Here is a 115,343-nt window from a genome sequence, read left to right as displayed (position 1 = left end):
GGGCAGCAGGAACAACTCTCTTAAACTTTACAGTAGGATTATTTTTAGCATTGCTTATGAATGATAAAAATTTAAAATTTAAAGGTATTTATAGAACACTACTTATAGTCCCTTGGGCTATCCCTGCATTTATATCTCTACTTATATGGGTAGGATTACTTAATACAGAAGTAGGAGTAGTGAATAGAATCTTGTTTTCCTTTTTTGGAGTTAAGATACCATGGTTCTTAGAAACTACATGGGCAAGAGTAGCATTGTTTGTGGTAAATTTATGGCTTGGATATCCATATGCTATGACAGTTTGCTTAGGTGCTTTACAAAGTATCCCAGAGGAGCTCTATGAAGCAGCAAAAGTTGATGGAGCAAGCTATTTTCAACAATTAAGAAGTATAACATTACCTCTTCTCCTAACAGCTATTGGTCCTCTTTTAGTTGGAACTTTTGCTTTTAATTTTAACAATTTTAACGTAATATATTTACTTACATCGGGTAAACCTCCTATGTCTGATATCTCCACAGTAGCTGGTACTACTGACATCCTAATTTCTTATACATATAAACTTGCCTTTGAAGGTGGTAGAGGTCAAGACTATGGCTTAGCAGCCACTATATCAATTATCGTATTTATCATAATAGCTTTAATAAGTATATTTAACTTTTGGATTTCTGGTATGTTTAAACGTGAGGTGAGATACGAATGAGAAAAAACAAAATCATACTCCAAATTCCCAAGCATATAATCATTTGGATATTTTTAGTATTCACTTTCTTTCCAGTAGCTTGGACTATCTCTGCATCCATTAGGGCTGGAGGTGGCTTGGTAGGGCAAAAACTTATCCCCGATAATATTACTATAGAACATTATTCAAACCTAAAAGATATTGGCTTTTTTAATTGGATAAAAAATTCCCTTATAGTATCTATAACTACAGCTATACTTACAGTATTTTTTGTTTCCCTTGCTGCCTATGCTTTTTCAAAATTTGAGTTTTGGGGTAAAAAATATTCTCTTCTCACCTTATTGATACTTCAAATGTTTCCTGCTATTATGGGAATGGTTGCTGTCTACTTGCTACTTTATCATTTAGGGAAATATCTACCATTTTTAGGTCTTAATACTCTCTCTGGATTGATAATGATATATTTAGGTGGAGGAATACCATATAATATATGGCTTATGAAAGGATTTTTTGATAGTATTCCAGATTCTCTTGAAGAATCTGCATTAATAGATGGTGCCACAAGATTTCAAGCCTATTACAAGATAATTTTACCTCTTTCTACACCTATTTTGTCAGTTGTAGCTATAACCTCCTTTATTGGAACATATTCTGATTTCCTTTTAGCAAGTATTGTATTAAAGGATCCATCCAAATATACTTTTGCTGTTGGCTTAAGAAATTTTATATCAGGAATGTATGATGTAAGATGGGGGGATTTTGCTGCAGCATCGATAGTTGGAGCATTACCTATTGTCATTATGTTTTTAGCTCTTCAAAACTTGATTGTATCTGGTTTAACTCGTGGGGCTGTTAAGGAGTAAGGTGGGTTTACCTACCTTACTCTCCCCAATAATGATATAATAAACAGAAAACAAATTTCTTGGGGGTGTATATGAAAAAAGCTATAATAATTTTAGTCTTATTTATTATCCCTCTTTTCTCAATAATAATAGCTGAAGATATATCCTTAACCATACAAGGAAAAGAAATAAAAGGAGAAAATATAGATGGATTAATCTTTTATATATCCAAAATTGACAAATTAGAAGCTTTACCTTTTGATTCTTCTAATATAAAGCCAGAGAAAAACCATGTCTTTTATATCTTTGAAATATATGTGCTAAACAAAACAAATAAAGAATTATTAATAAAACACGATAATTTTCGTCTTATAAATGATGATGGAATTGAAATTCCTATTAGTACATTAGGAGCTATTTATTATGGTTTAAGGGGGCAAGAAGTATTTTTCATGAGGTATATAAAACCTAACGAGATGAAATCTGGTCTCCTCATATTTGAATTAAATAAAAACAATACACCTTATAAGTTAAAAATCTTAGACATTCCTAATAAGGGAAAAAACTATACTATCTCCTTGAAGATTTAGCTCTATATAAGTCAGGTACGTACTTTTAGTATCTATTAAAATCTTTCCCATATCTCTAAAGGGAAGAAGATCTTGGAGGCTACCTTCAGGCAATATAAAATCAAAGCCATCCAATATATCTTTATGCTTAAAAATATCTAAAATCATATTTATAATCCTTTTATCTTCTACCTTTATAACTCCATATTTATACTTTAAGGCAAACTGCAAATCTTTCATTTCTTTTCCACAGTATATGCATTTAAACTTATAGTTATCTAAAATTACTTGATATGAAGCCTTTCCACAGAAAAAACATATAACTCTATCCTCTTCGTCTATCATATTTATAAAAGATGGTTTCTCTTTAATTTTCTTTTCACTAAATGACCTTCTCAAAAACCAGAAATCTTGTTTTTTATACTGCAAAAACCTATCTCTTACATAAATATCAGACAAATTTCCTTTTATAACTTCTTCTTCAAGTTTATATACTTCTGAGATCTTCTTCAAAAATTTTTCTCTATATGCTTTGGCAATTAAGGAAGCTACTCTCACTTCTATAAACTTATTTTCTGAATCAGAAATAGTAATAACTTCAGCCCCCTTTTCTTTAACATGCTGTAAATATTTATTAAGAATATTACCTATACCATAATCATCAATTACAATCCTTAAGTCTTCAAAAGGTACATTATAAATAAGATTTTTCAATAGTTTCTCATATCCCAAATCCATCAACATATTTATATTAAATCTATCTATTTCCCTTGGCATTATAAGATCAATCTTATATTTTAGATCTTCTATTGAATTCAGAGAAAAAAGCAATTTTTCCCAATATTCATAATTATGTTTTTTCTTGGTATCAGAAGTACTAAATTCTAAAGAAATATTTTTCAGAATCTCCTTAGGTACCATTACTCCTGCAAGTACAAGTGGCCCAAAAGGCTCCCCTTTTCCCGTCTCATCAAATCCCAACAAATAATTCTTTAAATTATCACTTTCACTCTTTATTATGGAATCTATTAATTCCCAAATTCTCCATATCTCATTAGAAGGAGTGCTGTAAAGCTTATTAGATGAATAGTATATAAATATACTATTTCCTAATCTTATCCTCCAAATCTCATAAATACTTTTAGGATTTTCCTCTATTCCCCCTCTTTTTATGAGCTCTTCCTTTATTTTTTCTGCCTTTTCTCTGGTTACAACCCATGTACTTCCATACACCTTTAATCTTCCTCTATTACAGGAATTCTCTTTATATTAGGATCTGTAAATATATCATATTCATCAGAATTTCTTGTAGAAAATTCTGAAACAATAGCTCCTTCATCTCCTGCCTGAAACCAATGAGGGGTATTAGGATATAAAGTATATTGTTCCCCAGGATTTAACTCAATCTCATGCCAAACTGTAAAATATCTTTTCTTATCTTCTGGAATAATAGCCTTTGGATTTCTTGTTGGTTCTCCAGGAACATAAAGATAAACTTTTCCCCATCTACATCTAAAAGTCTCTTCTTTACCTAAATCTCCATTAAATGGGGGATGTCTATGTTCGGGACATGTTTGGCGAGGAAACAAAATAAGTTCTTTTGCACAAACCCTCTCAGTACTCACATATGTAAGTATTTGAAGTCCAAAAACAGACAACATTCCTAAACCAAAATCAGCCACTTCAATCTTCCTCTTTTCTTCCTCCGTAATTACTATATGGGCTTTTTCCAAAAAAGAAATGGCTTTCTCTCTTGCCTTATCATATTCACTTCTTTTCATAATCAACCTCCTGAATCTATTTATTTAAACTCTTATAAAGTTTCTTAAACTCCTTAATAAGATCAGATGTTATTCTGCCAAACCCATATCTTACTTCAATATAAATATTTCTCATTCTTTTCAATGAATTATCATTAAAAAGATCAGAGGTCTTCTTATAAACATCGTAAGTAGTATCAGAATATCTAATATCAGCCCCCATTTCTCTACTATCTAAAAGGTATTTCCTGTAGTATTCTCTAATAGGATTAAGATTATCTCTACCAAAAAGATTTTGAAGCATCTTTATTGGATTTAAAGAGGGGAATATAAATTCTTTTTCTTCTATATAGTTTTCTTCTTTTTTATACGTTCTATAAAATCTCTTCATTACCCAATATATAATTAAAATTACTGTTATCGTTACAAAGATATAAAAAGACACAATAATAATCTTATCTAATAAATCGGAAGTTATATGTCTTCTCTCCCAAAGGAATTTGAGAAATTTATTTATCTCGAGATTCATATTCATAATTTCTCTTGAAGATCTTCCAATTATTCCTCTGTTAGCCATAAAGGAGATAATAAAGTAAATTATTTTACCTATCACATATCCGATAATAATAAAGATAACTGAAATTAAAGTTATAAAAATGAAATAAATAAAAGAGAAAACATAACTTGCTACCCAAAACAATTTATCTCTCACAAAAGGTATACTCAAAAGCATAGAGAAAACAAGAATAGCCAAGGCATATCTAATATTTAAGGATATAAGATTTTTATCTTCCGGTTTATGCTCTAAATATCTTAAAGTTCTTAGCAGAATTATGCTTGATATAAAATACATCAACAAGGATGATGATACTACACTTTCTAAAATAATAAACTTACTAGTACTTATATATCTCATAACAAAAGTCGTAAGAAATAATAATAAAGCTAAGGGATAGGTTTTATTAAAATGCTCTAAAACTGAGCCATACGTAACATCCCTTTGGGTATAAAGAAGAAATAAAGTTAATCCTCCTAAAATTAATAAAAATAGTCTCTCATATATGGAAATTGGGACAAACAAAAGCAGTAGGAAAGGAAGAAAGATAAGTTTTTTATATTTCCTCTCAATAAAAACTCCACAAAGTAAAACAAAAACTAAGTAAAGATATGAAATATAATATATCTTAAGGTTGTAAAGCAGAATAATAGCTGTACCTATCAAAGAAAAAAGAAAAGAAACTCTTGCTAATAAATCAAGAAATATAAGCCACATTTTTATCCTTTTTAACCTCATATTTCAATATTCTTTCTGAAAGATAAGGAAAATTATCACCATTTATGGATATGACAATCACTTTTGTGAATTCTGTATCTAAGGAATTTATAATAGGAATATACTCTCTCAACACATAAGGAGTAATTATAACAAATGTAGAAATAAGTAGATTTCCCGTTCTAAAAAACTTCTTTATGGTCTCTTCAAAAGGTAAATTAACATTATAAGAAATTCTTCCTAAATACTCTAACAGCAAATATAGATGAGCCTCTCCTATCCCAGGATATATAGTGTTTTCATCCCTTGAAAGTCCATAAATCAAGGAATTAGTAGAAAAGCCAAAAGGAATCTTCTTCTCGTTAAAAGCTTCAGCTACTCCTCTTGCTATAGATATACATTTCTCAATACCTTCTTCATCCATATTAAACCAATAGGGCTTTGAGCATTCTACATTAAGAAGAATCATAACATTGTTTTCAAAGGTAAAATCAAAATTTTTAACCAATAATTCTCCATGTTTTAAAGACAAAGGCCAATGAATTGTTTTAGAAGGTTCTCTACCAGTATATTCCTTTACTCCTATTATCATGGTTGGATCTTCAATAATCCATCTCTTAACCGATATATCTCCATGATAATCTCCATAAGGTATCAACCCCTCTTCTAAATCCATCTTCTTAGGTAACACAACAATATCTTGCATATAATGTAAAGATTTAGTCTTAACCTTAAGCCCAAAAAAATCTCCCCCTAAAAGCTCCACATTACCAAAAATATATCTTCCTCTTTTATAACATGTAGCCAAATACTTTCTTCTTATCCTTTGAAAAGGTAATATAAAAAAAGTCATAGTATGATATAGAAAATTCTTCGTTCTTATCTTATCAACTTTAAACTTATAATCTAATGCTCCTGGAAGTTCCTCTACTACTTGCAAGAAAGTAACCGGTATAATTTTTTTGTTTTCTATTACAATTTCAATGAAAAACTCTTCTCCTGGTTCTATTAATTTTTTTGAAAAATATCTATGAAAGCTGAGACCTTCTAAAACATAATATTTAGAAAGCTCATTTATTATTAACCCTATAAGAATGACAAAAAATAAAATATAAATCAAGGTTAAATCTCCTCTACAGGTACTTTTATAGTTTCTAATAAGTTATTTATTACCTCATATATGTCTTTACTCTTCGAAGCCCCAATAGTGATTATACGGTGATTGAGAATAAAAGGAGCCAAATATTTTATATCCTCAGGAATAATATAATCCCTTCCATTAAATAATGCAAAAACCTGACTTGCTTTAAACAAAGCTACGCTTCCTCTTGGACTTACTCCAAGAAGTATAGATTCTGATTTTCTTGTTGAATCTATAATATCTAAGAGATAATCTATAACCTCCTTTGAAACCCTAACATTAATAAAATTCTCTCTTAAATAATTTATCTCATCAGTATCTACCACAGTATCTATATCCTCAAGCATATCCTTTTTCTTGTTTCTATTTATTATCTCTATTTCTTCTTCTCTATTGGGATATCCTATCTTTATTCTCATGAAAAATCTATCTAATTCAGCTTCTGGTAGAGGGAAAGTACCATAAGTTTCAACTGGATTTTGGGTTGCAAGAACCATAAAAGGATCAGGAAGTCTTCTTGTGACACCATCAACCGTTACTTGTTTTTCCTCCATAGCTTCTAATAAACTTGATTGAGTCCTTGGAGTTGCCCTATTAATCTCATCAGCTAAGATTATATTGGCAAATAATGGACCCGGTCTAAATTCAAATTCTCCCTTTTTTTGATTATAAAAATTTATACCTGTAAGATCTGATGGTAAAAGATCAGGAGTAAATTGTATTCTTTTAAAGCTTCCTCCTATTGTCTTCGCAAAAGCTTTAACCATTAGAGTTTTACCAAGTCCAGGAACATCTTCTATCAACACATGTCCCCCACAAATAAATGCAACCGCTATTAGCTCTATTATTTTCTCTTTGCCAACAATAACCCTTGAAACGTTTTTCAACACTTTTTCTTTAAAATCTATGTATTTTTCTATATCCATTGAAATTATCCTCCCATTATTTAGGTTCTTTTACTTTTTATTTTATCACTCTTTTAATATTAGGAGAATAAATTTTTTGAAGAATTAATCTTTTTCTAATAACACAATGTTTTCTACATGAAATGTATGAGGAAACATATCTACAGGTTGAACTTCTTTAACCCTATATCCAGAATTTACAAGAATATTTATATCGCGAGCCAAGGTTGAGGGATAACAGGATATGTAAATGATTTGCTTAACATTACTATTTATAACCGCATCCAAAAGAATCTTATCACATCCTTTTCTTGGTGGATCTAAAACCACTGCATCAGGAATTTTACCTTCAGAAATTAACCTGGGAATAACCTCTTCTGATCTACCCCAAATAAATTCTACATTTTTAACCTTGTTTATTCTGGTGTTTTTCCACGCATCTTCTATGGCTGATCTTTCTATCTCAATCCCATACACTTTTTTGGCCTTTTTAGATAAAAATAGAGATATAGTACCAATTCCACAATAAGCATCAAAAACTAAATTGCTATCTTCTGATAAATATTCTACAGCTTTACTATATAGTTTTTCTGTTTGTATCGAATTTACCTGAAAGAAAGAAACGGGAGAAATTTCAAAAATAAAATCCCCTATTTTGTCCTTTATGACCTCTTCTCCCCATATGAGTCTTGATTCCTCTCCAAATATCTCATTTGTACGCTTTGGATTAATATTAATATAAAATGATCTTAAATTTGGATGTTTGAATTTAAAATATCTTGCAATTTTCTTAGCATTATTAAGCATCTTCTTTGAAACTAAAATAACCATTAATTCATCAAAGGCAAAGGACCTGCGAGCTACCATAAATCTAATTTCTCCTTTGTGTTCTAATTCATTGTATATTTCTATCCTAAATTTCTTTATTGCCTCTTTAACTGTTTCAATAAGTCCGTCAGTATCCTCATGTTGAACTATGCACTTTTTAATATCCACAATATGATGAGTATTAGTTTTATAAAAACCAACTACTATTTTGCCATTTCTTCGCCCAACAGGAATCTTTGCCTTATTTCTATATCTATAAGGGTAATCCATACCAATAACAGGTTTAATATATACATTAACTTTACCAATTCTCTTAAATGTATCCTCAACTATCCTTCTTTTTAAATCCAATTGATATTCATAACTAACATGCATTAAATGGCAACCACCACATCTATAAAAAACATCGCATAGAGGAACAACCCTATGGGTATCTTTTTCAACGAAATCTACAATTTTACCTATAGCATAATCTTTTTTAGCTGTATGAATTCTGATCTTTACTATTTCACTAGGAAGGCCGTAATCAACAAATACCACAAATCCCTCAATATGGGCTATTCCTTGTCCTTGAGAATTAATCCCATCAATTTTTACTATGTATTCTTCCCCTACTTTTACCACTTTACTTAATCTCTAAATCCTCCTTTATCTTTCTATAAGCTAATTTGGCAAGTCCTCCCGCAACATGAGTCTTAAGCTCCTTTTTCTTAAACTCATCCTCAAGAATATCCAATACTATATCTGGATCTGCCTTTAATATATTTCTAACAGTCTGCTTAGTCAGTCCTAAAAATTCTGCAATCTCAGTCTCCGTTTTCATATATCTGTCCCTTAGTACTACTGCATAACATGCTTCAATTAAACTTGGTACCCAAGTAAGATTTCTAAAAAGAATCAATTTCCTTGGTCCCCCCAAAATCTCCAATGTTTTCAAAAAAGTTTTCATAGCAATATTATCAAGCTCATCCTCTTGTAAAGGAATATCTTCACCACTAAGAATTGGCATCTAATTTCACCCCCTTAGAAAGTTCTTTTAAAGATGGTCCTATTCTTACTAAACCATTCCTATCAATTTCAAGAAGAAAAGTATCTGTACTATGTCCACACATTCTACAACCATCTATCCTAAAAAGTCTAACCAGTTCTCCTAAAGGACGCTTATATATTCTTTCCATATATTGGCTACTTATAAGCACCTTTGAAAGTACCATGGTACCATCTACTATATGGGAAATAGCAAAGCCTCCAGCTGCTTCAGCTGAGAACTCTTCTTGGCTTGATCTCTTTTGAGATATAAATATGGCTGTTTGGTACCACTTTTTCATAAAGTTGAAAAGTTGTCTCACTATTACTCTTGCCATCATCTCTTTTGCTTCATATAAACCAGTTATTGAATCAATAACAGTAAATTTTATTTTATATTTTTTAATAGCATGTGCAAGAGTTGCAAGAAGTGTAGGAACATCCTCTCTTAATTTAGAATAAGAAGCTGCATCAATAAAAACTATATTATCGTCTATAACATTTTCCTCTACTCCCATAGCTACAGCTCTTGATTTCATAGATGTAGCCACAAAATGTGCCGGAGACTCTACTGTAATAAAGGCAACTGAATAGCCAAGAGAAGCCTGCTTTATTGCAAATTGTTCCCCCATTAAACTCTTTCCAGTATCTGATATACCAGTCAAATTAAAAACACTATATTGAGGAATACCTCCTAAAGATACAACTTTTGTTTTTCCCTTTTCTATTTTAGTGGTAAAAAATAAATTATCTAATCCCTCAATTCCTGTAGGTACTCCTCTTATCTCTACTGCTCTATCACCTATATCTCTTAAAGATAATATTGCATCTTCTACAACTTCATATTGAGACTGATACACCTTCTCTTCTTTCTCCATAATAATTCCCCCTTAAAAAAATTATTTTTAATTCAAGTCTCAAAAGTAGTATATCATAGAAAAATCCCCTGGGAGGGGAGACCCAGGGGATATGGTGTTAAAGAGATTAAAAGGGTTTAAAGTTGAATTAATAGATCAACTAAAAATTGGTTCTTTATCAAAATCTAAGGAATCTATCATTTGTTTAATTATTTTTGCAGAATTCAATAATTCCTCTACTTCCTTTTCAGAAAGTTTTATATTTAATACCTTTTCAACCCCATTTCTATTTATTATAGAAGGCAAACTTAATGGAATATCGTTTATACCTAATATATCTTTATGTACTGAAGATACAGGCAAAATTCTATTTTCATCCCTCAAAATAGCTTCAACAATATTTACTAAAGCTAAGCCTATAGCATAATATGTTGCTCCTTTAAGTTCAATCACCTTATAAGCAGATTCTCTTACTTCTTTCAAAATATTCTCCATAACTTCTTGAGTAAAGCAATTTTTACCACATACAGGACAAAAATCAGATATGTGAATTCCACCAATATGGGTTAAACTCCAAGCTGCAACAGCAGAATCGCCATGTTCACCTATTATATAGGCATTAACCGATCTTGGGTCTACATTACAATGTTGAGAAAGAAGATATGCAAATCTTGAACTATCAAGTACAGTTCCAGAACCTATTACTCTTTGTCTTGGGAAACCAGAAAGCTTATAAGTAACATAAGTAAGTACATCTACTGGATTTGTCACCACCAAGAAAATCCCATTAAATCCAGATTCTAATATTTTTGGAATTAAATCTTTAAATATTTGTAGATTTCTATCAATAAGTTGTAATCTTGTTTCACCAGGTCTTTGCTTTGCTCCTGCAGTAATAACTACTAAATCTGAATCTTTTGCTTCTCTTAATTCTCCAGCCTTTATTATTGTAGGTTTAGTAAAAGATACCCCATGAGAAAGATCCATGGCTTCTCCTAAAGCCCTATTCTTATCTATATCAAACAAAACAATTTCCCTAGCTATACCTCTCTGCATTAAGCTATAAGCAAAAGAAGATCCTACAAAACCCGCCCCTACTATAAATACCTTGTTTCTCATATAATCACCTACCTTTTTAGTCCAAATTCCATATAATAATAACTTAAAAACAATGCAAAGTCAACAATTTTTGTGTTAAAATTATCTAAAAAACAATTAGAAAGGATGGGAGCACAAAATGGACTTATTTGATAAATTTAGAAATATAGGACCTGATCATTTCTTAAATGAAGCAAGAGTAGCTATAGATCAAGGCATTTATCCATTCTTTCTTCCGTTAGAAGAGACAGAAGGTACAGAAGTAGTTATTAATGGTAGAAGATTAATAATGCTTGGTTCTAACAACTATCTTGGTCTAACTACCCATCCCAAAGTAAAAGAAGCAGCCATAAAAGCCATTAAAGAATATGGTACAAGTTGTACTGGATCACGTTTTATGAATGGAACTTTAAAACTTCATAAAGAATTAGAAGAGAAACTTGCAGAATTTCTCCATAAAGAGGCAGCTTTAGTATTTTCTACAGGTTATCAAACCAATTTAGGAACAATATCTGCTTTAATAGGTAAAGGAGATATTGCAATTACAGATAAGGAAGATCATGCTTCTATTATTGATGGATGTAGACTATCTCAGGGAGAAATGAAAAGGTTTAAACATAATGATATGGAGGATTTAGAAAAAGTGCTTGCTTCTTGCCCTGACAATGCAGGAAAATTGATAATAGTAGACGGTATATTTTCAATGGCAGGAGATATTGCACCACTCCCAGAAATTATCAAACTCTGTGAAAAATATAATGCCAGGTTGATGGTAGATGATGCCCATTCTATAGGAGTATTGGGTGATCACGGTAGAGGTACTGCTAATTATTTTGGAGTAGAAGATAAAGTAGATATTATAATGGGTACTTTTAGTAAATCTTTTGCCAGTCTTGGAGGTTTTATAGCAGGAGATGAAGACACCATTTTTTATGTACAACATACAGCACGGTCCTTTATATTCTCTGCTAGCATGTCTCCTGCCAATACTGCAGCTGCTTTAGCAGCATTAGAAGTTATGCAAGAAGAACCTGAAAGAATAGAGCATCTATGGAAAATTAGCAATAGAATGAGAGAGGGATTAAAATCTTTAGGTTTTGATATTGGAAATAGCTGTACCCCTATTATACCCATATATATAAGGGATCGATGGAAAACCATATATATGTGGAAAGAGCTTTTTGACTTAGGAGTTTATTGTAACCCTGTACTTCCGCCTGGTGTTCCACCTAATCAATCTCTTCTAAGAACAAGTTATATGGCAACTCATACTGAAGATCAAATTGATAGGGCCTTAGAAATTTTTGAAAAGGCAGGGAAAAAACTTGGAATCATCTAAAAACATAAAATTTATAAACTATGCAATAAAAGAATTTATAGATCTACTTGCCTCAAAGGAACCTGCACCTGGAGGAGGAGCTGCAGCAGCCTTAGTTGGAAGTATTGGGGTTGCATTATCATCTATGGTTGCAAATTTAACCATAGGAAAAGAAAAATTTAAAGATAAAGAGGAATTAATGGAAGAAATTGTAGAAAAAAATGAAAAACTACAGAAAGAATTATTAGATCTTATAGAAAAAGATGCTGAAGCCTTTAATAAAGTAGCAGAAGCCTTAAAACTTCCTAAAAATAATCCTGAAGAAAAGGAAAAAAGGAAAGAAATATTAGAAAATACATTAAAAGAAGCATCATTAGTACCCCTTGAAGTCATGAAAAAGAGTTTAGAAGCCCTAAAAATTCTTGAAAATACCTTAGGAAACTCCAACCCTAATGCGGTAAGTGATATTGGTGTAAGCGCCTTATGTCTTAAATCTGCTATTCAGTCCGCTTGGCTTAATGTTAAGATAAATCTTGTTAGTATAAGGGATAAAAATTTTGTTAATGAAATTCAAAGGCAAGCTGAATCTTTATTAGAAGAGGGGATTCAGCTTGCCGACAGAATATACGAAGAGGTAGAAAGTGTTCTTCAAATATCTTAAAATACAAAAGCTGACTTTACTAATCCATACTTTCCCCTAAAAAAGTTCATCTGTATTGCTTTTTTATACTCATCCAACTTAAAGGTAAGGGTAAGTAGAGGTGATAGATCTAAACCTTCCTTCATTAAAGTAAGAGCTATTTCATAACCTCTTTTTCTCTCTCCTCTAAATATCTCACCACTACTACTATTTGTCCCTGCAACCTTTAATTCTTTAAACCAGACAAAGGTCCAATCCACTTTTTTGGTAATTCCCACCAAACCTACAAATACTGTTTTTCCTCCTTGTTTAGTAAGTCTCAATGCATCATCAATAGAATCATCGCTTCCCACACATTCGAATACTATATCTGCACCTCCAACCACAACAGGCTTTCCTAAAACGGGTTTTAATACTTCACCTCCAGTCATCTCTACAATCTTTTTATATAATTTAGACTTTTCTAACCCTTTAGTATATATAACCTCATCTGCCCCATAATGTTTTGCAAAATCTCCTTGAAATTTATATCTCGCAAGAACTATGATTCTCGCCTTACTTCCTAAAGCTCGCAATGAACTTACAACATTTATTCCTATACTTCCTGCCCCGACCACTAAAACTGTATCTGTATCCTTGGGAAAATTTCTCATAACAGGATGTAATGCAGAACAAAATGCATCTACTAAAATGGCATTCTCATTTGTAATTTTATCTGGCACTTTAAATAATTGAAACTCATGGGCCACATAATATTCTCCCCAGCTTCCTCCTGTATCCCTACATGCTCCAATCATTAGTGCAGGTGATACACTTCCCTTATTAAAATTAAAACATTGAGAAAACTCCCAATTTTGACACTTCTCACAAGGTGGATCTATATCCCTTGCCCTACAAGAGAGAGTTGGATCAGCAATCACTCTATCTCCTACCTCAAAACCCTCCACTTCTTCACCTTTCTCTACAATTACTCCTAAATTTTCATGCCCTATAACAAAAGGAAAAGACGCAAAGGGAGAAGTTGCAGGACTATCATGAAGTTTTATAAGACCAATATCACTCCCACAAATTCCCCCCATAAGAGTTTTTATCTTTACCCACTTAGGTCCTGGAAGTTTTGGCTCTGGAAAATCTCCATATCTTATACATGAAAGTACATTATAATAAAAAGAATAGTGAATATTTCCTAAGGTTTTACTTAGCAAATATCGAGGGATACTCTCTTCAAACCATATTGCTTTCATAACAATCCCTCCTAAGTATTTTTTATTGCCTATTATACTACTTATAATGTGGCCTCATATAATTCATCAAAATAATTTTGAAGATCTTGTCCCTCTAATAACTTCCTTCCAAAAGCACTTCCCACTATCACACCATCTACTAAACCATATAAATTTTCAATTTGATTTCTATTCCTTATACCAAACCCCCAAATCAAAGGTTTATCTGTTTCCAATCTTACTTCTCTTGCAAAATTAATTCCCTCTTGAGGAAGTTCATCTCGTTCACCTGTAACACCCTTAACCGATATAAAATAAAGAAAGCTTGGAGCTATTTTTATAATCTTTTCTCTTCTTTCCTTCCTTGTGGTAGGTGATATAAAAAGCACTAAATCTAAACCATATTTATTGAAAATGGGTAAAAGATCTTCACTCTCCTCAAGAGGAAGATCTGGTATGACAAGACCTTTTATTCCAATATCCTTAATTTTTTGAAGTCTTTCTTCTAATCTATCATACAGAAGATTAAAGTATAAAAGAAAAACTACATCTACCATTTTTGGTATCTCTGTATCTTTCAACCAACTTAATGTATTTTCCAAACTTACTCCACTTAGAATAGCTCTATAATTAATTTCTTGAAGTACAGGGCCATCTGCTACAGGATCAGAGAAGGGAATACCAAGTTCCAATATATCAATCTTATCTTTATTTTTAATAATAAAATTCTCTAAAAACTTAAAATCAGGAAAGCCAGCTACAAAAAAAGGTACAAAAACTAATTTCTTTTTTCTGTTTATTATTTTATATTGAAGGTTACTCATTTTTCCCCTCCCATAGAGCATAAATTATTCCAAGATCTTTATCTCCTCTCCCTGATAAATTAACAATTATAAGAGGTTCTTTTTCAGGAAAATCATCTCTATGCTCTATCAGATATCCTATAGCATGAGCACTCTCTAAAGCTGGAACTATACCTTCTAATTCTGAAAGGGCATAAAATCCTTTTATTGCTATATCATCAGTAGCAATATCATACTTCACCCTTCCTATTTTAGCTAAGTAACTATGTTCGGGACCAACCCCTGGATAATCAAGACCAGCAGAAACAGAGTGAGTAGGAGAAACATTACCATTTTCATCTTGGATAAGATACATTTTAGCACCATGAAGTATTCCAACTTTGCCAAAGTTTATACTTGCTGAATGTAGACCTGATTCTATACCCTTTCCTCCTCCCTCTACTCCTATAATCTTTACATTATCCTCTAAAAAGGGATAGAAAAGCCCTATAGAGTTACTACCACCGCCTACTGATGCAATAAGATAATCAGGTAATCTACCTTCAATTTCTAAAATCTGCTTTCTTGCCTCATCTCCTATTACCCTTTGGAAATCTCTTACAATCATAGGATAAGGATGAGGACCAACCACAGATCCTAAAAGATAATAACTATCTTCTGGATGAGCGACCCAATCTCTTAAAGCCTCATTTATTGCCTCTTTTAATGTCCTTGATCCTACCTTTACAGGAACAACTTCAGCTCCTAACAACTTCATTCTCAACACATTCATCTCTTGTCTTTTACAATCTTCTTCTCCCATATATACAGTACACTTAAAACCAAATAGTGCAGCTACAGTAGCAGTAGCAACACCATGCTGACCAGCTCCTGTTTCTGCTATTAATCTTTTTTTATTCATGTATTTAGCAAGTAATGCTTGTCCTACTGCATTATTGATTTTATGAGCTCCTGTATGACAAAGATCTTCTCTTTTCAAATATATCCTTGCTTTTAGCTTCTCAGAAAGTTTTGAGGCATAATATAGAGGAGTAGGTCTACCCACAAAATTTCTTAAATAATATTCATATTCCTTTTTAAAATTTTCATCTTGTTTTAGCTTATAGTATGCTAATTCCAGCTGTAATAAAGGTTCCATCAAAGTTTCAGGAACAAATCTTCCCCCAAACTCACCAAAATAGCCCCTTTCATCAGGAAGCTTTTCCGTCCTCATAACTGTAATCCCTCACCTTTCTCATAAATTTTGATATTTTTAAAAGGTCCTTCTTACCTATTTCAAATTCCACACCACTCGAAAGATCTATACCAAATGGTTTTAACCTAAGAACATCATAAACATTATCTTCTCTAATTCCACCTGCTATAATCGTTTTTGAGTTTATAATCCTTTTAGCCCTGCTTAGAAACTCCTCAAAAGATAAAGCAGAATTTTTACTCCTATCTAAAAGAACATAGGAAAACTGAGAAAAATAACTAACTCTTTCAGCCCAGTCTTCATACTTATCTATGTTTATTGCCTTTATAAGAAAATACTCTCTAAACTTTTTCATAAACTCTAAATTCTCATCTCCATGAAACTGAATACCATCTAAAGAAGCAATGTCGAGAATTCTTTTAATTTCTTCTTCGCTCTGATTCATAAAAACTCCAATCTTCATAATTTTTAATCTATTAAGATGATGACTAAGCTTTTCAAGCTTTTCAAAAGATGTAAATCTTGGTGACCATGGTACAAAAACCAAACCAATAGCTGAAACTCCTTCTATTTCACAATGTAATGCAGTAATAATATCAGTTATTCCACAGATTTTAATCCACATCCTTCATATAGCTCCTTTATCTTTTCCTTGGGATTTTCTGAAGTTACAATACTTTCCCCTACAAGCACAGCTCTAACTCCATACCCGTATAAAATTTTAATATCTTCTTTATCTTTGATACCACTTGCACTAATTACAAAAATATCCTTAGGAATGTATGATAAAAGTCTTATAGTATTTTTAATGTCAACTCTAAAACTACTAAGATCTCTATTATTTATCATTACTATTCGAGGATTTAGTTTTAAAACCTTCTTCAAATCCCTTTCATCATAGATTTCTATGATGGGTTCCATATCAAGATTCATAATAAGCCTATATAAAGACTCCAGATCTTCCACTGGTAGTATTCTTGCAATAAGCAAGATAGCATCAGCTCCTAATAATCTACCTTCATATATCTGCTCTGGAATAAGAATAAAATCTTTTTGAAGAAGGGGTTTTTTAGTAATATTCCTTGCTAGTTGAAGATTAGCAAGAGTAGCAGAGAAACTTTCTGCAGTAAGAATAGATATTGCAGAAATTTCATCTGCCATATCATAAATTCTTAAGATTTCAGAAATACTTTGAGACATGAGACTACCTTTTACAGGAGAAGATGGTTTTACTTCAGCTATTATATTAAATCTATTTTTTACGAGAGTATTGAAAAAAAAGTCCTTTTCTTTATATGGAAAAGATGTTGGTATTTTATATATTCTGTTATATATTATTTTTCTCTTCTCCTCTACAAGTTTATCTAATATGTTCATTCATTACCCCTCCTCAATTTCTCTAAATATTCATAGGTTTTACCAGAAAGAATATGGTTCTTTACATTATCAAACCCTTCTTTAACACTATTGACCTTCCCTAAAACCCAAAGAGCAAAAGAAGCATTTAAAGCAACAATATCAGTTTGAGCATCAGTTCCTTCCCCTTTAAAAATACTTTCCAAAATCTTAGCATTTTCTTCTGCAGTACCACCTAAGAAATCCTCAAATTTATACCTTTTTAAACCAATATCCTCAGGGGTAAAGTCAAAATAATCTATTTTATTACCTTTTACATAAGCCATAACTGTAGTACCACAAAGAGAAATCTCATCTATACCGTCATCCTTTCCATGATAGAATAAAATATTCTCTCTTCCCAAAATAGAAGCTGCCTCTGCCATTTTCTTCATCAAATTTTCAGAATATACCCCTATTATCTGGCCTTGCAATTTTGCTGGATTAAGCATAGGACCCGCCATATTAAAAATTGTTCCAATTCCTAACTCTCTCCTTACTTTTACTGCCTTTCCTACAACAGGATGGAAATAAGGAGCAAAAATTATACCTAGATTATTAGTGTCAATATTTTTAGCTATCTCCTCAGGATTATCACTACACTTAAAGCCTAAAACCTCAATAACATCGATACTTCCTGACTTACTGGACATGGCCCTATTACCATGCTTTGCCACTTTTATTCCCATACTTGCTAAAACAAATGCTACTGCAGTAGAGATATTAAAAGTATTAGACTTATCCCCTCCTGTACCACACACATCAATTGCAGGAGAAACATTTGGGATTTTTTTAGCTTTCTCAAACAGCCCAGAAACAAAACCTGCAATCTCTTCCGGATCTTCTCCTTTAACCCTTAATCCCAACAAAAATGCCCCCAATTGTGCTTCTGTAAGCTCTCCCATATCCAAAATCTCAACTACATTTTTTGCTTCCTCAAATTTTAAATTTTTACCCTCAGATATTTTTTTAATATATTCTTTCATAATCATTACAAAACACCCCCTATTTTGAGGAAATTTTTAATTATATCCTTTCCAGATGGTGTAAATATGGACTCTGGATGAAATTGAAGACCATAAACTGGATTATCTTTATATTGAATTCCCATAATTAATTTATCTAAAGTCCAAGAAATTACTTTTAAATCAGGATGTAAGGTCTCCATATCCACTACTAATGAGTGATACCTGGTAGCTTGGAAGGGATTTTCTATGCCATTAAAGATAGGATTTCTATCATGATAAATAAGAGAAACTTTGCCATGCATAGGAATAGGTGCTCTTATAACTTTTGTGCCAAAAGCTGATGCTATAGCCTGATGTCCCAAACATATACCAAGAATGGGTAATTTATCCTTAAACTCTTTAACCACAGGAATACTTATACCTGCATTTTCAGGTATAGATGGACCTGGTGATATAACTATTGCCTTAGGTTTTAATCTATTTATATCACCCAAAGATATATGATCATTTCTATAAACTAAAACATCTGTATACTCTGCTAAGTATTGATAAAGATTATAAGTAAAGGAATCATAATTATCTATTAACAAAATCATAATCCATCTCCCCCGCCGCCTTTATAGCTTCAAATAATGCTTTCGCCTTATTTATACATTCCTCATATTCTCGTTTCTTTATAGAGTCATAAACAATACCAGCACCAGTTTGTAAATAAAGGTTTTTCCCATCTAAAAAGAATGTCCTTATGGTAATACATGTATCTAAATTTCCATTTAACGATAAGTAACCAACACCTCCTGCGTAGGGTCCTCTTCTATATTTTTCAAGTTCTTCTATAATTTCCATTGCTCTAACCTTGGGTGCTCCAGAAACTGTCCCTGCAGGGAAGGAAGCTCTTAATACTTCAAGAGGATGAATTCCCTCTTTTATTCTACATGATACCGTACTAACAAGATGCATAACATGAGAGTATTTCTCTATTTTCATTACATTTTCTGCCCTCACTGTTCCTATTTCAGCTACTCTCCCAAGATCATTTCTTGCTAAATCAAGAAGCATAATATGTTCTGCTCTCTCTTTTTCATCCTTTAATAGCTCCTCTTCCAAGTTTCTATCCTCTTCTTCCGTTTCTCCCCTTCTACGAGTTCCAGCAATAGGTCTTATCTCAGCCCTGTCACCTTCTACTTTTACCAAAGCCTCTGGAGAAGAACCAATAAGATACCTATTTTTAAATTTCAGATAAAACATATAAGGAGAAGGATTTATCAATCTTAAGGCCCTATATAAGAGATAGGGATCTCCTTCATATTCGGTATAGAATCTCTGAGAATAAACAACTTGAAAAATTTCTCCAGCCTTAATATATTCAATTGCCTTCTCCACGTTACTTTCATATTCTTCTTGATAAGTTAGAGCTTCAATAGAAAACTCCTTTTTATAAGCTGGTACTCTTTGTGACTCTTTTTTAAATAGTTCCTTTATTTGAGCTAATCTTTCATTAATTCTCTCTTTTAATATTGGGTTTTCAATTTCTTCTTCTGGAACAACAAAAATTACACTTATTTTTCTTTTCAAATGATCAAAAACAACAAGAAAATCTACTAACTGGAACTCAGCCATAGGAAAGTTTAAATTATCTAAGGTTAATTCAGGAATTTTTTCCCACTGTCTCACAATATCGTAACTAAAATAACCCACAATACCCCCAATAAATCTTGGAAGTTCCTTCTTATTCCTTACATTTAAAACAGGATACTTTTGGGCAAGATAATTAATAATGTCATAATTTACATTCTTATCAAAACTCAAAATTTCTTTAGGTCCCCAGCTTATAAACGAATACCTACCAATCCTTTCTCCTCCTTCAGCACTCTCAAGAAGAAAAAGATATTCTTCTTCTCTTATCTTAGAGAGAAGACTGGTAGGAGTCTCATAATCTCCAGGAAAATCAAAAACCAAAGGAACATAGGTCTCTGTCATAATTTTCTCCATAAGCTTTCACCTCCTTTTTACGAAGCTCAAAAGCCTATAAATAAAAAACCCTCTCACCCTTTAAAGGGCGAGAGGGTTTACTCTCGCGGTGCCACCTTTCTTGAGCATCATTGCCCATCTCTTTTTCGGGTACAGGAGAACACCATCGACTCCGATACCCTTTACCCTGATAACGGTGGCAACTCCGGCATAGCTTACTCGGGAAGACTAATTTCTTCCCTTTCAGTATGCAGCTCCCAGGCCCATTCACTCCCCGCGCTGATAGCCGGCTTCCACCTTACCCGGCCTCTCTGGATCCCGCTTGGGAGCTACTCCTCCTGTTCACAGCCTTTATAGGGCAACTCTATTTAACTTTGGATGAAATTATACAACAAAAAGAAAAATTTTTCAAATTAACTGGAAAATTTAATTTTTCCTAATTTTTTTCTCTCTCTATTACTCCTCCACATAATACAAAATCATCTTTATAACAAACCAATATCTGCCCAGGAGTAACAGCCCATTGAGGTTCATCAAAAACTACAAAAACTTCCTTTTCTGATAAGATATGAAGAGTAGCTAGCGACGGTTTCATATTATATCTTATCATAGCATTTACTCTTAGCTCTTTCTCCTCAGGAATATATGACGGATAATTTACATTTACAGCATAAACCTCTCTTCTAAAAATTTTCTCTTTTTCTGCCACAAACACATTACCACTTTTTGTATCTATATCTTTTACATATACAGGCTTACCTAATGCTACCTTTAAACCTCTTCTTTGACCTATAGTAAAGGAAAAAATACCATCATGATATCCCACTATTTTCCCATCTTCCGTAACAATTTTCCCTGATTTCTCATTCACATATTGCTTTAAAAATTTTCTATAATCCTTGTCAGGTAAAAAACAAATTTCTTGACTCTCTCCTTTTTCTGCTACTATTAATCCATTATCACGAGCAATTCTACGTACTTCCTCTTTCGTTAAATTTCCCAAAGGAAAAAGAGCTTTGGATATCTGATCTTGGGTTAAAAAACTTAAAAAATAAGACTGATCTTTTTTCTGATCTTTTGCCCTTTTTAATAAAAAAACATTTTTTAATGGATCCCATACTTTCCTTACATAATGACCTGTCGCTAAATATTCAGCACCTAACTCTTGAGCCTTTCTTAGTAAAAGATCAAACTTTATCAACCTATTACAAAACACACATGGATTTGGAGTATACCCATTTATATAAGAATCAATAAAATATTTAATTATCCTCTCTTCAAACTCCTTTTTAAGATTTACCACAAAATGAGGTATACCAAGACTATGTGCAACCCTCATAGCATCATTAATAGAACTCCATGAACAACAAGCCTCATATCTTTCCTTAGGTGTCAACGCTATATTCATAGTTAAACCAATAACTTCAAAACCCTCTTTCTCCAATAAGAGAGCAGTAACCGAACTATCAACTCCTCCACTCATGCCCACTGCAACCTTGATTTTTTCACGCATAAACAACTCTTAACAAATGAATATTAAATATTCTCATCATTTTTTAAAATATTTATTTTTTTCTTGACAAATTTCACAATCCATTATATTTTATAAAAAATTTTTGATTTTTGAAGAGACAAAAAATGAAAATTGGAAGACCACAATTAATAGATGAGGTTAATAAAGGACAAATTTTAAAACTCTTAAGAGAAGAGGGTCCGATTTCTCGTGCAGAAATAGCTCGTAGACTTGGTCTCAGTAGACCTACTGTTTCTACTCACATAAGAGAGCTCATAAAAGAAGGATTAGTATATGAAATAGGTAAAGGAAAAAGTAGTAAAGGTAGAAAAGGTATTTTATTAAAATATAATGCTAAATATGGATATTTCTTAGCAGGAGACATTGAAGGATCTATAATGAGATTTGCAATATCAGATCTTTGTGGAGAAATTCTTTATGAAAAAGTATTATCCTTAAATGAACTTAGAGAAAAAAATATGATGCAACCCGAAAAACTTGTAGAGATAATGAAGACCTTTGTTTACGAAAATAAAATAAACTCTGAACACATAAAAGTCATTTCCATAGGAATAGCAGGTATAATTGAGGAAGGAAAACTCATTTTTGCCCCAAACCTTCCAGAATGGAATCATACACCTCTAAAATCTCTCATAGAAACAGGATTTCCTAATACCTTTATAATACTGGAAAACGATGTAAATATGGCTGTAATGGGAGAATTTTGGAAGGGAGCAGGAAAAGGCCACAAAAATATCGTATATATGAATTTAAGTACAGGAATTGGTGCAGGCATCATGATAGATGAAAAATTATATGAAGGAGCAAATAAATTTGCAGGAGAAATTGCATATATGGTTTTAGGCAACCGACATGATGAATATCCAGGATTAGAATATACACCTTTAGGAGCCTTAGAATGGGTAGTTTCAGGAATAAGAATAATAGAAAAGGCAAAATCTATAGATCCTAAATATAACCTAATAGAAAAAATATTTGAAGATTATAATAAGGTATATGAAATTACTGAGCTTATTAACAAGGTAAGCGAATACTTAGCAAAAGCGGTGGTAAACATTGTAAGTATATTAGATCCAGAAGTTATAATTGTAGGAGGAATTGTAGGAAAATTTTTAAACATATTAATTTCCAAAATGCAACCTGTAATAGAATATTACTTACCAATTCCAGTAAAAATTATACCTTCTGCCCTATATCCAAAAACAGTGATCTATGGAGCTATATATAAGGCTATAAATCATTACCACACAAAACCCGTTATTGTATAGTCAAATCTCAATTAGCTTTTTTGCTCTATCAAGTCGATCTTTTAAATTTCTTAAAGAGTCTAAGTATCCAAAAGTTGGCTTTTCAATCTTAATATTATGTATGGTTAAAGATTGTGGGTTATGCTCATGTCCACATATTACAAAATCAGCTTTATTTCTCAAAATAACTTCCCCCAATTTTTCACTTCCTAAATAAGCAGAAAAGAAATTTTTTATCATTAACAATTCCTTAAAAGGAATCATATGAGTTATAACTATCTTATTGAAATTTACAACCTTATAAAAATCTTTTTCCAACTCCCCAATAAATAACTTACAAATTTCTATATTACTCAGACAATTTCCATTGATATTAGTAAAATTTATTAATTTCCAAAATGTTTCCCTCCATTTTAAACCCCTAAACACTCCTTTATCATAATCTTCCTTTGGATAGTCACTATTGCCAAAAGTATAATCATACCAACCTAAGGTACCCAAAAATGCCCATTTACCAATAATAAAAGGATTTCTGGGAAGAAAATGAATCCCAAAATCCTCACAAATATTAGGCAGTATGTAATAATATTTATCAGTACTGCTTATTTCCCCTTCTTTCCATACATCATGATTTCCAGGAACAAAAATAATATTAATGTTAATATAAGAAAATTCCTCAAAAAATAGCTCCACTTCCCATACCTTAGAAGATATATCTCCTCCAATAACCAAAATATCTGGATTATCAATTAATAGATAATCCCTAATTTTTCTTAAAATTTCTCTCTCTTCCTGTAGATTTAAGCCATTTCTTAGTCTAATATAATCTAAATGAAGATCTGAGATAGCAAGGATTCTCATTTAACAATCTTGAGAAACTTAAAGAAATGGAATAAATTTAAGATAAATTTAACTACAGGATCAAGAAAAGAATAAACAAGAGAATCCTTCAGAATAAGAATTTTGTAATCATTTGGCAAAAAATTTATTAACAATGCATAAACAATAATTATAATTCCGCCGCCTAACACAACCCTTAAAAGGAAATTGGGTAACACTAAAAGAAAATAACTGAATACAAAGGTCAAAATAAAACTTACAATGTTAGCAGGAAGATGAATAGGGATTTTAATATATTTCATATAAAGAGGAGTAAGAAAAGAGGAAAAATAAAATGCTATAACCAAAGAAATTAAAAGCACTATTTTATTAGAAAATATATCTTTTAAACCCTTAATAGCCAAGCCCAAAATTGTAATAGCACATATTAAATCAAAGATCATGACCCCTACTCCTCATAAGTTATCATTACTCTTAAACTTTTACCACTCAATCCTACTTCTATTGCCTTATGAATTTCAGATAAAGGAAACTTATGAGAAACTACTTTTGAAACATTTATTTTTCCATCTTCTATTAAGCGTAATGCCCTACTATTTGTAAAAGGATTAACAAAAGATCCCATAATAGTTAACTCTCGATAATAAATGTCAAAAGGAGAAATATTTATCAAATCTTCCTTTGGAGAAACACCAAAAATGAGTACTTTTCCACCTCTTCTTACATTATTAATTGTCAACGATACAGTTTCTTTCTTTCCCACAGCTTCAATACCCACATCCACTCCTCTACCATTCGTTAACTCTTTAATAAAAGAAGAAACTTCATCAGATGGACTTAAAACATAAGACGCTCCAAGTTCCTTAGCTATTTTTCTTTTCCCTTCTTCTATCTCAACTACAATAACCGAACTTGCACCATAAAAATATGATAACTGAAGAAGTATCAAACCCAAAGCTCCTCCTCCAACTATAAGAACTGTATCTCCCAAATGAATACCTATTCTTTCAATTCCATGTAAAGCACATGCAACTGGTTCCATCATAGCTCCTTCTATAGGAGAAACCTTTTCTGAGAAAGAATATGCCTGTTTAAATGGAACTTTACAATACTCAGCAAACCCTCCATCCATATCAACTCCTATAGCCCTCAAATTTTCACATAAATGTACTTCTCCTCTTCTGCAGAAATAACAATGCCCACAAGCAATATTAGGATCAACAGCCACCAAATCTCCCTCTTTTATGCCTAACACATTTCTTCCTACTTTAACTACCCTTCCAGCAAATTCATGTCCTCTTATAATATTGTCCTTCGCATAGCCTTTACCAGCCAAAATATGTAAATCAGTACCACATATCCCTGATGCAAGCACCTTAATCAATATCTCATCATCATTAACTAAAGGTTCTGGTTTATCTATTAACTTGATTTTCCCCTTTTCCCAAACAGCAGCAAGCATATTAAAACCTCCGAAAATAGACATTTTAATTTTTATTTTACAATATAAAATCTATGTGGTAAAATTTCCAAAAAGTAAATTAATTTTATTTTTTCTTCCCCCTTAAAACTAAAAAAATTCTTAATTAAAGGAGGGTAAAAGATGAAGTACAGAAAGATGAATAAAATTGATGTAACTGTTTCCTCATTAGGTTTTGGCGCTATGAGGCTTCCCACCTTAGGCAGTGATTCTCAAATAGACGAAACAAAAGCTATAGAAATGATTAGATATGCCATAGATCATGGGGTAAATTATGTGGATACCGCATATGGTTATCATGGTGGACAGAGCGAGATATTAGTTGGAAAAGCCTTAAAAGACGGTTATAGAGATAAAACATATCTTGCCACAAAACTACCTGTTTGGTTTGTTAACAAAAAAGAAGATATGGATCGACTCCTTAATGAACAACTGAAAAAATTAGACACAGATCATATAGATTTTTACTTGCTACATGCACTAAATAAAGAAAGCTGGCAAAAAGTGTACAACCTTGGTGTTCTTGAATGGGGAGAAAGGATGAAAGAAAAAAATCTAATAAGATTTTTTGGCTTTTCTTTCCATGATGACTTAGGCACATTTAAAAAAATTATTGATGCTTACGATTGGGATTTTTGCCAAATCCAATATAACTATATGGATGTAGATTATCAAGCAGGAAGAGAAGGACTTTTATATGCCTATAATAAAGGGATAAATGTGGTCATAATGGAACCTCTAAGAGGAGGCAGATTAGCAAGACCTCCTAAGGACGTCATGGATTTAATCAATAGCTACAAAATTAAAAGAAGCCCTGTAGAATGGGCTCTCCTATGGCTATGGAATCATAAAGAAATATCTACTGTACTTTCTGGTATGAGCACCTTAGAGCAAGTTAAAGAGAATATTGAAATTGCAGATAAGGCTGAAGTTGGTATTCTATCCCAAGAAGAGTTAGAATTTGTAGAAAAACTAAGACTTGTATTTCTTGGGAGGAAAGCTATTGATTGTACTCAATGTGGTTACTGTATGCCATGTCCATATGGGGTAAATATTCCAAGAAACTTTTTCCTATATAATGAAGGTATCAGATATGATGATTGGGGTGCTCCCCGTTGGGAATATAATTATTCCATGAGAGAAGAAGAAAGAGCAAGCAATTGTCAAGAATGCGGTGTATGTGAAACAAAATGTCCTCAACAATTACCCATAAGAGAACTCCTTAAGAAAGTACATGAGGCGTTAGCCCAAAAATAATAAGGGGAAGGGATTAACCCTTCCCCTTATATTTCTTTAAATGCTGAAGGACATATATCTTTTAAGATACATTCTTCACATTTTGGAGTTTTAGCTTTACATATGTTTCTTCCATGATGTATTAAAAGATAAGAAAAATTAGCCCATTCATCTCTTGGTACAATCTTCATCAAGTCTTGTTCCATTTTATCTCTATTTTTCTCTTTACTAAGATCTAATCTTTTAGAAAGTCTTGCCACATGTGTATCTATCACAATTCCTTCATTTTTGCCATAACCTGCTGAAAGAACCACATTAGCAGTTTTTCTCGCCACACCAGGGAGCCTTAATAATTCCTCCATAGTATCTGGAACTTTTCCACCATATTCCTCTACTATAATTTGGGCACAACTTTTTATAAATTTAGCCTTGTTTCTATAGTAATTTATGGATTTTATATCTTGTTCCAACTCCTCTTGAGGTACTTTTAAATAATCTTCAGGAGACTTATATTTTTTAAATAAATTTTCGGTAACCATATTAACTCTCTCATCAGTTGTTTGGGCCGAAAGAATTGTTGCAACTAAAAGTTCCCATGGATTAGAAAATTTTAGAGCTATTTTAGGCTCATAAACTCCTTTAAGTCTATTAATCAATTCCTTTACTCTTTCTTTTTTGTCCATAGTATAAAACCACCTCCAAAAATAAATAGCTATTAAAGTTTATCATAAACTTGTATAATCAATTAGTGAACTATAAAAAGTGAAAGGAGGCTTAAGAGTGGATATAAAAACTATACTAAAGAACCTATCAAATCTGGATGGTCCTTCAGGTTATGAATATAAAGTAATAGAGTATATAAAAACCGAAGCAGAAAAAATCCCAAATACTACCAACTATGTTGATAATCAGGGAAATCTTATCGTAAAAAGGGAAGGAAAAGGCAAAAAAATAGCCCTTTTTGCTCACACCGATGAAATAGGTTTTGTAATTACTAAGAAAGAATTAGGTAATTATTTCAGATTTCACACCTTTGGTGGAGTAGATCCTAAGATTGTAATTTCTCAAAGGCTGAGAATACATACAAAAAAAGGTATAGCTTATGGTGTGGTAGGAATGTTAGAACCTCATTTACAAACGGAAGAGATGAGACAAAGAGTTTTAACTTTTGATGACTTATTCATGGATGTGGTAGAAAATTCAGAATATGTATCTATAGGAGATTTAGCTACTTTTTCATCAGAGGCTTTTGAATTAAATGAAAAGTATGTAACAGGAAAAGCCTTAGACAATAGAGCAAGTTGTACTACTTTACTTTATACTCTGTATCTTTTAAATCAATATGTAGTAGAAAATGAGGTATATTTTGTCTTTTCTGTAAGAGAAGAAGATGGAACTTCAGGAGCTTCTACTTCTGCATATCACATAAATCCTGATCTTGCTATAGTATTAGATGTAACTCATGGGGATATATATAGACCAGGTTATCCCAAAATTGAAACAGGTAAAGGTCCAGTATTAGATATTGGACCCATGGTTGATTATAAATATTTTGAAAAAATCAAAAATATCGCTGAAAAAATATCAGTAAACTACCAAATAGAACCAAATGGAGAACACAGTCATACTGATACAGACAGAATCCAAATAACAAGGGAAGGTATTCCAACTCTACTAATCTCTATACCCTTAAGATACATGCATACACCATATGAAGTAGTAAATATAAAAGATATAGAAGAAACAGCAAGACTTCTAAGCTATTTCATAGCTACTGGAGGTGAATAACTATGCTTTTAAAAGAACTCTCCAACCTTTGCGGGGTTTCTGGTTTTGAACAAGAGGTAAGAAATTTTATAAAGGAAAAAATAAAAAATAAAGTAGATTATATAAAAGAGGATAAATTAGGAAACTTAATAGCATTCAAAGAGGGGAAAAATAATAAAAAGCTAATGTTAACAGCTCATATGGATGAGGTAGGATTTATCGTAAGTAATATAGAGGAAGACGGAAAAATTAGTATTATTCCCCTTGGATCCATAGATCCGAGAGTGGTTCTTGGTAAAAAAGTGGTAATTGGAGAGAAAAAAGTACCTGGAATTATTGGCTCAAAACCGGTCCATCTAATGACAGGTTATGAAAGCATTTCCTCTTTTGAAAATATAAAAGTTGATATTGGAGTTTCCAAAAAACAAGAGGCAGAAAACAAAGTAAAAATTGGTGATTTCGTTAGTTTTGCCCCCAATGCTATGCTACATAAAGATTGGATATCTGGAAAAGCATTGGATGATAGAGGAGGATGTTCCATACTTATAGATCTCATAGAGGCCAATATAGAACCCTTTTATAATACATATTTCACCTTTGTTATTCAAGAAGAGACGGGATTAAGAGGATCAGGGGTAGCTGCAAATCAGATAGACCCAGATTATGCCATAGTTATCGAAACTACTACATCAGGTGATAATCCAGAATTTCCTGAAGCAAGAAGATCAAGCGAACTTGGCAAAGGACCTGTGATTACACCAGCACATAGAGGATATGTAAATGATGAAAAACTTTTTAATTTTGCCATTAAAGTAGCTCAAGAAAATAATATTCCTTATCAGATAAAAAGAAGAACTGTAGGAGGTACTGATGCAACAAGAATTGCCATAACCACTGGTACTCCCTCTTTAGTCATTTCCATTCCATCCCGTTATATTCATTCCCCAATGTGTGTAGTAAATCTTCAAGATTATCAAAATACTTTTAAACTCTTATCCATTATCATTACAAAGGAGGTAAAGTAATGAAAGAGCTAATTAAAAAACTTACTACCACCCCTTCTCCAAGTGGAAGAGAAGAAAAGATAAAACAGACCATATTAGTAGAATTACAAGGATATATAGATGGATATAAAATAGACAAATTAGGAAATCTTATTGTATGGAAAAAGGGTAAAAAAGAAGGAAAAATTCTTTTAGATGCTCATATGGATGAAATAGGGGTCTTAGCTACTTATATAGATGACAAAGGATTTATAAGAATTGAGCCTATAGGGGGTGTATCTCCTTATAACCTCTTGGGAAGCAGTATTCTATTTCCTGAGATTGAAGGATTTGTAGGAGTAGAAGGAGAAACTTCAGAGGAGATGGCTAAAAATATTAAAAACCTTGATTTTGATAAAATATTTGTAGATATTGGAGCAAATAGTAAAGAGGAGGCTGAAAGATTGGTTCCTCCTGGAACTTTTGGGGTTTATTCTTCATCTTTTAGAGACCTTGGAGATCGTGTAGTTTCAAAAGCTATGGATGATCGCGTTGGTTGTGCTATTATTATTGAAGTACTTAGGAGATCAACCCCCATTTATGATTTGTATGGAAGTTTTTCAGTACAAGAAGAAGTCGGCCTTGTAGGTGCAAGTGTCGTAGCTTTTGATATACAACCAGATGTAGCCATAGCTGTAGATGTAACAGCTCATTCTGATACCCCAAAAGGATTAAAAAGAATATCTTTAGAACTTGGCAAAGGCCCTGCTATAAAGATAAAAGATAGCGCATCCATAAGTGATAGAAGACTTGTAGAAAAATTAAGGTGTTTAGCAGAAAAAAATCAAATACCTTACCAAATTGAAATACTCCTAAGAGGGGGTACAAATGCCGCTGTCCTTCAAAGAACAAGAGCAGGAATTATAGCAGGAACACTATCTATTCCAACAAGATATGTCCACTCTCCTCATGAAATGATAGATATAAGAGATGCGGAAAATGCTGTAAGATTATTTAAAATCTTTGTAGAATCAGAGGATTCTATAAAATTATAAAATAATGGGGAGGAATTAGGGGTATATTTCCTCCCCTTTTTATTACTATTAACAAAATTAAAAATTATGCTTAAAATATTATCATGAATGTGGGGAAGAGGATTAGAGAATTAAGAAAAAAGAAAAATCTCAAATTAGAAGACTTGGCTCAAAAAACAGGTCTCTCTCTATCTTATATATCCTTAGTAGAACGAGGCTTAAAAAATCCATCATTAAAAGCTTTAGAAAAAATAGCAAAAGCTTTTAATGTGCCTACATCTTATCTATTTTCAGGTGAAACTGAAGAAACCTTAGAAACTTTTCTCAGAGCTAACACCTCATTGGATGAAGAAGAAAGAAAAATGATAATTCAGTTAATAAAGTCATTAGAGAGTAGGAAAAATGTACGAGGATCTGACTAAAGAGATTTTAAGTTATTTCTTTATAAAGAAACCACCTGTAAAACCTGACGTAATTGCTTATGGTTTAGGTTTTAATATAACATTCACCAAAGTTCCAACCCATAAAATATCTGGAATAATTTATAATAAAGAAATAGTAATAAATTCATTAGATCCAATAGTAAGACAAAGATTTTCCTTAGCTCATGAGTTAGGACATTATTTCCTACATGATCAATCATCCTCCATTTATAATAAATTTGATAAAGAGTATATAAGAAAAGAACAAGAAGCAGATTTATTTGCTGCATCTCTTTTAATGCCCATATTTATGTTAGAGAATTATTTATATCTTCCGTTAGAGGAAATAGCCAAGATATTTTTTGTGTCCAAAAAAGCAGTAGAATTAAGATTAAAAGTTATAACAATTTAATATAATCTTTATTTTCCAATGATTTAAAACTTCTTTAAAGATATCTTGACAAATTTAACATTATTTTAATATACTATTTTCGTTATTAACACGTGTAAAGTTTATTTTTTAAAGATAATTAACACGTGTTATAAGGAGGTGATTAAAAAATTACAATAAATAATATTCCAAACTTTTCCCTCAATGATTTTAAATATTAAAACAAGAAGGGGAATAGAACTATGAAAAGTTTTTTATTATTTGGATTACTTGTTGTGTTATTAATATATTCGTTTTCTTATGCCCAAGAAGTCACCTTTTATGGATATAGCGAAATAGGAGTCCATAGCGAATTTCTTAAAGACTCAAATGGAAATTATTCTAATACTTTAGGTCCTGTAAACCTTGATTATTGGAATACATACTTTAAAGTAAAAGCAGAACCATCAAGTTTTCTCGAAAGCTATTTTGAACTCAAAATGTATCCAAATTTCAGTAATTTATTTGATCCAGGAATAATTGAAGCACAAAAAGCCCATTTAACTGCAAAAAGTTCTTTGCTAAATCTTAGAGTTTATTATAAGGAAGACGCAACTCCCTTTGATGATCCCCTACTTTTAAATAAACCTGGAGATCTACCTGGATCTTCCTGGATATGGGGGAATGGATTTGAATTAATAGGAAAACTTTTTAATACAAATATCTTAGCTGGTATCAATTCTTCTGATCAAATTTCTTATTTAAGATTAAAAAGAAGCTTTGCTCCCCTTCTTATTGGTTTCACAGCAATGGGAACAAATTGGGGAGAAGCTAATAAAGGAAAGAGTCTGTTTGGTGTTGATGTTACTGGAAAAATCGGACCTATAGATCTTAAAGCTGAAGGAATATATGGAAAATGTGTATGGGGACCTAACCCTACTGATTCAGAAGGTGGTTTTGTCTTCTTTGCTGACTTTTCTTCTCAAATTAATTCTATGATAAGAGTATATGGAACAGCTAAAAAGGTGGATTTTGGATATATTAATCAATTTGATTGGTTCAAAACAGATCAAACCCAATTAATTCCAGGAACAAGCAAATCAGCAGGTACCTATCTAAAACTTGGAGCATTTTTTACACCCCTTTCTAATCTTTCCATTGAACCTATAGTTGAGCTAACAAGTAGAGAGGATATAACAGAAAAAACAACAAAATTAACGGGTATTGTTACTTATAATCCTACAAAACAAATTTCCTTAAAAGGTACTCTTGTAAATAGCACTGTTAACAATACAAATTCCACCAGCATAACAGGTGAAGTAACAGTCACTCCTTCTTCTATACTTACTGTTTATGGAAAAGTTTACTATCCTTTAAATAGTAAATTATCAATATATGGAAACACAACCTTTACTCCTCTTACAGACCTTACTTTCTATGGTGCACTATCATCTGATCTTAATTCCAATACTACCTGGATATATATTAAACCAAGTTATAAATTATCTAAAGATGTAACCTTAACAGGTATTTATCAATATAAAAAGATAGGAGATACAGAAACCCATACTACATATTATGTAAGCTTAAGTTTTAACAATGCCACATTATATTTTGGAAACGCTCCATCAGAAGAAGGAGCAACCAGTGATTTTGTAAAACAAATTGGAGCTAAAATTTCCTTTGATTTCTAAAAGAGAAAACAAAAAGGTGGGGAGTTAAACTCCCCACCTATAAAGGAGGTATAAAAATGAAAAGATATCTTATTTTAGTATTCTTAATTCTTCTTTCCTCTACTCTTTTTGCTGAATCTGTAAAATATCCATTAGTTTTTAATGACCCTGTAAATGATGATAAAGGACCTGGAACATACGTATACCCAACAGATGCTGTCTTTAAACCTGGAAGCTTTGATTTAACAAAAGTAGTAATTGATGCTGACAATGAAAATGTATACTTTAAAATTTCTTTTAGAGTTCCCATAGAAAACCCATGGGGAAGCCCTCTTGGCCTTTCCATTCAAACTATACATATTTATATTGATAAAGATGGAAAAGAAAATTCAGGTTTTAGAGATTTTATACCAGGAGTAAGGGCTCAAACCACTCTAAATAGTGCTTGGGATATGGCTATATTGGTAGAAGGTTGGCCTACCGAACTAAAGGCTTCTGTAAAGTCCGCAGTACCTGAAATGTATAAATACTGCATATTCCCTGCAAAGGGTGTAAGTGTGGAAGGAAATACCATTATAATTCCTGTACCTAAAAAGAGTTTAGGAGGAGATTTTGAGAAAGGCTGGGGCTTCCAAGTTTTTATCCTTGGACAAGAAGGTTTTCCAACACAAGATCCTGTATCATGCAGAATTAGAGAAGTACTATCTTCTCCACAACAATGGAGATTTGGTGGTGGCGATGATTTCTATGGAGATCCCAATATTATTGATTTATTAGATTATGAAGGAATAAATCAATATGAAGTATTAAGCAAATACAAAAGTGATGCTAAATACGAGAAGAATGTATATGCACAAATTCCCTTCATATACGTGAAATAATTAGGAGGGAGATTGTATATGAGAAAACTTTACTTAATCTTTTTGTGTTTGATACTTTTTATCAGTATAGGATTCTCGGAAAATATAACACAAATACCAGTAAACCCATATATCTCTAATGTAAAAAAAGTAGAAAAACCTTTATATTTAGCTATAATATGGCACAATCATCAACCTTTATATTATGATCCAATTGAGAATTTAAATATAATGCCATGGGTCAGAATGCATGCAATAAAAGATTACTATGATATGGCATATATACTAAAAAACTATCCTCAGATTAAAGCTAATTTTAATATGGTCTCCTCCCTCATATATCAATTAGATCTCTATGCCAATAAAGGATTAAAAGACAAATACTTAATTCTAACAGAGAAACCAGCTGATAAACTAACCCCAGAAGATAAAGACTTTATTTTGAAAAGATTTTTTGATGTAAACTGGGATAGAATAATAAAAAAATTCCCAAGATATTGGGAACTCCTAAATAAAAGAGGACAGTCGATAGATGATAATGTCATTTCAAAAGCAATCCAGAACTTTACAGTTCAAGATTTTAGAGATCTTCAAGTTTGGTTTAATTTGGCATGGTTTGATCCTGACTTTCAAACCTATGATAAAGATTTATCCCGATTAATACAAAAAGGAAAAGACTTTTCAGAAGAAGACAAAAAAATAGTAATTAATAAGCAGTACCAAATAATGTCAGAGATCATGAGATTATATTCAGAATTGCAAAAAAACAAACAGATAGAAGTTGCTACTACACCTTTCTTTCATCCTATAATGCCTCTACTATATAACATTAAATCTGCCAAAGAAGCAGTACAAGATATAAAGATACCAGACTTGAATATCAGCTATCCAGAAGATGTAGATGCTCAATTAAAAATGGCAGTAAATTACTATAAGAAATATTTTAAAGACAGCCCAAAAGGTTTATGGCCCTCTGAAGGCTCTGTAAGTCAAGAGATAATTTTTTCTGTAGTCAATAATGGCTTTCAATGGATGGCAAGTGATGAATATGTTTTAGCAAAATCCTTAGGTGTTCCTATTACAAGAGATTCTAAAGGTAATGTTACAAATCCAGATGTTCTTTATAAACCATATATTGTAGAAGAACAAGGTAAAAAACTATATATGGTATTCAGAGATAAAAATTTATCAGACAAAATTGGATTTGTCTATAGCGGAATGAAAGGAGCTAATGCAGCAAAAGACTTTGTAAATTATTTAGAGAATATTTATGAAAGGACAAAAGACACAAAAGACCCATACTTGGTAACAGTAATCTTGGATGGAGAAAATTGTTGGGAATATTACGAAAATGACGGAAAAGAGTTTTTAAATTCACTATATAAATTATTATCTGATAACCCTTATATTGAGACTGTAAGAATATCAGATTTTTTAGACAAATTCCCACCTAAAGCTAAAATCAACAGATTACATGCCGGATCTTGGATTGATGGTACTTTTCTAACTTGGATAGGAGAAAATGAAGAAAACAAAGCATGGGAACTATTAGACAAAACAAGAACAAACTTAATATATGAGACAGTCAAACAAAAAAAGAAAATATCACCAGTACTTAATCCAGATAATTTAAAATCAGATTTAGAAAAAGCATGGTTTGAATTATATGCAGCAGAAGGAAGTGATTGGTTCTGGTGGTATGGAGATGATCAGGATTCCACTAATGATATTGCTTTCGATGAGTTATTTAGAAAACATTTGATAAACATATACAAACTAATTAAAAAAGAAATCCCACCAGACTTACATTTACCTATAATAAAGATAGGAGAAGAAAAACCTATTCAAAGTCTACAAAGAAAATTTACCCCCAAAATTGATGGAAAAATATATCCTCAAGATGAATGGAAAGATTCCGCTATATACAATGTAAAAATTGGAACAGGTACATTCGCAAAACCAGGTAAATTCTTAGAAAGGTTATACTTAGGCTTAGATAACGATGCACTCTATTTCTTGATTGAAAGTAAAGAAACTCTAAAAAACCTGCTTAGAAAACCTTATTATTTAGCTATTTACTTTTCTAACCCATACCTAAAAGAAATAAATGTTTATCCAAGAAATTCAGATAAAAGCTTAGGATATGTTATAGGTTATGAAATATTAATAGATTTATCACAAATAAAAGATCTTGGAGAAATAGAAGTACCTCTAAATCAAGCCTTAGGCAATAATCAATGGAAAGAAATATCAAAAATAAAAGGAGGAATATCTGAGAAATATGTGGAAATAGGAATACCGTTCAAATCTATGAAATTACAAGGCAGAGATCAAATTGCAATCAATGTGATCTTTGGCTCAGACAAACCTGAAGATATAGTCCCTTACTATATACCCATTTATGTAACAGTACCAGAAGCAAAATTAGACATAGTTTATTTCTCCATTGATGACCCACAGGGAGATGACTACGGTTGGGGAAGCATAGTTTATCCTACTGCTCCAGTATTTAAATCTGGAGTCTTTGACATAATTCATGTTGAAATGGGAAAAAGTAAAGAAGATATAGTATTCAGGATAAAAATTAGAGGAGATCTTGAAAATCCATGGGGTTCACCTACAGGGATTTCTGTACAAACAATTGACATTTATATTAACGATGGAAAAGAAGGACCATACTATTATAAAGCATTACCTGGAAGGCAAGCTAATATACCTGAAGGATGGAATAAAGCAATATGGGCTGAAGGCTGGATACAGGAATTGATAATTCCTGTCTTAAACGAAAAAGGGAAGGTAGAATTAAAGGAAATTAAAGGAGTAGTACAAGTTACAGCAGATCCAACCGAAAGAACTATAATAATTTCAATACCAGAAAAATACTTTGGTACTTTAGATCCAAATTGGAAAATACTTATAATAATGTGCGGCCAGGAGGGATATCCAAGACCAGGAAATTGGAGAGTAAGAGAGGTTGAAGAAACAGCAAAACAATGGAGATTTGGTGGTGGTGACGACTTCTACGGAGATCCAAATATTATAGATATGATTGTTCCTCCTGGAATAAAACAAGAAGACATATTGTCTAAATGGAAAAGTAGTGATGAAGAAGAAAACGTATATGTAGATTTACCCTTGATCCCTCTTAGGGTTTTAATGCATCAATAATCAAGAAGGAGGGGAATAAGGCCCCTCCTTCTTGTTAATCTATCCTATTTTTACATCTTCACAAAAAAATCAATTAGATATAAAATTATTTTTTGTTATGGTAGGTAAGCCTCTTTTTAGGCATATTAAAAAAATATTATTAAAACATAAATGGAAGTATATCTCAGGAGCACTCTTCCTGCTTCTTACGGATATTTTCCAGCTACTCTCTCCTAAACTTTTAGGATGGGGTATAGATTATCTTAATAAGGGATCTTTATCTCTCAGAAATCTATTTTTAATATTTTTAGCTTTAATTACTTTTGCAATACTTACAGCCTTTTTTAGATATCTTTGGAGAATGCAAATTATTGCTACTTCTCGTCATATAGAAGCCCAAATAAGAGAAAAATATTTTACCCATCTTCAAATTTTATCATTAAATTACTTTAACTATCATAAAACTGGGGAACTTATGGCTCTTGCTACTAATGACCTTGGAGCTGTAAGAGAAATGTTTGCTTTTGGTATTGTTATGCTCCTTGATACAATCTTTCTAGGTATACTTTCTATTTTTTTCCTTATAAGCATAAGTCCCAAACTAACATTATACACAGCTATTCCTTTACCAATAATTACATCAACTATATCCATATTTGGAAAAATAACTCACAAAAGATTTAAATTGGTACAAGAAAGCTTTGCTAATCTAACGGATAAAACTGAAGAAACTATAGCAGGTATAAGGGTTGTAAGAGCTTACGTACAGGAAGAAAAAGAATTAGAGAATTTTTTAGTAAAAGCAAGAGATTTATTAAATAAAAATATAAATCTTGTTAAAGCATGGGGATTTATGTTTCCTACTATAGAACTATTAGCTAATCTATCTATGCTTCTTGTATTCCTCTTTGGAGGGTTGGAAGTTATAAAAGGAAATATCACTCTTGGTGACTTTATAGCCTTCAATTCATATTTAGGCCTTTTGATATGGCCTATGAATGCCTTAGGATGGGTAATAAACAATTTTCAAAGAGGAAAAGCATCCTTAGAAAGAATAAATGAAGTACTTGATGAAATACCTGAAATAAGAGAACCTAAAAATGCAATAAAAAAAGAAAGGTTAAATGGAGAAATTATATTTAAGAATGTATTCTTTAAATATCCGTCAAATAAAAACTGGCAACTTGAGGATATAAACATAGAAATAAAACCTGGAAAATTCCTTGGTATCACAGGTCCAGTAGGTTCAGGGAAAACCACCTTAGTAAGTCTCATATCAAGACTTTTTGATATACAAAAAGGAGAGATTCTAATAGATAATATTCCTATCAAAAATCTTTCTTTATATTTTCTCAGAAAAAACGTTGGATTTGTACCCCAAGATAGCTTCTTATTCTCAGATACTATTGCTAATAATATAAGATTTGGCAATCCTAATCTATCAGATAACGAGGTTAAAGAACTAATAAAAACCGTTGCATTAGAAGAAGATCTAAAAGATTTTCCAGACGGTATATATACAGTAGTAGGCGAAAGAGGTGTTACATTATCTGGAGGCCAAAAACAAAGAGTCGCAATTGCAAGAGCTTTAGCCATTAATCCCCCTATTTTAATCTTAGATGATGCTTTATCTGCTGTAGATGCTAATACAGAAAAACAGATTTTAAGTAATCTTTTGGAAATAAGGAAAGATAAAAGTCTTATAGTAATAGCCCAAAGGCTATCAGTTATTCAAGAGGCAGATGAAATAATAGTGTTAAAAGATGGAAGGATTACGGAAAGAGGAGATCACAATAAATTAATGAGACTTGGTGGATATTATGCTAAGCTTTATGAACAACAACAATTAGAATCTAAGTTGGAGAGGGAAATAGATGAATCAGTTTTATGAAGAAGAAATATTAGGAAAAGCATATGATTCAAGAATAATGAAAAGATTATTAAAATATGCTAAACCTTACTTTTCTTATCTACTCTTTGCTCTATTTCTTATTATAATCATAACCATTTTAAAGCTTATAAATCCATATATTATAAAAACTGCCATAGATAAAAACATAAACCCCTTTGAAGTTATAAAGGTAGAAAATAGAGAGATAAGAGTATATTATATTGAAGATAATTTAGCCAAAACACTACTTAAAAAATATCCTTCTCTTATCAAATCTTTAAATGGAAAATACTATATTTCTCTTGAAGACATACAAAAAATTAATATTAAAGATAGAATATCATTAAGGTGGAAAAACATCTCAAATTTACAAAAAGCAGCTCTATTGTATCTTCTTATTATATTCATGATTTTCTTTCTAACATATATACAAGTCTATATCTTGAACTTAACATCTCAAAAAATAATATATGACCTAAGGAAAGAACTATTCCAGCACATATTAAAACTTCCCATGAGAATTTTTGACAGAAATCCAGTAGGAAGATTAGTAACAAGAGTAACTAATGATACTGAAACCCTTCAACAAATGTACAACTCTGTAATAACAAGTCTTGTAGTAGATATATTCTTGCTTACTGGGCTTTCTATTGTAATGTTAAGCTTAAATTGGAAATTAGCTATTATATGTCTAATATCCCTTCCTATAGTAGGTTATATAAGTTTTCTATTTAAAAAATATGCGAGAGAAGCCTATAGAGCTTTTAGAATTAGACTTGCAAGATTAAACGCCTATTTAGCAGAACATATAAGCGGTATTAGAGTAACGCAACTTTTTGCAAGAGAAAAAGAGAATGAAAAAGAATTCAGAGAAATTAATAACTTACTTTTACAAGCAACTCTAAGAAACGTTTTCGTAAATGCCATATTTAGACCTATAGCTAGTGCTTTGGGAAGTTTTGTCTCTGCCTTTCTTATATTCTTTGGGGGCCTACAAATAATGGGAAATCAAATAAGTTTTGGAACTTTATTTTTATTTATATCTTATCTGGGAAGCTTTTTCCAACCTATCCAAGATTTAGCAGAAAAATATGATATAATGCAAGATGCTATGGCTTCTGCGGAGAGAATTTTTTTACTTCTTGATGAACCTGAACATGTAACAGAAACACCTAAGATTACAGTTCTAAAAGATATAAAAGGAAAAATAGAATTTAAAAATGTTTGGTTTGCTTATGATAGTGAATGGGTTCTAAAAGACTTATCCTTTACTATAGAACCTGGAGAAAAAGTAGCTTTTGTAGGACACACAGGAGCAGGAAAAACTTCAATCATAAATCTACTTACAAGGTTTTATGATATTCAAAAAGGAGAAATTCTTATAGATGATATTAATATAAAAGATATAGATCCAAAAGAATTAAGAAAACACATTGGTATAGTCCTTCAGGATGTACACCTTTTTGCTACTAATATTTTACAGAATATAAGATTAAATAAAGAGGATATTCCGGAAGAAAAAGTCATAGAAGCAGCAAAACTGGTTAATGCAGATAAGTTTATAAGGGAACTTCCGCAAAGATATTATACTCCTGTTCAAGAAAGAGGAGCTACATTATCTTCTGGACAAAGGCAATTAATAGCCTTTGCAAGAGCATTAGTATTTGATCCTAAAATATTAATTTTAGATGAAGCTACAGCTAACATAGATACAGAAACAGAAAAATTAATCCAAGATGCGATAGAAAATCTTATAAAAGGGAGAACCAGTATAATTATTGCCCATAGATTATCTACCATAAAAAATGTGGATACTATTTATGTAATGCATAAAGGTAAGATTGTAGAAAAAGGAAGTCATAATGAACTCATAAAGAAAAAGGGACTTTATTACCATCTTTACAAACTCCAAAGTTTAAATTATGCTAACATATAGTTTTAAATAAATAGAAAAATTTTTAAATCGTTTTAAAGGAGTCTTTATAATATATGAAAAAAGTAATCAGTTTAAGTATAATTTTTCTTAGTATATCTACTAGTTTTTCTCAATTTATTGATCCTTATTTACTAAAAGAAATACCTCTTGGAGAAAATAGTGTAAATTATTTTCTAATCTATGAGAATTTTTTAATCTATAACATAAAGGACCAATTAGCAATTTTAGATCTTAAAAACCTTAATGAGAACAAAATAAGAGTGAGATCAAAAAATGTAAAAGACTTTAACACAATTATCAAAGAATTTAAAATAATAGCTCCTAAAACGATAGCTGTCATTAACAATGAACCCTACGCTCTAATTTATAACATTGAAAAAAATACATATACAGAGCTTCCGTATAATCTGGAAAGTAACATAAAAATAAATAACAATTTTTGGTTTTCTATTTCGCAAAATATACAAAATATTTCCTTTTCAAATACCGGAAAATATATACTAGAGAAAAAACTCGTTGAAACTTACTTTCTTGGATTTATACCTACTGAGAATCATTATGAATATCGTATATTAAGCTATCCATCCCTAAAAGAATTAATCCTCTTTTCAACTCAAGATGATTTAGAAGAATCTCTGAATTTCTCTCCTAAGGATACTTTCTTAATGTTAGCAAACTCCTACAACCCTATGGACGATAAAAATGACGATATCTATGGACTTATCCTAATTGATCTTAAAAATATTAAAACGATACCTTTGTTTAAAGATGAGAAAATAATAAGTTACGATGTTTCAAAAAGTGATGATTTATTAGCAATTTCCTTTGAAAAAATAACTAAAGTTATAGACTTTAAAAATCTTTCAGAAATATTTTCTTATCCTATGGGTGGAAGTGTAAGGTTTACTGAAAAAAATGAACTTCTTATTATTGAAGGAACAAAGGTTTCTACCCTTATAGATATAAAAACAAAAGAAGTAATAAACACTTATTTAGGGAATAATCTATGTATATCACCAAATGAAGAGTTTTTAGCGTATACTACTACCAATAATCCCTTCTCTTTAATAAAAGAAATTCAATTAGTTCATAGAAAATCAGGTACTCAGAAAAAAATAAGACTTAACAACGAATACTTCTTAGAGCATATGAAATTTTCTAAAGAAGAAAAATTCTTCATCCTTTTATTATCTGGAAAGGATGGCTATAACATTAATATTTATAAAATACAACAATAACTATCTTAAAATTCTTGTAATAATCTTAACATCTCCCTATCTAACTTATGTCCATACCAATCCTCATATTCCACATCTTCTCTTTCAGAGTCAAGAATTCCAAAAGGTCCTTTAAAGTTCCAAAGAGCATAACCCATACCTCTTTCTTTAAATATTTCCAAAAGATCTCTCATCCAAGAAAGTACTACCTTATGAGGTGTATACTTAAAGGCTCCCATCTCTCCACAATGAACACCTATGCCTTTATCCATCAGACTTACCCATCTATCATAATGTTTTTCAAGCTTACCCCTATCCCAATATTCTCCGTAATGCCATGCTCCAGGCCACTTAGGCTCAGGCCAGCTTTCCCCTCCCACCCAACTTGCTTTATAATGGGTAAGTCCCATAGGCAAATACCCTCTACAACTTTGTACAACATTAAGATCAATTAACTCCGGTAAAGGCTCGTTTCCATAAGAGATGCCATCTATAATAATTAGCCTTTCATTATCAATCTTCCTTATAAAATCTACCGTTCTCCTTATTACTCTCTCATGATCAGTTCTTGTCATAATATCATCTGATACGTGGGGTGGTTCATTAATTAAGTTAAAACTCAAATCTTTTGATGATATACCTTTGTATCTTTTTGCAAAATATCCCCAATGGTAACAAAAAGCACTTAAAGCTTCCTCATCTTTCCATAAATTAAATTTCTCTTTTAATTCCTGATTAACACTGTAACCTGGACCACGATGAAAATTTAAACATATATGTACGTGATATTTTTGGCCCCATGAAATTACCTTATCTATTTTTTCGAAGAACTCTTCCCTTAGATAATAAATATCATCATCCTTTATCCAGAATCTATAATTTAGAGGAATTCTTACAAAATCAAACCCCCAGTCAGATATCCATTTAAAATCTTCTTCTTCAAAATCTTTATAATGATAATATGAAAACAAATTGGGTAAATTAAAACCCCTCCATCTTGGAATTACATTTTTAGCCATATTTACCTCCTAAAAATTTAATTCTGGTATTAAAGCTCTTAATAAAGGAAATCTCCATTCATCTTTTTCAGGATCATAAACTCCGAATCCAGAGAAAAATTCCCAATATGCCCAAGCTATTCCTCTCTTTTCTGCAGATCTTGCCACAAAATCCGTCCATCTAACCCTTGATTCCATATCTGCTTTTGAGTATGCTCCAAATTCTCCCATATAAAGAGGTATATTTCCATGTTCTTTAGCCCAATTAACCGCTATATCAAGTTCCTTTTCTATCATTTGCTTTTCTTCATCTGTACCTAACCATCTAACCCCGACAGGTAAATTTACTTTTATCCATCCTGCTCCCTGATGTGTAAAATTAAAAGGATTATAATAATGAAAAGTTACTATAATATTTTTGTCATTTTCAGGAACAATTAATTTATCAAGATTATAGAGGCTATTCCAATTATCAGGTCCTACTACAATTTTTCTATCAGGATTAGTCTTCCTAATAATTTCTATCGCTTCTCTTAAAAATTGATTCCATAAATCACTAAACAAATTATAAGTAGGTTCATTCAATAATTCAAAATATAAATACTGGGGATAATCCTTATAATGTTCTGAGATTTGCTTCCATATAGCTAAAAATCTATCCTTTTCTTTCAGTGGGTCTTGCATTATTTCATCATAATGATGGATATTAATAATTATATAAAGTCCATTATTAAAAGCCTGCTCTATAAGATGATCCACTCTATCAAAAATCTTTTTCTCTACATCATAGGGTGATTCCTTTTTTGAATATATACTCCATTTTATTGGAAGTCTCACATGGTCAAAACCAACTTCTTTTACTAACTTAAAATATTCATCTTTAATAATATGCCCACCCCATGCACCTTCAAAAGGCGCCTCTAATGCATCTCCAAAATTTATACCTCGTCTTATTGGAATATTCATTATAAATTTACCTCCTTAACAAACACATTTTATTTTTTAAAAACATCGATCATCTTATTTTTGTTTCTGGGATTAACGCTTTTAAAAGATGTATTCTCCACATTTTATTTAACCCATCATATACTCCAAAACCTGCCGATGCAAAATCCCAATATGCCCAAGCTATTCCTCTCTTTTCTGCAGATCTTGCTACAAAATCCGTCCATCTCACTCTTGATTCCATATCAGCTTTTGAGTATGCTCCAAACTCTCCCATCCACAATGGTACATTCCCATTTCTTTTTGCCCAGTCAACAGTAAAATCAAGTTCCCTCTCTATCATTTTCTTTTCTTGATCTGAACCAGTCCATCTAACACCTATTGGAAGCTGAGGCTGTACCCAATCTGCTCCTTGATGGGTAAAATTGAAAGGATTATAGTAATGAAAACTTACCACAAGATTTTTGTCTTCAGGAAGTTTTAAGAAGGAAATAGTGCTATAATTTGCCCAATTTGCTGTATCTACTACAATCTTCCTCGTTGGATTTGTCTTTCTAATTATCTTTATTGCTTCAGCCAAATATTCGTTCCAAATCTGAGGTGTAAGATTTGTATTTGGCTCGTTTAAAAGCTCAAACCATAAAGTATCTGGATAATTTTTATAATGCTCTGCTATCTGATCCCATAACGCAAGAAACCTATCTTTATGTTTTTCAGGATTTTGCATTATTTCGTCATAATTATGGATATTTATTATTACATACAATCCATTCTTAAAAGCAAGATCAATCACTTGATCTACTCTACTAAATATGTAATCCCTTATAGTATATGGGGGTTCATATAATGCATGCCCATTCCATCTAACTGGAATTCTCACATGGTCAAAACCCGCTTTTTTTACTAAATCAAAATACTCATCCTTTATATATACCCCCCATGAACCTTCAAAAGGGGCCTCAAGACCAGTAAGATTAACTCCTCTTCTAATGGGTATTTTGGCTTGAGAATGGACCTCCTTAAAAGAAAAAGAGAGAACGAATAGGAAGATTAAGGAAAAAAGTAATATCTTCTTCATCAATAATCACTCTCCTTCCCCTAATAATTCTATTTTTATTGCCAAATCTCTTTCAAACTCAATAATAGGAATTACATTTTTATCTAAATCTAATTCCTTAATCTTTTCACCTCTATATGTGTCATAGTAGATTACTTTAATTGGGGGTTTTATTAATAATTCAATACTGCCTAAGAATTTCGAACTATCCATATTAGGAATATCTTTTTTATATTGATAGGCCTCTTTAGCATTATAAAGCCATAAAAGTATATATTTCTTACCTTGAAGTCCTATAACCTTAATCTCTCTATTATAGACGTTAAATTTATAATTTGTTAACCTTTCAAATTTTTCCTCTAAAAAATTTATATCCTTAACAAAATCTGCTAAAGCCCTATAATGAAAATAAAGATTATTAGGATGAATGTGATTATCCCACCACCAAGACATTGCAGTACCAGAAGCACCAGACAAAACAGTAGTCCATATAGCATTATGTATAACACACCCATTAGGATCTACCCAAGGATCATTTCCACCAGCATCCAATCCAAATTCTCCCACAAGATGAGGTTTTCTATATTTTTCTTTATAAGCTATAAGAGATAATAGGGCATCAATATATCTATTGCTTTTATAAATATGAGTTTGTACAAAGTTTAATCCAGAGATACTGTCAATCTCAGGTTTTCCAGGAGAGAAAGCAAAACTTGTAGTTATTAGGTGTTTCCAGGGATCAATACTATTAAGATATTTAGCCATATCTTCATGCCACTTTTTAACCTCTCCTATAACAAAAGCAGTTGGAGAAATAATATCTACCTCATTCCAAAATTCCCAAGCAAAAACATTAGTGCTATAACCATATCTTGCTACAATATATCTTAATTTATTTTTGTAATATTTAATCATCTCATTATTAGTCCAAAAATCTTTGGGTTCTTTCAAGGGTCCTCCATTTTTTTCATAATGGGGTGTATGTTCCCAATATGGATATGCTCCTTCCTTCTGATATCTAAGTTCATTGTAACTGTCAAAACAAAACATTATGTACATATTTAATTTTTCCGCTAAATTTAATACATAATCAAGTTTCCACGCATTTTTAAGATCATATTCTTTAACAGATTCCCTTTCCAAAGCAAAAGTAGCCCATGAAGGTCCAAGCCAAACTCTAAAATAATTTCCACCATTTTCAGCATATTTAGGAAGCCATACATCGTAATCATAAGTACCCTTAGATGTTGCCCAACAAATGTTCGCCCCAATAGGTAAAAATTGTCTCCCATTATCAAACTTAAAATATTGCCAATCCTTTTCGCTAACCCTTATATACCCGGGTTTTTCAGATTCCTTTACATATATAGTATATTTATCTGATGAGACTTCTCTTCCTGTTTTATCTTTAACTTTTATAAAAAATTTATATGAGCCTATATTTATTGGAGAAAATCTTATTTTGAAATATGGATCCCCCACAGGAACCAAATATTCGTAATCATTTTTTAGTTCTCTTTTATATTCTTGATAGAAAAATCCTGGAACCTTATATTGACTACCATACTGATCTTCAAAAATTCCTTCTACATCTATTTCTTGGGGGTCAAAAGGATTCAAGTATGAACCCTGTAGAAAAATAGACACTTCAAATAAATTATACCTTCCTAATTCCATTTTAGGGATATCAATCCCTAATATATTCAAAGGTCTATTGTCTTTATATCTTGACTCATAAGATCCCATACTACTTCCTACACTACTTTCTTTCATACACCCAGAAATAATTAATATTATTGACAAAATCAAAAACAATATGAAATCTCTCACAATTGAACCCCTCTCACCCCTTAAACACCTATACTAAATGACATGCCACAAAATGTCCTGGAGAAACCTCCCTTAAGGCAGGTTCTTGTTTTCTACATGTTTCCATCACATACTCACATCTGCTTTGGAATCTACAACCTTGAGGCAAGTCTATAGGAGAAGGTACTTCTCCCTTTAATGCTGAAAATCTTCTTTGCCTTTCCCCATCTCTCGGCATCTTAGGTACAGAAGCAAGAAGAGCTCTTGTATATGGATGCAATGGATTTGTATATAATTCTTCTTTTGGAGCCATTTCTACTATAATACCAAGGTACATTACAGCAACTTTATCAGATAGGTATCTTACCACTGCCAAGTCGTGGGATATGAAAAGGTAAGATATCTTAAATCTTCTTTTTAGTTCATAAAGTAGGGAAACAATTTGAGCTTGTATAGATACATCCAATGAAGAAACAGGCTCGTCTGCAACAATAAATTTAGGATTTAAAGCAAGAGCTCTTGCTATTCCTACTCTTTGCTGTTGACCCCCAGAAAACTCATAAGGAAAAGCATCTATTACCTCTCTACCTAAACCTACTATATCAAGAAGTTCCTCTACTGCTCTTCTTCTTTCTTCTCTTGTCCCTATATTGTGAATTATTAATGGATCTTCTATGTTTTGCCCGACTGTCATCATAGGATTTAATGAAGCTAATGGGTCCTGAAAAATTATCTGCATAAATCTCCTTTTTTGCCTTAACTCCTCACCCTTAAGCTTCCTCAAATCAACCCCATCAAAAATTATCTCTCCAGCATCTGGTTCAATCAATCTAAGTATAGATCTACCTAAGGTAGATTTTCCAGAACCACTTTCTCCCACGAGACCTAACGTTTCTCCTTGTTCTAAAGAAAAAGATATATTATCTACTGCTCTCAAAAACTTCTTTTTAACAGGGAAATACTTTTTTAAATTTTTAACAACTAAAAGTTCAGGCATTGAATTTTCCTCCCTTCACTAAATGACATGCCACATAATGTCCATCTTCTACTTCCTTATATTCTGGCTCTACTTCTCTACATATATCTTGAGCATATGAACATCTTGGATGGAACCTACAGCCAGATGGTGGATTAACAAGGCTTGGTGGGTTTCCAGGAATAGGTCTTAATGAACCCTCTTTTGCATTTATATCAAGAGTAGATGAAATCAAACCTTGAGAATATGGATGTAATGTATTTCTAATAAACTTCTCAGTAGATGCATACTCTGATATCTTTCCTGCATACATGACCATTATTGTATCAGCAAAATTCATAGCCAGTGTAATATCGTGAGTAATAAATATTACACTGGTTTTAAACTCTTCCTTCATGTCGGAAAGAAGATTTAATATTTGAGCTCTTACTGTAACATCTAAAGCTGTTGTAGGCTCATCAGCTATAACAAGTTTAGGATTACAGGCAAGGGCCACTGCAATCATAACCCTTTGCCTCATTCCACCTGAAAATTGGAATGGATAATCCCAAACTCTTGTCTTGTATTCAGGAATTCCTACAAGTCTTAAAAGTTCGATAGCTCTATCCCTTGCTTCCTTATCAGACATTACTTTATGCCACAAAATAGGTTCCATTATCTGGATACCTACTCTCATTATGGGGTTCAAACTGGTCATTGGATCTTGGAAAACAATAGAAATATCTTTACCCCTTACTTGTCTCAGTTCTTCTTTATTTAGTTTCAATAAATCCTTACCATCAAAAATAGCTTCTCCATCTACTATTCTTCCATTTCTTTTAATAAGCCTTAAAAGAGAAAGAACCGAAACAGTTTTTCCTGATCCACTTTCACCCACAATCGCAAGAGTCTCCCCATAATTTACCTTATAACTTATACCATCAACCGCTTTTACAACACCATCATATCTATCAAAATAGGTCTTTAAATTATTAACTCTTAATAGTTCTGCCATGGCTTTATACCTCACTCCTTGGATTTAATGCATCTCTTAAACCATCACCTACATATGTAAAGGCAAGAAGAGTAAGAGCAAAAGTAAGTACTGGGAAGATCACCATATGAGGAAATCCCATTATATAACCAATTCCAGCTCCAATCATATTACCCCAAGAAGGCATTGGTGGTCTTACTCCCATTCCAATTAAAGCAAGACCTGCTTCAATCCATATTCCATTTGGTATACCAAAGGCTAAACTTACAATAATTGGTCCTAACATATTGGGAAGTATATATTTTCTAATAATATACGATTCTTTAGCTCCTAAAGCTCTTGCCGCTTCAACAAATTCTGCATGTTTTAGATACATAACCATACCTCTTATTAAACGAGCCATTCCTGCCCATCCTGTGAGTCCAACAGCAACAAGAATTGTAAAAAGACCTCTACCCATAACAGTAACTAAAATAACGTTAAAAAGGAAAGTAGGAAACGCATACATTATATCTGTTATTCTCATAAGGAGTGTATCTATCATTCCACCTCTATATCCTGCGATAGAGCCTATTATTACTCCAATAATAAGTACCACTATTTGGGAACCAAAACCCACTAACAGAGCATTTCTCATAGCATATAAATTTCTACTAAACATATCTCTTCCAAGGTCATCAGTACCCCACCAAAATTTGGCACTCGGCTTTTCAAAAGTATGAGCATAGTGAGGTTCATCATAAGGATAGGGAGCAATCCATGGGGTAAATATGGAGACAATTATTATTATGATAATATAGACTAATCCAGCAACTGCCATTTTATTTCTTTTAAATCTTCTCCAAGCAGAACTCCAATAGCTTGATCTTTTAACCTTTCTATTTATTGCAACTTCCATTTAGTAAAAACCTCCTTTTTCCTTTGAGCCTTTTATTCATATTTAATTCTTGGATCAAGAAATGCATATATAATATCGACCAACAAGTTCATTGACATTACAGAAAGAGAAAGGATAAAAGTAGATGTTACCAATAATGGATAATCTCTCATAGATGCAGCATTAACAAAGAGCTGACCAAGTCCAGGCACCCTAAATAGGTTTTCAATCCATACAGTACCTGTAAACAAAAAAGCAAGTTGAGGTCCAATAATAGTAACAATTGGAATCAAAGAGTTTCTTAAAGCATGTCTCATAATAACTGTTCTATCAGTTCCTCCTTTTGCATAAGCAGTTCTTATATAATCCTGATTAAGAACATCTAAAAGACTTGATCTCATAAATCTTGCAATTACTGCCATAGGACCTAAACCGACAGCTATAACGGGCATAATCATTTGTTTTGGAGATTCCCATCCCGATGAAGGAAGCCATCTCAGTCCTACACTAAAAATAAGTACCATTATTACACCAATTAAATAAGCTGGAATGATACTTCCAAGCATAGAGAAGAACATAGAAACATAATCTATCCATGTATTTCTTTTAAGAGCAGCAATAATTCCGAGAGGAATTCCAACAAGTACAGCAAGAGCCATAGATAAAATTGCAAGAGTAAAAGTAACTGGGAATCTCCTTGCAATCTGAATCTCAATAGGCTCATTAGGATTTGAAAAAGAAGGACCAAACTTAAATCTAAATGCATCTTTCAAATAATTCCAAATCTGTTTCCACAAAGGTACATTTAAACCATATTTTTCTTCAAACCCTTTTATTAAAACTTGCAACTGTTCAGGAGTTAATGTTGCAACTTTACCTGCGCTTGCCTGGAACTGAGCAATATTGAAAAAATCACCAGGTGCAAGCCACATAAGAATATATGTGATAATAATTACCACAACAATTGAGACAAAAATAGTAAAAAGCCTACGTATTATATACTTTATAAGCCCCATACTTTACCTCCTTTTAATAACAATTTAAAAAAGGGGAGGGCAATTATCCCTCCCCCTATTCTATCAAAAACTTAATCCATTTTTAATCCTTGAGATTTAGATATTTGAAATTGAAGAATCCAGGACCCCAAGAGAACTTATAGAGCATCAAACCTTCAAGTTTTGGATTCTTTACCCATTGAGCCTTTGCAAGATAAACTGGCACCATGTAGTATCTATCTTGCATACCCTGTAATGCATAATGGGCAATCTTAACTGCTTCACTAAATGGTCTATTTATAGCTCTAAATCTCCATCTATATGCTTGCTTACTTTCATTGGAAAGGTTAAGATACCAGTTTTGGAATATTTCTTGCCCTGTAATTTCTCTTCCAGCAAGTCTCCAATAATTTGTCTTCTCTTCCTTTGTCTTTGCTGCCTTCCATTTTTCATATAATTCATCAAAACGCTCAAACCAGGTTGGTTTTCTTGCAATATCTTCTTTCCAAAGTTTTTCAGGTTCACTATCTACGATCTTCTTCCAAGTTTCATATAATGTCTTCCTCTTCTCAAGAAGTGGTGCCCAATCTGCATCAGTTAATCCACCTTCTTTTCTCAACCAAGCATCGTTTTCTTGGTTAAGCTCATGATATCTCTTCCTTGCAGAAGTTGGGAAGTCATAGAACCATATTGTATGATCAGAGTTCTTAAAGAGAGCTCCAATTTCTAAGTTGTTCATTGGAGCACCTATTACAGTAAACCCTGCCTTAGAATCTGGTGAGAATGATGGCCATACATAAGAGTTCCAATAAAGTCCAGACTCTACGTTTTCTATTATAACATTTATACCAAGATTCTTTTTCCATTGATCTACTATAAATTCTACAACAGGATCTCCACCACCAGTTATATAGAATACAAGAGTCTTAAGGCCTTTTCCTCCTGGATATCCTGCCTCAGCAAGAAGTTGTTGGGCTTTCTTTACATCAAATGGTATTGCCTTCAGTTTGTCTCCTATTGGGTTACCATCTGGCCAATACTTGGCAAGAGGCAATGCTCTTCCACCAAGTACATCTTTACAAAGTTTTTCTCTATCTATAGCCATTGCAAGAGCTTGTCTTAACTTAAGATTGTCCATTACTGGATCAAATCCACGAGACCATTGATAACCATTCCAGAAGCAATCCATTACATCTTCATGAAATTCTTTGGAAAGCTTTGGATCTGCCATGACATATCTATACTCTGCCACGTTTCCTATCATTGCTGCATCAAGTTCTCCTGCCATGTATTGTTGAAGTCCAAGTCCTCCGAACTTAAGCACAATCTTATCTACATTACCAGTTTCACCTACATATTTTGGATTTTTGACTAATACCATATCTTTACCAGGTGTCCATGATACTGGTATATATGGTCCATTTACTACTATTTTCCCGGGTCTCCACCAATTCTGTGGATCTGCCTCTACTGTTTTTCTATGAATTGGCACTCCCTGTGCTACGCAGAGCCATTCTTTCATATCGTATCTTGGTACGTCAAGTCTAATTTCCAAAGTATAATCATCAAGAGCTTTTACTCCGAGTTTATCTGGATCAACAGCACCACTTTTTACCGCCCAGAAATTCTCAAAAAATTGAAGCGGTCCTGCCCATGCAGGTAGGTCTTGAATCTTTGGACTTGCATAATACTTAAATGACCACTCAAAATCTTTTGCTGTTACTGGATCTCCGTTAGACCATCTCTTATCTTTTCTCAATTTGAATGTCCATACTTTATAATCTTTAGATACTTTATAGCTTTGAGCAATAACAGGTACTACCTTCACTCCACCAAGTCCCTTGGGATCTGGTGCATATCCAAATAATCCCTCAAATATTGTACCTTGAGCTAATATATGTTGGGCTTGCCAATAGTAAGGAATTAATCCTGGTGTATCCCAATAAGGCAAGCTAACGACTTTTTCTTTTTGTCCACTTACCACTCCAGAAAGAAGAAGAACAGAAATCAAAACTAACAAGATAATTAAACCTTTTTTGTTACGCATCTAATCACTCCTCCCCCAAAAAGATTAAAGGTTCATTAAAGAAAAACGTTTTGAGAATTTGTTTTTGCTTAAATATCACCTCCTTAGCTCGCTGTGAATATTTTCAAAATAATTTTATCTTAAACTAATTTTTTTTGTCAATAGAATTTTAAGAAAAAATTAAGAAAATTACATTACTTTAAAGATTTCTATCTGAAAAAAACTTATTATTTTCAATTTGCTATAATTACTGTAAAGTTTGTATAATATCATACAAAAAAATAAAAAGGGGTGAAAAATAATTGAAAAAAGTAAAGATAAACATAAGAGACATAGCAAAACTTGCAAACGTATCAGTAGCAACTGTTTCAAGGGTTATTAATGGAAGTCCTAATGTTAGTGAAAAAACAAGAAAAAAAGTATTAAAAATTATTCAAGAATATGATTACCATCCCAGTGCTTTTGCTCAAAAATTATCAAAAGCGAGAACTCAAATTGTGTCTCTTATTATCCCATACGAAAGAGGATTTATTCTTTCAGACGCCTTCTTTCCTCCTTTGATTAAAGGAATAACAGAAATATTAGATAGAAATGAATATAATATTATGTTATCAATGCTTGAAACACCCTATATTCCAGAAAAATATATATCTTTATATAAACAGGGCGTAGTAGATGGCTATATATTAGCAAACGTGAAAAAAGACGATCCTTTTCCTGAAATGTTATATAATGACAATATACCTTTTGTAAGTGTTGGCAAAGTTTCATCAAAACTTAAAAAATATCCATATGTAGATACTGATAACGTAAAAGGAGCATATGATGCCACTATTTATTTCTTAGAAAAAGGTCATAAACGTATAGCCCTTCTTAAAGGAAATAACACTCATAGCTTTATACAAGAAAGATATGAAGGCTATATTTTAGCATTAAAAAGATATGGAGTTAAACCTGATCCAAAATTAATAGTTGAAGAAAGCTTAACTATTGACGGTGGCTACAAAGCTATGAAGAAACTTTTAAAACTTGAAAATCCACCCAGTGCTGTGTTAGCTTGTAGCGACTACATGGCAATAGGAGCTATAAATGCTGCTATAGAAGAAAATTGGGAAGTACCAGATGATATATCCATAATTGGTTTTGACGATCTATATATAGATGCAAGAATAGATCCACCTCTTGCTTCTGTAAGACAGGAAATTGAAGAGATGGGTCGAGAATCAGCAAGACTCTTCTTACATATTCTTGATAATCCTAACGATTACGAACCCAAAATTATACCAGCTACTTTTATATGGAGAAAATCCGCTGGATAATGTCAGATAATATCTTTTTCCTCCGAAATAATCTTTACATTACCTACACCAGCTTTAACCCTTAAATGTATTATTTCTTTACTGCTTTCTTTTCCTTGTTCTATATTCTTATCCACTGTTACCTTTCCGATTCCAGCTTCTGTTGTTAGATCTAAAACACTACCTTTTGGAATATATACACTTATATTACCTACTCCACCTTCTACTTCTACATAACAGGATCTCTTGGGTAAAAAAATTTTTATATTGCCTACTCCACCTTTCACTTCCAAATTATTTAACTTAAAATTTCTCATATCTAAGGTGTTATTTCCAACGCCTGAATTAAATACAAGATCTATATTAGTATTAGAATTGATTTCTATGTCTACTTCATCTAATTTACCTATTCTTCCAAAAAAAGGAATCTCTCTATCAAAATCTTCAAAATTAAGACATAAACTCAAACTACCATTTATTTCTTCATCTTTTACTTTATTAATCTTAAAACCTGTATTAGAATTTACATAAATCAGATCTTCTTTATTATCTTTCTCCAAACTTCTCAACCATACATTTCTGTTATCAACAGTAATACTTAAACTAATAGATTTTAAATTCTCTCTAAAAGGATATCTCCATTCTCTATAAAAATCATGACTTCTACCTCTAAAATATGGGCTACTATAAGGAGAGAAAAAGATTATAAGTATAGTTAAACCGATAATTATCAAAACTAAAATCCAACCAAACCATCTTCTTTCTCCTAATATTAAATCAAGTCCCCAAAAAATAAATATTAATGGCCAAAATCTAAGAAGATCTTTTAAATAGAACCTGATTATTCCTATCTCCGATAATAACAATAACACTCCTATCAATATCAAAAAAATTCCCAATACAGATACTCTTTTCATGATTTATACCCCCTCTTATTTTTTGAACATTAACGAAAATCCTAAGATTATAAAAATCAAAGCCAAAACAATATTAAAAGATATGGTAAAAAAGTTAAAAGTTTTTCCCAAAAAATAAACTCCTATAGCAAGAAGAATCCAACCTAAAAGTTCATTTTTATGAGCATATATATCCTTTCTTTCTAATTCTCCATCTTCCTGTGATCCTTCTTCATACCATGGAGCTTCTGGTATAACTATTGCACAAAGAAGGTATAAAAGAAAACTAAAAGGACCCAATATTAAGATGGAAAATATAAAAATTAGTCTAATAATAACTGGATCTATACCCAAATACTCACCTATACCACCACTTACACCAAGAAAAACCCTACTTTTTTTGCTTCTATAAAGTCTCTTCATTTTTAAAATCCCCCTTTCTTATAGATGTTGAATTGGCCCAGAAGGTGTTATATCATCATGTTCATTCTTCTCAGAAATATCAGGTTCTTCCGGTATTATAAGAGCAGAAAGAAAATATACTACAACAAGGGAAAAATTGAAGGCTATCAAAAGGAAAATAAAAATAAGCCTTATTATTGTTGGATCAATATTCAAATATTCTCCTATACCACCACATACACCAAGTAAAACACTATTTTTCCTACTTCTATATAATCTTTTTTCCATAAATTTATCAACTCCTCTACATATAATACGAAGAAATATTAAAAAAAGTTGCCTTTTAATTAAGTTTTAAGAAAATTTTAACAATAACTTAAATTTCTCTTTTTAAAATATGTAGCAAAAATAAGAAAGGTAGGGGATGGGTGTTGAATTACAAAAAGATACCAGTTCTGGGCTTAGGTTTAGCATTACTTATCTTGGGAAGTTATTTAAGTTTTTATCTACCCTTTACTACAGTCCCATTTACTCTACAAGTATTATTTTTGTTTTTAATAAGTCTTCTCTTTTCACCTATTGAAACTTTCTATATTGTTTTTTCTTACCTAATATTAGGAGGTTTAGGGGTTCCTGTATTCGCTGGAGGAAGAGGAGGCCTAAATATCCTTTTTGGAGCTACAGGAGGATATCTTTTTGGGTTCTTATTGGGAGGTATAACCATTTCTTTATTAAAAAGATATTCTGAGATCTTAGCCCTTATCTTTGGTATTTTTGTAATTTATTTATTAGGAAGCATGTGGCTTTCTATTGCTATAAAAATACCATATACAAAAGCAATCTTAACAGGAGCATTACCTTTTATACCCTATGACTTATTAAAAGGTATCATAGCACTAACAATATGGAACAAATTAAAAACTCACATAAAATCAAATAGTTAACTTCGCCAATATTTCTTCGGGTATAAGATCAGATACTTTTATTTCAGCAAGAGCCATAACTTCATCTGCACTACCATAATATATCAAAAGTTCATCGTCTAATTCTAAAATTTCATTGGAATCTTTGCTCTTTGATACAACACCACAGGTAAATACCACATTAGGGACCCAACCAGTAGTTTCATATAGTTCTTCAGGTTGAAGAATAGGCTCTGATGATCTATATAAAATTTTTTCTGGATCTTCAAGAGATGTTAGTACAACTCCCAAACCATAGGCTCTTCTTCCCATCCAATTACCAACCCCATGATAAATATGAATCCACCCAAAACGTGTCTTTAGAGGTGGGGCTCCTGCCCCAATCTTTATACTATCCCAAGTATTAGGAGAAGGCATCAAAAAGGTTTTACCAACTTTTATACTTTTAGCTTTAAGCTCATCTGTATAAAGTATCTGCATATCAGGAGGTATTCTATGAATAAGAGCTACTTTCTTATCCAAAAGTTCTGGGAAAATTGTTACAAAATCATCCTCTTCTCTTTTACCATTTGAAAATTCCCTATTTCTTTCATTTACAACATAAAGTACTGCATCTTTATCTTCTAAGTACTTAAATATCGGGCCATTTCTCACCCAAGCATTATTCCATTCTTCAAAACTTTTAAATTTCTTTACCCCATCCAAAAAAGTATTTAAAGGTATCTTTGCCATAGCAAGCTGTACCACATTCCCATAAGCTGTATAGGTCATATATAACCAATCATCAATGAGAGTAATTCTTGGATCTTCAGTACCTCCTACCTCTCTAATCATTCCAAATGTTCTCTTCTGCCATTTTCTACGCTGTTCTGGCTTCTTTGGCATTTCATATTCTTCCTTAGGACCAAATATAGGATAGTCAAGTCTTCCTTCTTCTTTATAACCATCCTTTGACCACCACAATCCAATGCGAGAAACCCCATCTTCTCCCAAAGCTCTATAAAGCACATAAATAGTTCCATTAATTCTAATAGCTCCAGCATTATAAACTAACCTTTCCCATTTTATCTTCTTTCTGTTTATGTTTAAGTAAACATTTGGTCTTGCTCTAAATAATGGATTATTATGAAATCTAATAGCCTTTTTAGATGCTCTATATTGGGGTGGTTCTAATAGTTCTCTAAAGATAAATAAAAATTGACTACCAACAAGTTCAGGAGAATGAGCATAGGCAAATGCTCTTGATGTACCGAGAATTATATCTCTTAGGTTTTTATTTTCAAATAATAGTTTTATTTTGTAAAAAAGATCATCTTTATTTTTAAACCTCAAAACACCTGTATAAAGCTCGGTTTTTGATATTCCCTTTATTTCTGTCCTTTCTTTACCATCAAATTTTATGGCTTCATTGTATAAAAAATTATTAAATATCTTATATTTTATAACGAGAGGTGTCCCCCAACCTATAAGTTTATAAACCTCAAAAGGTTCCACTTCATCTCCTCCATCCATAATAACCATTTCGGAAGCTCCCACGATTTGCAAATCATCATCCCATATTCCACCTAATATAACAGAATCCACATTAAGCTTATTTTTAGCAACAAATTTTTCAACCTTCAACTTCCTTTCATAAGTAGAAACTAAAACAACAATATAAAGATTTAATAAACTTTTTACATAAGAAAGATAAAATAGGACATTCTCAAAAGAATAATCGCCCATTACAAGAATTATCCTTTTATCTTGAGGAAATCCCAACTTTTCTCTTGAGATCTCCAAATTCTTTTTAAAAACAGGATAAGAAGGAAATTTTACCAAATATATATTTTTAGGCAAATATTCTTCCCAAAAAAAGGAAATAATTCCATCCCACTTATGTCTCCATATAGGATGATCAGAATTCTTAATTGTTTTAGGATAATTTAAAAAGAGAGTTTTTCCTTTAACATTTTTAATCTCTTCTAATAACATTCGCCATGGAATATGATCCTTAGGACTATCAACAATTAGATATATCTTAGAATTTATATCCCTAATTTTATAGTTATATTCAATTTCTACATTAAATCCTTCTTCTTTCCAATAATCAATTACTGGAGTTAAAAAATCATGAAACCCTAATAATGTTATTTTATCTCCCTTTCTTAATCCTGCCATCATAATACCTTCAACTCCTCCATCAAGTCTTTCTCTAATTCATTCCAAAGGATTATATTAATAGAATCTATAAAAAAATCAAGCCAAAAAAGTTACAAAAATATCATGTATAATATTAAGCATGTGGTTAGAAATTATTTACAAAAGATTAATAAAAATCCTTCTTTTTTTATTTGTCATTGTTTACTTTACCCTTTCTAATACATACGAAGAGGAATTTAAAAATCTATCCTTAGCTTTTGCAGGGGATCTTTTTCTCCAAAAACATTTATCAAATTCTTATTATGATCCATCAAGCAAGAAATATTATTTTCCTCCTGATATATTTGAAGAAATAGAGGAATATATTAGAAAAGATTTTTCTTCCATTGTGATTGATACTCCTATTGCCTCAAATATATTTCAAGTATCAGGTTACCCCCTATTTAACGCTCCAGTAGAAATTTTAGATCTTCTTAAAAAAAGTGGATTTAATATTATGATTCTGTCAACAAATCACATATTTGATAAGGGTGAAATAGGACTAACAGCTACAATAGAGAATATAAAAAAGAGAGGATTATATTATGTGGGTGCATATACCTCAGAAGAGGACAGTAAAAATTTCCTTGTTTTATCTAAAAACGGCATAAAAGCAGGAATTCTTGCATATACATTTAGCATCAACGGTTTTAGTTTACCTAAAAACAAAGAATATATGGTTAATCTCATAAATGAGGACAAAATCAAAGAAGATATAAGAAAGATAAAGAATTTAGTTGACTTTACAATCATTTATCTACATTGGGGATACATAGAATACTCTGAAAAACTTGAATCCTATCAAAAATCGCTTGCTAAAAAAATAATATCATGGGGTGGAGACTTGATAGTAGGAAGTCACCCCCATTCAGTAAGACCTTACGAGAAGATAAATGGAAAATGGTGTTTTTATTCATTGGGGAATTTTTTCACAGACCAATATGGACTAAATATACCTCAAGTAAAATTTGGATTAATATTAAATATAACATTGAATAAGTATAAAAATAAAACCTTTATCATTAGAAAAGAGATAATACCTATATTCATTTCAAAGACCACAAAGGATAAAAATAATCCTCATAGATATAAGGTTATAAAAGCAGAGAAAATAACTAATTTGACATATGTAGAATCTGATTCTAAAATATACTTAAAAAAAGTCCTTAATTATATATCGAAAGGGGAATAAATTTATGAGAGAAAAAGCTATGGCTATCCTTTTAATATTTATAGGTCTCCTTTTGCTCCTAAGTAATTTTGGGATTCTTTCAGGAAATCTCTTCCTTTTAATTATTAGTGTCATATTTTTGTTTTCATATTATAGATTTAACAGAAATATAGGATTTCTCATTCCAGGATGTATCTTATTAAGTATAGCTTTATTTAATATTTTACAATCCCTATACACTATCAACCCTGTATATATCATTTCATTTATAGGATTTGGATTTCTAATGATTTTCTTTATTCATTCATCTAAAAAAGAGTACTCCTATGCAGAAAAGTACTGGTCTATATATCCAGGAATCATCCTTATCTCTTTTGGTATCATACTAGGATTAATATCAAAATCCCCAGAATACATGAGATATTTATTTCCCATACTTCTTATAGTTATTGGAGTTTTACTACTTTTTCGCTCTTTAAGATAATCAGTTTATCCTAATATTACAAACTTCAAAAAGTAAACACCAAAGAAAATAAGAGAAAAAGATGCTAAATACAATATAATCTTGTAAAATTTATTCCAAAAAGGAAAAGATAAGCCTTGTCCTATAAAGCCAATAAAAATATACCACACAAAATCAGAAAGGATATGACCTAAATAAAAACTTAAAATTCCCAACATAAAAAAACTCCTTGCTTGTCCGAGAAAGGTTACTCCTACTGTAATCCACCATATCAGCCAATAAGGATTTGATAAAGAAACAAGAGCACCAGCCAAAGGAAGGGAAATTTTTATAGGATCAGAATTCTTTAAATCTAAACTACTTTTTTTAATAAGGGATATTAATAGAGATATACCCGTATAAATCAAAAATATACTTCCTAAAAAAGTAAAACTTTTTAAAAAAATTGGATCTTGAAGAAAAGATTGTAAACCTAAGAGCAGAAGTATAATAAGAACAGCTTCCAACATAGCATGCCCAAAAACTATTTTGATAGAGTCCTTCCAACCTTTAAGACTACACTGTGTAATTACCATTGTCATCATAGGACCAGGAGCTGACGCCCCTGAAAATCCTACTACAAAACTAGTGATGAATAAATTAAATACAACCATTCTTCACACTCCATTCTATATTTAATCTTCTAAAATACTTCTTCATATCATCTAAAAAATTCTCTTCCACTTTTATAAGATGAGAATCACATTTACAGTCTGATGACCCAAAGCGAGGAACTTTCTCTCCATCTATCAAAGATGCAATCTTACATTCCCATTCTTTACAAAGATGATCATTATATAAGGCTTCTCTTACTCTAACAAAAGGAGATTCCAATAGATAGTCAATATGCCAATATAATTTTTTATTTTTACTAAGATGCCTTTTTATTCTTTTCTCCATACTATTTTGTGCTGATCCTACATAGATATAAAGGCCCCTATTAAATTTTATAACTCCAAGTCGCCCTACCCTACACTCTATATCTTTTTCTACCTCAACAACCAAAAGATATATTCCTTTCATAATTAAATTCTAATAACCTTATAAGAATTTGGTTCCAATCTGATTTTCATTTCTTTATCCTTATTTACTAATGTTACCTCAGTTCTATAGGATAAAAAGGACTCTAAAATACAATAACCATTATCATACAAAAACATTCCTATTTTTTCATCTCCTTTGAAATAAATACCTAATTTATTCAAAAATATTTTTCTTATTTCATTAAGTACCTCTATGGGTAACAGATAAATATCTGAATAATTATCGGGAATATTTAAAACATAGATCCTTCCCTTTCCATAAAAATCTCTGAGAAGAATAGGAAAATTATTTTCTCCATTAATTCCTACAATTATTGGCCAAGAAGAATTAGTGTGATACTCAATAATCGGGAAAATAATTTCCTTACGAGAATATACATATTTACTAAAACCAGTCATAGCAGGATCTATAGCAAATAAACTTAATAATACTTTTTTATCTGTATATTTTATTGATGTAAAATCCTCCATATTTCTACCCAATCTTCTCAAAAAACCAGATGTAATGATCACATCTCCACCACTAAGAAGAAAACTTTTTAATTTATTTAAAATTTCCCTATCTTCAACAGAATTCTCAGGTAAAAATAAAATATTTGTATCAATAGGAAAATAAGGTGTAGGATCAAAGGGTATCCCAATCATTCCTAAATAAGAAGAGAGATGATTCTCACCATCAGAATGAAATGGATGATAAACCTTGACACCAATTGGGTTTCCTAACTCTGAAAGATATTCATCCAACCTATCAAGCTCTAAGGAAAGGGAAGGAATAAAAGTTGATCTCCTTAAAGAACTAAAATCAAAAAGAGTAATTTCTTTAGCTTTAGAGAAAAGAGTAAGATGCGCTTGTTCTATATACTGATTTAAGTTACATTCAAAAGAATCGAACCATCCTCCTTTATTTTTCTCTGGTTTTACATTTTCGAACCATCTCATTAAATAATAACTTAAGTAACGAGGAAGATGTTGTTGTGTATATTTAGGATCTCTTGTCTCTGTCCCGGTATATAACTCATCAAAAATATCTTTTTGAGATTCAGGATTATAACCATTTTGATAATATGAATCTATCCAATTAGGATACTTTATAATCATATTAACCTTTGGATTTACTTTCTTAGCTGGTCCTACCACATAATTTTGAGATATCTCCGTCATTAAGTTAAGTCTATATTCTTTCCATGATAATTTTCCTTTTCTTTCTATACATTCAGGACAAGAACAACTTGTAAAATAAAAATCATCAAGAATAACCTCATCAAAAATTGAAGCAGTATACTCTACAATTTCTCTTAATCTATTTTTCAATATTTCGTTGGAATAACAAAATGTATGAAAAATTCTCAAATCATGAACCAGATCACCAGGAAGATCTATCGTAGTTGTGATTCCCCCCGATGTTTTAATTCCCTTTTTATCAAAAAACTCTTTTATTTCAAGAATTTTCTCCATAGGAACATCATCCTTTCCTCTATGAGTTTCCAGATATACTTTATTTATTTTTAAGTATCTTTCAAAAAAAGCAAAATCTTCCTCCAATTCTCTTAAAGAAACTTTATTTAAAAATGGGGCAGTACAATATATGGCCAGAGAAAAATTCTTATACATACTTAACCTCCCACAAATTCATAAATAAAATTTAAAATTTATTATTTCGTTATTATATTATTGAAAATAATTACCCACAATATATAATAGTGAATAAAATTTGTACAGCTAATTACTTTTATTGAGGAGGGAAAAATGGATTTAAAAACAGTAAAAAATGAGGTAAAGAAACACCTTACAGAGAAAATTATACCTTTTTGGACAAAACTCATGGATAAAGAAAATGGAGGATACATAGGATATGTTTCTTTTGATTTAAAGAAAGACCCTTACGCTCACAAAAGCTTAGTCTTAACTACAAGAATATTATGGTTTTTTTCTGCTGTATATAATCTTACAAAAGAAGAAGATATTATTCCTTATATGAATCACGCTTACAACTTCTTAATACAAAAATTTTGGGACCATAAAAACAAAGGTTTTTATTGGATGGTAGACTACAAAGGAGATCCTGTTGATAAAAGAAAACATATATATGGGCAAGCTTTTAGTATCTACGCATTATCAGAATTTTATAAATCCACAAAAAAGGATGAAGCTCTCAATATTGCATTGGAAACTTATAACATCATAGAGGAAAAGTGTAAAGATGAATACGCTTATATAGAAGAGTTTGATGAATACTGGAATCCAAAAGAAAATAAAGCTATTAGTGAATATGGAATAATAGCTGAAAAAAGCATGAATTCTCTACTTCATATATTGGAGGCTTATACTAATCTTTATATAACATGGCCTAATGAGAACCTTAAGAAAAATATAGAAAATCTTGTAATAATTTTTAAGGATAAGATTTTTAACCCAGAGACAAAACATTTAGGTGTTTTCTTTGATAGAAAATTGAATCCTATAATTGATGCCATTTCATACGGACATGATATTGAAGCAACTTGGTTATTAGATGAAGCTTTAAAATATATTGATGATACTAATCTTAAAGAAGAGATTAGTAGAATAACCTTAGAGATTGCTGAAAAAGTATTAGAAGAAGCCTTTGAAAATGATAGTTTAATTAATGAGAAAGTAAGAAATATATTAGATAAAAGTAGAATTTGGTGGGTTGAAGCAGAAGCCTTAGTTGGTTTTTTAAATGCATATCAAAAGTCAAGAGAAGAAAAATTTTTAAATGCAGCAATAGCACTTTGGGAATTTATTAAAAATTATATGGCAGATCAAAGACCAGATAGTGAATGGTTCTGGAAACTTGATGAAAATTATATTCCAGCCCCTATGCCTATAGTAGAACCTTGGAAATGTCCTTATCATAATGGAAGAATGTGTATAGAAGTAATAAAAAGAATAAGTGAAGACTAAATATTTTTAGAGCATTAAAGAGCAGAAATTACAAGTTATATTTTACTGGTCAAGCTATATCTCTTATTGGCACATGGATCCAATCTACAGCCTTGAGTTGGTTAGTTTATAGATTAACAAATTCATCAGTTTTATTAGGCACTACTGCTTTTTTATCCCAAACACCTAATATCTTTTTATCACCGGTTATAGGTGTATTTTTAGACAGATTTAGTAAACATAGAATTCTCATAATAACCCAATTTTTACTTATGTTACAAGCTCTTATTTTATCTATTCTCACTCTTACAAATCAAATTCAAATTTGGCATATTCTTCTATTAAGCCTTATTTTAGGTATTTTTAATTCTATTGATGCTCCTACAAGGCAATCCTTCGTTATGGAGATGGTGGAAAGAGAAGAGGATCTAAGTAATGCTATTGCATTAAACTCCTTTTTATTTAATAGTGCTCGCTTAATAGGGCCAAGCATTGGAGGTTTTCTTATTTCATTTCTTGGGGAAGGAATATGCTTTACGATAAATGCAATTAGTTATTTAGCAGTTGTTATTGCTCTACTTTTCATGAGAGTAAAACCAATAACCTCAACAAGAACTTCCCATCTCGTTTCTGAACTAAAAGAGGGATTTTACTATGTCTTTAAAACATTAGTAGTAAGACACATTTTAATATTTATTGCATTATCAAGTTTACTTTCATCAGTCTATAGTGTATTATTACCTATCTTTGCAAAAGATATACTGCATGGAGGCCCTGAAACTCTTGGAATACTAACTAGCTCAATAGGTGCAGGAGCGCTTTTTGGCGCCATATTCCTTGCAGGAAGGCAAAAAATAAAGGGTATTGAAAAATTTATATCCCAATCTTTTGGTACAGCAGGTTTAGGTCTTTTAGCTCTTTCCTTATCAAGAAATTTATATTTATCCCTTTTATCATTATTCATAACTGGATTAAGTTTTATGCTTATTAGTGTTTGTAGTAATACATTAATCCAATCTATTATTGATAACAACATAAGAGGGAGAGTTATGAGTATCTATGTAATGTTCTTCATGGGAGCTATGCCTATCGGTAGTTATTTAGGAGGATACCTATCCAAGTTCGTAGGCCCAGTGTACACAATCCATTTAAGTAGTGTCTTATGTTTCGCATCTTGCATCTTGTATACTCATCGTCTCATCTCATTGAGATCCTATATTTATGAAATATTAGAAAAGAAACACCTAAATTAAGTGATTAAAAACTCTCCTTCTTTAAGTACAAAACTAAACTCTTTTTTAAAAGTTTTAACAATAATCTTCTTTATAGAACTCTCATATCCCTTCTTTAAAAATTTTATACCTAAATATTGATCACCATCTTTCATAAATGTATAAAATTCAATCAAATTGAACTCTCCCTTTTCATAATTCCATGAGACTCCATCATCTTCATAATACAAAAACTTTCCTTCTCCTTGAGTAATTTTTAAATAAAGATTTTCTTGTTTCTTTTCTCCCACATAATTTTGCACATTCCACATAGGAATAATACTTCCCTCTTTTAAGAATAAAGGAATCCTATTTAAAGGAGCAAAAACTTTTATAATACTTTCCCCTCTATACCTTTTTCCAGTATAAAAATCAAACCAAAAACCCTTAGGAAGATATACCTCTCTTTCTCTTTTGCCCCTTAGGTATACTGGAGCTACAAGGATAAATGGACCAAACATAAATTCATCCTCATGAGATAAAACTTCTTCATCTTGGAATTCTAAAATAAAACTCCTAATTAATGGAATACCCTTTTCCTTTGCCTCATAAAACAAAGAATAAATATAGGGAATCAATTGGTACCTAAGATTAATATATTCTTTAGTAATTTTTTCTATTTCTTCTCCAAAACTCCATGGTTCTTGATCTCTTGTATTCTTAGCAGTATGTATTCTAAAAAAAGGATAGAAAACACCCAGCTGAATCCATCGTATAAAAAGCTCTTTCTCACAATCTCTCCAAAAACCCCCCACATCTTCACCAACAAAAGGAACTCCAGAGATCGATAAATTTTGAAGAGTTACTATACTGGAATAAAGATTCTCCCATGTACTTTTGTTGTCACCACACCACACTGCTGAATATTTCTGAATACCTGAAAAGCCAGCTCTACTCAATATAAAAGGTCTTACCTCTTTATTAATCTCTCTAAACCCCTCAAAAGTTGACTTTGTCATCAAAAGCCCATAAACATTATGTACTTTATTATGTATAAAAATTTCATCATCACCATGTACTACATCTTGAGGTAATGTCTTTTCTTTTATCTGCTTAATTCTTTCTTCAAAATTTTTAGCCTTAAATGGATCTGGAGGTTCTTTAAAATGAAAAACATGAAACAATAATTTCATCATGTAATAGCCAAATTTAGAAAAATTGGAGGGTTCATTCATGTCATTCCAAAAACCATATATACCGTTGTCTATAAACCATTTATGTTTTTCGCCCCACCATTTTCTAACCTTCTCCTTGAAAAAATCTGGGAATACTGTTTTCCCAGGCCATACATACCCTACAAAAATTTCTCCCGTTCTTTTCTTGCAAAAAAGTCCATCCTTTAACCCTTCAATATAAATCTTATACTTTTTATCTACCTTTATCCCAGGATCTATAATAATAACAACCTTAAAGCCTAATTTTTTTAAATCCTCAATCATCTTTTCAAAATTAGGAAACCTTTTTCTATTAACCGTAAATACCCTATAACCTTCCATATAATCAATATCTAAATATAAAGCATCACATGGAATATTCTTTTTTCTAAACAATTCAGCAATTTTATAAACCTTATACTCTGAATCATAACTCCATCTGGATTGGTGTAAACCTAAAGACCATAAAGGGGGCATATAGCACCTACCTGTAAGATAAGTATAATTCTCTATAACTTCCTTAGGTGAAGGGCCAAATATAAAATAATAATCTAATTCATCATCTTCGGTAAAAAAATAATAGTAATTTTTACTTTCAAATCCCATATCAAAATAACTAAAAGCTGTACTATCATAGAAAAGCCCATAACTCAAATCTGAGTATGCTAGAAGAAAGGGATGGGATTGATATAATGGATCTCTTTCAAATTCATGATTTGGTTCATCTGTATTCCAGTTTATGATCCTTTTACCCTTTTTATTAAGTGATCCCAACCTTTCTCCAAATCCAAGAAAAGCTTTCTCTCTTCCCATCTCTTTATATGAATATATACCATTCCCTTTCTTTACATAACCCAAATCCATATAATCAGAGATTATTAAATTACCTTTCCTATCATATATTTGTACTTTACTCGGATTTTTATATATCCTAATATCCAAATCTGAAGTTAAAAAATAATGAGCCCTATTGTCCTCCCTATGTTCAAAGTCGACTTCCTTAAATTTTTCCAGGCTAACACAAAAAGAATTATTCTTCTTCCAAATTCTATCTTTTGAGAAATGAAATCTCACTATTTTGGGGGTTATAAATTCAATCTTGAGAAGTTCATTATTATATTCAACAATCTCCATATTCGTTAAATACCCCCCCTAAGGATATTTTTTGTAGTTTAGTTTAATATATTTTATAAAAAATAAAAAGGGGAGAAAGTAAAATTTTCTCCCCTTTCATTCAATAATCTTATTTATTGACCAATTAACCCATTTCTACTGTTACCTGATGAATTTTTCCATCATTAAAAACAGGTAATAAATTCCCTTCTATCTCTTTTCCATCCAATAATATTCTTTTAACACCCTTTGAGACTCCTTTACTATTTTCTATCTTTATATCATACACAGCACCTCTGAATTTTCTAACTACTCTAAATTCTCTCCAATCAGGAGGAATACAGGGATCTATTCTGAGACCATCATAATCTGGTCTTATACCCAATACAAATTGGGATATTAACACAAAAGCCCAAGATGCAGTACCGGTAAGCCATGAATTTTTACCTTCTCCATGTCTTTTAGCATCTTTTCCTGCTACCATTTGACAATATACATAAGGTTCCATTTTATGGATCTCACTTTCATCCTCAAAATATGCAGGTGTAATCTTCCTATATACCTCAAAGGCTCTTTTCCCTCTACCTATTACCGTCTCTCCTATACCTACCCAAGGATTATTATGGCAAAATATTCCTGCATTTTCCTTGTATCCTGGTGGATAAGAAGAGATCTCGCCCAATTCTATATAATATCTGGAATAAGCTGGCTGTTGTAAAACCATACCATATTTGGTATCTAAATACTTAATACAAGAATCTAAAGCAGATTTAGCTTTTTCATCTTCCACTCCAATTCCCGCCATAGTACATATACCTTGAGGTTCTATAAATATTTTCCCTTCCTCACATTCTTTGCTTCCTACTTTTCTACCAAAATAATCATAAGCCCTTAAAAACCATTCTCCATCCCATCCATACTTGTTAATCGCTTCAATCATTTGCTTACTTGCTTCTTCAGCCCACTTAGCCTCTTCTTCCTCTCCCATTTCTTTACACATTCTTATATAATCTGGTGTAGCATATACGAAAAGCCCTGCTATAAATACTGACTCTGCAGTACCCCCTTCTACATTAGAAGTAGTCTGGAAAGATTCATCAGGGGTTTTTGAGAAACAATTAAGATTAAGACAATCATTCCAGTCTGCTCTTCCTATAAGAGGCAAACCATGTGGTCCTAAATTATTTGTTACATGATGATAAGCTTTCTTAATATGTTCAAATAGTGTACCTTTCCTATTCTCATCATTATTATAAGGAATTATTTCTTTTAATATATTAAAATCCCCAGTCTCTTTTATATAAGCTCCTGTGGAAAGAATAATCCACAAAGGATCATCATTAAAACCACTTCCTATATCATTGTTCCCTCTCTTTGTCAATGGTTGATATTGATGATAACAACTCCCATCTTCAAACATAGTTGAAGCAAGATCCAAAATTCTCTCCCTTACTCTATTTGGAATCATATGAACAGAACCTAAGATATCTTGATTTGAATCTCTAAAACCTATTCCTCTGCTTATTCCCGATTCAAAATACGATGCACTTCTTGCTACATTAAAGGTAATCATACATTGATACTGATTCCATATATTAACCATCCTTGAAAGAATTTCATCATCATGATTAATTTGATATTTTGATAATATCTCGTCCCAATACTCTTTTAATTCTAAAAAGGCATTATCAACAGATCTTACATCTTTAAATCTTTCTATCATTTCATAAGCTCTTCTCTTATTAATTACCCCAGGCCTTTCCCATTTTTCCTCATCAGGATTTTCAACATAACCTAATATAAATACAAAATCCTTAGATTCACCAGGTTCTAAATTAACCTCAATATAATGAGATGCAATAGGTGCCCATCCTTCTGCCACTGAGTTAAATGCCCTTCCTTCAACAACAGCTCTTGGTTCATCAAAACCATTGTACATACCTATAAATGTATCTCTGTCTGTATCAAAACCCTGAATTGGAACATTTACAGAATAAAAAGCAAAATGATTTCTTCTCTCCCTATATTCCGTCTTGTGATATATAACTGATCCTTCTACTTCTACTTCACCGGTAGAAAGATTTCTCTGAAAATTAGTCTGATCATCCCAAGCATTCCATAGACACCATTCCACAAAAGAAAAGAGCTTTAAATATCTCTTAGTATTAGAATTATTTTTTAATGTCAATTTATGTATCTCACCATTAAACTTCAAAGGCACAAAAAAAAGTATCTCAGCAGAAATTCCGTTCTTCTCCCCCGATATCTTTGTATATGATAACCCATGTCTACACTCATATTTATCTAAATCCTTTTTTGTGGGCTTCCATGATGGATTCCAAAAATCTCCATCTTCCCAAATATAGAAATATCTTCCACCATTATCCAAGGGCACATTATTGTACCTAAATCTTAATATTCTTCTAAGCCTTGCATCCTTGTAGAAACAATAACCTCCTGCTGTATTTGAAATTATGGAAAAGAAATCCTCAACCCCCAAATAGTTAATCCAAGGAAACGGAGTTTGAGGGGTTGTTATAACATACTCCCTATTTTTATCATCAAAATATCCAAATCTCATTTTTAATTCTCCTCCTTTATCCCATAATTACTATTATCTCATTATCATCTTTTAAATCTTCTTCTAAAATAAAATTACCCTCAACCTCTCTTCCATTGAGGTTAATAGCTTTCACACCCTTCTGTACCCCATTTGGATTTTCCACTTTAATCCTCAATTTTTTACCCCTAAAGACTTTCTCTATATAAAATTCTTTCCAATGAGATGGTACACAAGGATCGATCACTATACCGTCATAATCAGGCTTAATTCCAAGTATTCCTTCTACAGCAGCTACCATCATGCTGGAGGCAGTACCAGTTAACCAATGAACATGTGCTCTCCCATGATAAGGACTATCCTTTCCTTCCACAAACTGACAATGGACATAAGGCTCTGCTTCCCTTATCTCTGCTTTATCATTCATATTGGCTGGATTTACTTCTTGATAATATTTGAAGGCTCTATCTCCATTACCAAGAATGGTCTCTGCTTTTATAAGCCATCCTTGGGGATGGCAGAAAATCCCTGCATTTTCCTTCATACCTGGATTGAAGAGAATCATTCTAAATACAGGAAATCCCCAAGTTCTTACAGGTGGATACATAATCATAGCTCCATAGTCAGTATTAAGTATTTTTTCCACATTATCCATTGAAATCTTTGCTTGTTCTTCTGTAGCCACCCCACTTAATACAGCCCAAACCTGTGGATTAAGCCAGAAACTCGCCTCATTGTTATTCCTAGACCCTATAACTTCATCTCCTATAAATCCTCTTACAAACCTGTCTCCTTCCCAAGCATATTTCTGTATGTTTTCATATAATTTAAGGGCTTCCTTTTCAGCCCATTCTACATCTTCTTTTTTACCTTTTCTTTCAGCAAACTCAGCAAATATCTTTAGTGCAAGATACAATTGCATGGATGCAAAAACTGTCTCTCCTTCTTCACCAAGTCTTAAAGTATCATTCCAATCAGCATCTAATCCAAAAGTCAATCCGTGCTTACCCAATTTACTAAGAGAGAATAAAATACCTTTTCTTAAATGTTCATATACTGTATCTTCCCCATAATCAGAATAAGGTATTACCTCATCCAAAAATGCCAAATCTCCAGTTTCTTTAATGTATTGCCTTATGGTAATATACAGCCACAAATGGTCATCACATCTATATTCAGTATATCCAGTTCTCTTTACATAATACGGATTATCCAATGATAAGCCTTGATTAGGTTTAATCTCATAATCAAAAAATACTAAAGGCAAAGCTACCCCTTTAGATGTTTGTCCCGCTAACATAAGTCTTAACCTTTTCTTTGCCTCTTGTGGTTCGAGATGAATTATTCCTTGTATATCTTGTACAGTATCCCTATATCCGTATCCATCTCTCTGCCCCACATAAATCATGGAAGCAGCTCTTGACCAGAAGAAAGTAATAAAACATTGATATGCATTCCATATATTAACCATAGTATCAAAGTTCTCATCTGGAGTCTTAACTTTAAAGCCTTCAAGTTTTGATTGCCAATAATTCTTAAGTTCATTCCACTCCTTCTCAACTATACCTTTTTCTTTATATTTTGCCAGAACCTTTCTACCTGTAGCTTCTGCTCCTTGACCAAGTACATATATTACTTCTCTTTCTTCTCCTGGTTCTAAATCTAAAACAACTTGAGTACCAGCACAACTATTTTTACCATAATTTAGACTATTACTACACATTCCTCTTTCCACTGCAATAGGATTTGAGTAATCTCTGTAACTTCCTATAAATATGTCTCTGTCACCATCATAAGAAACAACTTTCTCTCCAATCACTCCAAAAAATCTGTTAAATCTTCTACCACTTATTCCTTCTTCTTGAGGTATAACTTTACCAATTTCTGAATAATTTTCATTTATTGTCTGTATTATAAGATTATCTTTATAATAGGTTTTAGATATATAAAGGGTATATTGCATATTTACTAAATCTTGAGTTTCATTAGGTTCATTTGTAAATTCTGCATAACTAAAAAGGGAAATCTTTCTTTTTCTTCCACTATTATTTCTAACTTTTATTGCCCATACTTCATACAGTTCATTTAAGGGGACATAATATAAGGTCTCAGTTTCTATACCATCGTATTTTGAAGTTATAATCGTATAAAGAATACCATGTCTACATATAGATTCATACTTTGATAAATCTTTTTTTACAGGAAGCCAAGACGCGGACCAATAATCTCCATTCTCCATATCCCTAAGATATATATATCTTCCAGGAGCTGTAGTAGGTGGAACATTGAATCTTCCTCTTAATATTCTTCCGCTTGCCCCTGATTTGACGAAACTATAACCCTGAGCGTTATTAGTAATAATAGCTCCATATTCTAAAGATCCAAGATAATTAGTCCATTCTCTCGGAGTATCAGGCCTGGTAATAACATATTCTTTTCTCTCATCATCAAAATATCCAAATCTCATGAATAAACCCCCTTATCTATTTAATTTTTCATAAACTTTATTAAGAAACCAGTTATAATTTCATCAAGAAACTTTTATTTAATATTTATAGTACAGATTTAGATAGCATATGTCAATAAGGGGATTAAACTAATTACAAAAAAAGTCTGGAAAGATAAATTAATATCCCTCCAGCCCTTAAAAAATACCTTTTGTAAAATTAAAATTTTATTAAGATCTTGCCTTTTTAATTTCTTCTATATAGTTTTTTGCTCTCTCTGTTAATATTTCAAATTTTTTCTCTGCAATAACCTTTTTATCTACCAAATTTCCCCCAACTCCTACAAAACAGGCACCAGCCTTAATAAATTCTCCCACATTTTCCAAGTTTACTCCCCCTGTAGGAGATATTCTAATATATGGCATAGGTCCATGTATAGCTTTTATATATTTAGGTCCTAATGTATCTGCGGGAAAAAGCTTTACCACATCCGCTCCTTCTTCCCAAGCAGTTAATATTTCTGTAGGTGTATAAGCTCCAGAAACAGCTATTTTATCATACCTATGACATAAATTTATAATTTCTTTCTTTAAAACTGGAGAAACAATGAAATCTGCACCAGCGAGAATAGCCATTCTTGCAGTTTCAGGATCTAATACTGTACCCATACCAACTATGGCTTCTTTGCCAAGAACCTTCTTCACTTTTGGCAAATATTCTATAGCTAAAGGGACTGTCATTGTAATCTCTAAAGAAATAACTCCTCCGTCATATAAAGCTTTAGTCACATCCAATAAATCTTCGGGAGAATCTGTTCTTATTACCGCCACTATTCCACATTCTATCATTCTTTCTAAAATATCATATCGCCCCATAATAATTCCTCCCTACCTTTTAGATTCCTTTATAATTTTCTCTACCGCTTTAATCCACTTATGATTAGGATCATCATTAATAATTGATTCCCTTATGTCTCCTGCAAGTATCCAGAGATAGTAGAGTTGGTATCCAGGAGCAGAAACTACAGGATGATACCCTCTGTTTATTAGGAGTAAGGAATTATCTTCTATCAAATAAACATTATCTATATCCCTTTCAGGTGTATAAACCCTTTGCAACCCAAATCCATTAGGAGGATTTAATTTATAAAAATATACCTCCTCCATCTTCACCTCTTCAGGATAATTATTGGTATCATGCTTATGAGGTGGATAGCTGGACCAATTACCTGGAGGATTTATAGTCTCTCCAATTAATAACCTTTTTGCATTTATTCTCCTATCAATAATATCCTTTACATCTCTCCTCCAATTATGTACCCCCACATCTCTAATTATCACATCTTCAGGTTTGATTAATTTCACCTCTTCATCCGTTTTTACCCTTGTTTTACAAATGGCAATTTCCACATTTTCTAATGCTTCAATTTTCACCTCTTTATTATTAGGTATATAAAGGGCATAAGCATTTCCATCGAAAACATTTCTTCTTGCCCCTAAATTATCGTATTTTATATCATCTACAGTTATATTAAGCTTACCTGTCAATATAATAAGGCCAATTTCATAATCTTTTGAATTAAAAGAATAGGAATCTCCTTTCTCTCCTTTAAATATATCTAATTCTATGTATTCCATTTCACCTGGTTTCACAAGGGTGTTTAAGCCCTTCTCAAGAATAACCTTTCTAAACATATTTACTCCTCCTTTTTTATCACTAAAAAATAATAGAGGCATTATTGAATGATATAATGATTAACTTTTTTTGTCAAGAGTAAAAATAAAGCAAGCGTTTATTAAATCAATATTAAAAAATTAAGGGATTCCCCATATAAAGGAATCCCATAATAATGAATTTTTGTTTATTATAAAATATTTATTGCAAATAATTAGACAAATGAAGTTCTAAATATAGATCATCATATCCGTAAGTTGTAGGATCCCCATCACTATCTTTACTTCCTAAAATCTTCAAGATAGGATCATTGGTATTATCCCCAACAACAGAAGAAGATGCAGAAATCATAAGTTTATTATCTATATTTATATTATTTTCAAAGTCAACATATATAGCATAAATAGAAAACTTTCCGGTTAAAACTGGGAAATTGTTAAAATTACTTAATTTAACCACACCTACGTTTTCTAAAGACATTGTCAGTCCAATTTTATTTACTTTATTTGGATCTGTATAACCATATAAATAATAAGAAGATCTCAAACTTACAGGATAAGCACCATCAATACCATTTTTTATGTCCTTATTAAAAATAAAATACCCTTCTATACGCGCTCCAAACACTTGATTATTTAATTGAGAATACCCATCTAATACATATTCAAGTCTCTTTACTGAAGAATAATATCTTACTTTTAGGTAACTTTCAGTATCAATTTGTAACATATACCAACCATTAGCATCTGGCCCTTGCCATTCATTTGTAGGCTCAATTGTTATTTTCTCGAGTGGAGTCTTTATAGCTTCTTTTAATGACATGGATTTGCTAATCATTAGATTATTAAAGCTTCTACTAATTGGTGATACCAGTGAACTTCCTTGATTAGAAACAACACTTGGTATGTCCATATAAATATCTATGTTCTTGGCGTAATCCGAATCAGTATTAATTACAGTAGCATAAATATTGTTTAGTTGATCTTGGGTTAAATCTTTATCTGGTTGTGGCTCCCGTTTTACACAACCTGAAAGAAAAATCACAAGGATGGCTATTAAGATTAATATCAAACATTTTTTCATGAACAACTAATCCTCCTTCCCCAAAATTTTATACATTATTATTATAGCAATATATCTTAAAGGGTGTATTAAAAAATTTTAAATTTCTAAAAACTAATTGTTGATATGATAAAATACACTTACAAAATTAATTTTAATTTCTTTAGGAGGTATATAAAAAAAGATGTGTAAAAAGATAACTTTTATTGGGGCTGGAAGTCTTGGATTTACAAGAAATTTAGTACGTGATCTCCTTACCTTTCCTTCTTTTCAAGATGCTCATATTTTTTTAATGGATATAGACGAGGAAAGATTGAATTATTCAAAATTGATGGTAGAAAAAATATTAAAAGCTGGAAATTATCCTGCAAAAGTATTTGCCACATTAAATAGACAAGAAGCATTAGATGGAGCTGATGCAGTCATAATAACTATTCTCGTTGGTGGAGTACAAATTTGGAGACATGATATAGAAATACCTAAAAAATATGGTGTAGATATAAATGTAGGAGATACAAGAGGCCCCGCAGGAATTTTTAGGGCTCTAAGAACTATTCCTGTAATTATAGATATTGCTAAAGACATTGAGAAACATTGCCCAGAAGCAATAGTTTTAAACTATACAAACCCTATGGCAATGCTCATAAGAGCAGTACAAACAGTTTCTAAAATTAAAATCGTAGGACTATGCCATAGCGTACAAGGAACGGCTGAAATGCTTGCCCGCTGGATAGGAGCACCTATAAATGAAATAACCTATTTTTGTGCAGGAATAAATCATCAAGCTTGGTTTTTGAAATATGAATGGAAAGGAAAAGATGCATATCCTCTTATTAGAGAAGCTATTTTAACAAGATCTGAAATTTATAAAGAAGAAATTGTAAGAAACGAAATGTTTTTACATTTAGGATATTATGTCACAGAATCTTCAGGGCACAATTCAGAATACAACCCTTGGTTTAGAAAAAGACAGGATCTTATTGAAAAATACTGTCTTCCAGGTACAGGATGGAATCCAGGAGAATGGGGTTATATATTAAAAGAATATCTTAAGAGAGAGGACACTTGGAGAAAAGAAGTTAAAGAGTGGATTGAGAAAGAACCAATCAACCTTGAAAGAGGACACGAATATGCTGCATATATATTAAATGCTATTTTAGGTGACGGCACCATATTCGAATTTAATGGTAATGTTAGAAATTTTGGTCTTATTGATAATTTACCTTATGGGGCTTGCGTAGAAGTACCTATTATTGCCTCAAAAAGAGGCTTCGACCCTATAAAGGTAGGTAATCTTCCTCCTCAGGTTGCTCTCTTAAACTATATAAACTCATCTTGTGAAGAATTAGCAGTAGAAGGCTCTCTCGAGGGGGATCCTAAAAAGATATTCTATGCAGTAGCTTATGATCCCCTTACATCAGCAGTTTTATCCTTAACTGAAATAAAACAGATGGTAAAAGAGATGTTTGAAGTTAATAAAGATTATCTTCCTCAATTTAAAAATTTTGAGATATAAAAAGGTAAAAAATATGAACAAATTATTAGCTTTAGTATCTGTAATAATATCTTGCCTCTTCTGGAGTATCTCTTTTTCCGTTTCCAAAATACTTCTAAATGAATATTCTCCTTTTGAACTATCCTTTATAAGATTTTTTCTTGCCCTTATATTTTCTGCTATTCTTTTCTATCCAAAAATTAGAAAAACTCCTTTGAATTGGAAATATCAAAAACCTCTATTTATAGCAGGAACATTGGGAGTCACATTATACTTTGTCTTTGAAAACTCTGGTTTAAAGTATACTGATGCTTCAGAAGGAGCCCTTATTGTGGGCTCCTTTCCTGCCTTGGGATTAACTGTAGAATTTCTCACCTCAAAAGAAAAAATACCAATGAACAGATTATGGGGTGTAATACTTTCCATAATTGGAGTATTAATGATCATAGGAGATTCTGGAATTAACTTAAAATTTAAAAATTTATTTGGCGACATTCTTGTACTTCTATCAGGATTGATGTGGATAATATACAATTGGGAAATAAAAAAGGTTAACCACCTTTACTCCCACGAAGTAATAACTACCTTCCAAATGCTATGGGGAACCACATTGTTTATTCCTTTTTTAACCTTTACAGGGATCCATATAAAAATTAATTTACCTATCTTCTTATCGCTTTTTTATTTATCATTTTTTTGCTCTGTATTAGGGTACCTACTTTATAATTATGGTTTGAAACATCTTTCCGTAAGTCAAGTTGTAAATCTCTTAAATCTAATTCCACTTTTCGGAGCTATCTGGGGTGTAATTTATTTAAAAGAGACCTTAAGTTTTTTAAAAATCATGGGTGGAATATTCATTATATCAGGGGTAAGTCTATCATCCAAAAAATAATAAGAGCCTACCTTTTACTCGGGTAGGCTCTTTTCTAAAAACCTCTAACCAAAGACTTTATTTTTCAAGCTTTAAATTTCCAAAATAGGAAGCATTTCTCCAAGCCTCGTTATCCCATTCATTCCATGCAATTATTCCAACTCTATTTGCAAACATATCTGCATCATTTACTTGTAAATCAAACCCAATTACCATTCCTTCACTTAATTTCTTTGTTCTCATTTTAATTTGAGCTTCCACAATATATCCAAAATCAGTCTTTGTTGTAGCTGTTACAAAATAGCCTTTAGAAGCATTAGTTCCAAAACTTTGATAATTATCGAAGTTTACTCTATACTGAGCATCATTGTTATCATACGAAGAAGCTTTCTCATTTCCTTCGTCCACAAATATCTCTACAGAATCTTGTTCCCAAGGATTAGTATTATCTTTATTTAAAAGAGAATCATAAACTTCTGCCAAAACATATATACTATCTTCATCCCACAATACTCTAAATTTAGCATAAGCTACTTTACCCTTTGTACCTGATACATATCTATCTGTTACATACTCATTGGCAGACTTCCAAACCTCATCCATTTGGGCATCAATTTTAGGTTTGCCATATTTAGCTACTGCAGTTTGTGTTTGTTGTCCGAGAGTCAAAGATGCTAAAATAAAAAGAACAAATAAGGATAAAATCAGAATAAAACTTAACTTTTTCATACCAACTCCCCCTTTAATAAAATTTTAATAAGAATTATAAAGTTAATTAAATAATTCTGTCAACCGTTTTTTTTAATATTCCCTTACTCTAACTCTTCCGCAAATTGGCTCATATATAGATTGTAATAAAATCCTTTCTTTCTTATAAGTTGCTCATGAGTACCTCTTTCAATTATCTCCCCATTATACACAACCAAGATCATATCAGCATTTCTAATAGTGGACAATCTATGGGCTATAACAAAACTTGTCCTCCCTTTCATTAAGTTTAACATTGCATTCTGAATATACTTCTCTGTCATTGTATCTACATTACTAGTTGCTTCATCCAAGATCAATATCTTAGGATTAGCAAGAATAGCTCTTGCAATAGCTATAAGCTGTCTTTGTCCTTGGCTTAGGCCTCCCCCATCTTCCGATAGAATTGTATCATAACCTTGAGGTAATTTAATGATAAAATCATGAGCATGGGCAAGTTTAGCTGCTTCTATAACCTCTTCATCAGTAGCATCCAATCTTCCATATCTGATATTCTCTTTTATAGATGTAGAAAAAAGAAGCGTATCTTGTAAAACAATCCCAATATATGATCTTATATCCTTTCTTTTCATTCTTCTTATATCAATACCATCTATCAGAATTTGTCCTTCATCTATATCATAAAATCTTGCTACTAAACTTGCAATTGTAGTTTTTCCAGCACCTGTAGGCCCCACAAGAGCTATCACTTTCCCTTCTTTAACATAAAAGCTTACATTTTTAATAACAGGATTACCTTTTACATAAGAAAACCAAACGTTTTTAAATTCAACTTCTCCTTTGATATCTTTTATCTCCATTATATTGGGATCTTCTTTTTCTTCCTCTTCTTCAAGAACCTCAAAAATTCTTTCTGCACTGGCTATGGCTGATTGAATCATATTATATTGATTTGCAAGTTCATTAATAGGTCTTGTAAATTGTCTTGAATAATTGATAAATATAGTAATATCTCCTATAGATATCATCCTTTTAAAAGCAAAATAACCTCCAAATCCTGCAATTATTGCAAAACTTAAATTATTAAGAAGATTCATAAGTGGTCCAATTGAACCAGAAAAAACCTGAGCCCTTATTCCCACTTGAGTTAGTTCTTCATTTAAAGCCTCAAACCTTTTAATTTCCTTTTCTTCTCTATTAAATATTTTTATTACTTTTAAACCAGAAATATCCTCTTCTATCAAACCATTAAGTTTTCCTAAAAGAGTTTGGTTAGCATAAAAATAATTACGAGTTCTATGGGATATGAAGTTTGTTAACCAAATAGTTAAAGGAATGGTAATCAAACTAACAATTGTCATAGGAATACTTATTCTTAGCATCATAAATATAATGCCAATTAAAGTCGTAATACTGGAAAAAAACTGTATCACACTATTAGAAAGAACCATACTTATATTATCTATATCGTTAGTAATTCTACTTATAATGTCCCCATAAGATCTTAAATCAAAAAACTTAATTGGTAGTCTATGAATTTTGTCAAAAAAATCCCCTCTCATTTCATAAACCAATTTTTGGGTAGTTTTCAACATTACATAACCTTGAATCCATCCAAGAAAGGATAATAAAAGATAGATTCCACCGAGAACTAATAGAAAGCTAAGAAAACCATCAAATCTTTTAGGAATTATATAAGTATCAATACCCTTACCTATGAGATAAGGACCCACAATTCCCAATATGGAAGAAATAAATGTCAAAATAAAAACAAAAATAAATCCCCACTTAAATTTTTTCAGATATTCAAAGAGCTTTCTTAAAGTACCCCATGGATCTTTAATTTCTACTTTCTCAAAATTAAAATGTGGTCCTAATCTTCCAGGCCCACCAAATGGTCTTTCGCCTTCTCTACGCATACCTCATTACCTCTTCATCTATCTGAGATTTATAAATTTCCCTATAAAAATTATTTTCTTTAAGTAATTCAGAATGAGAACCAAATCCTACTATTACTCCTTTATCAAGTACTATTATCTTATCTACATTCATCATAGTGCTAATTCTCTGAGCCACAATAAAAGTAGTACAGTTTCTTATTATCTCTCTCACTCCATGGATAATCTTTTGCTCTGTAACAAAATCAACAGCACTAGTGGCATCATCCAAAATCAGTATTTTAGGCTTTCTTACTAAAGCCCTTGCAATTGCAATTCTCTGTTTCTGACCTCCAGATAATGTAACTCCTCTCTCTCCTATAACAGTGTCATAACCTTGAGGAAGTCTTATAATAAACTCATGGGCCTGGGCAATTTTTGCAGCATTAATTATTTCTTCCTCATTAGCATCCTCTCTTCCCCAACATATATTCTCCCTTATAGTACCTGAAAAAAGTATAGTTTCTTGTGGAACCATGGATATAGCATCTCTAAGTATCTTAATATCCATATCTCTAATATCTTTTCCATCAATTAAGATTCTCCCTGAAGATATATCATAAAGTCTTGGGATAAGATTTACTAAAGTAGATTTACCAGAACCGGTTGTTCCAATTATCCCTATAACCTCACCCGGATTTACCTCAAAATTAATATCTTTTAGTACATATTCCTCTTTATTAGAATAGCTAAAATAGACATGTTCAAATTTGATCTTGCCTTCACTTACATGGTTCTTATCTGCATTTTCTTTGCTTTGGATATCAATTTTCTCTTCCAAAACTTCTATAACCCTTGAAGCAGAAGCTGAAGCCCTTGATACAAACATTAAAATATTACCTATCATCATTAATGAGAACATAATCTGCCCCATATAGTTAATATATGCCATTACTTCCCCCACCTTCATACTTCCACGATTAACCAAAAGACCCCCAAACCAAAGTAATCCTAATATACTGAAATTCATAATTAACATGAAAAGAGGCATAGCAATTATTAATAACATAACAGCTTTAACAACTGCATTCATTAACAAAGAATTTACATATCTAAACCTCTCCCTCTCATAATCTTCTCTTCTAAAAGCTCGCACTACCCTTATACCAACCAAATTTTCTCTTACCACGTTATTCATATAATCTATTCTTTTCTGTATCTCACCAAAAAGAGGGAAACTTTTCTTCATAATAACTAAAAAGGTAAAGATTAATATGGGGATAGAAAACAAAAAAATGACTGATAGACTTTTATTTAAGGAAAGAGCCATTATAATACCACCTATAAAAAGAAGAGGAGCTCTCACCATAATTCTTAAAGACATCATAACAAGAGTCTGAACTTGATTTACATCATTTGTTAATCTGGTTATCAAAGAAGAAGTATGAAATTTATCTATATTTTTAAAGGAAAATTGTTGTACTCTTTTGAATAATTCATTCCTTAGATCTCTACCAAAGTATTGGCTGGCTAAAGAGGAAAAAACTGTACAACCCACTCCACCTATCATTCCAATAAAAGCAACACCAAGCATTATGAGTCCAGTATTTAGAATTAAAGAAAAATTATTTTTTAAAATACCGTTATCTACAATGTGGGCAAGAAGAGTTGGTTGATAAAGATCACATATCACCTCTATGAGCATAAAAATAGGGGCTAATATAGCAAAAAGAGTATAAGGCTTCAAATATTTTATAAGCTTCTTCATTTACCAAATCCTCCTATTATTCATTTAACCTTCTTAGATTATCTATTACTCTCCTAAAAAAATTCATTAGTTGATTCTTTTCTTCATCAGAAAAACCATTAAAACACTCCTCTTCCAATTGTCTATATATCTCTCTTAATCTACAAATAAATTTTTTTCCATTCTCAGTTAAATACACTTTCATATATCTCTTATCCTTTTCATCTCTTTTACTTGATACAAGACCTCTTTTTTTCATCCTCCTAAGGATTAGAGTGACAGTAGATGGCTTTATTTTTAGTTCTTCTGCTATCTCCTTTTGAGTTAGGCCATTTTTTTCAGCCAAAAGAAGAAGAACAGGAGCTTGCCCTCTATAAAGTTTTAGATCAGAAAGTAGCTTTTCTCTCCTCCTAAAATGCTCTTTTATTACATCTTTAAATAACCTATATAAGGAATCTTCTTTTCCATAAAACATATATCCACTCCAATAATTAGCTAACTAATAGTATATCAATTAATAAGTATATCCAATGTAAATTTATTTTGAAAACGAAAAAATAGATTTTTTTATCATAAACTAATTTCCTTACAACTATTCCTTACAATAAGTTCCGTAGCTATAATGACCTTTTTTGAAATTTTTCTATTTTTTTCTATCCTTTCTAACAATAAATTTATGGCTGTCTCAACCAAATCTTCAATAGGAATACTTATTGTAGTAAGAGGAGGATTCAAGAATTTAGATATAGATATATTGTTAAAACCAACAATACTTATATCTTCAGGTATCTTTAATGAAGCTTCAAATAAAGCCCTATAAACACCTATAGCCATCGAATCATTTGCCACAAAAATTGCTGTTGGATTTATATTATATGCTAAAAGCTCCTTAGCAGCTTTATACCCACCGTTAGGTGTATAATCTCCACGTTTTATATAATTCTCATTTATAGATAATCCCTTTTCCTTAATATATTTTCTAAAATAATATTCTCTTTCATCCATTACATCGCCACCTATAAAACCTATCTCCCTATGGCCTAAAGAAAACAAATAATCAATAGCATCTTTCACTGCTTGTTCCATATTTATAATTACACAGTCTATTAGCGGATTTTCAACATAAGAATCTAAAACTACAATATTAGAAGATTTGGTTAAAAGATTACTTAACTCTTCATTGTTAATTCCACCAATAATAGCTATTCCATTTATATCTTTTAAATCAATATTAAATATATCGTCTTTATGAATAGTTATAGTATCTATATTCATATATTTAGCTAATTTTTCTAATACTACTCTTAAAGATAAATAATATAAATCTTGCATTTCTAAATCTTCAGAAATAGTCCTTATTATCAATAATCTACTTGTCCTTTTTCTTTTTTTAGGTTTTACCACATAATTTAACTCTTCAGCCACTTCAAATATTTTCTTTTTCAATTCACTTGAAACGTTAAAAGTTTCATCATAATTTAAAACACGAGAAACAGTAGTAATTGAAACTCCTAACCTATTCGCAATGTCTTTAATTGTTACGTTATTTTTACTTCTTTTCATATTAACTCTTTCTCCTTAACGACTTCCTATTAATGATATTACTAAATTCTTAAATCTTTCTCAACATAACCTAAAACCCTAATTATTCCAAAATTATTTTACTAAAATTATTGACATTTTACTAAAATTATTTTAAACTATTCTTAACATTAACTATAAAGGAGGTATACAAAATGGCCTCTAAAGAAAAAAGACTATTACCCAAAACCCTATTCTCTCTTCTTATTTTTCTTTTATTCATCACTATTTCATCACCCCAAAAAATAACCACAATAAGATTTGCTACATGGGATACTGGAGAGCTCTTTAAGATTCAACAAACAATAGCTAAAAATTTTGAAAAACTATACCCTAATATTAAGGTACAAGTAGAAAGTTATGGTGATAATTTTGATCAAAAACTTGCAGCATCCTTTGGGGCCAAAAACCCACCTGATGTTATGTATATGTGGGATTTCCCAACTTATGCTGAATCTCTCTTACCGTTAGATGATCTAATTAAAAATGAAAAAACCATAAATATGAATGACTACTATCCTGCAGTCCTTAACTATTGTAAATATGAAAATAAATATTATGGTCTACCTGTAGGATTCACAAGCCACATAGTTTACTGGAATAAAGATTTATTTAAAAGAAATAATGTCCAACCCCCCTCTCCCAATTGGACATGGGATGAATTAATAGAGAAAGCTAAAAAAATAACTAATCCCACACAAAAAATTTACGGTTTTGCCTTTCCTATTAGTCCAGATCCTTATGATTTTGAACAATTCTTATGGAGTAATGGAGGAAGATATTGTAGTTTAGATGGAAAAGAGATAGAAGGATATTTAAACAGCAAAGAAATGATAGAAACTTTAGCCCTATTTACTAAGATGTTAAGAGAAGGTATTGCTGTTCTAACTGGCACCCAACAAATACAATCTGGAGGCGATTTATTCAAGGCAGGAAAACTTGGTATGTTATCAAGTGGAATATGGCGTCTACCTGAATTTCAAGAAGCAAAATTAAATTTTGGAGTTCATATTTTACCAGCCTTTAAAGGGAAAAAAGTAAAAAGTATATTAAATGTTTCTGCTATATCAATAGCAAAAGATTCTAAAAACATAAAAGAAGCATGGGAATTTGTTAAATATTACAGTTACCACAAAGATGCAATAAAAATGAGAAAAGGAGATTTACCCACAAGAAAAAGTATCGCATTTGAAATGGGATTCTTAAAAGATCCATACTATCAACCATTCTATAAAATGGTTGAAGCCTCTAAAGATACTGTACCTTCATTTAATCTTAATAAAAATATGAGGAAAGTATATGATGAATTAGCAGTAACAATAGAAAAAATATTCAGTGAACAAGCTGATGAAAATAAAATTAAGGAATATTTAGACGAACTTGTTGCTCTATGTAAAAGATTTCTTAAGTAGATAAAGATAATATTAAGAAAAATGGGAGGAGATCTCTAAAATCTCCTCCCATATTTCAGATAAAATGGAGGAAAAACAAAACCATGAAATATAATAAATATATTCCATATCTTTTTATCCTTCCCTGGATAATAGGATTACTATCATTCACTTTAGGGCCATTAATTTTCTCATGTATAATGAGTTTCTATGATTGGCCTATAGTAGGGAAAACCAATTTCATAGGTCTTAAAAATTATATAGACATGTTTCAAGATCCACTATTTTATAATGCTCTTAAAGCAACATTTAGATATGTATTTCTTTATGTACCCTTGAATACCATCTTTGCCTTATTTTGTGCAATACTAATTAACCAAAAATTTAGACTTACCTCTATGTTTAAAGTATTGTTTTTTCTTCCAACTATAGTTTCAGGAGTAGCTATAGCTATAGTATGGTCATGGATCTATGATAAAGAATATGGAATTTTAAATTATTTCCTATCTTTATTGGGTATAAGAGGAATAAATTGGCTTGGAGACAGAAAATGGAGTATTGTTTCTTTGGTTATAGCCAGTTTATGGACTATGGGTAATACGATGCTTATATTTCTGGCTGCTCTTAAAAATGTTCCAATAGAATTATATGAAGCAGCTTATATAGATGGAGCAACTAACTGGCAAAGATTTTTGAAAATCACTTTACCAATGATATCTCCTTCTATCCTCTTTAATTTAATAACGACCCTAATAAGCGCTTTTCAAGTTCTAACATTAGCCCTATTGTTGACAGGTGGCGGTCCAGCAAGAAGTTCCTACGTATTTGCTATGTATGTATACCATAATGCTTTTAGATATTCCCAATTAGGATACGCTGCTGCTAATGCTTGGTTTATGTTTATTATAATCTTTATTCTAACTATGATTTTATTTAAAACATCAAATTTATGGGTTTATTATGAGGCAGAATCATAAATAAAATAAAGGAGGTAATATTTTGAAAAGGTTTTTATTTAGTTTAGGTTATTATATATTGATGATATCACTATCAATATATTTTGTATTTCCCATCATTTGGATGATCATAAGCTCAGTAAAACCCTCAACTGAACTTTTCACCTATCCTCCTATATTTATACCATCCTCTTGGCATTTAGAAAATTTTAAAGAAGCCTGGAATGCACAACCATTTAATCTATATCTCAAAAACTCTTTACTCATTGTTATTTTTAATACCTTAGGTCAAATATTTTCATGTACACTTGTTGCTTACGGTTTTGCTAGATACAAATTCAAAGGGAGAGAATTTCTTTTTACAATCCTACTAGCATCTATGATGATACCATGGGATGTCACAATGATTCCTCAATATGTACTCTTCAAAGCCCTAAAATGGATAGACACTCTTAAACCCTTTATTATACCAGCATGGTTTGGAGGCCCATTCTATATTTTTCTTTTGAGACAATTTCTATTAACTATACCCAAGGAGTTAGAAGAGGCTGCCGCTATAGATGGTGCAAATCCATTACAGACATTTACTAAAATTTTCTTACCACTCATGAAGCCTGCTATAGCTATATTAGCCATTTTTAATTTTGTAACTTGTTGGAATGATTTTTTAGGCCCTTTAATATTTATAAATAATCCTCAAAAATACACTCTTATGTTAGGTGTAGCTCAGTTTAGAGGCTTACATCATATTGAAATAAACAAAATCATGGCAATAACAACAATTGTATCCTTACCACCATTGTTGTGTTATATTTTAGCACAAAAATACTTTACTGAGGGAATTGCAAGTGTAGGAATAAAGAGGTGATTTAATGATAACAAGCAAATATGAATTAAGTAAAATACCATTTACAAGAAGAGGATCTTATATAAGAATTTTAATTGACAAAGACGACAATATCTTAATCGGTCATCTAACAGGTGGAGATGATATCGAAAAAGAGATTATAAGAATTAGTGTTAGTGAAAAGATAAAGGATATTGTTATTTTACCATATTTACTAAAGATAGAATACAAAGTTGGAGAAATACATTTTACCTTCAGCACCCCCAACATTTTAAAGATAAAAACTTATAAACTGCCTATTAAATTGGAATTTTTAACAAAAAGCTACGACTATGTTATTGAAAGAAACAATTCTTTAATAGAGTTTAATTGTTCTCATAGGAATAATTTATTTCTGTTTATAAAAATTGAAGAAGGAGAATATAAACTAATAAATAAATGGAATGGATTAAGAACAGAATATTCCATCCTCTCTATTACACCTATCAGAGAAAGTTGTGAATTAGCTGTTTTAGATTTTAAATGTGAAAATCCCCAATATTCTATACCTTCCTTCGATGAGTCTGTAAATAAAACAAGAAAAGAATTTGAAGCTTTTTCTTCGAAATTTAAGATAAATAATAACAATCCTCAAATAACCTTAGCAAAATATATTCTTTGGGCAAATACAGTATCACCCAGAGGATTAATAAAATACGAAGGATATTTCTCTTCAAAAAATAAAATGACAAATATATGGAGTTGGGATATTTTGTTTACAATAATTCCAATTATAGAAAAATTTCCAGATTTAAGTTTTGATAACATAAGAATTTTCTTCTCTATTCAGCGAGAAGATGGATTAATACCAGATTTTATAAATGACATATACTTTCATGAAAACTTCTGTAAACCCCCCATTATTGGATATATTTTTAAATACTTCCTAAAAAACAATCTTATAGCTTATGAAGATTTAAAAGAATTCTATGATCCTCTTAAGAGTTGGGGATTTTGGTGGTTAAATCACAGAGATGATGATAAAGACTTTCTTGTTCAATACAATCATGGAAATGAAAGTGGTTGGGATAATTCAACAGTTTTCAAAAAAACTATACCTGTTGAATCTCCGGATTTAAATTCATATCTTATCGTTCTATTTGATCTTCTATCTGATATGGCTCAAAAATTAAAAAGATATAATGATTACGTAAATTTTAAAGAAATTTCAGAAAAGTTATTTGACAAATTAATAAAATTATGGAATAAAAATGAATTTATTGTTTTAGACCAGAAACACAATATTATAAATTGTAATAGCTTACAAAAATATATTCCTATAATACTCACTAATAAACTTCCACTTAACATTATTGAAAAAATAATCATTAATATCCAGAAAAGATTTACCACCCAATATGGTCTTGCCACCGAAGCAATAGATAGCCCAGATTTTGACCCAAAAGGATACTGGAGAGGTCCTATTTGGAGTCCAACCACGTTTCTATTCACTTCTTCCATAGAAGAGTTAGGTATTAAGGATATTGCCACTAAAATTAAAACAAAGTTCATAAATTTAGTGATAAATAGCTATTTTAATGAAAATTTTGATCCAATAACAGGAGAAGGATTATGTGACACTGCATTTAGTTGGACTAGTAGTATATTTTTAAAATTCTTAGAAGAAATAGAAAAGGAGGGAATCTATGAAACTCTGGGAAAACCATAAAATCACTGGAATAAATGTTCTAAAACCAAGAGCATACTTTATTCCTTTTACAGAATTAGAAAAAGCAAAAACTTATGAAAAAGGTTTCAGCATAGGATATAAACTTTTAAATGGAGTTTGGAAATTCATGTTTATTGAGTCTCCAGAATATTCACCTAACAATTTCTGGACAGAAGAATTTGATGACACTAATTGGGATGAAATAATTGTACCATCACCCTGGGAAACTCAAGGTTACGATAAACCATACTATACAGATTATCTTTACCTTTTCCCTATAAATCCACCTTATGTTCCCACAAAAAATCCTTGTGGTATATATAGACGAAGATTTAATATCGATAAAAGTTGGATAGGGAAAAGAATAATTTTAAGATTTCATGGAGTTTCTTCAGCTTTTAGTGTTTGGTTAAATGGAAAAGAAGTTGGGTATAGTAAAGGGTCAAGATTAACTTCTGAATTTGATATAAGTCATGTTGTAAGAGAAAACGACAATTTAATTGTAGTTAGAGTATATAAATGGTCTGATTCAAGCTATTTAGAGGATCAGGATATGTGGAAACTTGGGGGAATCACAAGAGATGTAGAACTAGTAGTTGAACCTGAGGATGGAATTTACGATTATTTTGTAATTCCAGATCTTAATGAAGATTATTCAAAAGGATTTTTAAATTTGAAAATTGATTTTAATAAAATTTTAGAAGAATATAAATTAAAAACAATATTAATGGATGATGAAGAAAGAATAATATCAGAAAATATATGTGAGTTCTCAAAAAACAACTCTTTAGAATTAACCATAGGCAATCTTAAGATTAAAAGATGGTCAGATGAAGAACCATATCTTTATGATTTATTTATAGTCTTAGAAAAAGATGAAAAAGTTATAGAAGTAATTCCCCAAAAAGTAGGATTCAGAAAAATAGAAATAAACGGAAATACCTTTACTTTGAATGGAAAAAAAATTAAATTAAAAGGAATAAATAGACATGAGTTTCATCCTAAATTAGGATACTACACTCCTAAAGAAGTAGTTGAAAAAGACATAAAAATCCTTAAGCAACACAATTTCAATGCTATAAGAACGTCTCATTATCCAAATTCTCCATACTTTTATGATCTATGCGATAAATATGGAATTTATGTTATTGCTGAATGTGATTTGGAAACTCATGGATTTGAGATAATAAATAAATATGATTTTATCAGCAATAATCCAGAATGGAGACTATCCTTTGAAAATAGGATTGAAAGAACAGTACAAAGAGATAAGAACCACCCATCCATAATAATGTGGTCCTTAGGTAATGAATCTTCTTTTGGAGACAATTTTATTTATGCAGCCCAAAAGATAAAAAGTATTGATAAATCTCGTTTAATCCATTATGAGGGAGATAAAGATGCAAAAATTGTAGATATATATTCTACAATGTATACATGGATAGAACCAGAGAACTCAAATAAATCCCTTAAAGAAATAATTGAAAACACTAAGAAACCCTATATTCTTTGTGAATATGCACATGCTATGGGTACTGGTCCTGGAGGCCTAAAAGAATATGAAGAATTCATGGAAAATTATAACAATTTCCAGGGTTCATTCATTTGGGAATACTGCGATCATGGCCTATTAATAAAGAACAACGAAAATTTTATCTACGGCGAGGATTTTCCAGAAGATTCAAATTTCTGTATTGATGGTCTCCTATTTCCTGATAGGAATATTAAGCCAGGACTCTTAGAAGCTAAAAATGTATTTTCTCCAATCAAAATTAAACCTAAAGATTTAAACAAAGGGGAATTTATAGTAAAAAATTTATACTATTTTTCAGACCTATCAAACATTACCCTATCTGTAGAAATTTTTAGTTTAAACAAGACCCTATTTAATAAAACCATAAATAGTCTTAATATTGATCCTCAAGAAGAAAAAACAATAGTGATAGATGATATCCCACAAATACTTAAAAATTACAATGAAGAGATCTTTATAAACTTTGTTTTCCAACTTAAAGAAAATACAATTTGGGCACGTAAAGGACATGTTATATCTTATTATCAACTTAAACTAAAAGAGAATAAGAATACAAAACATAAAATTATGACCCCTAAAGATTATTTTATGGAAGAAAATGAACAATATATTACTATAAAAGGAGACGATTTCAACATAAAATTCGATAAAGTAAATGCTAAATTAACTGATGGTTACAAAAATAGTTTTAAATTACTCTATAAGGGACCCTTTTTTAATTTATGGAGAGCTCCAATAGATAATGATAGAAATATAGTAAAAGATTATATCGAGAAATACAGACTACCATTTTTACAAGAGAGAATCGATAAAGTAAATATCGTACCCCATAAAAGTTTTGTTGAAATTTACGTAACCGCTACATATGGAACTTTAAATTCATCATGGTTATACATTTTAGAATATAAATATCTTATAATTCCGGATGGGAATATATATATAAAAATAAAAGGAAATACAGAAGGTGACAAACATTTAGCACTTACAATGCTTCCTAAAATAGGTTTTAAATGGTACTTAGACAAAAATCTTGAAAAGGTATTATGGTATGGTAGAGGTCCGGAAATAAATTATCCAGATATGAAAGAAAGCTCTATAATAGGCGTATATGAAAAAAATATAAATGACTTAATAATAAAATATATTAAACCTCAAGACGCTGGGAATAGAGAAGAATGCAGATTTGTAAGCCTAACAAATGAATTAGGATTTGGCCTATTTGTAGGCTCAAAAACACCTTTTAGCTTTAGTGCATACTATTATGAAGATGAAGATTTACAAAAAGCTAAATATTTTCACGAACTCGAAAAACGAGATTATATTGTTCTCAATACCGATTATAAACAAAATGCTTTAGGCAGCAATTCATGTGGTCAAAATCAACTCAAAAAGTATAGATGTTTATTTGAAAATTTTGAGTTTAGTATTTTGATATCCTTATTTAACAAGTATGAAGTATCTGAGAAATCTAAATATATTAATGATGTATTAATAGAAAATGAATGTTAAGGTATTAGCAATTATATTATTATTCCTATCTTCCATAATATGGGGAGGGGGGTTTGTTGCAGTTAAAAACTGTACTTTCTATTTATCTTCTTCTTATATTATTTTCCTTAGATTTACTATTGCATCTTTTCTGCTATTTTTCATTTATTACAAAAGATTAATAAACACAGATCTTTTCTCAATTATTAAAGGCTTTATATTAGGAACCTTTTTATTTTTAGCTTTTTGGCTACAAACAGAAGGTGTAAAATTCACAACTCCTGGCAGAAATGCTTTCTTCACAAGTACAAATGTTATCTTAGTACCTTTTCTATATTGGCCTCTAAGTAAGAAGAAACCATCCTTACTCCATATTACAAGTGCTTTTATTTCTCTATTTGGAGTTCTTCTATTATTTTATAATGGTGAAAAATGGGATATAAATATAGGTGATATTCTCAGTCTATTTTGTGCCTTATTTTTCGCTTTACACATTATATACACTAAAAAATTTGTGAGTACCATAGATCCAATTTCTTTAACTTTTTACCAATTCTTATCTATATCATTTTTATCTTTGTTAATGATCATATTATCAAAAGAATCCTTAAACTTAACTATAGACAAAACTTTCATAATATCATTGATTTATATTTCACTACTAAGCACTTTTATAGCTTATATTTTCCAAACCCTATCTCAGAAATACTTACACCCTAATGTTGTTTCAATAATACTCAGTACAGAATCAGTATTTGGCTATTTATTCTCTTACATTATTCTAAAAGAAGAAATTACTATAAATACTATATTAGGTGGAATGTTGATTTTTATAAGTGTAATGATTGCCTCCTCAAAAGAGCCTTAGAGCTAATAGAATATCTCAACCAGTTTTTTTTTAAAGCAGAATCATACCAAGCAGAAATCACCTTCATATCCTTTAACCCTTCAAATCCTGATGTTTTAGGGTCTCTTTTATTCAAAATAGCATCCTCCATATCCTTTATTTCTGCCACATATTGATTCTCTCCATAAAAAGTATAAAGGGTATAGTTGTTTTCTTTTCTTAAAATAACTTTACCATCGTATTCCTGATAAAGAGTATCTAACACATATAAAATTCCATCTCTACCCCTAATCTCAAAAGATACAGAAAGAGAAGTATCATAACTTGCATCCATGAGTACTAAAACTCCATCATCAAACTTTGCTACTGCTCCAGCATTCTGCTCTACTTTATACCCATAATTCTCATTAATCGCACATATCTCAATGATTTTATTATTAGGTCTAAAAAAATGTAAAGTGTTAATTACATGAACCCCAATATCCATAACAGCTCCTCCACCTGCAAGTTTAAGATCATATCTCCACTTATCTCTATTTAAGTTAACAAAGGAAAAACTTGCTTTTACTATTCCAAGTTTTCCCACAATATTATCTTCTAAAAGTTTTTTTGCACCTATATTATAAGGATTAAATCTACCCATGTTAGCTATTCCAAGAACTACTTTATTTTTTTCACAAGCTCTTATCATTTCCTCTGCTTCTTCCACATTCATAGCCATAGGTTTCTCACAAAGAACATGAATACCCTTCTCCGCACATTTTATCGTTTGTTCTTTATGAAATTTGTTAGGAGTAGCTATATATACCACATCCACATCTTCTAAATCCTCACTTCTTTCGTAAATTTTAGCCCCGTATTTTTCAGCTAAATCTCTTGCCTTTTCAGAATTTGTTGTAACTATCGCAGTAAGCTTAGCACCCATTACCTTTTCAAGAGCCGGGAGAAATCTATCCCTTACAATCTGTCCAGTACCAATTACTGCCCATCTCATAATCTTTACCTCCTATGTATGGAATTCTAAAATATCTTCATCTTTTACTTGATAATTTTTCTCCACTGGAATTCCCTTTACACTACCATCTCTTGTATAAAGTTTTGCATATTTTAAATTTTTGGCTATATCTTTATGAATTAATTCAGCCACATCAAGCACTTTTGCTCCCTTCTCTAAAATATATGGATGTTCCAAATCTGGAGGATATCCGGGCTTTTTAGTATAGACTCTTACTACTTCTAAAGCATTAAATATCTCTCTCTTTGCTTCTTCCATATTAATTCCTTTCTCAGCAGAGATTAAGCACAACTTTAAATCGTCCTTTAATATACTAACATCTTCTTTTAATTCAGAAGGATCCAATAGATCAATTTTATTTATCAAAATCATTCCTCTAACCTCTTTTATAGGTGAATAAGGATCTTTACTAGGATTCTCAGAGACCAATTTAATCTTCCTATTCTGCAGCATTTCTTTAATCTTAACATATTCCTCTAAAATAGAACCTTGATCTGGGGAGAGAAAAATTAAGGTCAAATCTGAATTTCTTATAAGATTATACATCCATGAATCTGAATTTTCCCAAAAGGGCGGAAGATCTATAAGCTGAATTTGTATGTTTTCAAAAGGCATCATACCTACCACAGGATAAATAGTAGAAAAGGGATAATCTGCCACAAAGCTTTGTACTCCTGTAAGAAGACTAAAAAACAAAGATTTTCCAGTATTAGGTGGACCTATTATAACAACCTGCCCTGCTCCTTCTTTTTCTATATAATCCCATGATCTACCACCACCTTTTTTTGACCTTTTTTCAGCTTCCTCCATAAGTTGAGAGAGTTTTCTTCTTAAATCTGCCTTCATTTTATCTGTACCTTTATGCTTTGGTAAAATAGCAAGCATCTCCTTAAGAGCTTGAATCTTATCCTCTATAGTTTTAGCTTCCCTAAATCTCTTTTCAGCCTCAAAATATTGTGGAGGAAGATTAGCAGGCATATGGATTACACCCCTTTTGCTTATTATACTTAAAAAATTATACACCGAAAAATTTCTTTTTTATTTATAAAATGATATAATTAAAAATAAATTCTAATTAATTCTTTTGATAAAAACTGAACTAATTAGAAAATTTTTCCCTAAGGAGGCGATTCTATCTTTAAGATTCTTATTTTTTTTCTAAATTATCCTATTTTAAAAAATTTAAACGGAGGTAACCAATCAGTGAAGAAAATTATAATATGGCCAATAATTTTAATTCTCAGTATCTTTCTCTCTGGATGTAATCCACCACCAGAGAATCCATTGTTAGGAAGTTCAACCATCCAAGGAAATGTCTATTACTTTGATAAACCTGAGAATCAATCAAATAATATAAAAGTAAATCTAATACCGCAAACAGAAGATTCACCCCTGAATATAAATAATACCTACGTAGTTACAGGAAATAGTGGATCATATAAATTTCAAAATATACCAGCAGGTACTTACCTTATTTTAGCACAAGATATAGATAAAAATTATCAACCAGCCAACGTAATAGTGGAAGTTGCTGATAATCAAACTATTACTGCTGAAACAATGATATTAACCAAGGTTATAAAACATATAGTAATATTTAGAGAGACGGAATCAGGATGGTCAAACGCGGGAATTCCCTCTTCAGTAATAGGTAATATATTATCAACGGAAATTGGAATGACAGAAGGTACAAATCAAAATCAGTTTGAATATAGAAGTATAAGAGATCCAAACCCAAACTTAAACTTAAATATAGGAGACCTAATAATTATTGAAGGTGACCAGCCTCAAGACTTCTATGACTTCTATACAAACAATATAGAAACCTTTAATAATTTCATAGCAAATGGTGGTACAATTTTTTGGATAGCATGTGATAATGGTTGGGCGTATGGAAACTATACTTCTCATCTTCCTGGAGGCGTTACTTGGAGGGATGCCTATGATTCCTACAATAACATAGTATATTTTGAACATCCTATTACTAAAAATTTCCCAGAACAACTATACGGAAATTATGCAAGTCATGGTGGGTTTGACAATTTAGACACTGCTAATATCTCTAACTTAATGGTCTATGTAAAAGAAAACACAGGAGATGGTGTTAATACTTTACCTACCTTTATAGAATATAGATATAATAAAGGTAGAGTTTTAGCCACTACAGCACCCTTAGAATGGTATGTAACAAATGGACCAACAGAAATCCCTGAAGGATTTAATACAACTTATAAAGACTTATTCAAACTAACGTTAGTAAGATCTTTGAGATATATCATGAATTTAAATGTAAGTCCTGATATCCCTATCTCTGAAACTATAAATGTTCAATTTCTTAAAGTAAATGGAGTTTCTCACAAGTAGATCATAAAACATATCAAATAGGGGAGGGAGTTTGCCCTCCCCTATTAAATTTTAAAAACCAATCGTTATATAATAGTATAAATTTCCAGCTTCATTAGGGTTAGGAGTTCCTTGCCATACAGGGAAAGCATATCCTATATTAAGAGAAATAGGAATTTCAGCAATAGTAGTAAATCTATATTTCATCTCAAAACCAAGTCCTAATACCAAATTATCCTTAGAGATAAGATTTATATCATCCCATACACCACCAAATTCCAAGTATGTATTAAAATCTAAACTCCTAAATATAAACAGATTCAAGAACTTTTGCTCTTGGTCCCTAATCAATGGTAAATTCCAGATAGCAGAAAGTTTCAATTTAAACTTTCCTAAATAATCACTTCTTAAAGATTTGAAATCAGATAGAGAAAGCATCTCTTCAAAATCTGGATTTCCAATAATATAACCTAACATTCCATCTAAGCTCAAATAACTCTGTGGTAAAATTAAGAAATATTTATTAAATCCTAACTGAATTCTACAAAAGCTGAGTTCTGTAGAATTAAAAGCTAATCTTAAATCCATGTTACTTAAAAGAGCTTTTGAATAAAAATCGACATTTCTTTGCACCCCAAAATCTAAATACAGCTTATTGTTGAATAGCTCATTGTATATTAAAGAAAAGTTTAAGACATAGGCTTTATCCCAATAATTTCCACTTATCCCAATATCAAATTTTCTCCATATATTTTTTGTAAATGATACTCCACCCGTTATTATGTTTGGATCTATATACAATAACTGAAAAGATAAAGTATCATCCTTTGGAAGTTTATAAAGATAGTCTAAGCTAAATCCTTTTATCTCATCCCCATAAAAACCCTCAAGAGATAGATTAAAATTCATAGGGTCATAAATTTCCAAATTATATGATGCATAATTTATCTTCCCTGTAGAAAGATCAATACTAAAAGACGGAACAGTGTTATAATAAACCACATATGCATCTAAAGGGGCTCTCCTCTTGGAAGTATAGATAATCTTCCTTGGATACCAATTATTAACTCTATTTGCATCTGGAATCTTAGAATCTGGATCAATTACTGCATACTTAAATGGGACTTCCAATGGCACATCTACATATCCTGATTCACCATCATAAATTACTCTTATAACTTGAGGAAAAACTTCTTTGGAATTTACGAGTCTTTCTCCTCCCACCTCTAATTGTACAGGAATATTTAAATTACCATTATTTTTTATATATATTCTTACAATGTTTTTTCCATCTTTATTGATATTCTCTATTCTATATATTTCATAATCTACTTTCCCCTTAGAGTAAAACCAATCCTTAAAAAACTTATCACAATCTAACCCAAACTTATTTTTTAAGTAATTATCTATTTCTGTAGTCTCCAAAATTTTGTACTTATAATCACTATACAATTCCCTTATTATTTCATCAAATTTTTCCTCTCCAACTTCAGAAGCTAATGCTCTTAAAACTAGATAACTTTTATTATATATCTTAGTACTATAACCATTTAAACAACTATTCCAATAATCTTTAACTATTTCTTCATCCCATCCATCTTTTAAATACATTAAATATGGAAGTTCAGAATTCCACTCTCTTAAATTAAGTTCTCCAAAAACGTAATCTTTTAGAAGTTGTAAAAAGTAATCATCTCCTAAATCAGGAAATAGATTTCCACCTTTTGCACCATACTTCCTTTCAAAATATGTAACAGAAAGATATTCAGCAAAACCTTCTGATATCCAATTCTCTTTATTGAAATCCATACCTATACCTATTCCCCACCAAAGATGAGCAAATTCATGAGCAATTAAATATTCTAAAAGTCTCTCCCAAAGGTAAGGAGTAATAAGATCTGCTGAATAAAAAGCTGTATTACCCAAAATCACAAAGCCATCAGCAGCTCCTCCCCAAAAATTACTTATTTGCCCTTCTATTATATTAATCCTCCTATGTTCAGAACTTCCATAAACCTTAGAATAATAATCATAAACTTCTCTCGCAAAAGATGCTAAAATCCTTGCTTTATATTCTCTCCCAGGATAAAAATACACATATATTTCAGGGAATTTTCCATCTGCCAATCTATAAACTTGATAATCTGGACTTATTGCGATAGGTAAGGATCTTCTTGGGCTATCATTTACCCCAATTACCCTTTTCCAATTTCCCTCTACTTCTTCTCTTACTTCATCCATACCTACTGCAACTTTGTATTCTTTTGGCACTAAGAGTTCAAGATAAAAATTACTTGAAACAAGTCTACCTCCTTTATCCCAATCATCCTTTACATAAGGAATCTCATAGGGAAACCACCCAAATCTCCATACAAAAGCATTTTTACAAAAAGCCATATCACCTGCATAGGATTCTGGAAACTTGGTAGAAAAATATATAATTAAACCATAAGATTCTCCAGGGCTGAGTTTCTCAGGAAGTATTACCTTCAAATAGTTATCCTTTAACGAATAATTTTGAAGAAGAATCTTTCCACTTTCTAAGGTATAACTTATATCCTTTCCTGAAAGATCGGTAACCCTTGATATATTAGTAAAACCTGGATCAAATCCTCTAACATATTCAGAATCTACCAATACTGGATGAATGTAAGGATTATTTTCCTTCAGAAGATTAGCAGGAAGATAAAAGTAAATCTCTGAAAGCTCTTTTTCAGTATTATTCACGTAATTTACTTCTACTTTTCCACTAATAATTCTTTCCTTAGGTGAAAGCTGAGCATATACTTTGTAGCTGGATACATCAGCAAAAGCTATTGATGAAATATAAAAAATTAAAATAAAGATTCTCAATAAGTATTTCCTCATATTAACTCTCCTCTCTTTAAATTTTTTAATAACATATTGAAAAACAATAACACTAATATTAGGAGTGGAGTCCCTATAATAAACAAGTACCAAAAATTATGCATAATCACTTCATAAAAAGGAACAACAACTAAATTGTAAGATATTTCAGAACCAATATATACGGTCAATGCAACCGATATAATTTGAAAGATTTCAAACTTCTTTTTAACAATCAGATAAAAAGGAAACAATACATAGGGAATTATATAACTAAAAAACACTTCTAATAAAGGTAATTTTATAGGAAAACCAATACCTTCCCAAATGAAAGAAAAATCTGCTCCTAAGAAGAAATTTGTGACTATACTATCAAAAGAGATCAAAGATAAGGATAGAAACAAAGAGGATATGAGTAAATATTTAAAGCATTCTGCCTTTTTATAATAACCCCTAGCTAATCTATATGAGAAAATAAAAAGAAGCAAATTTGCCAAAGTACCTAATGGAAAAGACAACACAAAAAGAACAGCTGCTAGAGGAAAATTTTTAAATGGATTTTCATCATATATTCCACCTTCATGCCCCTGAACTTTTGGAGGTTCTGGAATCTCTCTATTAAGAATAATCGCAGGTAGCACAAAAATTCCATGTCCCCCATCATGACAAAGCATATTAGTAATTGTAAATATAGGATTTATAAGAATAAGCAAAAAAACAAGCAAAATATAATTTAACAAAGACTTTTCTTTAATAATTTTGTTAACTAAAAGCCACATCTTAATCCCTCCAAATTACTATTTTATCTCTACATCCTTATCTAAAAGGTAAGAGTTTAATAATAAGAAAAAGATGGTAATAATAATATCGAATATTATTACAAAAATATTAATACTATAGCTACCACCAGATACACTTATCGATGATTCTAAAGAGCCAGTAATACTTTCTAAACTGAATTGGGGTAAATTAAAGTTAATACTATTTGGAAACCATCTACCAATTATAGTTCTTATTTTATCGCCAAAAACCAGAATAAGAATTACTATCATATAAAGCATCCTTTTAAAAGGATTTTTCTCTGAAGGAAGACCATTTGCAATAGGAAAGGTTGAAGCTAATATAACAACTTCCCATAAACCAAGAATTAGAAGTATTATGGTGTAAATTCCACCTCTTTGTAAATAATTGATAATTAGACTTTTAAATACTGGATTCATATGATTAATTATTATTGTCATGAAGCTTAGATTTAAGATTAAAATATATAAGCTTTCTAACAATCCCATAAGCATCCTACGAATATAAATGTAACGAGGATTAATTGGAATAGAATAATAAAGATAACCTATATCTTCTGATGCCAAACTTTTAATATTAAAAATCCCATTTAAAATAATAGATACCAATAACGTTAAAAAAGAAAACACAAAAGTCTCTTCTGGAGTTAAATTCTTAAAATAAATATATCCCCAAAAAAGACTAATATATATTCCAATGGTTATAATAGAAAGAATCAAATAATATCTCTTTTTTCCTAATATTCCATATTTCAATAAATTTAACATATCCATAACCCTCCTTAAAATGTGTTTCTAAATAATTTATCTATTGACATTTTCTTCTCTTCCCTTAATTTTTCAGTACTACTATCAAGTTTAACCTCTCCATTTGAGATAAATAAAGTTCTATCAGTGATAGACTCTACATCTCCAATAAGATGAGTAGAAATTATCATTAAACTATCTTCTCTGTAGTTCCTTAAAATACCATATAATATCCTCTCACGTGATGCTGGATCTATTCCTCCTAAAGGTTCATCCAAAAGATAGACTTTTACTTTTCTTGAAATAGCAAGACTCAAACATACTTTTTCCTGTTCACCCTTAGAAAGTTCTTTCACCTTACTACTCATATTTAGATTGAAATAATCAATTAAATCATTAAATTTTTTCTCATCAAAATCAGAGAAGAAATCTTTATAAAAATTAAGGGCATCTTTAATCCTCATCCATGAAGGAAGAAAATTATTATCAGGTAAAAAAGAGACCATAGCTTTAGTATTATGGTCTATATCCTTACCATCAACTTTTATTCTTCCAGAAGAAGGTCTTAAAAATCCTCCAATTAACTTTAATAAGGTAGTTTTCCCACTCCCATTAGGTCCAAAAAGCCCTATAATTTCACCTTTTTCTCCAGTCAAGTTTATATTCTTTAAAGTACACTTCTTCCCATAGTATTTATACAAATCTTTAATCTCCAAAATTGCCATTTAATTAACCTCCTCCCAATATTTTTCTAAAAAGAACTTAAGATCTTCCTTAGACAAATTAATTTCTTTCATCTCCTTTATAAAAGCTTTTATCCTTTCACTTGCTAAATTTTCCTTCATCTCCATAAGTTTCTTTTCTTCACTGACCACAAAAGATCCTGTACCTCTAACAGTAACTATTATTCCTTCTCTCTCTAATTCTTGATAAGCTCTCTGAACAGTATTAGGATTTACCTTTAATTCCAATGCCAACTCTCTTACTGAAGGCAATATATCACCTCCTTTTAATTCACCCTTAATTATTTTTTTCTTAATCAGATCCATAATTTGAAGATATATAGGAATACGCTCATCAAAATCAGTCATTTTACACCTCCTTTCAATATGTATTACTGTATTAGTTATATAATACAGTATGACAATAAAATTTGTCAAGGGTATGATAGAATATTCAAGAAATATATAACGAAGAAAGGAGGAATGATTATTTTGAAGAAATCTAATTCTAACCTTTTCCTCTATCCCAAAATAAGATGGATTTATATACCCTTGGGAATAATCATATACATATGCTTAGGAACTGTATATTCATGGAGTGTTTTTAGAAAACCCTTAGAAAATCTTTTAAACATAACAGCAACCCAAAGTGGTATTCCTTATATGCTCTTTTTGTTCTTTTTTTCTCTCTTCATGGTTATTTCAGGAGGATTTATAAACAAATTTAAGCCTAAATATATTATTATCTTTGGTGGTTTATTGGTTGGTTTAGGTTGGATTCTTTCTGGTCTTCTATCTAAAATACACTTTATTTCTATAACATATGGAATAATAGCAGGAAGTGGTGTTGGAATAGTATATGGAGTACCCATTGCTGTAATATCAAGGTGGTTCCCAGACAAAAGAGGATTTTCTATGGGTCTTGTAATATCAGGCTTTGGATTATCTCCTCTTATAACTGCTCCCTTAGCAAGACAGCTAATAAGCTTATATGGACCCTTTAATACTTTTAAAATTTTAGGGACTGCTTTTACCCTTATAATTACCATTATAGGACTATTTTTTAAATTTCCTTCGGAAAACATAGATTTAAAAGGTTCTCAATACACACAAAAGAAAACATTGTCTAAGATAAATCCAAAAGAAATGTTAAAAAGTCCTAAATTTTATGGGCTATGGTTTTGCTATTTAATAGGAACCTTAATAGGATTAATGATTATAGGAATATCAAGTCCTGTGGGAGAAGAATTAGTAAAATTAGATCCAATTGTCACCGCAAGACTCATATCTATCTTTGCTATTTTCAATGCTTTAGGTAGACCACTATTTGGTTGGATAACCGATAAACTACTACCCATGAAATCTGCAATTACCTCCTATATTTTGGTGATAATAGCTACTCTTCTTATGCTATTATCACAGGGCAAAAATCCAATTTTTTATATTATTTCTTTTTCAATATTTTGGTTAATTCTTGGAGCTTGGCTCGCAATAGCTCCAGCCTCTACCATCATTTTATTTGGAGAGAAAAATTATAGTAAAAATTATGGGATTGTATTTACAGCATATGGTTTTGGGGCAATTATTGGTGTTACAATTTCTGGTATGTTAAGAGATATTTTTGGAAGTTATTTATATGTTTTTTATTTATTAATTGCCTTAGGAGTTTTAGGAATTATCATTGCTTCAATATTTTTAAAAGATAAATCAAATTTATCTGGGTAATCAAAAACATGAAGATGAGAGCTTTGCTATTAAAAAGAATATTTAACCTATCAGAATGTAAAGAACCTTTAGTACTTGAAGAATTACCCATCCCTTTTCCAAAGGAAAAAGAACTTTTAATAAAGGTCTATGCTTGTGGAGTATGTAGAACTGACCTTGATATTATTGAAGGAAGAATCCCTCCCACAAAACTTCCCATTATCTTAGGACATCAGATAGTTGGAAGAGTTGTTGAAAAGGGTAAAAAAGCAAAAAGATTTGAGATAGGAGATAGGGTTGGTATTGCATGGATTAACTCCTCATGCGGTAAATGTAAACATTGCCTTTCAGGACAAGAAAATTTATGTGATGAATTTAAAGCTACTGGAAGGGATGTAGATGGAGGATATGCCGAATATACTGTAGTATCAGAAGATTTTGCGTATAAAATTCCAGATAACTATTCAGATGAAGAATCTGCACCCCTACTTTGTGCAGGAGCAGTAGGTTATAGATCTCTAAAACTTGCTAATATAAAAGATGGAGATAATATTGGATTATCTGGCTTTGGAGCTTCAGGTCATTTGGTATTAAAAATGATAAAAGCTTTATATCCTAATTCTAAAATCTTTGTATTCTCAAGAAATGAAAAAGAAAGAAATTTTGCAAAAGAACTCTCAGCATTTTGGATAGGTGATTTTGGAGAAGAAACACCTGAAAAATTGAAGGCAATAATAGATACTACTCCTGCTTGGAGACCTATTGTATTGGTCTTAAAAAATTTAGAAAAAGGAGGTCGACTTGTAATAAATGCCATAAGAAAAGAAGAAAAAGATAAAGAATTTCTTTTAAAACTAAAATATGAAAGAGATTTATGGATGGAAAAAGAAATGAAAACAACAGCAAATGTAACAAGAAGAGATATAGAAGAATTTTTAACTCTTGCTCAAAAACTCAATTTCAAACCAGAGATTCAAGTATATCCATTAGAATCCGCTAATTTGGCTCTTATGGAACTTAAAGAAGGAAAAATAAGAGGAGGAAAAGTATTAAAAATATGATTAAAATAGAAAATTTTACCGAAAGAAAGGAAAATTTTAATTCAAGAGAAGTAAGAAGTTTAGAATTTAACTTTTCTATATTTGAAGAATCCTACTATGATTTTTATATTTCTTATACTCCTAAGGAATATCATCTAAAATGTTATTGTTTCTTAAACAATCTTGCCTTAGGTGAAGTTAATCTTTTCCCAAATAAAAAAAATACCTTAATGGGTAATCTGAAATTAAAAAGAGGAAATTATATTCTTTCCATAGGTCATATTCCAGAAGATTTTAAAATTCATCATATTGAGCTTACTAACAAAGAAAAAAGTAATTTTAAATTTCCTGAATTTAATATTAGAAATAATTTAGCTGATTCTGCCAAGAAACTTTTAGAATTTTTTGAAAAAATATACTCCAAATACATAATTGCAGGCCAACATACAAATACGTCAGCAGGCCCTGAAATTGCATATATTGAATATATTACTGGTAAACTTCCTGCTTTAAGAGGTTTTGATTTTTTAAGTTATTCTTACAAAATAAGAACTGAAAACATGACCCAAGATGCAATAATAGAGATAGAGGGAAATAAAGGCTCTATAGAAAAAGCTATAGAATGGGGAAAAGATTATAACGGAATTGTAACTTTTTGCTGGCATTGGTATGCTCCAACTGGTGGGAAAGACAAAACATTTTATACAATTAACACTAACTTTGATCTAGAAGAAGCCTTAAAACCTGGAACAGAAGAAAATAAAGCATTGATGTTGGATATAGATTTGATAGCTAAGGAACTTTTAAAATTAAAATCAGCTAATATTCCTGTATTATGGAGACCACTACATGAAGCAGATGGAAAATGGTTTTGGTGGGGAGCAAAAGGACCCAAAGCATACAAAGAACTATATTATCTCCTTTTTGACATTTTAACAAATAAATACGGATTAAATAATCTCATTTGGATTTGGAATGCTCCTCATTCAGAATGGAAAATTGATAATGAGTATTATGATATAGCTGGTATAGATAACTATGTTCCTGCTGGAAATTATGGTCCTATGAAATTTTCCTATGATTATCTCTTACATTTAACAGATTATAAAAAGCCTCTTGCTTTAACTGAAAATGGACCTATACCCGATCCTGATTTAGTTTTTGAATACGAGGCTTATTTTTTATGGTTTATGCCATGGTTTGGTTCTTTTATATTCGATCATAACATCAATTCAAAAGAACATTTAATTAAAGTTTATAATCATGAACGTGTTATAACCTTAGATAAACTTCAATGTTATAATAAATTAAATAAAATATAAAAGGGAGGTATAAAATGAGACGCTTACTCATCTTTATTTTTCTCCTTCTTTTAATGATACCTATATTAGGGGCAGAACCACGCTATAAAGATGCTCTTATTCTTAGAGAACCTTCTTCTGCAGATATCAAAACTAAAAATCTTCCTCTTACTATGGAGCTTAATTTTTGGAATATTTCAAGCTATGAAGGAGAAACTTGGATGGCATTTTATGAAAAAGATGATACAGTAGAGTATTATGTAGACATAAAAAATATTGTATTAAAGGATAAAAATTCATGGGTACATGGATACCCAGAAGTCTATTATGGGTATAAACCATGGTCTGTTCGAGGAACATATTGCGAAAAACTTGTTCTTCCACAAAAAGTATCTAAATTCCCTGACATCTATTTTAACTTTAAATACTCTTTATGGCATGAAAGCTATCTACCAATAAATTTTGCCATGGAAACATGGATCACCCGTGAAGAGAAGCAAAAATCAGTTTCTTCTGGAGATATTGAAATGATGGTATGGCTATACGCCCAAAAATTAGGACCAGCTGGTAGAAAGGTTGCAGAAGTAAAGATTCCAATTATATATAATGGAAGGGTTAAAGATATAATTTGGGAGGTCTATGTATCTCCTATGTCATGGGATTATATAGCCTACAAATCAAAGGAGAATTTAAAGGAAGGAGAAGTAAAGATACCTATAAATGATTTTATAAGAAATTTGAGAGATATTATTAAGCAATACTCTAAAAGAATTACTCCAGAACAGTTTGACCAAATGTACGTTACAGATTGGGAAATAGGAACTGAATTTGGAGATCCTTATACTACATCTGCAAGATTTGGATGGACATTTTCAAATTTTGATATAGAAAATAAATAAAAAAGAGGGGAGAATTACCTCTCCCCTCTTTCATACTTATACTTATACATCTTAAAATCAGCCCTACTTATTAATTCATAAGGTGAAGTAATGTCTTCGGAAGAAGTCTCTATACCATAACTTATTTTTATTTTTCCGTTGGTAGAATTATCAATATGCATTTTTATCCTTTCCACCACTTTTAAAGCATCATCATAATCAGCCTTTCTCAAAATTACAAGAAATTCATCTCCACCCCATCTAATAGCAGAATCGCTTTGTCTAATTGAATTTTTAATAATATTAGCAACTTCTTTCAATAAGTAATCACCATATAAATGTCCCAAAGTATCATTAATCTTTTTAAAAGAATCTATATCTACAAATACAACACTAAATTTCTCTTTTTCTCTTACAAAGTCAGAAAAGGCTTCTTCTATTTTTCTTTCTCCATAAGATCTATTAAAAATACCTGTTAAAGGATCATAAATTCCATATTTTTTCTCCCAAAAGATAATAAAATTCTTAAGTATATTTCTCATAATAAAGAAGACTTTTGGAGAAGGTTTTTCTAAGGAATAAAGCTTAATTGTATACGGCATTCTTCTATAAGTAAGTCTTAAATGAGAATCATATAAAAGTCTATTTCCTTTCTCTAAGACTCTATCCCCTATATCTATCCTTACCATAAAATCTTCCAAAAAATCTGTCAAAATTCTATATATAATCTCCATAGCCTCTTCCTCTTCTCTTGCCTCCATCAGTGCTTTTCCCATATAAAGATCAAGAGCTCTTAATTTGGAGTGTTCTTGCATTATCTCCTTATAAGTATCACCCATCTTTTCTTTTATTTTATTTATCACATCTTCAATCCCAAGAAGAATAGCAAGCTCAAAAGCTTCCAATCTTACATATGGAAGAAATCCCATAAAAAATTCTCTCTTAACCATATATTCATCAAGAAGCACGTATGAATATAAAGCATCTAAAAACTCCCATCTTTCTAACATTTCATCAATGTAACCTATAAGATTAAAAAAGCTTTCTTTTAGAATAAATCCCTTTAAAAATTTATGTAAAGGAAAATCAGTAGGATATTCTCTTAATGACTTTGAAAGATCAAATCCTCTCTCAGCAGCAAGTCTCATATAAAAGGTAATTATTTGTTCCTCCTTAGTATTAAGGACTTCTTCTTCAGAAATATCATATTCCTTATTTAGAAAAGTCTTTAATATCTTCACTAATATTTCACTCTCTTTTATATTTTTAATTCCTTCCAGTTTCTGAATTATTCTTTCCAAATCATTTAATTTTCCATAAGAAAGATATGATATTGCTAATCTCCTATAACCTGAATATAAAAAATAATCAAATTTAATATCCTCTAAAAGACTTTCAAGGATATTGATTAAACCTATCATTTCTTCATAATTACAATATTGAATCTTATTCTTTATAAGATTTCCTAAACTTATAACCACTAAATTTGGTGATAGATATTTTGAAAGCTCGTATGCCTTCAAAGAAGCAGAAACAGACGCTCTCGGACCGTTCAAGTAAGCCTTCAAATCCCCTATATTATTCAATAATTTATGCAAAATTACTTTGTCCTTTGTCTTATTTGCAAAAGAAAGGCCAGTCTCAAAAAAGGATAAAGCCTTCTCATATTTATTCTCTCCAATAGTCAAAAGTCCAAGCATGTTATAAAAATTAGCCAAATACTTAGGAGAAGATTTGAGATTTATAACTTGATCAAGATATTTGTTAAAAAGATATAATCCATCCTCAACCTTCTTAGATAAGAAATAATAACTTCCTATTCTTGAAAGAATCTCTGGGGTTTCATAAGATACAGAAATATCCATAAAATTATTCTTAATAATTTCTTCTGCCCCTTCATATTTACCAAGATAAGATAGACATCTAACCTTAGTTGCTAAATCTAATAAATTATTTTTTTCCAAATCATTTATAAGTTCTAAAGCCCGAGAAAATTCTTGGAAATTAATAAGTAGATCAATTAATTCCCTTTTGTAAAGATCCTTATTGGGTATCTCTTTTTGAAGAATCTCCTTTAGAATATTGCTTTTTCTCTGTAGATTATATGTACTTCTATATTCCTTAAGTTTAAATAAAGTCCAACTTCTTATATCATCCTCTGAAAGTAAAGCCAGTCTTCCCCATAAATCAGAGTAATTGTATGAAGAAAGCTTTTTAGCAAATTTCTCTCTTAAAACTTTTTCATCCTTTATATAGCTTCTAATATTATTAAGTACATCTTCTGAAGCAAATCTCCATAAAGGATATTCCCATTTTAGAATTCTGCTTTCAGCAAATTCCTTCATAAATTTAAGAGGGCCATAAATATCCTTAACAGCCTTTATAGTAGTAGAAGAAAATGTTTTACCCACTATGGTGAAAGTGAAAAGGGCATTCTTAGCACTTTCAGAAAGGTTAGAGACTTTTTCATGTATAATCTCATCTAAAGGTTTAAATTGATTCACAAAAATAACTTCTGCATTATTCCAATTACCCTTACTTAAGTTATATAATTTTTCAGCTTCTTTAGGGGTAATATTAAAAGCCTTAGACATTTCATAAACTACAATACCTTCCTTAGTTATAGGTACAACATACTTATCAGGATTAAGCCTAAAACAATTCAAAGCAAAATCCTTCCCCGCAATTAAAAATCTTATATCATACTTTTTCCTTAAATAGGGGATTAGTTCTGAAAAAATTTCATTAAAATGTAAGTATTCTTGCCAATTATCAAAGAACCAGTATTTTATAGTTTTACGTTCAAGAATCACCTTAATAATATCCAAAATTTGAGAGACCTCAGCATCTTTTGTGATTACCTCTTCAGCCTCATAATCTTTCAAAAGAGATAAAAACCTTGGATGTATGTAACGCCTTAAAATAGGTCCAACTATATGACCCTTCTCTTCTAAAAACTTTTTTTTATCAATCAAATCCAGCAATGATAAGAATAATTCACCAATAGGAGTCCTGTGAGATGCATAATGAGTAAAAATAGATTGGGATTTTAATTTATTGTATAAAGACTTTAGTATGTAAGTTCTTCCACTTCCCTGTGGAAAATCTAAATATACTATTTTCTCCCTATCAAGGAGAGCTTCTAAATAAGTAATATTCTGCAAGATTAACCCCATTTATTCATTAATTTTTATATTTGTTAAATTATATCACAAATTTATTAAAGATTTAATTTCTTTTATCAAACATTGAGCCTCATAATTTAATCTTTTATCCCCAAGTTTTTCATCTACACCTTTAAGAGCTTCTTTTGTAAGACCAACCTTCACATCCACATTATTGCTTCCTATCCTATCAAGATCCACATAGCCTAAATCTATACTCATCATTTCACTACTTTCTTCTATTCCAGCATGAATAGGATTTGCTGATACAAGTCCCTCTGGATACTTTACCTTACCCCAATGCCATCCCAAAACCTTCATAACCTTACTACTATATTCATTCTCCAATCTTTCAATTACCTCAATCTGTTCCTTTGCCATATGTCCACTACAAACTACTGCCATTTTAAATCCTGTTCTCTCTAAAAAGAAAAGTACATCACTAAGAAGATAATAAAGAACATCTTTTTTCACAAATACACTTCCAGGAATTTTTTCTTCTACAAACATCTCCATCCCCCACAATTTTTCTCTATCTTTCATCTTTATACCATCAGTACCTATAAATAAAGTAGGAAATAAAACTCCCCCTATTTCATCCCATACCAACTCCAATACTTTTCTTGCCCTAAAAGCATCGGTACCAAAAATCAAATGTTCTCCATGCCACTCAATAGGACTTATAGGTAAGTAAACTATGGGTTTACTACTCAAAACTTCCCTTAGCTGATGGGGAAACATGTTTTCATATCTATATTTCATCATATTTTCAACCCCCTTGAAAATTTTTATCTAAAAATATTTTATCAGGGTCTATTTTTGTCACTTTATTATGGTACTCTCAAAATAAAAATTATAAGATTGTAAATAAAATAGAAATAAATAATAATGTATAAGTATAATTATAGTATAATTATAAAAAAGGGGTAAGATATGAGAATAAAACTAACCTATGAAAGCTTAGATGGAGATATAATATTACCAAAGCATTATAACCATCATATTCAAGCTCTCATATACAGAACCTTTACCCCTGACCTTGCTACCAAGCTTCATAATGTAGGTTTTCAATTAGGAAAAAGAAGATTTAAGCTATTTACCTTTTCTCGGATATTAGAAAAAGGAATTCCCACAAAAGATAATGAAAAATTAATATTCAAAAGAAAAATAACCATATATTTTTCCTCACCCATAGAAGATATAGTAGGAAATTTAGCTGAAAGAAGCTTTAAAGAAAGAGAATTCGAGTTATGCAATAAAAGGATATACATCTCTCAGCTTGAAATAGTAACTACCCCAAAGATAGAAGAAAAAGTAATAATTAAAGCTCTATCCCCTATTACTATATACAGCACTTTATATAAAAAGGATGGTGAAAAAATTGTACATTATTACAAACCAATAGATAAAGAATTCTCGAAACTTATTGAGAAAAATGCAAAGAAAAAATATCAACTTTTCTATAGTAGAGATCCGAATCACATGTCACTTGAAATAAAACCTATAAAATTCTCAGTACAAGAAAACTTAAAGATTATAAAATTCAAAGATACCATTATAGAGGGCTATACAGGTATTTATGAACTTATAGGGAATCCAGAATTAATTTACATTACCTACGAAACTGGCTTAGGAAATAAAAATTCAGCAGGATTTGGAATGTGGGAAATATGGAGAGGAAAGGAGAGTGATGAAGATGCTTGATGCTGTCAAAGAGATAGGAGATATATTACTAAAAAAGGATATCAAAAACCAGATTGAAATCCTTATAGAAGATCCAAACCCTAACCAAAAATATAATAATGTTTTTTGCTTAACTTTTGAAGAAAATGGTGAAATAAAGTATATAGGAATTGAACTTGAAGACTATGAATCAGACAAGATAATAAAATACCTATACAGAAGCGGACCCTCTAACGGACCTAACTTTACACCTTCAACAAAAGTTACAGAGATAGAAAAAACTCTATACATTAAAGTTTTAAATTGGTTCAAAGATGTGTTTTCCCGAAAAAATTTAGAGCTATCCAAAGAGGAAAAAGAGTATTTAGAAAAAATTTATACAGTATTAAAAAATCACGAAAATGAAATAATTGAGGAATTTAAGCAAAAATCAAAAGACATTTCGAAAAAGGAAGGTATGTTTCTAACCTTAAAATTCAAAAAAGAAGGAAAAACAGAATATATAGGAGACAAGGAGGTTTTTATAAAAACCTTAGAAAAATTGGTAAAAATAAAAGAGAGTAAAAAAGGTTCTAATATAGGCCAATGCTCTATATGCTTAGAGGAAAAAGAAGTTACCATAGGAGATGGAATATATACATTCTATACAATAGATAAACCCGGATTTATTTGTGGTGGTTTCAAAGAAAAAGAAGCATGGAAAAACTTTCCATTATGTGAAGATTGTAGAAGAAGCTTAGAAAAAGGAAAAGAATATATTGAAAAAGAGCTTACTTTCAAAATGGCAGGAATTTCTTATCAACTTATTCCTAAATTCCTCTTAGGAAGGGAATTTATAAAAGAAGATGTTTATAATATATTTTTCGATACTCCAAAACTGCTATCTCTAAAGAAAAATACTGCCAAGAGATATCTTGGAGATGAAGAAGATATTTTACAGTATTTATCTGATACCGAAGATTACATTACTTTAAACTTTTTATTTATAGAAAGAAAACAAAGTGCAGAAAAAATCCTTGCCCTTATAGAGGACGTTTTACCCTCTCGACTAAGAAGTATATTTAAAGCAAAAGAAAAAGTAGATAAGTTATTTAACACGGATTTCACTATGAGAAATCTATGGACTTTCTTTTCAAAATCAGATCCTGACAAAAGAGAAACAGACCTTGTAAATTACTTTTTAGAAATTGTAGATCGCATATTCAAAGATAGACCCATAGATAAAAATTTCATATTTCAATTTTTTATGAGGAAAATAAGAACTCAGTATGTTAGAGATGAATACTTCTCCTTTGCAGTAAAAGATGCCCTAATGTCACTTTTGTTTCTACTTTATTTAGATTTAATCCCTATGGAGGTGATAAATATGGAAGAAGAAAGATTATTTGAGCCTATATTTAAAAAATTTTCTCCAACTTTCAATCATCCTATTAAAAAGGGACTTTTCTTGCTCGGCGCCTTAACCCAAATGCTATTAAATGTACAATATTTAGAAAGAGGTAGTGATCCTTTTAGAAAACAACTAAAAAGTTTAAAAATGGAAGAAAAGGACTTTAAAGGGCTTCTTCCAAAAGTAATAAATAAATTACAAGAGTACGATTCCTTTGATATAGGAAAACAAAAATTAGCAGAAGAAGCTTCCTACTATCTACTTCTCGCTGGAGATAACTGGAAACTTTCAAATGATGAGCTTAATTTCTATTTTGCATGTGGTATGAACCTATTAGATGAACTAAAACCATATATTTATCCAGATAAAAAATAAAATAGGAGGTGTTTTAGATGGGTGTGCTAAAAAATAGATCTGAAATTCTTTTTCTCTATGACGTAACAGATGCAAATCCAAATGGTGATCCAATGGATGAAAACAAACCAAGAATAGATGAAGAAACAGGAACAAATATTGTTACAGACGTAAGACTTAAAAGAACAATAAGGGACTATTTATATGAATATAAAGGGTTAGAAGTTTTTGTCAGAGAAATAAGAGATGATAAAGGAGAACTAAAAACTAAAGAAGATAGATTAAAGGAATACAAAGATAATAATGAGATTATTGAAAAATGCATTGATATAAGACTCTTTGGAGCAACCACTGCAGTAGAAGGGAAAACCATGACTTTAACTGGACCAGTACAGTTTAAATTTGGAAGATCTCTTCATAAAGTTGATCTGACTTATATAAAAGGTACAACAGTCATGCCATCAAAATCAGGCAAAACTCAAGGTACATTTACTGAAAAATACATTCTTCCTTATTCTTTAATAGCCTTTTATGGAATAGTAAATGAAAATTTAGCAAAAGTCCAAAATATTCCCCTTACTGAGGAAGATATAGATAATATGTTGGAAGGAATATGGCATGGTACAAAGAATCTGATATCTACTTCAAAATTTGGTCAAGTTCCAAGATTATTAATACAAATTATCTATAAGCCTGACTCATATTTTTACATAGGCGAATTAGATAGAAGAATAAAACTTATATCAGATATAGAGGATGAAAAAATAAGAGATATATCCCAAGTAAAAATAGACATCACAGAACTAATAAAGGTATTAACGGAAAATAATAATAAAATTGAAAAAATCAGATATAAAGTAGACGAAAGAGTGAACTTAGTATTAGACGGTAAAGAAGTATCGTTAAATGAGTCCCTAAAAGATTTCCAAGCAGAAGAACTAACAATTTAGGAGATGATTTTTAATGAAAGTCTTGGTTTTTGATATTTTTGGAGAATTTGCCCATTTTAGAAAATTCTATACCACATCATCTCCCCTTTCCTTTCCTTTTCCTCCACCTCCTACCATATTCGGTATGCTTGGAGCTATTTTAGGAATAGATAGAAAAGAATATTTAGAAACATTTTCCTTTAATAATTGCAAAATAGCATTACAAATTGTAAATCCCATTAAAAAGATAAGATTAGGCTTAAATTTGATAAACACAAAAGGAAACATTTGGATACCAGTCAAAAAGAAAAACCATGATGCAAGAACCCAGGTAAAAACAGAGTTTATTAAAAATCCAAGATATAGAATATATTTTTACCATAAGAATGAAGAATTATTTAATAAACTTGTGGAAAATATTAAAAACCATCGAAGTTATTACACATTCTCCTTAGGCCTTTCAGAACTTTTAGGAGATTTTCAGTTTATTGGAATAAAAAACTTTACAGAGAAAGAAAATAATGAAATTTATGTATCCACAATAATCCCTATATCCCAAATATTAGAAAACAAGATAATTTTTGAGGAAGGAAAAAGCTATTTTAAAGAAAGAATTCCATTAATAATGAATAGTAATAGAATAGTAGAAAGATACGAAGATATCATCTTTGAAAGCCAAGGAAAACCCATCAAAGTTAAAGTAGATAAATTTTTTCAGGGAGACGATGGAACAAATGTCATATTTCTCTAATTTATTTTCCCATCCAAATAAATATTTAGAAGTACATTTGAAAAATACTACAGATCTTGCCATTAACTTTTTAGATGATATACCTGTTGAAAACTTCATATTATCCAAAGAGCAATTACAAAAATTAATTAAAATAAATACTCTATCTCATGATATAGGAAAAGCCACAGAATTTTTCCAAGAATATCTACTTTCTGGAGAGGAAGAGGGAAGTAAAGAAACAAGGCACTCTCTCCTCTCCTCCATCATTGCTTATTACATCACTAAGAAAGTTTTTGAAAAAGAAAATATTTCGGATAATATCAAAATGATACTTCCCATTTTCTCTTATATAAATGTTAAAAGACATCATGGAAATTTTTTAGATATACTTATAGAAATTGATATTTCTGAAGAAGATAAAGAATTGCTCTATAGACAAATTGAAAGTATAGATGAAGAAAAATTTAATATATTGATAAAAAATATAGATGAAGCTTTATTTAGTGAAATCACAAAAGATAAACTTAAAGATATCGTAGAAGCAGTATCAAAAGATATAAAGATTAAAAGAATAAAAATCAAAAATCTTAAACACGAAAATTCTACAGAATACTACTTATTAAATAACCTACTCTTCTCCCTCTTAATAGATGCGGACAAAAGTGAAGTAACTATAGGAAAACCAGAAAGAAACCCATTAGATATCCCATATATGGTAGTAGATTATTATAAAAAAGATTTAAAAACTGATAGAAAATCTATAAATGAGCTTCGAGAAAAAGCATATCAAGAAGTAATAAACAAAAAGATTGATCTTGATCAGAAAATTTATTCTCTAACTCTCCCAACAGGTCTTGGAAAGACCTTCATTTCTTTTGCTTTTGCCTTCAAGCTAAGAGAAGAAATAAGAAAAAAGAAAGGATATATCCCAAGAATTATATACTCATTACCTTTCCTAAGTATTATAGAGCAAAATGCAAGTGTACTCGAAAAAGTCCTAATAAAATATTTTGGGAACATAGATTCTACAATAATATTAAAACATCATCACCTTTCGGAAATCCATTATAAATACAATGATAATGAAATAGAGCCTGACCACGCAAAAATATTAATAGAAGGCTGGAATTCAGAAATAATAATAACCACATTTGTACAACTCTTTCATACATTAATATCAAATAAAAATTCAAATCTAAGAAAATTACACAGAATATTCGGAAGTATTATCATATTAGATGAAGTACAATCTAT

At 31.0% G+C, this 115,343-nt stretch carries 100 protein-coding genes and 1 other annotated feature (2 of these 101 only partly in view); of the genes, 42 read left to right on the top strand and 58 right to left on the bottom strand.

Annotated features, from left to right (window positions below):
• The 3 genes from malF to ACY3JJ_RS03815 form a co-directional block, all read left to right on the top strand.
• A protein-coding gene (gene malF, locus ACY3JJ_RS03825) for a maltose ABC transporter permease MalF (RefSeq protein ID WP_463092464.1) crosses the window boundary here: on the top strand, nucleotides 1–701 show its 3' portion. Its footprint begins 814 nt before the window's first position; the window shows 701 of its 1,515 coding nt (coding positions 815–1,515); the start codon falls outside the window, past its left edge; it ends in the stop codon at nucleotides 699–701.
• Nucleotides 698–1,543, top strand: a complete 846-nt coding sequence (locus tag ACY3JJ_RS03820; protein ID WP_463092463.1) for a sugar ABC transporter permease — start codon at nucleotides 698–700, stop codon at nucleotides 1,541–1,543. Before malF ends, ACY3JJ_RS03820 begins: the two co-directional genes overlap by 4 nt.
• 71 nt (nucleotides 1,544–1,614) lie before the next feature.
• Complete coding sequence (locus ACY3JJ_RS03815; RefSeq protein WP_463092462.1) at nucleotides 1,615–2,112, top strand: DUF4352 domain-containing protein; 498 nt, start codon at nucleotides 1,615–1,617, stop codon at nucleotides 2,110–2,112.
• On the opposite strand, the gene ACY3JJ_RS03810 is transcribed toward ACY3JJ_RS03815, so the two are convergent.
• The 9 genes from ACY3JJ_RS03810 to ACY3JJ_RS03770 all read right to left on the bottom strand — a co-directional run bounded on the left by ACY3JJ_RS03810 (nucleotide 2,062) and on the right by ACY3JJ_RS03770 (nucleotide 11,000).
• On the bottom strand, nucleotides 2,062–3,324 hold the full coding sequence (locus ACY3JJ_RS03810; RefSeq protein ID WP_463092461.1) for a ribonuclease HII: 1,263 nt from the start codon (nucleotides 3,322–3,324) through the stop codon (nucleotides 2,062–2,064). The genes ACY3JJ_RS03815 and ACY3JJ_RS03810 overlap by 51 nt on opposite strands.
• 2 nt (nucleotides 3,325–3,326) lie before the next feature.
• On the bottom strand, nucleotides 3,327–3,872 hold the full coding sequence (locus tag ACY3JJ_RS03805; protein ID WP_463092460.1) for a D-lyxose/D-mannose family sugar isomerase: 546 nt from the start codon (nucleotides 3,870–3,872) through the stop codon (nucleotides 3,327–3,329).
• 16 nt (nucleotides 3,873–3,888) lie between these two features.
• Nucleotides 3,889–5,124, bottom strand: coding sequence for a hypothetical protein (locus ACY3JJ_RS03800; RefSeq protein WP_463092459.1), 1,236 nt, complete (start codon nucleotides 5,122–5,124; stop codon nucleotides 3,889–3,891).
• A complete protein-coding gene (locus ACY3JJ_RS03795; protein WP_463092458.1) occupies nucleotides 5,105–6,244 on the bottom strand; it encodes a DUF58 domain-containing protein in 1,140 nt (379 codons plus the stop codon). Before ACY3JJ_RS03795 ends, ACY3JJ_RS03800 begins: the two co-directional genes overlap by 20 nt.
• A 2-nt stretch (nucleotides 6,245–6,246) precedes the next feature.
• Nucleotides 6,247–7,191, bottom strand: a complete 945-nt coding sequence (locus ACY3JJ_RS03790) for an AAA family ATPase (protein ID WP_463092457.1) — start codon at nucleotides 7,189–7,191, stop codon at nucleotides 6,247–6,249.
• An 84-nt stretch (nucleotides 7,192–7,275) separates the two neighbouring features.
• Nucleotides 7,276–8,622 carry a 23S rRNA (uracil(1939)-C(5))-methyltransferase RlmD gene (rlmD, locus tag ACY3JJ_RS03785; RefSeq protein WP_463092456.1) on the bottom strand — a complete coding sequence of 449 codons (1,347 nt, stop codon included), beginning with the start codon at nucleotides 8,620–8,622 and terminating at the stop codon, nucleotides 7,276–7,278.
• 1 nt (nucleotide 8,623) lies between these two features.
• The gene (locus ACY3JJ_RS03780; protein WP_463082501.1) at nucleotides 8,624–9,007 is read right to left on the bottom strand and encodes a regulatory domain protein; all 384 of its coding nucleotides are present in this window, start codon (nucleotides 9,005–9,007) and stop codon (nucleotides 8,624–8,626) included.
• A complete protein-coding gene (locus ACY3JJ_RS03775; protein ID WP_463082502.1) occupies nucleotides 8,994–9,902 on the bottom strand; it encodes a KaiC domain-containing protein in 909 nt (302 codons plus the stop codon). The genes ACY3JJ_RS03780 and ACY3JJ_RS03775 overlap by 14 nt, the downstream gene beginning before the upstream one ends.
• Nucleotides 9,903–10,037: 135 nt before the next feature.
• The gene (locus tag ACY3JJ_RS03770; RefSeq protein WP_463092455.1) at nucleotides 10,038–11,000 is read right to left on the bottom strand and encodes an L-lactate dehydrogenase; all 963 of its coding nucleotides are present in this window, start codon (nucleotides 10,998–11,000) and stop codon (nucleotides 10,038–10,040) included.
• Nucleotides 11,001–11,118: 118 nt separating this feature from the next.
• Here ACY3JJ_RS03770 and ACY3JJ_RS03765 point away from each other — a divergent pair, with 118 nt between their 5' ends.
• Entirely contained in the window at nucleotides 11,119–12,318 is a 1,200-nt protein-coding gene (locus ACY3JJ_RS03765) for an aminotransferase class I/II-fold pyridoxal phosphate-dependent enzyme (RefSeq protein ID WP_463082504.1), read from the top strand.
• Nucleotides 12,305–12,958 (top strand): cyclodeaminase/cyclohydrolase family protein, encoded by a 654-nt coding sequence (locus ACY3JJ_RS03760; protein WP_463082505.1) that lies wholly within the window; start codon nucleotides 12,305–12,307, stop codon nucleotides 12,956–12,958. The genes ACY3JJ_RS03765 and ACY3JJ_RS03760 overlap by 14 nt, the downstream gene beginning before the upstream one ends.
• Here ACY3JJ_RS03760 and ACY3JJ_RS03755 read toward each other — a convergent pair.
• The 9 genes from ACY3JJ_RS03755 to mnmA form a co-directional block, all read right to left on the bottom strand.
• The gene (locus ACY3JJ_RS03755) at nucleotides 12,955–14,181 is read right to left on the bottom strand and encodes a zinc-dependent alcohol dehydrogenase (RefSeq protein WP_463092454.1); all 1,227 of its coding nucleotides are present in this window, start codon (nucleotides 14,179–14,181) and stop codon (nucleotides 12,955–12,957) included. The genes ACY3JJ_RS03760 and ACY3JJ_RS03755 overlap by 4 nt on opposite strands.
• A gap of 41 nt (nucleotides 14,182–14,222) precedes the next feature.
• Nucleotides 14,223–14,984, bottom strand: a complete 762-nt coding sequence (gene trpA, locus ACY3JJ_RS03750; RefSeq protein WP_463092453.1) for a tryptophan synthase subunit alpha — start codon at nucleotides 14,982–14,984, stop codon at nucleotides 14,223–14,225.
• The gene (trpB, locus tag ACY3JJ_RS03745) at nucleotides 14,977–16,176 is read right to left on the bottom strand and encodes a tryptophan synthase subunit beta (protein ID WP_463092452.1); all 1,200 of its coding nucleotides are present in this window, start codon (nucleotides 16,174–16,176) and stop codon (nucleotides 14,977–14,979) included. Before trpB ends, trpA begins: the two co-directional genes overlap by 8 nt.
• Nucleotides 16,154–16,783 carry a phosphoribosylanthranilate isomerase gene (locus ACY3JJ_RS03740; RefSeq protein ID WP_463092451.1) on the bottom strand — a complete coding sequence of 210 codons (630 nt, stop codon included), beginning with the start codon at nucleotides 16,781–16,783 and terminating at the stop codon, nucleotides 16,154–16,156. The genes trpB and ACY3JJ_RS03740 overlap by 23 nt, the downstream gene beginning before the upstream one ends.
• The gene (locus tag ACY3JJ_RS03735) at nucleotides 16,759–17,535 is read right to left on the bottom strand and encodes an indole-3-glycerol phosphate synthase TrpC (RefSeq protein WP_463092450.1); all 777 of its coding nucleotides are present in this window, start codon (nucleotides 17,533–17,535) and stop codon (nucleotides 16,759–16,761) included. The genes ACY3JJ_RS03740 and ACY3JJ_RS03735 overlap by 25 nt, the downstream gene beginning before the upstream one ends.
• Nucleotides 17,532–18,545: an anthranilate phosphoribosyltransferase gene (gene trpD / locus ACY3JJ_RS03730; protein WP_463092449.1), complete on the bottom strand. Its 1,014-nt coding sequence runs from the start codon at nucleotides 18,543–18,545 to the stop codon at nucleotides 17,532–17,534. The genes ACY3JJ_RS03735 and trpD overlap by 4 nt, the downstream gene beginning before the upstream one ends.
• Nucleotides 18,545–19,117 (bottom strand): anthranilate synthase component II, encoded by a 573-nt coding sequence (locus ACY3JJ_RS03725; RefSeq protein ID WP_463092448.1) that lies wholly within the window; start codon nucleotides 19,115–19,117, stop codon nucleotides 18,545–18,547. Before ACY3JJ_RS03725 ends, trpD begins: the two co-directional genes overlap by 1 nt.
• Nucleotides 19,098–20,513, bottom strand: a complete 1,416-nt coding sequence (gene trpE, locus ACY3JJ_RS03720; RefSeq protein ID WP_463092447.1) for an anthranilate synthase component I — start codon at nucleotides 20,511–20,513, stop codon at nucleotides 19,098–19,100. The genes ACY3JJ_RS03725 and trpE overlap by 20 nt, the downstream gene beginning before the upstream one ends.
• Before the next feature lie 60 nt (nucleotides 20,514–20,573).
• Nucleotides 20,574–20,847, bottom strand: a binding site (T-box leader).
• Nucleotides 20,848–20,928: 81 nt separating this feature from the next.
• The gene (gene mnmA, locus ACY3JJ_RS03715) at nucleotides 20,929–22,005 is read right to left on the bottom strand and encodes a tRNA 2-thiouridine(34) synthase MnmA (RefSeq protein ID WP_463092446.1); all 1,077 of its coding nucleotides are present in this window, start codon (nucleotides 22,003–22,005) and stop codon (nucleotides 20,929–20,931) included.
• Nucleotides 22,006–22,130: 125 nt separating this feature from the next.
• Between mnmA and ACY3JJ_RS03710 the strand changes: the two genes are divergently transcribed.
• Nucleotides 22,131–23,294 (top strand): ROK family protein, encoded by a 1,164-nt coding sequence (locus ACY3JJ_RS03710; protein ID WP_463092445.1) that lies wholly within the window; start codon nucleotides 22,131–22,133, stop codon nucleotides 23,292–23,294.
• Here ACY3JJ_RS03710 and ACY3JJ_RS03705 read toward each other — a convergent pair whose 3' ends face one another.
• Genes ACY3JJ_RS03705 through ACY3JJ_RS03695 form a run of 3 tightly spaced genes read right to left on the bottom strand, consistent with a single transcriptional unit; the run spans nucleotide 23,295 to nucleotide 25,575 of the window.
• Nucleotides 23,295–24,134 carry a metallophosphoesterase gene (locus ACY3JJ_RS03705; protein WP_463092444.1) on the bottom strand — a complete coding sequence of 280 codons (840 nt, stop codon included), beginning with the start codon at nucleotides 24,132–24,134 and terminating at the stop codon, nucleotides 23,295–23,297.
• Nucleotides 24,131–24,556, bottom strand: a complete 426-nt coding sequence (locus ACY3JJ_RS03700) for a hypothetical protein (protein WP_463082517.1) — start codon at nucleotides 24,554–24,556, stop codon at nucleotides 24,131–24,133. The genes ACY3JJ_RS03705 and ACY3JJ_RS03700 overlap by 4 nt, the downstream gene beginning before the upstream one ends.
• A 5-nt stretch (nucleotides 24,557–24,561) precedes the next feature.
• Nucleotides 24,562–25,575, bottom strand: coding sequence for a zinc-dependent alcohol dehydrogenase family protein (locus tag ACY3JJ_RS03695; protein ID WP_463092443.1), 1,014 nt, complete (start codon nucleotides 25,573–25,575; stop codon nucleotides 24,562–24,564).
• Nucleotides 25,576–25,716: 141 nt separating this feature from the next.
• Between ACY3JJ_RS03695 and ACY3JJ_RS03690 the strand changes: the two genes are divergently transcribed.
• Entirely contained in the window at nucleotides 25,717–26,850 is a 1,134-nt protein-coding gene (locus tag ACY3JJ_RS03690) for an aldo/keto reductase (protein ID WP_463092442.1), read from the top strand.
• Nucleotides 26,851–26,876: 26 nt separating this feature from the next.
• On the opposite strand, the gene nth is transcribed toward ACY3JJ_RS03690, so the two are convergent.
• Nucleotides 26,877–27,512, bottom strand: coding sequence for an endonuclease III (gene nth / locus ACY3JJ_RS03685; protein ID WP_463092441.1), 636 nt, complete (start codon nucleotides 27,510–27,512; stop codon nucleotides 26,877–26,879).
• A 97-nt stretch (nucleotides 27,513–27,609) separates the two neighbouring features.
• Here nth and ACY3JJ_RS03680 point away from each other — a divergent pair, with 97 nt between their 5' ends.
• The 11 genes from ACY3JJ_RS03680 to ACY3JJ_RS03630 all read left to right on the top strand — a co-directional run bounded on the left by ACY3JJ_RS03680 (nucleotide 27,610) and on the right by ACY3JJ_RS03630 (nucleotide 42,150).
• On the top strand, nucleotides 27,610–28,617 hold the full coding sequence (locus ACY3JJ_RS03680) for a M28 family peptidase (RefSeq protein ID WP_463092440.1): 1,008 nt from the start codon (nucleotides 27,610–27,612) through the stop codon (nucleotides 28,615–28,617).
• Nucleotides 28,618–28,619: 2 nt separating this feature from the next.
• Nucleotides 28,620–29,621 carry a M42 family metallopeptidase gene (locus ACY3JJ_RS03675; protein ID WP_463092439.1) on the top strand — a complete coding sequence of 334 codons (1,002 nt, stop codon included), beginning with the start codon at nucleotides 28,620–28,622 and terminating at the stop codon, nucleotides 29,619–29,621.
• On the top strand, nucleotides 29,621–30,634 hold the full coding sequence (locus tag ACY3JJ_RS03670; RefSeq protein WP_463092438.1) for a M42 family metallopeptidase: 1,014 nt from the start codon (nucleotides 29,621–29,623) through the stop codon (nucleotides 30,632–30,634). The genes ACY3JJ_RS03675 and ACY3JJ_RS03670 overlap by 1 nt, the downstream gene beginning before the upstream one ends.
• Nucleotides 30,635–30,717: 83 nt before the next feature.
• Nucleotides 30,718–31,035, top strand: coding sequence for a helix-turn-helix domain-containing protein (locus tag ACY3JJ_RS03665; protein ID WP_148807800.1), 318 nt, complete (start codon nucleotides 30,718–30,720; stop codon nucleotides 31,033–31,035).
• Entirely contained in the window at nucleotides 31,016–31,447 is a 432-nt protein-coding gene (locus ACY3JJ_RS03660; RefSeq protein ID WP_463092437.1) for an ImmA/IrrE family metallo-endopeptidase, read from the top strand. Before ACY3JJ_RS03665 ends, ACY3JJ_RS03660 begins: the two co-directional genes overlap by 20 nt.
• A 221-nt stretch (nucleotides 31,448–31,668) precedes the next feature.
• Nucleotides 31,669–33,099, top strand: coding sequence for a hypothetical protein (locus ACY3JJ_RS03655; RefSeq protein WP_463092436.1), 1,431 nt, complete (start codon nucleotides 31,669–31,671; stop codon nucleotides 33,097–33,099).
• A gap of 56 nt (nucleotides 33,100–33,155) precedes the next feature.
• On the top strand, nucleotides 33,156–33,959 hold the full coding sequence (locus ACY3JJ_RS03650) for a glucodextranase DOMON-like domain-containing protein (RefSeq protein WP_463092435.1): 804 nt from the start codon (nucleotides 33,156–33,158) through the stop codon (nucleotides 33,957–33,959).
• Nucleotides 33,960–33,977: 18 nt separating this feature from the next.
• Nucleotides 33,978–37,106 (top strand): glucodextranase DOMON-like domain-containing protein, encoded by a 3,129-nt coding sequence (locus ACY3JJ_RS03645; RefSeq protein WP_463092434.1) that lies wholly within the window; start codon nucleotides 33,978–33,980, stop codon nucleotides 37,104–37,106.
• 97 nt (nucleotides 37,107–37,203) lie between these two features.
• Entirely contained in the window at nucleotides 37,204–38,976 is a 1,773-nt protein-coding gene (locus ACY3JJ_RS03640) for an ABC transporter ATP-binding protein (RefSeq protein WP_463092433.1), read from the top strand.
• Nucleotides 38,960–40,912: an ABC transporter ATP-binding protein gene (locus ACY3JJ_RS03635; RefSeq protein ID WP_463092432.1), complete on the top strand. Its 1,953-nt coding sequence runs from the start codon at nucleotides 38,960–38,962 to the stop codon at nucleotides 40,910–40,912. Before ACY3JJ_RS03640 ends, ACY3JJ_RS03635 begins: the two co-directional genes overlap by 17 nt.
• A gap of 53 nt (nucleotides 40,913–40,965) precedes the next feature.
• Entirely contained in the window at nucleotides 40,966–42,150 is a 1,185-nt protein-coding gene (locus ACY3JJ_RS03630) for a hypothetical protein (RefSeq protein WP_463092431.1), read from the top strand.
• Between the two features lie 5 nt (nucleotides 42,151–42,155).
• Here ACY3JJ_RS03630 and ACY3JJ_RS03625 read toward each other — a convergent pair whose 3' ends face one another.
• The 9 genes from ACY3JJ_RS03625 to ACY3JJ_RS03585 all read right to left on the bottom strand — a co-directional run bounded on the left by ACY3JJ_RS03625 (nucleotide 42,156) and on the right by ACY3JJ_RS03585 (nucleotide 52,806).
• Entirely contained in the window at nucleotides 42,156–43,148 is a 993-nt protein-coding gene (locus ACY3JJ_RS03625; protein ID WP_463092430.1) for a glycoside hydrolase family 5 protein, read from the bottom strand.
• Nucleotides 43,149–43,157: 9 nt separating this feature from the next.
• A complete protein-coding gene (locus tag ACY3JJ_RS03620) occupies nucleotides 43,158–44,093 on the bottom strand; it encodes a glycoside hydrolase family 5 protein (protein WP_463092429.1) in 936 nt (311 codons plus the stop codon).
• A gap of 49 nt (nucleotides 44,094–44,142) precedes the next feature.
• Complete coding sequence (locus ACY3JJ_RS03615) at nucleotides 44,143–45,150, bottom strand: glycoside hydrolase family 5 protein (RefSeq protein ID WP_463092428.1); 1,008 nt, start codon at nucleotides 45,148–45,150, stop codon at nucleotides 44,143–44,145.
• 6 nt (nucleotides 45,151–45,156) lie between these two features.
• Nucleotides 45,157–46,959 carry a hypothetical protein gene (locus ACY3JJ_RS03610; protein ID WP_463092427.1) on the bottom strand — a complete coding sequence of 601 codons (1,803 nt, stop codon included), beginning with the start codon at nucleotides 46,957–46,959 and terminating at the stop codon, nucleotides 45,157–45,159.
• A 28-nt stretch (nucleotides 46,960–46,987) separates the two neighbouring features.
• Entirely contained in the window at nucleotides 46,988–47,935 is a 948-nt protein-coding gene (locus ACY3JJ_RS03605) for an ABC transporter ATP-binding protein (protein ID WP_463092426.1), read from the bottom strand.
• A complete protein-coding gene (locus ACY3JJ_RS03600; protein ID WP_463092425.1) occupies nucleotides 47,928–48,908 on the bottom strand; it encodes an ABC transporter ATP-binding protein in 981 nt (326 codons plus the stop codon). The genes ACY3JJ_RS03605 and ACY3JJ_RS03600 overlap by 8 nt, the downstream gene beginning before the upstream one ends.
• Before the next feature lie 4 nt (nucleotides 48,909–48,912).
• Nucleotides 48,913–49,785 (bottom strand): ABC transporter permease, encoded by an 873-nt coding sequence (locus ACY3JJ_RS03595; protein ID WP_463092424.1) that lies wholly within the window; start codon nucleotides 49,783–49,785, stop codon nucleotides 48,913–48,915.
• A 32-nt stretch (nucleotides 49,786–49,817) separates the two neighbouring features.
• Nucleotides 49,818–50,780: an ABC transporter permease gene (locus tag ACY3JJ_RS03590; RefSeq protein WP_463092423.1), complete on the bottom strand. Its 963-nt coding sequence runs from the start codon at nucleotides 50,778–50,780 to the stop codon at nucleotides 49,818–49,820.
• An 82-nt stretch (nucleotides 50,781–50,862) separates the two neighbouring features.
• On the bottom strand, nucleotides 50,863–52,806 hold the full coding sequence (locus ACY3JJ_RS03585; protein ID WP_463092422.1) for a peptide ABC transporter substrate-binding protein: 1,944 nt from the start codon (nucleotides 52,804–52,806) through the stop codon (nucleotides 50,863–50,865).
• A gap of 281 nt (nucleotides 52,807–53,087) precedes the next feature.
• Between ACY3JJ_RS03585 and ACY3JJ_RS03580 the strand changes: the two genes are divergently transcribed.
• Nucleotides 53,088–54,104 carry a LacI family DNA-binding transcriptional regulator gene (locus ACY3JJ_RS03580; RefSeq protein ID WP_463092421.1) on the top strand — a complete coding sequence of 339 codons (1,017 nt, stop codon included), beginning with the start codon at nucleotides 53,088–53,090 and terminating at the stop codon, nucleotides 54,102–54,104.
• A 2-nt stretch (nucleotides 54,105–54,106) separates the two neighbouring features.
• Here the strand turns inward: ACY3JJ_RS03580 and ACY3JJ_RS03575 are convergent, their stop codons facing one another.
• From ACY3JJ_RS03575 to ACY3JJ_RS03565, 3 genes are read right to left on the bottom strand one after another with little or no spacing between them, the layout of a single operon-like run.
• Nucleotides 54,107–55,000, bottom strand: a complete 894-nt coding sequence (locus ACY3JJ_RS03575) for a LiaF transmembrane domain-containing protein (RefSeq protein WP_463092420.1) — start codon at nucleotides 54,998–55,000, stop codon at nucleotides 54,107–54,109.
• 15 nt (nucleotides 55,001–55,015) lie between these two features.
• The gene (locus tag ACY3JJ_RS03570) at nucleotides 55,016–55,402 is read right to left on the bottom strand and encodes a PspC domain-containing protein (protein WP_463092419.1); all 387 of its coding nucleotides are present in this window, start codon (nucleotides 55,400–55,402) and stop codon (nucleotides 55,016–55,018) included.
• Between the two features lie 18 nt (nucleotides 55,403–55,420).
• Nucleotides 55,421–55,669 (bottom strand): PspC domain-containing protein, encoded by a 249-nt coding sequence (locus ACY3JJ_RS03565; RefSeq protein ID WP_463092418.1) that lies wholly within the window; start codon nucleotides 55,667–55,669, stop codon nucleotides 55,421–55,423.
• A 143-nt stretch (nucleotides 55,670–55,812) separates the two neighbouring features.
• Here ACY3JJ_RS03565 and ACY3JJ_RS03560 point away from each other — a divergent pair, with 143 nt between their 5' ends.
• Nucleotides 55,813–56,325 carry a biotin transporter BioY gene (locus tag ACY3JJ_RS03560; protein ID WP_463092417.1) on the top strand — a complete coding sequence of 171 codons (513 nt, stop codon included), beginning with the start codon at nucleotides 55,813–55,815 and terminating at the stop codon, nucleotides 56,323–56,325.
• On the opposite strand, the gene ACY3JJ_RS03555 is transcribed toward ACY3JJ_RS03560, so the two are convergent.
• Entirely contained in the window at nucleotides 56,314–58,467 is a 2,154-nt protein-coding gene (locus ACY3JJ_RS03555) for a glycoside hydrolase family 130 protein (RefSeq protein ID WP_463092416.1), read from the bottom strand. The genes ACY3JJ_RS03560 and ACY3JJ_RS03555 overlap by 12 nt on opposite strands.
• Before the next feature lie 118 nt (nucleotides 58,468–58,585).
• On the opposite strand from ACY3JJ_RS03555, the gene ACY3JJ_RS03550 reads away from it, so the two are divergent.
• Both ACY3JJ_RS03550 and ACY3JJ_RS03545 read left to right on the top strand, forming a co-directional pair.
• The gene (locus tag ACY3JJ_RS03550) at nucleotides 58,586–59,677 is read left to right on the top strand and encodes a CapA family protein (RefSeq protein WP_463092415.1); all 1,092 of its coding nucleotides are present in this window, start codon (nucleotides 58,586–58,588) and stop codon (nucleotides 59,675–59,677) included.
• A gap of 4 nt (nucleotides 59,678–59,681) precedes the next feature.
• Complete coding sequence (locus ACY3JJ_RS03545) at nucleotides 59,682–60,140, top strand: hypothetical protein (RefSeq protein ID WP_463092414.1); 459 nt, start codon at nucleotides 59,682–59,684, stop codon at nucleotides 60,138–60,140.
• Between the two features lie 5 nt (nucleotides 60,141–60,145).
• Here ACY3JJ_RS03545 and ACY3JJ_RS03540 read toward each other — a convergent pair whose 3' ends face one another.
• Genes ACY3JJ_RS03540 through ACY3JJ_RS03530 form a run of 3 tightly spaced genes read right to left on the bottom strand, consistent with a single transcriptional unit; the run spans nucleotide 60,146 to nucleotide 62,812 of the window.
• Nucleotides 60,146–60,772 carry a LysE family transporter gene (locus ACY3JJ_RS03540; RefSeq protein ID WP_463092413.1) on the bottom strand — a complete coding sequence of 209 codons (627 nt, stop codon included), beginning with the start codon at nucleotides 60,770–60,772 and terminating at the stop codon, nucleotides 60,146–60,148.
• Entirely contained in the window at nucleotides 60,759–61,181 is a 423-nt protein-coding gene (locus tag ACY3JJ_RS03535; RefSeq protein ID WP_463092412.1) for a GIY-YIG nuclease family protein, read from the bottom strand. The genes ACY3JJ_RS03540 and ACY3JJ_RS03535 overlap by 14 nt, the downstream gene beginning before the upstream one ends.
• A gap of 2 nt (nucleotides 61,182–61,183) precedes the next feature.
• Nucleotides 61,184–62,812 carry a permease gene (locus tag ACY3JJ_RS03530; RefSeq protein WP_463092411.1) on the bottom strand — a complete coding sequence of 543 codons (1,629 nt, stop codon included), beginning with the start codon at nucleotides 62,810–62,812 and terminating at the stop codon, nucleotides 61,184–61,186.
• Nucleotides 62,813–62,947: 135 nt separating this feature from the next.
• Here ACY3JJ_RS03530 and ACY3JJ_RS03525 point away from each other — a divergent pair, with 135 nt between their 5' ends.
• Together ACY3JJ_RS03525 and ACY3JJ_RS03520 are read left to right on the top strand one after the other, a co-directional pair.
• Nucleotides 62,948–64,126, top strand: a complete 1,179-nt coding sequence (locus tag ACY3JJ_RS03525) for an AGE family epimerase/isomerase (RefSeq protein ID WP_463092410.1) — start codon at nucleotides 62,948–62,950, stop codon at nucleotides 64,124–64,126.
• A gap of 2 nt (nucleotides 64,127–64,128) precedes the next feature.
• Complete coding sequence (locus ACY3JJ_RS03520) at nucleotides 64,129–65,358, top strand: MFS transporter (RefSeq protein WP_463092579.1); 1,230 nt, start codon at nucleotides 64,129–64,131, stop codon at nucleotides 65,356–65,358.
• Here the strand turns inward: ACY3JJ_RS03520 and ACY3JJ_RS03515 are convergent.
• The 6 genes from ACY3JJ_RS03515 to ACY3JJ_RS03490 all read right to left on the bottom strand — a co-directional run bounded on the left by ACY3JJ_RS03515 (nucleotide 65,355) and on the right by ACY3JJ_RS03490 (nucleotide 75,407).
• Nucleotides 65,355–67,664, bottom strand: a complete 2,310-nt coding sequence (locus ACY3JJ_RS03515; protein ID WP_463092409.1) for a glycoside hydrolase family 31 protein — start codon at nucleotides 67,662–67,664, stop codon at nucleotides 65,355–65,357. The genes ACY3JJ_RS03520 and ACY3JJ_RS03515 overlap by 4 nt on opposite strands.
• Nucleotides 67,665–67,788: 124 nt before the next feature.
• Nucleotides 67,789–70,224, bottom strand: coding sequence for a GH36-type glycosyl hydrolase domain-containing protein (locus ACY3JJ_RS03510; protein ID WP_463092408.1), 2,436 nt, complete (start codon nucleotides 70,222–70,224; stop codon nucleotides 67,789–67,791).
• 16 nt (nucleotides 70,225–70,240) lie between these two features.
• Nucleotides 70,241–72,670, bottom strand: a complete 2,430-nt coding sequence (locus ACY3JJ_RS03505; RefSeq protein ID WP_463092407.1) for a GH36-type glycosyl hydrolase domain-containing protein — start codon at nucleotides 72,668–72,670, stop codon at nucleotides 70,241–70,243.
• A gap of 210 nt (nucleotides 72,671–72,880) precedes the next feature.
• Nucleotides 72,881–73,525, bottom strand: a complete 645-nt coding sequence (locus ACY3JJ_RS03500; RefSeq protein WP_463092406.1) for a bifunctional 4-hydroxy-2-oxoglutarate aldolase/2-dehydro-3-deoxy-phosphogluconate aldolase — start codon at nucleotides 73,523–73,525, stop codon at nucleotides 72,881–72,883.
• 12 nt (nucleotides 73,526–73,537) lie between these two features.
• Nucleotides 73,538–74,344, bottom strand: a complete 807-nt coding sequence (gene iolB / locus ACY3JJ_RS03495; protein WP_463092405.1) for a 5-deoxy-glucuronate isomerase — start codon at nucleotides 74,342–74,344, stop codon at nucleotides 73,538–73,540.
• A 181-nt stretch (nucleotides 74,345–74,525) separates the two neighbouring features.
• Nucleotides 74,526–75,407, bottom strand: coding sequence for a lipoprotein (locus ACY3JJ_RS03490; RefSeq protein WP_463092404.1), 882 nt, complete (start codon nucleotides 75,405–75,407; stop codon nucleotides 74,526–74,528).
• A 163-nt stretch (nucleotides 75,408–75,570) separates the two neighbouring features.
• Between ACY3JJ_RS03490 and melA the strand changes: the two genes are divergently transcribed.
• Both melA and ACY3JJ_RS03480 read left to right on the top strand, forming a co-directional pair.
• Entirely contained in the window at nucleotides 75,571–76,902 is a 1,332-nt protein-coding gene (gene melA / locus ACY3JJ_RS03485; protein WP_463092403.1) for an alpha-galactosidase, read from the top strand.
• Between the two features lie 13 nt (nucleotides 76,903–76,915).
• Entirely contained in the window at nucleotides 76,916–77,776 is an 861-nt protein-coding gene (locus ACY3JJ_RS03480; protein WP_463092402.1) for a DMT family transporter, read from the top strand.
• A gap of 57 nt (nucleotides 77,777–77,833) precedes the next feature.
• On the opposite strand, the gene ACY3JJ_RS03475 is transcribed toward ACY3JJ_RS03480, so the two are convergent.
• The 5 genes from ACY3JJ_RS03475 to ACY3JJ_RS03455 all read right to left on the bottom strand — a co-directional run bounded on the left by ACY3JJ_RS03475 (nucleotide 77,834) and on the right by ACY3JJ_RS03455 (nucleotide 83,650).
• On the bottom strand, nucleotides 77,834–78,484 hold the full coding sequence (locus ACY3JJ_RS03475; protein WP_463092401.1) for a sugar-binding protein: 651 nt from the start codon (nucleotides 78,482–78,484) through the stop codon (nucleotides 77,834–77,836).
• Nucleotides 78,485–78,567: 83 nt separating this feature from the next.
• Nucleotides 78,568–80,382 carry an ABC transporter ATP-binding protein gene (locus ACY3JJ_RS03470; protein WP_463092400.1) on the bottom strand — a complete coding sequence of 605 codons (1,815 nt, stop codon included), beginning with the start codon at nucleotides 80,380–80,382 and terminating at the stop codon, nucleotides 78,568–78,570.
• Entirely contained in the window at nucleotides 80,375–82,108 is a 1,734-nt protein-coding gene (locus tag ACY3JJ_RS03465; protein WP_463092399.1) for an ABC transporter ATP-binding protein, read from the bottom strand. Before ACY3JJ_RS03465 ends, ACY3JJ_RS03470 begins: the two co-directional genes overlap by 8 nt.
• A gap of 16 nt (nucleotides 82,109–82,124) precedes the next feature.
• On the bottom strand, nucleotides 82,125–82,562 hold the full coding sequence (locus tag ACY3JJ_RS03460) for a MarR family winged helix-turn-helix transcriptional regulator (RefSeq protein WP_463092398.1): 438 nt from the start codon (nucleotides 82,560–82,562) through the stop codon (nucleotides 82,125–82,127).
• A gap of 95 nt (nucleotides 82,563–82,657) precedes the next feature.
• Nucleotides 82,658–83,650, bottom strand: a complete 993-nt coding sequence (locus ACY3JJ_RS03455; RefSeq protein ID WP_463092397.1) for a LacI family DNA-binding transcriptional regulator — start codon at nucleotides 83,648–83,650, stop codon at nucleotides 82,658–82,660.
• 173 nt (nucleotides 83,651–83,823) lie between these two features.
• Between ACY3JJ_RS03455 and ACY3JJ_RS03450 the strand changes: the two genes are divergently transcribed.
• From ACY3JJ_RS03450 to ACY3JJ_RS03425, 6 genes are all read left to right on the top strand, one after another.
• On the top strand, nucleotides 83,824–85,080 hold the full coding sequence (locus tag ACY3JJ_RS03450) for an ABC transporter substrate-binding protein (RefSeq protein WP_463092396.1): 1,257 nt from the start codon (nucleotides 83,824–83,826) through the stop codon (nucleotides 85,078–85,080).
• 83 nt (nucleotides 85,081–85,163) lie between these two features.
• Complete coding sequence (locus ACY3JJ_RS03445; RefSeq protein ID WP_463092395.1) at nucleotides 85,164–86,036, top strand: carbohydrate ABC transporter permease; 873 nt, start codon at nucleotides 85,164–85,166, stop codon at nucleotides 86,034–86,036.
• 61 nt (nucleotides 86,037–86,097) lie between these two features.
• Entirely contained in the window at nucleotides 86,098–86,883 is a 786-nt protein-coding gene (locus tag ACY3JJ_RS03440) for a carbohydrate ABC transporter permease (protein ID WP_463092578.1), read from the top strand.
• A gap of 4 nt (nucleotides 86,884–86,887) precedes the next feature.
• Complete coding sequence (locus tag ACY3JJ_RS03435) at nucleotides 86,888–88,570, top strand: amylo-alpha-1,6-glucosidase (protein ID WP_463092394.1); 1,683 nt, start codon at nucleotides 86,888–86,890, stop codon at nucleotides 88,568–88,570.
• Nucleotides 88,548–91,613, top strand: coding sequence for a glycoside hydrolase family 2 TIM barrel-domain containing protein (locus ACY3JJ_RS03430; RefSeq protein ID WP_463092393.1), 3,066 nt, complete (start codon nucleotides 88,548–88,550; stop codon nucleotides 91,611–91,613). Before ACY3JJ_RS03435 ends, ACY3JJ_RS03430 begins: the two co-directional genes overlap by 23 nt.
• Nucleotides 91,603–92,460, top strand: a complete 858-nt coding sequence (locus ACY3JJ_RS03425; RefSeq protein ID WP_463092392.1) for a DMT family transporter — start codon at nucleotides 91,603–91,605, stop codon at nucleotides 92,458–92,460. The genes ACY3JJ_RS03430 and ACY3JJ_RS03425 overlap by 11 nt, the downstream gene beginning before the upstream one ends.
• Here ACY3JJ_RS03425 and ACY3JJ_RS03420 read toward each other — a convergent pair.
• Entirely contained in the window at nucleotides 92,423–93,433 is a 1,011-nt protein-coding gene (locus ACY3JJ_RS03420; RefSeq protein WP_463092391.1) for a Gfo/Idh/MocA family protein, read from the bottom strand. The genes ACY3JJ_RS03425 and ACY3JJ_RS03420 overlap by 38 nt on opposite strands.
• A 12-nt stretch (nucleotides 93,434–93,445) precedes the next feature.
• Nucleotides 93,446–94,432: a GTPase gene (locus ACY3JJ_RS03415; RefSeq protein ID WP_463092390.1), complete on the bottom strand. Its 987-nt coding sequence runs from the start codon at nucleotides 94,430–94,432 to the stop codon at nucleotides 93,446–93,448.
• 225 nt (nucleotides 94,433–94,657) lie between these two features.
• On the opposite strand from ACY3JJ_RS03415, the gene ACY3JJ_RS03410 reads away from it, so the two are divergent.
• Complete coding sequence (locus ACY3JJ_RS03410) at nucleotides 94,658–95,818, top strand: carboxypeptidase regulatory-like domain-containing protein (RefSeq protein ID WP_463092389.1); 1,161 nt, start codon at nucleotides 94,658–94,660, stop codon at nucleotides 95,816–95,818.
• Nucleotides 95,819–95,869: 51 nt separating this feature from the next.
• Here the strand turns inward: ACY3JJ_RS03410 and ACY3JJ_RS03405 are convergent, their stop codons facing one another.
• Genes ACY3JJ_RS03405 through ACY3JJ_RS03385 form a run of 5 tightly spaced genes read right to left on the bottom strand, consistent with a single transcriptional unit; the run spans nucleotide 95,870 to nucleotide 101,282 of the window.
• Nucleotides 95,870–98,665, bottom strand: a complete 2,796-nt coding sequence (locus ACY3JJ_RS03405; protein ID WP_463092388.1) for a M1 family aminopeptidase — start codon at nucleotides 98,663–98,665, stop codon at nucleotides 95,870–95,872.
• Entirely contained in the window at nucleotides 98,662–99,423 is a 762-nt protein-coding gene (locus tag ACY3JJ_RS03400; protein WP_463092387.1) for a hypothetical protein, read from the bottom strand. Before ACY3JJ_RS03400 ends, ACY3JJ_RS03405 begins: the two co-directional genes overlap by 4 nt.
• A gap of 18 nt (nucleotides 99,424–99,441) precedes the next feature.
• Complete coding sequence (locus ACY3JJ_RS03395; RefSeq protein ID WP_463092386.1) at nucleotides 99,442–100,212, bottom strand: hypothetical protein; 771 nt, start codon at nucleotides 100,210–100,212, stop codon at nucleotides 99,442–99,444.
• 14 nt (nucleotides 100,213–100,226) lie between these two features.
• Entirely contained in the window at nucleotides 100,227–100,916 is a 690-nt protein-coding gene (locus tag ACY3JJ_RS03390) for an ABC transporter ATP-binding protein (protein WP_463092385.1), read from the bottom strand.
• On the bottom strand, nucleotides 100,917–101,282 hold the full coding sequence (locus ACY3JJ_RS03385) for a GntR family transcriptional regulator (protein WP_463092384.1): 366 nt from the start codon (nucleotides 101,280–101,282) through the stop codon (nucleotides 100,917–100,919). It abuts the gene before it with no gap.
• A 114-nt stretch (nucleotides 101,283–101,396) separates the two neighbouring features.
• On the opposite strand from ACY3JJ_RS03385, the gene ACY3JJ_RS03380 reads away from it, so the two are divergent.
• From ACY3JJ_RS03380 to ACY3JJ_RS03365, 4 genes are read left to right on the top strand one after another with little or no spacing between them, the layout of a single operon-like run.
• A complete protein-coding gene (locus tag ACY3JJ_RS03380) occupies nucleotides 101,397–102,638 on the top strand; it encodes an L-lactate MFS transporter (protein ID WP_463092383.1) in 1,242 nt (413 codons plus the stop codon).
• Nucleotides 102,639–102,652: 14 nt separating this feature from the next.
• On the top strand, nucleotides 102,653–103,678 hold the full coding sequence (locus ACY3JJ_RS03375) for a zinc-dependent alcohol dehydrogenase family protein (RefSeq protein WP_463092577.1): 1,026 nt from the start codon (nucleotides 102,653–102,655) through the stop codon (nucleotides 103,676–103,678).
• A complete protein-coding gene (locus ACY3JJ_RS03370; RefSeq protein WP_463092382.1) occupies nucleotides 103,675–104,979 on the top strand; it encodes a glycosyl hydrolase in 1,305 nt (434 codons plus the stop codon). Before ACY3JJ_RS03375 ends, ACY3JJ_RS03370 begins: the two co-directional genes overlap by 4 nt.
• 14 nt (nucleotides 104,980–104,993) lie before the next feature.
• The gene (locus ACY3JJ_RS03365; RefSeq protein ID WP_463092381.1) at nucleotides 104,994–105,857 is read left to right on the top strand and encodes a GH12 family glycosyl hydrolase domain-containing protein; all 864 of its coding nucleotides are present in this window, start codon (nucleotides 104,994–104,996) and stop codon (nucleotides 105,855–105,857) included.
• A 14-nt stretch (nucleotides 105,858–105,871) separates the two neighbouring features.
• On the opposite strand, the gene ACY3JJ_RS03360 is transcribed toward ACY3JJ_RS03365, so the two are convergent.
• Both ACY3JJ_RS03360 and ACY3JJ_RS03355 read right to left on the bottom strand, forming a co-directional pair.
• Nucleotides 105,872–109,012 carry a diguanylate cyclase gene (locus ACY3JJ_RS03360; RefSeq protein WP_463092380.1) on the bottom strand — a complete coding sequence of 1,047 codons (3,141 nt, stop codon included), beginning with the start codon at nucleotides 109,010–109,012 and terminating at the stop codon, nucleotides 105,872–105,874.
• Nucleotides 109,013–109,045: 33 nt separating this feature from the next.
• Nucleotides 109,046–109,765, bottom strand: coding sequence for a creatininase family protein (locus ACY3JJ_RS03355; RefSeq protein ID WP_463092379.1), 720 nt, complete (start codon nucleotides 109,763–109,765; stop codon nucleotides 109,046–109,048).
• Between the two features lie 168 nt (nucleotides 109,766–109,933).
• Here ACY3JJ_RS03355 and cas6 point away from each other — a divergent pair, with 168 nt between their 5' ends.
• The 5 genes in view from cas6 to cas3 are tightly spaced (at most 17 nt apart) and all read left to right on the top strand, a layout consistent with a single transcriptional unit that may run on beyond the window.
• On the top strand, nucleotides 109,934–110,704 hold the full coding sequence (cas6, locus tag ACY3JJ_RS03350; protein WP_463092378.1) for a CRISPR-associated endoribonuclease Cas6: 771 nt from the start codon (nucleotides 109,934–109,936) through the stop codon (nucleotides 110,702–110,704).
• Entirely contained in the window at nucleotides 110,691–112,448 is a 1,758-nt protein-coding gene (locus ACY3JJ_RS03345) for a TIGR02556 family CRISPR-associated protein (protein WP_463092576.1), read from the top strand. The genes cas6 and ACY3JJ_RS03345 overlap by 14 nt, the downstream gene beginning before the upstream one ends.
• A 17-nt stretch (nucleotides 112,449–112,465) precedes the next feature.
• Nucleotides 112,466–113,377, top strand: a complete 912-nt coding sequence (gene cas7b, locus ACY3JJ_RS03340) for a type I-B CRISPR-associated protein Cas7/Csh2 (protein ID WP_463092377.1) — start codon at nucleotides 112,466–112,468, stop codon at nucleotides 113,375–113,377.
• A gap of 13 nt (nucleotides 113,378–113,390) precedes the next feature.
• Nucleotides 113,391–114,107 (top strand): type I-B CRISPR-associated protein Cas5b, encoded by a 717-nt coding sequence (gene cas5b, locus ACY3JJ_RS03335; RefSeq protein ID WP_463092376.1) that lies wholly within the window; start codon nucleotides 113,391–113,393, stop codon nucleotides 114,105–114,107.
• Nucleotides 114,091–115,343, top strand: the 5' portion of a protein-coding gene (gene cas3, locus ACY3JJ_RS03330; protein ID WP_463092375.1) for a CRISPR-associated helicase Cas3'. 1,105 nt of this gene lie beyond the right edge of the window; only the first 1,253 of its 2,358 coding nucleotides appear in the window; it begins with the start codon at nucleotides 114,091–114,093; its stop codon lies beyond the right edge, outside the window. The genes cas5b and cas3 overlap by 17 nt, the downstream gene beginning before the upstream one ends.

The organism is Dictyoglomus sp. DH (genome assembly GCF_055181375.1).
The sequence above is the reverse complement of the archived record's forward strand: the minus strand, read 5'-3'. Positions and strand labels throughout refer to the sequence as shown.

What these genes read in the sequence shown, in the direction of transcription:
- ACY3JJ_RS03820 (WP_463092463.1), top strand. Translation starts at nt 698, where the DNA reads ATGAGAAAAAACAAAATCATACTCCAAATTCCCAAGCATATAATCATT.
- ACY3JJ_RS03815 (WP_463092462.1), top strand. Translation starts at nt 1,615, where the DNA reads ATGAAAAAAGCTATAATAATTTTAGTCTTATTTATTATCCCTCTTTTC.
- ACY3JJ_RS03805 (WP_463092460.1), bottom strand. Translation starts at nt 3,872, where the DNA reads ATGAAAAGAAGTGAATATGATAAGGCAAGAGAGAAAGCCATTTCTTTT.
- ACY3JJ_RS03800 (WP_463092459.1), bottom strand. Translation starts at nt 5,124, where the DNA reads ATGTGGCTTATATTTCTTGATTTATTAGCAAGAGTTTCTTTTCTTTTT.
- ACY3JJ_RS03790 (WP_463092457.1), bottom strand. Translation starts at nt 7,191, where the DNA reads ATGGATATAGAAAAATACATAGATTTTAAAGAAAAAGTGTTGAAAAAC.
- ACY3JJ_RS03780 (WP_463082501.1), bottom strand. Translation starts at nt 9,007, where the DNA reads ATGCCAATTCTTAGTGGTGAAGATATTCCTTTACAAGAGGATGAGCTT.
- ACY3JJ_RS03775 (WP_463082502.1), bottom strand. Translation starts at nt 9,902, where the DNA reads ATGGAGAAAGAAGAGAAGGTGTATCAGTCTCAATATGAAGTTGTAGAA.
- ACY3JJ_RS03770 (WP_463092455.1), bottom strand. Translation starts at nt 11,000, where the DNA reads ATGAGAAACAAGGTATTTATAGTAGGGGCGGGTTTTGTAGGATCTTCT.
- ACY3JJ_RS03765 (WP_463082504.1), top strand. Translation starts at nt 11,119, where the DNA reads ATGGACTTATTTGATAAATTTAGAAATATAGGACCTGATCATTTCTTA.
- ACY3JJ_RS03755 (WP_463092454.1), bottom strand. Translation starts at nt 14,181, where the DNA reads ATGAAAGCAATATGGTTTGAAGAGAGTATCCCTCGATATTTGCTAAGT.
- trpA (WP_463092453.1), bottom strand. Translation starts at nt 14,984, where the DNA reads ATGAGTAACCTTCAATATAAAATAATAAACAGAAAAAAGAAATTAGTT.
- trpB (WP_463092452.1), bottom strand. Translation starts at nt 16,176, where the DNA reads ATGAGGACGGAAAAGCTTCCTGATGAAAGGGGCTATTTTGGTGAGTTT.
- ACY3JJ_RS03740 (WP_463092451.1), bottom strand. Translation starts at nt 16,783, where the DNA reads ATGTGGATTAAAATCTGTGGAATAACTGATATTATTACTGCATTACAT.
- ACY3JJ_RS03735 (WP_463092450.1), bottom strand. Translation starts at nt 17,535, where the DNA reads ATGAACATATTAGATAAACTTGTAGAGGAGAAGAGAAAAATAATATAT.
- trpD (WP_463092449.1), bottom strand. Translation starts at nt 18,545, where the DNA reads ATGATTATGAAAGAATATATTAAAAAAATATCTGAGGGTAAAAATTTA.
- ACY3JJ_RS03725 (WP_463092448.1), bottom strand. Translation starts at nt 19,117, where the DNA reads ATGATTTTGTTAATAGATAATTATGATTCCTTTACTTATAATCTTTAT.
- trpE (WP_463092447.1), bottom strand. Translation starts at nt 20,513, where the DNA reads ATGGAGAAAATTATGACAGAGACCTATGTTCCTTTGGTTTTTGATTTT.
- mnmA (WP_463092446.1), bottom strand. Translation starts at nt 22,005, where the DNA reads ATGCGTGAAAAAATCAAGGTTGCAGTGGGCATGAGTGGAGGAGTTGAT.
- ACY3JJ_RS03710 (WP_463092445.1), top strand. Translation starts at nt 22,131, where the DNA reads ATGAAAATTGGAAGACCACAATTAATAGATGAGGTTAATAAAGGACAA.
- ACY3JJ_RS03705 (WP_463092444.1), bottom strand. Translation starts at nt 24,134, where the DNA reads ATGAGAATCCTTGCTATCTCAGATCTTCATTTAGATTATATTAGACTA.
- ACY3JJ_RS03700 (WP_463082517.1), bottom strand. Translation starts at nt 24,556, where the DNA reads ATGATCTTTGATTTAATATGTGCTATTACAATTTTGGGCTTGGCTATT.
- ACY3JJ_RS03695 (WP_463092443.1), bottom strand. Translation starts at nt 25,575, where the DNA reads ATGCTTGCTGCTGTTTGGGAAAAGGGGAAAATCAAGTTAATAGATAAA.
- ACY3JJ_RS03690 (WP_463092442.1), top strand. Translation starts at nt 25,717, where the DNA reads ATGAAGTACAGAAAGATGAATAAAATTGATGTAACTGTTTCCTCATTA.
- nth (WP_463092441.1), bottom strand. Translation starts at nt 27,512, where the DNA reads ATGGACAAAAAAGAAAGAGTAAAGGAATTGATTAATAGACTTAAAGGA.
- ACY3JJ_RS03675 (WP_463092439.1), top strand. Translation starts at nt 28,620, where the DNA reads ATGCTTTTAAAAGAACTCTCCAACCTTTGCGGGGTTTCTGGTTTTGAA.
- ACY3JJ_RS03670 (WP_463092438.1), top strand. Translation starts at nt 29,621, where the DNA reads ATGAAAGAGCTAATTAAAAAACTTACTACCACCCCTTCTCCAAGTGGA.
- ACY3JJ_RS03665 (WP_148807800.1), top strand. Translation starts at nt 30,718, where the DNA reads ATGAATGTGGGGAAGAGGATTAGAGAATTAAGAAAAAAGAAAAATCTC.
- ACY3JJ_RS03660 (WP_463092437.1), top strand. Translation starts at nt 31,016, where the DNA reads ATGTACGAGGATCTGACTAAAGAGATTTTAAGTTATTTCTTTATAAAG.
- ACY3JJ_RS03655 (WP_463092436.1), top strand. Translation starts at nt 31,669, where the DNA reads ATGAAAAGTTTTTTATTATTTGGATTACTTGTTGTGTTATTAATATAT.
- ACY3JJ_RS03650 (WP_463092435.1), top strand. Translation starts at nt 33,156, where the DNA reads ATGAAAAGATATCTTATTTTAGTATTCTTAATTCTTCTTTCCTCTACT.
- ACY3JJ_RS03645 (WP_463092434.1), top strand. Translation starts at nt 33,978, where the DNA reads ATGAGAAAACTTTACTTAATCTTTTTGTGTTTGATACTTTTTATCAGT.
- ACY3JJ_RS03640 (WP_463092433.1), top strand. Translation starts at nt 37,204, where the DNA reads ATGGTAGGTAAGCCTCTTTTTAGGCATATTAAAAAAATATTATTAAAA.
- ACY3JJ_RS03635 (WP_463092432.1), top strand. Translation starts at nt 38,960, where the DNA reads ATGAATCAGTTTTATGAAGAAGAAATATTAGGAAAAGCATATGATTCA.
- ACY3JJ_RS03630 (WP_463092431.1), top strand. Translation starts at nt 40,966, where the DNA reads ATGAAAAAAGTAATCAGTTTAAGTATAATTTTTCTTAGTATATCTACT.
- ACY3JJ_RS03625 (WP_463092430.1), bottom strand. Translation starts at nt 43,148, where the DNA reads ATGGCTAAAAATGTAATTCCAAGATGGAGGGGTTTTAATTTACCCAAT.
- ACY3JJ_RS03620 (WP_463092429.1), bottom strand. Translation starts at nt 44,093, where the DNA reads ATGAATATTCCAATAAGACGAGGTATAAATTTTGGAGATGCATTAGAG.
- ACY3JJ_RS03615 (WP_463092428.1), bottom strand. Translation starts at nt 45,150, where the DNA reads ATGAAGAAGATATTACTTTTTTCCTTAATCTTCCTATTCGTTCTCTCT.
- ACY3JJ_RS03605 (WP_463092426.1), bottom strand. Translation starts at nt 47,935, where the DNA reads ATGCCTGAACTTTTAGTTGTTAAAAATTTAAAAAAGTATTTCCCTGTT.
- ACY3JJ_RS03600 (WP_463092425.1), bottom strand. Translation starts at nt 48,908, where the DNA reads ATGGCAGAACTATTAAGAGTTAATAATTTAAAGACCTATTTTGATAGA.
- ACY3JJ_RS03595 (WP_463092424.1), bottom strand. Translation starts at nt 49,785, where the DNA reads ATGGAAGTTGCAATAAATAGAAAGGTTAAAAGATCAAGCTATTGGAGT.
- ACY3JJ_RS03590 (WP_463092423.1), bottom strand. Translation starts at nt 50,780, where the DNA reads ATGGGGCTTATAAAGTATATAATACGTAGGCTTTTTACTATTTTTGTC.
- ACY3JJ_RS03585 (WP_463092422.1), bottom strand. Translation starts at nt 52,806, where the DNA reads ATGCGTAACAAAAAAGGTTTAATTATCTTGTTAGTTTTGATTTCTGTT.
- ACY3JJ_RS03575 (WP_463092420.1), bottom strand. Translation starts at nt 55,000, where the DNA reads ATGAAAAGAGTATCTGTATTGGGAATTTTTTTGATATTGATAGGAGTG.
- ACY3JJ_RS03570 (WP_463092419.1), bottom strand. Translation starts at nt 55,402, where the DNA reads ATGAAGAGACTTTATAGAAGCAAAAAAAGTAGGGTTTTTCTTGGTGTA.
- ACY3JJ_RS03565 (WP_463092418.1), bottom strand. Translation starts at nt 55,669, where the DNA reads ATGGAAAAAAGATTATATAGAAGTAGGAAAAATAGTGTTTTACTTGGT.
- ACY3JJ_RS03555 (WP_463092416.1), bottom strand. Translation starts at nt 58,467, where the DNA reads ATGATGGCAGGATTAAGAAAGGGAGATAAAATAACATTATTAGGGTTT.
- ACY3JJ_RS03550 (WP_463092415.1), top strand. Translation starts at nt 58,586, where the DNA reads ATGTGGTTAGAAATTATTTACAAAAGATTAATAAAAATCCTTCTTTTT.
- ACY3JJ_RS03545 (WP_463092414.1), top strand. Translation starts at nt 59,682, where the DNA reads ATGAGAGAAAAAGCTATGGCTATCCTTTTAATATTTATAGGTCTCCTT.
- ACY3JJ_RS03540 (WP_463092413.1), bottom strand. Translation starts at nt 60,772, where the DNA reads ATGGTTGTATTTAATTTATTCATCACTAGTTTTGTAGTAGGATTTTCA.
- ACY3JJ_RS03535 (WP_463092412.1), bottom strand. Translation starts at nt 61,181, where the DNA reads ATGAAAGGAATATATCTTTTGGTTGTTGAGGTAGAAAAAGATATAGAG.
- ACY3JJ_RS03530 (WP_463092411.1), bottom strand. Translation starts at nt 62,812, where the DNA reads ATGTATAAGAATTTTTCTCTGGCCATATATTGTACTGCCCCATTTTTA.
- ACY3JJ_RS03525 (WP_463092410.1), top strand. Translation starts at nt 62,948, where the DNA reads ATGGATTTAAAAACAGTAAAAAATGAGGTAAAGAAACACCTTACAGAG.
- ACY3JJ_RS03515 (WP_463092409.1), bottom strand. Translation starts at nt 67,664, where the DNA reads ATGGAGATTGTTGAATATAATAATGAACTTCTCAAGATTGAATTTATA.
- ACY3JJ_RS03510 (WP_463092408.1), bottom strand. Translation starts at nt 70,224, where the DNA reads ATGAGATTTGGATATTTTGATGATAAAAATAGGGAGTATGTTATAACA.
- ACY3JJ_RS03505 (WP_463092407.1), bottom strand. Translation starts at nt 72,670, where the DNA reads ATGAGATTTGGATATTTTGATGATGAGAGAAAAGAATATGTTATTACC.
- ACY3JJ_RS03500 (WP_463092406.1), bottom strand. Translation starts at nt 73,525, where the DNA reads ATGGGGCGATATGATATTTTAGAAAGAATGATAGAATGTGGAATAGTG.
- iolB (WP_463092405.1), bottom strand. Translation starts at nt 74,344, where the DNA reads ATGTTTAGAAAGGTTATTCTTGAGAAGGGCTTAAACACCCTTGTGAAA.
- ACY3JJ_RS03490 (WP_463092404.1), bottom strand. Translation starts at nt 75,407, where the DNA reads ATGAAAAAATGTTTGATATTAATCTTAATAGCCATCCTTGTGATTTTT.
- melA (WP_463092403.1), top strand. Translation starts at nt 75,571, where the DNA reads ATGTGTAAAAAGATAACTTTTATTGGGGCTGGAAGTCTTGGATTTACA.
- ACY3JJ_RS03480 (WP_463092402.1), top strand. Translation starts at nt 76,916, where the DNA reads ATGAACAAATTATTAGCTTTAGTATCTGTAATAATATCTTGCCTCTTC.
- ACY3JJ_RS03475 (WP_463092401.1), bottom strand. Translation starts at nt 78,484, where the DNA reads ATGAAAAAGTTAAGTTTTATTCTGATTTTATCCTTATTTGTTCTTTTT.
- ACY3JJ_RS03470 (WP_463092400.1), bottom strand. Translation starts at nt 80,382, where the DNA reads ATGCGTAGAGAAGGCGAAAGACCATTTGGTGGGCCTGGAAGATTAGGA.
- ACY3JJ_RS03465 (WP_463092399.1), bottom strand. Translation starts at nt 82,108, where the DNA reads ATGAAGAAGCTTATAAAATATTTGAAGCCTTATACTCTTTTTGCTATA.
- ACY3JJ_RS03460 (WP_463092398.1), bottom strand. Translation starts at nt 82,562, where the DNA reads ATGTTTTATGGAAAAGAAGATTCCTTATATAGGTTATTTAAAGATGTA.
- ACY3JJ_RS03455 (WP_463092397.1), bottom strand. Translation starts at nt 83,650, where the DNA reads ATGAAAAGAAGTAAAAATAACGTAACAATTAAAGACATTGCGAATAGG.
- ACY3JJ_RS03450 (WP_463092396.1), top strand. Translation starts at nt 83,824, where the DNA reads ATGGCCTCTAAAGAAAAAAGACTATTACCCAAAACCCTATTCTCTCTT.
- ACY3JJ_RS03445 (WP_463092395.1), top strand. Translation starts at nt 85,164, where the DNA reads ATGAAATATAATAAATATATTCCATATCTTTTTATCCTTCCCTGGATA.
- ACY3JJ_RS03440 (WP_463092578.1), top strand. Translation starts at nt 86,098, where the DNA reads ATGATATCACTATCAATATATTTTGTATTTCCCATCATTTGGATGATC.
- ACY3JJ_RS03435 (WP_463092394.1), top strand. Translation starts at nt 86,888, where the DNA reads ATGATAACAAGCAAATATGAATTAAGTAAAATACCATTTACAAGAAGA.
- ACY3JJ_RS03430 (WP_463092393.1), top strand. Translation starts at nt 88,548, where the DNA reads ATGAAACTCTGGGAAAACCATAAAATCACTGGAATAAATGTTCTAAAA.
- ACY3JJ_RS03425 (WP_463092392.1), top strand. Translation starts at nt 91,603, where the DNA reads ATGAATGTTAAGGTATTAGCAATTATATTATTATTCCTATCTTCCATA.
- ACY3JJ_RS03420 (WP_463092391.1), bottom strand. Translation starts at nt 93,433, where the DNA reads ATGAGATGGGCAGTAATTGGTACTGGACAGATTGTAAGGGATAGATTT.
- ACY3JJ_RS03415 (WP_463092390.1), bottom strand. Translation starts at nt 94,432, where the DNA reads ATGCCTGCTAATCTTCCTCCACAATATTTTGAGGCTGAAAAGAGATTT.
- ACY3JJ_RS03405 (WP_463092388.1), bottom strand. Translation starts at nt 98,665, where the DNA reads ATGAGGAAATACTTATTGAGAATCTTTATTTTAATTTTTTATATTTCA.
- ACY3JJ_RS03400 (WP_463092387.1), bottom strand. Translation starts at nt 99,423, where the DNA reads ATGTGGCTTTTAGTTAACAAAATTATTAAAGAAAAGTCTTTGTTAAAT.
- ACY3JJ_RS03395 (WP_463092386.1), bottom strand. Translation starts at nt 100,212, where the DNA reads ATGTTAAATTTATTGAAATATGGAATATTAGGAAAAAAGAGATATTAT.
- ACY3JJ_RS03390 (WP_463092385.1), bottom strand. Translation starts at nt 100,916, where the DNA reads ATGGCAATTTTGGAGATTAAAGATTTGTATAAATACTATGGGAAGAAG.
- ACY3JJ_RS03385 (WP_463092384.1), bottom strand. Translation starts at nt 101,282, where the DNA reads ATGACTGATTTTGATGAGCGTATTCCTATATATCTTCAAATTATGGAT.
- ACY3JJ_RS03380 (WP_463092383.1), top strand. Translation starts at nt 101,397, where the DNA reads ATGATTATTTTGAAGAAATCTAATTCTAACCTTTTCCTCTATCCCAAA.
- ACY3JJ_RS03375 (WP_463092577.1), top strand. Translation starts at nt 102,653, where the DNA reads ATGAGAGCTTTGCTATTAAAAAGAATATTTAACCTATCAGAATGTAAA.
- ACY3JJ_RS03370 (WP_463092382.1), top strand. Translation starts at nt 103,675, where the DNA reads ATGATTAAAATAGAAAATTTTACCGAAAGAAAGGAAAATTTTAATTCA.
- ACY3JJ_RS03365 (WP_463092381.1), top strand. Translation starts at nt 104,994, where the DNA reads ATGAGACGCTTACTCATCTTTATTTTTCTCCTTCTTTTAATGATACCT.
- ACY3JJ_RS03360 (WP_463092380.1), bottom strand. Translation starts at nt 109,012, where the DNA reads ATGGGGTTAATCTTGCAGAATATTACTTATTTAGAAGCTCTCCTTGAT.
- ACY3JJ_RS03355 (WP_463092379.1), bottom strand. Translation starts at nt 109,765, where the DNA reads ATGATGAAATATAGATATGAAAACATGTTTCCCCATCAGCTAAGGGAA.
- cas6 (WP_463092378.1), top strand. Translation starts at nt 109,934, where the DNA reads ATGAGAATAAAACTAACCTATGAAAGCTTAGATGGAGATATAATATTA.
- ACY3JJ_RS03345 (WP_463092576.1), top strand. Translation starts at nt 110,691, where the DNA reads ATGAAGATGCTTGATGCTGTCAAAGAGATAGGAGATATATTACTAAAA.
- cas7b (WP_463092377.1), top strand. Translation starts at nt 112,466, where the DNA reads ATGGGTGTGCTAAAAAATAGATCTGAAATTCTTTTTCTCTATGACGTA.
- cas5b (WP_463092376.1), top strand. Translation starts at nt 113,391, where the DNA reads ATGAAAGTCTTGGTTTTTGATATTTTTGGAGAATTTGCCCATTTTAGA.